Annotated in this window: 91 protein-coding genes, 1 tRNA gene and 11 pseudogenes; 34 read left to right on the top strand and 69 right to left on the bottom strand. The window is 74.8% G+C overall.

The window, feature by feature from the left end:
- Nucleotides 1–86: 86 nt before the first annotated feature.
- The 4 genes from AC1VL8_RS15240 to AC1VL8_RS15255 form a co-directional block, all read right to left on the bottom strand.
- Complete coding sequence (locus tag AC1VL8_RS15240; protein WP_483075753.1) at nucleotides 87–1,622, bottom strand: peptidase M16 family protein; 1,536 nt, start codon at nucleotides 1,620–1,622, stop codon at nucleotides 87–89.
- 418 nt (nucleotides 1,623–2,040) lie between these two features.
- Nucleotides 2,041–2,439, bottom strand: a complete 399-nt coding sequence (locus tag AC1VL8_RS15245; RefSeq protein ID WP_483075754.1) for a (R)-mandelonitrile lyase — start codon at nucleotides 2,437–2,439, stop codon at nucleotides 2,041–2,043.
- A 29-nt stretch (nucleotides 2,440–2,468) separates the two neighbouring features.
- Entirely contained in the window at nucleotides 2,469–3,017 is a 549-nt protein-coding gene (locus AC1VL8_RS15250; RefSeq protein WP_483075755.1) for a cyclophilin-like fold protein, read from the bottom strand.
- 28 nt (nucleotides 3,018–3,045) lie between these two features.
- The gene (locus tag AC1VL8_RS15255) at nucleotides 3,046–4,065 is read right to left on the bottom strand and encodes a zinc-dependent alcohol dehydrogenase family protein (protein WP_483075756.1); all 1,020 of its coding nucleotides are present in this window, start codon (nucleotides 4,063–4,065) and stop codon (nucleotides 3,046–3,048) included.
- A gap of 144 nt (nucleotides 4,066–4,209) precedes the next feature.
- On the opposite strand from AC1VL8_RS15255, the gene AC1VL8_RS15260 reads away from it, so the two are divergent.
- Together AC1VL8_RS15260 and AC1VL8_RS15265 are read left to right on the top strand one after the other, a co-directional pair.
- Nucleotides 4,210–5,133, top strand: a complete 924-nt coding sequence (locus AC1VL8_RS15260; protein WP_483075757.1) for a helix-turn-helix transcriptional regulator — start codon at nucleotides 4,210–4,212, stop codon at nucleotides 5,131–5,133.
- Nucleotides 5,130–5,708 carry a DapH/DapD/GlmU-related protein gene (locus AC1VL8_RS15265; protein WP_483075758.1) on the top strand — a complete coding sequence of 193 codons (579 nt, stop codon included), beginning with the start codon at nucleotides 5,130–5,132 and terminating at the stop codon, nucleotides 5,706–5,708. Before AC1VL8_RS15260 ends, AC1VL8_RS15265 begins: the two co-directional genes overlap by 4 nt.
- A 6-nt stretch (nucleotides 5,709–5,714) precedes the next feature.
- Here AC1VL8_RS15265 and AC1VL8_RS15270 read toward each other — a convergent pair whose 3' ends face one another.
- The 23 genes and pseudogenes from AC1VL8_RS15270 to AC1VL8_RS15380 all read right to left on the bottom strand — a co-directional run bounded on the left by AC1VL8_RS15270 (nucleotide 5,715) and on the right by AC1VL8_RS15380 (nucleotide 33,225).
- On the bottom strand, nucleotides 5,715–6,692 hold the full coding sequence (locus AC1VL8_RS15270) for a hypothetical protein (protein ID WP_483075759.1): 978 nt from the start codon (nucleotides 6,690–6,692) through the stop codon (nucleotides 5,715–5,717).
- Nucleotides 6,693–6,760: 68 nt separating this feature from the next.
- The gene (locus AC1VL8_RS15275) at nucleotides 6,761–7,405 is read right to left on the bottom strand and encodes a nucleoside/nucleotide kinase family protein (RefSeq protein WP_389229514.1); all 645 of its coding nucleotides are present in this window, start codon (nucleotides 7,403–7,405) and stop codon (nucleotides 6,761–6,763) included.
- A gap of 119 nt (nucleotides 7,406–7,524) precedes the next feature.
- Nucleotides 7,525–8,028, bottom strand: a complete 504-nt coding sequence (locus tag AC1VL8_RS15280; RefSeq protein ID WP_483075760.1) for a mycothiol transferase — start codon at nucleotides 8,026–8,028, stop codon at nucleotides 7,525–7,527.
- A gap of 84 nt (nucleotides 8,029–8,112) precedes the next feature.
- Nucleotides 8,113–8,742, bottom strand: coding sequence for an SRPBCC family protein (locus AC1VL8_RS15285; protein WP_483075761.1), 630 nt, complete (start codon nucleotides 8,740–8,742; stop codon nucleotides 8,113–8,115).
- Between the two features lie 135 nt (nucleotides 8,743–8,877).
- Nucleotides 8,878–10,314, bottom strand: a complete 1,437-nt coding sequence (pyk, locus tag AC1VL8_RS15290; protein WP_389229536.1) for a pyruvate kinase — start codon at nucleotides 10,312–10,314, stop codon at nucleotides 8,878–8,880.
- A gap of 358 nt (nucleotides 10,315–10,672) precedes the next feature.
- Nucleotides 10,673–12,154 (bottom strand): glutamate synthase subunit beta, encoded by a 1,482-nt coding sequence (locus AC1VL8_RS15295; RefSeq protein WP_483075762.1) that lies wholly within the window; start codon nucleotides 12,152–12,154, stop codon nucleotides 10,673–10,675.
- Entirely contained in the window at nucleotides 12,147–16,721 is a 4,575-nt protein-coding gene (gene gltB / locus AC1VL8_RS15300; protein WP_483075763.1) for a glutamate synthase large subunit, read from the bottom strand. Before gltB ends, AC1VL8_RS15295 begins: the two co-directional genes overlap by 8 nt.
- A gap of 162 nt (nucleotides 16,722–16,883) precedes the next feature.
- Nucleotides 16,884–17,756, bottom strand: a complete 873-nt coding sequence (lgt, locus tag AC1VL8_RS15305; protein WP_389230515.1) for a prolipoprotein diacylglyceryl transferase — start codon at nucleotides 17,754–17,756, stop codon at nucleotides 16,884–16,886.
- 76 nt (nucleotides 17,757–17,832) lie between these two features.
- Nucleotides 17,833–18,666 (bottom strand): tryptophan synthase subunit alpha, encoded by an 834-nt coding sequence (gene trpA / locus AC1VL8_RS15310; RefSeq protein WP_483075764.1) that lies wholly within the window; start codon nucleotides 18,664–18,666, stop codon nucleotides 17,833–17,835.
- Nucleotides 18,663–19,937, bottom strand: coding sequence for a tryptophan synthase subunit beta (gene trpB / locus AC1VL8_RS15315; RefSeq protein ID WP_389230518.1), 1,275 nt, complete (start codon nucleotides 19,935–19,937; stop codon nucleotides 18,663–18,665). Before trpB ends, trpA begins: the two co-directional genes overlap by 4 nt.
- Nucleotides 19,938–20,051: 114 nt before the next feature.
- A complete protein-coding gene (gene trpC, locus AC1VL8_RS15320; protein ID WP_483075765.1) occupies nucleotides 20,052–20,867 on the bottom strand; it encodes an indole-3-glycerol phosphate synthase TrpC in 816 nt (271 codons plus the stop codon).
- Nucleotides 20,868–21,057: 190 nt separating this feature from the next.
- Nucleotides 21,058–21,786 (bottom strand): DUF4190 domain-containing protein, encoded by a 729-nt coding sequence (locus AC1VL8_RS15325; RefSeq protein WP_483075766.1) that lies wholly within the window; start codon nucleotides 21,784–21,786, stop codon nucleotides 21,058–21,060.
- Nucleotides 21,787–21,881: 95 nt separating this feature from the next.
- Entirely contained in the window at nucleotides 21,882–22,400 is a 519-nt protein-coding gene (locus tag AC1VL8_RS15330) for a DUF4190 domain-containing protein (protein ID WP_483075767.1), read from the bottom strand.
- A gap of 129 nt (nucleotides 22,401–22,529) precedes the next feature.
- Nucleotides 22,530–22,967, bottom strand: coding sequence for a DUF2752 domain-containing protein (locus tag AC1VL8_RS15335; RefSeq protein ID WP_483075768.1), 438 nt, complete (start codon nucleotides 22,965–22,967; stop codon nucleotides 22,530–22,532).
- A gap of 3 nt (nucleotides 22,968–22,970) precedes the next feature.
- The gene (locus AC1VL8_RS15340; RefSeq protein WP_483075769.1) at nucleotides 22,971–23,465 is read right to left on the bottom strand and encodes a DUF4190 domain-containing protein; all 495 of its coding nucleotides are present in this window, start codon (nucleotides 23,463–23,465) and stop codon (nucleotides 22,971–22,973) included.
- Nucleotides 23,466–23,584: 119 nt separating this feature from the next.
- Nucleotides 23,585–23,893 carry an HGxxPAAW family protein gene (locus AC1VL8_RS15345; protein ID WP_483075770.1) on the bottom strand — a complete coding sequence of 103 codons (309 nt, stop codon included), beginning with the start codon at nucleotides 23,891–23,893 and terminating at the stop codon, nucleotides 23,585–23,587.
- A 46-nt stretch (nucleotides 23,894–23,939) separates the two neighbouring features.
- Complete coding sequence (locus tag AC1VL8_RS15350; protein WP_483075771.1) at nucleotides 23,940–24,590, bottom strand: Trp biosynthesis-associated membrane protein; 651 nt, start codon at nucleotides 24,588–24,590, stop codon at nucleotides 23,940–23,942.
- Nucleotides 24,587–26,173, bottom strand: coding sequence for an anthranilate synthase component I (locus AC1VL8_RS15355; protein WP_483075772.1), 1,587 nt, complete (start codon nucleotides 26,171–26,173; stop codon nucleotides 24,587–24,589). Before AC1VL8_RS15355 ends, AC1VL8_RS15350 begins: the two co-directional genes overlap by 4 nt.
- On the bottom strand, nucleotides 26,170–26,607 hold the full coding sequence (gene hisI / locus AC1VL8_RS15360) for a phosphoribosyl-AMP cyclohydrolase (RefSeq protein ID WP_483075773.1): 438 nt from the start codon (nucleotides 26,605–26,607) through the stop codon (nucleotides 26,170–26,172). The genes AC1VL8_RS15355 and hisI overlap by 4 nt, the downstream gene beginning before the upstream one ends.
- 31 nt (nucleotides 26,608–26,638) lie before the next feature.
- Nucleotides 26,639–28,459: an ABC transporter ATP-binding protein gene (locus AC1VL8_RS15365; protein WP_483075774.1), complete on the bottom strand. Its 1,821-nt coding sequence runs from the start codon at nucleotides 28,457–28,459 to the stop codon at nucleotides 26,639–26,641.
- Nucleotides 28,456–30,347: pseudogene (locus AC1VL8_RS15370) on the bottom strand (ABC transporter ATP-binding protein). The gene AC1VL8_RS15365 and the pseudogene AC1VL8_RS15370 overlap by 4 nt, the downstream one beginning before the upstream one ends.
- A gap of 182 nt (nucleotides 30,348–30,529) precedes the next feature.
- Nucleotides 30,530–32,032 carry a 30S ribosomal protein S1 gene (gene rpsA, locus AC1VL8_RS15375; RefSeq protein ID WP_389229578.1) on the bottom strand — a complete coding sequence of 501 codons (1,503 nt, stop codon included), beginning with the start codon at nucleotides 32,030–32,032 and terminating at the stop codon, nucleotides 30,530–30,532.
- Nucleotides 32,033–32,199: 167 nt separating this feature from the next.
- Nucleotides 32,200–33,225 carry a 6-phosphofructokinase gene (locus AC1VL8_RS15380; RefSeq protein ID WP_389229581.1) on the bottom strand — a complete coding sequence of 342 codons (1,026 nt, stop codon included), beginning with the start codon at nucleotides 33,223–33,225 and terminating at the stop codon, nucleotides 32,200–32,202.
- Nucleotides 33,226–33,384: 159 nt separating this feature from the next.
- On the opposite strand from AC1VL8_RS15380, the gene AC1VL8_RS15385 reads away from it, so the two are divergent.
- Nucleotides 33,385–34,230: a class I SAM-dependent methyltransferase gene (locus tag AC1VL8_RS15385; protein WP_483075775.1), complete on the top strand. Its 846-nt coding sequence runs from the start codon at nucleotides 33,385–33,387 to the stop codon at nucleotides 34,228–34,230.
- A 61-nt stretch (nucleotides 34,231–34,291) separates the two neighbouring features.
- On the opposite strand, the pseudogene polA reads toward AC1VL8_RS15385, so the two are convergent.
- A pseudogene (polA, locus tag AC1VL8_RS15390) lies at nucleotides 34,292–36,932 on the bottom strand (DNA polymerase I).
- Between the two features lie 157 nt (nucleotides 36,933–37,089).
- Here polA and AC1VL8_RS15395 point away from each other — a divergent pair.
- Nucleotides 37,090–37,499 (top strand): annotated as a pseudogene (locus AC1VL8_RS15395) (PaaI family thioesterase).
- Here AC1VL8_RS15395 and AC1VL8_RS15400 read toward each other — a convergent pair.
- Nucleotides 37,412–38,113: a GNAT family N-acetyltransferase gene (locus AC1VL8_RS15400; RefSeq protein WP_389229590.1), complete on the bottom strand. Its 702-nt coding sequence runs from the start codon at nucleotides 38,111–38,113 to the stop codon at nucleotides 37,412–37,414. The pseudogene AC1VL8_RS15395 and the gene AC1VL8_RS15400 overlap by 88 nt on opposite strands.
- A 460-nt stretch (nucleotides 38,114–38,573) precedes the next feature.
- Here AC1VL8_RS15400 and AC1VL8_RS15405 point away from each other — a divergent pair, with 460 nt between their 5' ends.
- The 4 genes and pseudogenes from AC1VL8_RS15405 to AC1VL8_RS15420 all read left to right on the top strand — a co-directional run bounded on the left by AC1VL8_RS15405 (nucleotide 38,574) and on the right by AC1VL8_RS15420 (nucleotide 42,747).
- Nucleotides 38,574–39,938 carry a branched-chain amino acid ABC transporter permease gene (locus tag AC1VL8_RS15405; RefSeq protein WP_389229593.1) on the top strand — a complete coding sequence of 455 codons (1,365 nt, stop codon included), beginning with the start codon at nucleotides 38,574–38,576 and terminating at the stop codon, nucleotides 39,936–39,938.
- Between the two features lie 9 nt (nucleotides 39,939–39,947).
- Nucleotides 39,948–40,934, top strand: coding sequence for a branched-chain amino acid ABC transporter permease (locus AC1VL8_RS15410; protein ID WP_389229596.1), 987 nt, complete (start codon nucleotides 39,948–39,950; stop codon nucleotides 40,932–40,934).
- Nucleotides 40,924–41,920 (top strand): annotated as a pseudogene (locus AC1VL8_RS15415) (ABC transporter ATP-binding protein). The gene AC1VL8_RS15410 and the pseudogene AC1VL8_RS15415 overlap by 11 nt, the downstream one beginning before the upstream one ends.
- Nucleotides 41,917–42,747, top strand: coding sequence for an ABC transporter ATP-binding protein (locus AC1VL8_RS15420; RefSeq protein ID WP_483075776.1), 831 nt, complete (start codon nucleotides 41,917–41,919; stop codon nucleotides 42,745–42,747). The pseudogene AC1VL8_RS15415 and the gene AC1VL8_RS15420 overlap by 4 nt, the downstream one beginning before the upstream one ends.
- Before the next feature lie 116 nt (nucleotides 42,748–42,863).
- Here AC1VL8_RS15420 and AC1VL8_RS15425 read toward each other — a convergent pair whose 3' ends face one another.
- The 8 genes from AC1VL8_RS15425 to AC1VL8_RS15460 form a co-directional block, all read right to left on the bottom strand.
- Entirely contained in the window at nucleotides 42,864–43,325 is a 462-nt protein-coding gene (locus tag AC1VL8_RS15425) for a VOC family protein (RefSeq protein ID WP_483075777.1), read from the bottom strand.
- Nucleotides 43,322–43,702 (bottom strand): DUF2277 domain-containing protein, encoded by a 381-nt coding sequence (locus AC1VL8_RS15430; protein ID WP_483075778.1) that lies wholly within the window; start codon nucleotides 43,700–43,702, stop codon nucleotides 43,322–43,324. The genes AC1VL8_RS15425 and AC1VL8_RS15430 overlap by 4 nt, the downstream gene beginning before the upstream one ends.
- Nucleotides 43,702–44,082, bottom strand: coding sequence for a VOC family protein (locus AC1VL8_RS15435; protein WP_483075779.1), 381 nt, complete (start codon nucleotides 44,080–44,082; stop codon nucleotides 43,702–43,704). Before AC1VL8_RS15435 ends, AC1VL8_RS15430 begins: the two co-directional genes overlap by 1 nt.
- Nucleotides 44,083–44,198: 116 nt before the next feature.
- Complete coding sequence (locus AC1VL8_RS15440; RefSeq protein WP_389229614.1) at nucleotides 44,199–45,464, bottom strand: ABC transporter substrate-binding protein; 1,266 nt, start codon at nucleotides 45,462–45,464, stop codon at nucleotides 44,199–44,201.
- Nucleotides 45,465–45,737: 273 nt separating this feature from the next.
- Nucleotides 45,738–46,442, bottom strand: a complete 705-nt coding sequence (locus tag AC1VL8_RS15445; RefSeq protein ID WP_389229617.1) for an ANTAR domain-containing response regulator — start codon at nucleotides 46,440–46,442, stop codon at nucleotides 45,738–45,740.
- A 690-nt stretch (nucleotides 46,443–47,132) separates the two neighbouring features.
- Complete coding sequence (locus AC1VL8_RS15450; RefSeq protein ID WP_483075780.1) at nucleotides 47,133–47,615, bottom strand: DUF4262 domain-containing protein; 483 nt, start codon at nucleotides 47,613–47,615, stop codon at nucleotides 47,133–47,135.
- A gap of 65 nt (nucleotides 47,616–47,680) precedes the next feature.
- Nucleotides 47,681–47,753: transfer RNA gene (locus tag AC1VL8_RS15455), tRNA-Leu, on the bottom strand.
- A gap of 43 nt (nucleotides 47,754–47,796) precedes the next feature.
- Complete coding sequence (locus AC1VL8_RS15460) at nucleotides 47,797–48,807, bottom strand: cache domain-containing protein (protein WP_483075781.1); 1,011 nt, start codon at nucleotides 48,805–48,807, stop codon at nucleotides 47,797–47,799.
- 262 nt (nucleotides 48,808–49,069) lie between these two features.
- Between AC1VL8_RS15460 and AC1VL8_RS15465 the strand changes: the two genes are divergently transcribed.
- Complete coding sequence (locus AC1VL8_RS15465) at nucleotides 49,070–49,873, top strand: putative protein N(5)-glutamine methyltransferase (RefSeq protein ID WP_483075782.1); 804 nt, start codon at nucleotides 49,070–49,072, stop codon at nucleotides 49,871–49,873.
- Between the two features lie 49 nt (nucleotides 49,874–49,922).
- Nucleotides 49,923–50,522: an isochorismatase family protein gene (locus AC1VL8_RS15470; RefSeq protein ID WP_483075783.1), complete on the top strand. Its 600-nt coding sequence runs from the start codon at nucleotides 49,923–49,925 to the stop codon at nucleotides 50,520–50,522.
- A 22-nt stretch (nucleotides 50,523–50,544) separates the two neighbouring features.
- Here AC1VL8_RS15470 and AC1VL8_RS15475 read toward each other — a convergent pair whose 3' ends face one another.
- Nucleotides 50,545–50,754: a hypothetical protein gene (locus AC1VL8_RS15475; RefSeq protein WP_389229634.1), complete on the bottom strand. Its 210-nt coding sequence runs from the start codon at nucleotides 50,752–50,754 to the stop codon at nucleotides 50,545–50,547.
- A 288-nt stretch (nucleotides 50,755–51,042) separates the two neighbouring features.
- Between AC1VL8_RS15475 and glgX the strand changes: the two genes are divergently transcribed.
- From glgX to treZ, 3 genes are read left to right on the top strand one after another with little or no spacing between them, the layout of a single operon-like run.
- Nucleotides 51,043–53,304, top strand: a complete 2,262-nt coding sequence (gene glgX / locus AC1VL8_RS15480; protein WP_483075784.1) for a glycogen debranching protein GlgX — start codon at nucleotides 51,043–51,045, stop codon at nucleotides 53,302–53,304.
- Complete coding sequence (gene treY, locus AC1VL8_RS15485) at nucleotides 53,301–55,832, top strand: malto-oligosyltrehalose synthase (RefSeq protein ID WP_483075785.1); 2,532 nt, start codon at nucleotides 53,301–53,303, stop codon at nucleotides 55,830–55,832. Before glgX ends, treY begins: the two co-directional genes overlap by 4 nt.
- Nucleotides 55,829–57,781, top strand: coding sequence for a malto-oligosyltrehalose trehalohydrolase (treZ, locus tag AC1VL8_RS15490; protein ID WP_483075786.1), 1,953 nt, complete (start codon nucleotides 55,829–55,831; stop codon nucleotides 57,779–57,781). The genes treY and treZ overlap by 4 nt, the downstream gene beginning before the upstream one ends.
- Nucleotides 57,782–58,175: 394 nt before the next feature.
- Here treZ and zapE read toward each other — a convergent pair whose 3' ends face one another.
- Entirely contained in the window at nucleotides 58,176–59,240 is a 1,065-nt protein-coding gene (zapE, locus tag AC1VL8_RS15495) for a cell division protein ZapE (RefSeq protein WP_483075787.1), read from the bottom strand.
- Nucleotides 59,241–59,457: 217 nt separating this feature from the next.
- Between zapE and AC1VL8_RS15500 the strand changes: the two genes are divergently transcribed.
- The gene (locus tag AC1VL8_RS15500) at nucleotides 59,458–60,114 is read left to right on the top strand and encodes a dihydrofolate reductase family protein (RefSeq protein ID WP_483075788.1); all 657 of its coding nucleotides are present in this window, start codon (nucleotides 59,458–59,460) and stop codon (nucleotides 60,112–60,114) included.
- 30 nt (nucleotides 60,115–60,144) lie between these two features.
- A complete protein-coding gene (locus AC1VL8_RS15505) occupies nucleotides 60,145–60,630 on the top strand; it encodes a hypothetical protein (protein WP_389229652.1) in 486 nt (161 codons plus the stop codon).
- A gap of 79 nt (nucleotides 60,631–60,709) precedes the next feature.
- On the opposite strand, the gene AC1VL8_RS15510 is transcribed toward AC1VL8_RS15505, so the two are convergent.
- Entirely contained in the window at nucleotides 60,710–61,975 is a 1,266-nt protein-coding gene (locus AC1VL8_RS15510) for a carboxylate--amine ligase (RefSeq protein WP_483075789.1), read from the bottom strand.
- Nucleotides 61,972–63,411, bottom strand: a complete 1,440-nt coding sequence (gndA, locus tag AC1VL8_RS15515; RefSeq protein ID WP_483075790.1) for an NADP-dependent phosphogluconate dehydrogenase — start codon at nucleotides 63,409–63,411, stop codon at nucleotides 61,972–61,974. The genes AC1VL8_RS15510 and gndA overlap by 4 nt, the downstream gene beginning before the upstream one ends.
- Nucleotides 63,412–63,522: 111 nt before the next feature.
- On the opposite strand from gndA, the gene AC1VL8_RS15520 reads away from it, so the two are divergent.
- The 4 genes from AC1VL8_RS15520 (at nucleotide 63,523) to AC1VL8_RS15535 (ending at nucleotide 68,584) form a co-directional block, all read left to right on the top strand.
- On the top strand, nucleotides 63,523–64,104 hold the full coding sequence (locus AC1VL8_RS15520) for a DUF3000 domain-containing protein (RefSeq protein WP_483075791.1): 582 nt from the start codon (nucleotides 63,523–63,525) through the stop codon (nucleotides 64,102–64,104).
- 137 nt (nucleotides 64,105–64,241) lie between these two features.
- Nucleotides 64,242–64,838, top strand: a complete 597-nt coding sequence (locus tag AC1VL8_RS15525; protein WP_389229664.1) for a helix-turn-helix transcriptional regulator — start codon at nucleotides 64,242–64,244, stop codon at nucleotides 64,836–64,838.
- Between the two features lie 66 nt (nucleotides 64,839–64,904).
- Nucleotides 64,905–66,233, top strand: a complete 1,329-nt coding sequence (locus AC1VL8_RS15530; protein ID WP_389229667.1) for an HRDC domain-containing protein — start codon at nucleotides 64,905–64,907, stop codon at nucleotides 66,231–66,233.
- 116 nt (nucleotides 66,234–66,349) lie between these two features.
- Nucleotides 66,350–68,584 (top strand): 3-hydroxyacyl-CoA dehydrogenase NAD-binding domain-containing protein, encoded by a 2,235-nt coding sequence (locus AC1VL8_RS15535; protein WP_483075792.1) that lies wholly within the window; start codon nucleotides 66,350–66,352, stop codon nucleotides 68,582–68,584.
- 10 nt (nucleotides 68,585–68,594) lie between these two features.
- On the opposite strand, the gene pflA is transcribed toward AC1VL8_RS15535, so the two are convergent.
- The 3 genes from pflA to dxs all read right to left on the bottom strand — a co-directional run bounded on the left by pflA (nucleotide 68,595) and on the right by dxs (nucleotide 73,870).
- On the bottom strand, nucleotides 68,595–69,482 hold the full coding sequence (gene pflA, locus AC1VL8_RS15540) for a pyruvate formate-lyase-activating protein (RefSeq protein WP_483075793.1): 888 nt from the start codon (nucleotides 69,480–69,482) through the stop codon (nucleotides 68,595–68,597).
- Nucleotides 69,483–69,576: 94 nt separating this feature from the next.
- Nucleotides 69,577–71,844 (bottom strand): formate C-acetyltransferase, encoded by a 2,268-nt coding sequence (pflB, locus tag AC1VL8_RS15545; protein WP_389229676.1) that lies wholly within the window; start codon nucleotides 71,842–71,844, stop codon nucleotides 69,577–69,579.
- A gap of 139 nt (nucleotides 71,845–71,983) precedes the next feature.
- The gene (gene dxs, locus AC1VL8_RS15550) at nucleotides 71,984–73,870 is read right to left on the bottom strand and encodes a 1-deoxy-D-xylulose-5-phosphate synthase (protein ID WP_483075794.1); all 1,887 of its coding nucleotides are present in this window, start codon (nucleotides 73,868–73,870) and stop codon (nucleotides 71,984–71,986) included.
- A gap of 137 nt (nucleotides 73,871–74,007) precedes the next feature.
- Between dxs and AC1VL8_RS15555 the strand changes: the two genes are divergently transcribed.
- From AC1VL8_RS15555 to AC1VL8_RS15585, 7 genes are all read left to right on the top strand, one after another.
- Nucleotides 74,008–75,462, top strand: a complete 1,455-nt coding sequence (locus tag AC1VL8_RS15555; protein ID WP_483075795.1) for a GuaB1 family IMP dehydrogenase-related protein — start codon at nucleotides 74,008–74,010, stop codon at nucleotides 75,460–75,462.
- Nucleotides 75,463–75,482: 20 nt separating this feature from the next.
- Entirely contained in the window at nucleotides 75,483–76,187 is a 705-nt protein-coding gene (locus AC1VL8_RS15560; protein WP_483075796.1) for a type 1 glutamine amidotransferase, read from the top strand.
- A complete protein-coding gene (locus AC1VL8_RS15565; protein ID WP_483075797.1) occupies nucleotides 76,184–76,873 on the top strand; it encodes an NUDIX hydrolase in 690 nt (229 codons plus the stop codon). The genes AC1VL8_RS15560 and AC1VL8_RS15565 overlap by 4 nt, the downstream gene beginning before the upstream one ends.
- Before the next feature lie 129 nt (nucleotides 76,874–77,002).
- A complete protein-coding gene (locus AC1VL8_RS15570) occupies nucleotides 77,003–78,514 on the top strand; it encodes an MATE family efflux transporter (protein ID WP_483075798.1) in 1,512 nt (503 codons plus the stop codon).
- Between the two features lie 10 nt (nucleotides 78,515–78,524).
- Entirely contained in the window at nucleotides 78,525–79,319 is a 795-nt protein-coding gene (locus AC1VL8_RS15575) for an EI24 domain-containing protein (RefSeq protein WP_389229693.1), read from the top strand.
- Between the two features lie 53 nt (nucleotides 79,320–79,372).
- On the top strand, nucleotides 79,373–80,287 hold the full coding sequence (locus AC1VL8_RS15580) for an aminoglycoside phosphotransferase family protein (protein ID WP_483075799.1): 915 nt from the start codon (nucleotides 79,373–79,375) through the stop codon (nucleotides 80,285–80,287).
- Between the two features lie 34 nt (nucleotides 80,288–80,321).
- On the top strand, nucleotides 80,322–80,744 hold the full coding sequence (locus tag AC1VL8_RS15585; RefSeq protein ID WP_483075800.1) for a DUF1801 domain-containing protein: 423 nt from the start codon (nucleotides 80,322–80,324) through the stop codon (nucleotides 80,742–80,744).
- Between the two features lie 15 nt (nucleotides 80,745–80,759).
- Here AC1VL8_RS15585 and AC1VL8_RS15590 read toward each other — a convergent pair whose 3' ends face one another.
- The 6 genes and pseudogenes from AC1VL8_RS15590 to AC1VL8_RS15615 form a co-directional block, all read right to left on the bottom strand.
- Complete coding sequence (locus tag AC1VL8_RS15590; RefSeq protein ID WP_389229701.1) at nucleotides 80,760–81,326, bottom strand: GNAT family N-acetyltransferase; 567 nt, start codon at nucleotides 81,324–81,326, stop codon at nucleotides 80,760–80,762.
- Nucleotides 81,327–81,432: 106 nt separating this feature from the next.
- Nucleotides 81,433–83,241 carry an aconitate hydratase AcnA gene (acnA, locus tag AC1VL8_RS15595; protein ID WP_483075801.1) on the bottom strand — a complete coding sequence of 603 codons (1,809 nt, stop codon included), beginning with the start codon at nucleotides 83,239–83,241 and terminating at the stop codon, nucleotides 81,433–81,435.
- A 97-nt stretch (nucleotides 83,242–83,338) separates the two neighbouring features.
- Nucleotides 83,339–84,349: pseudogene (locus tag AC1VL8_RS15600) on the bottom strand (aconitase family protein); the annotation flags it as partial.
- Nucleotides 84,350–84,453: 104 nt separating this feature from the next.
- Nucleotides 84,454–84,636, bottom strand: a complete 183-nt coding sequence (locus AC1VL8_RS15605) for a translation initiation factor 2 (protein ID WP_389229707.1) — start codon at nucleotides 84,634–84,636, stop codon at nucleotides 84,454–84,456.
- Nucleotides 84,637–84,735: 99 nt separating this feature from the next.
- Nucleotides 84,736–86,019 (bottom strand): class I SAM-dependent RNA methyltransferase, encoded by a 1,284-nt coding sequence (locus tag AC1VL8_RS15610; protein WP_483075802.1) that lies wholly within the window; start codon nucleotides 86,017–86,019, stop codon nucleotides 84,736–84,738.
- A complete protein-coding gene (locus tag AC1VL8_RS15615; RefSeq protein ID WP_483075803.1) occupies nucleotides 86,009–88,012 on the bottom strand; it encodes an APC family permease in 2,004 nt (667 codons plus the stop codon). Before AC1VL8_RS15615 ends, AC1VL8_RS15610 begins: the two co-directional genes overlap by 11 nt.
- A 117-nt stretch (nucleotides 88,013–88,129) precedes the next feature.
- On the opposite strand from AC1VL8_RS15615, the pseudogene AC1VL8_RS15620 reads away from it, so the two are divergent.
- Together AC1VL8_RS15620 and AC1VL8_RS15625 are read left to right on the top strand one after the other, a co-directional pair.
- Nucleotides 88,130–88,781 (top strand): annotated as a pseudogene (locus tag AC1VL8_RS15620) (potassium channel family protein).
- Nucleotides 88,778–89,476, top strand: coding sequence for a potassium channel family protein (locus AC1VL8_RS15625; protein WP_389229716.1), 699 nt, complete (start codon nucleotides 88,778–88,780; stop codon nucleotides 89,474–89,476). The pseudogene AC1VL8_RS15620 and the gene AC1VL8_RS15625 overlap by 4 nt, the downstream one beginning before the upstream one ends.
- Here AC1VL8_RS15625 and AC1VL8_RS15630 read toward each other — a convergent pair.
- From AC1VL8_RS15630 to dut, 4 genes are all read right to left on the bottom strand, one after another.
- On the bottom strand, nucleotides 89,385–90,122 hold the full coding sequence (locus AC1VL8_RS15630; protein ID WP_389229719.1) for a DUF3159 domain-containing protein: 738 nt from the start codon (nucleotides 90,120–90,122) through the stop codon (nucleotides 89,385–89,387). The two genes, AC1VL8_RS15625 and AC1VL8_RS15630, sit on opposite strands and share 92 nt — an antisense overlap.
- Nucleotides 90,115–90,483, bottom strand: coding sequence for an OB-fold nucleic acid binding domain-containing protein (locus AC1VL8_RS15635; RefSeq protein ID WP_389229721.1), 369 nt, complete (start codon nucleotides 90,481–90,483; stop codon nucleotides 90,115–90,117). Before AC1VL8_RS15635 ends, AC1VL8_RS15630 begins: the two co-directional genes overlap by 8 nt.
- 11 nt (nucleotides 90,484–90,494) lie before the next feature.
- A complete protein-coding gene (locus AC1VL8_RS15640; protein WP_483075804.1) occupies nucleotides 90,495–91,310 on the bottom strand; it encodes a DUF3710 domain-containing protein in 816 nt (271 codons plus the stop codon).
- A 74-nt stretch (nucleotides 91,311–91,384) separates the two neighbouring features.
- Entirely contained in the window at nucleotides 91,385–91,858 is a 474-nt protein-coding gene (dut, locus tag AC1VL8_RS15645; RefSeq protein WP_483075805.1) for a dUTP diphosphatase, read from the bottom strand.
- Between the two features lie 40 nt (nucleotides 91,859–91,898).
- Between dut and AC1VL8_RS15650 the strand changes: the two genes are divergently transcribed.
- Entirely contained in the window at nucleotides 91,899–92,447 is a 549-nt protein-coding gene (locus AC1VL8_RS15650; protein WP_483075806.1) for a DUF3093 domain-containing protein, read from the top strand.
- Nucleotides 92,448–92,489: 42 nt separating this feature from the next.
- Here the strand turns inward: AC1VL8_RS15650 and AC1VL8_RS15655 are convergent.
- The 3 genes and pseudogenes from AC1VL8_RS15655 to AC1VL8_RS15665 all read right to left on the bottom strand — a co-directional run bounded on the left by AC1VL8_RS15655 (nucleotide 92,490) and on the right by AC1VL8_RS15665 (nucleotide 94,685).
- A pseudogene (locus AC1VL8_RS15655) lies at nucleotides 92,490–92,790 on the bottom strand (DUF4193 domain-containing protein).
- Nucleotides 92,791–92,914: 124 nt separating this feature from the next.
- Nucleotides 92,915–93,710, bottom strand: a pseudogene (locus AC1VL8_RS15660) (inositol monophosphatase family protein).
- A gap of 174 nt (nucleotides 93,711–93,884) precedes the next feature.
- Nucleotides 93,885–94,685, bottom strand: a complete 801-nt coding sequence (locus AC1VL8_RS15665) for a trimeric intracellular cation channel family protein (RefSeq protein WP_483075807.1) — start codon at nucleotides 94,683–94,685, stop codon at nucleotides 93,885–93,887.
- Nucleotides 94,686–94,788: 103 nt separating this feature from the next.
- Here AC1VL8_RS15665 and sepH point away from each other — a divergent pair, with 103 nt between their 5' ends.
- A complete protein-coding gene (gene sepH / locus AC1VL8_RS15670) occupies nucleotides 94,789–95,904 on the top strand; it encodes a septation protein SepH (RefSeq protein WP_483075808.1) in 1,116 nt (371 codons plus the stop codon).
- Nucleotides 95,905–95,958: 54 nt separating this feature from the next.
- Here the strand turns inward: sepH and AC1VL8_RS15675 are convergent, their stop codons facing one another.
- The 5 genes and pseudogenes from AC1VL8_RS15675 to AC1VL8_RS15695 form a co-directional block, all read right to left on the bottom strand.
- The gene (locus AC1VL8_RS15675; protein WP_389229740.1) at nucleotides 95,959–96,618 is read right to left on the bottom strand and encodes a thymidine kinase; all 660 of its coding nucleotides are present in this window, start codon (nucleotides 96,616–96,618) and stop codon (nucleotides 95,959–95,961) included.
- Between the two features lie 24 nt (nucleotides 96,619–96,642).
- Nucleotides 96,643–97,821, bottom strand: coding sequence for an alkaline phosphatase family protein (locus tag AC1VL8_RS15680; protein ID WP_483075809.1), 1,179 nt, complete (start codon nucleotides 97,819–97,821; stop codon nucleotides 96,643–96,645).
- 2 nt (nucleotides 97,822–97,823) lie between these two features.
- Complete coding sequence (locus tag AC1VL8_RS15685; protein ID WP_389229746.1) at nucleotides 97,824–98,393, bottom strand: DUF5998 family protein; 570 nt, start codon at nucleotides 98,391–98,393, stop codon at nucleotides 97,824–97,826.
- Nucleotides 98,394–98,552: 159 nt separating this feature from the next.
- On the bottom strand, nucleotides 98,553–99,059 hold the full coding sequence (locus AC1VL8_RS15690; RefSeq protein WP_483076267.1) for an acetate--CoA ligase family protein: 507 nt from the start codon (nucleotides 99,057–99,059) through the stop codon (nucleotides 98,553–98,555).
- Nucleotides 99,060–99,093: 34 nt separating this feature from the next.
- Nucleotides 99,094–101,403 (bottom strand): annotated as a pseudogene (locus AC1VL8_RS15695) (GNAT family N-acetyltransferase); the annotation flags it as partial.
- Nucleotides 101,404–101,537: 134 nt separating this feature from the next.
- Between AC1VL8_RS15695 and AC1VL8_RS15700 the strand changes: the two are divergent.
- Nucleotides 101,538–104,052, top strand: a pseudogene (locus AC1VL8_RS15700) (DNA gyrase/topoisomerase IV subunit A).
- Nucleotides 104,053–104,175: 123 nt separating this feature from the next.
- On the opposite strand, the gene AC1VL8_RS15705 reads toward AC1VL8_RS15700, so the two are convergent.
- The 3 genes and pseudogenes from AC1VL8_RS15705 to AC1VL8_RS15715 form a co-directional block, all read right to left on the bottom strand.
- Nucleotides 104,176–104,667, bottom strand: coding sequence for a MarR family transcriptional regulator (locus AC1VL8_RS15705; RefSeq protein WP_483075810.1), 492 nt, complete (start codon nucleotides 104,665–104,667; stop codon nucleotides 104,176–104,178).
- 16 nt (nucleotides 104,668–104,683) lie between these two features.
- Nucleotides 104,684–105,733 carry a GNAT family N-acetyltransferase gene (locus AC1VL8_RS15710; RefSeq protein WP_389229757.1) on the bottom strand — a complete coding sequence of 350 codons (1,050 nt, stop codon included), beginning with the start codon at nucleotides 105,731–105,733 and terminating at the stop codon, nucleotides 104,684–104,686.
- Between the two features lie 90 nt (nucleotides 105,734–105,823).
- Nucleotides 105,824–108,017, bottom strand: a pseudogene (locus AC1VL8_RS15715) (DNA gyrase/topoisomerase IV subunit B).
- Nucleotides 108,018–108,125: 108 nt separating this feature from the next.
- On the opposite strand from AC1VL8_RS15715, the gene AC1VL8_RS15720 reads away from it, so the two are divergent.
- On the top strand, nucleotides 108,126–108,386 hold the full coding sequence (locus AC1VL8_RS15720) for a DUF7455 domain-containing protein (protein WP_389230533.1): 261 nt from the start codon (nucleotides 108,126–108,128) through the stop codon (nucleotides 108,384–108,386).
- A 281-nt stretch (nucleotides 108,387–108,667) separates the two neighbouring features.
- Here the strand turns inward: AC1VL8_RS15720 and AC1VL8_RS15725 are convergent, their stop codons facing one another.
- The 3 genes from AC1VL8_RS15725 to AC1VL8_RS15735 all read right to left on the bottom strand — a co-directional run bounded on the left by AC1VL8_RS15725 (nucleotide 108,668) and on the right by AC1VL8_RS15735 (nucleotide 112,299).
- A complete protein-coding gene (locus AC1VL8_RS15725; RefSeq protein ID WP_483075811.1) occupies nucleotides 108,668–110,212 on the bottom strand; it encodes an RNA polymerase sigma factor in 1,545 nt (514 codons plus the stop codon).
- Between the two features lie 301 nt (nucleotides 110,213–110,513).
- Entirely contained in the window at nucleotides 110,514–110,912 is a 399-nt protein-coding gene (locus tag AC1VL8_RS15730) for a universal stress protein (RefSeq protein WP_389229766.1), read from the bottom strand.
- Nucleotides 110,913–111,039: 127 nt separating this feature from the next.
- On the bottom strand, nucleotides 111,040–112,299 hold the full coding sequence (locus AC1VL8_RS15735) for a DUF4192 family protein (protein ID WP_483075812.1): 1,260 nt from the start codon (nucleotides 112,297–112,299) through the stop codon (nucleotides 111,040–111,042).
- Nucleotides 112,300–112,426: 127 nt separating this feature from the next.
- Between AC1VL8_RS15735 and AC1VL8_RS15740 the strand changes: the two genes are divergently transcribed.
- Both AC1VL8_RS15740 and AC1VL8_RS15745 read left to right on the top strand, forming a co-directional pair.
- Complete coding sequence (locus AC1VL8_RS15740) at nucleotides 112,427–112,939, top strand: hypothetical protein (protein WP_483075813.1); 513 nt, start codon at nucleotides 112,427–112,429, stop codon at nucleotides 112,937–112,939.
- Between the two features lie 93 nt (nucleotides 112,940–113,032).
- Nucleotides 113,033–114,151: a polyprenyl synthetase family protein gene (locus tag AC1VL8_RS15745; RefSeq protein ID WP_483075814.1), complete on the top strand. Its 1,119-nt coding sequence runs from the start codon at nucleotides 113,033–113,035 to the stop codon at nucleotides 114,149–114,151.
- Nucleotides 114,152–114,323: 172 nt separating this feature from the next.
- Here the strand turns inward: AC1VL8_RS15745 and AC1VL8_RS15750 are convergent, their stop codons facing one another.
- On the bottom strand, nucleotides 114,324–114,761 hold the full coding sequence (locus AC1VL8_RS15750) for an Rv2175c family DNA-binding protein (RefSeq protein WP_483075815.1): 438 nt from the start codon (nucleotides 114,759–114,761) through the stop codon (nucleotides 114,324–114,326).
- Nucleotides 114,762–115,343: the final 582 nt, after the last annotated feature.

Genomic DNA, 115,343 nt, shown 5'->3' on the forward strand with positions numbered 1-115,343 from the left:
CAGCGGGCAGGTCCTCACCACCCGCGCCAGCCGGAAGGCGCGCGGCCGGCGGCTCGCCGGCGTGCACCCGCTCGACCCGCGGCGGGTCATCCCGGCAGGTGCAGGACCTCTGCGTCCAGGTGATCCCAGAAGTGCTTCCACCACCGGGCCGCGCCACGGAAGTGCCGGGGGTTGACCGCGATCCGACCGCCGGCGTGGGTGAGCAGCGTGACCGTGCCGTCGGGGTCGGTCTCGGTGACGACGACGTCGCGGGCGTCGAACCGCAACGCGGGCCCGTCGCGAGGGATCAGGGTGAGGTGCCCGGGCCCGATCCACAGGTGCACACCGCGCACCGGGCCGGTGAGGCGTGGGTAGTACCCGCGGGTCGGGCGGAACCGAGCGCCGCCCGTCGCCGAGCCGGTGGCAGGTGCGTGGGTGAGGAGCTCGCGGCGCACCTCGGCGGCGGGGCGCCTGTCGGTGGTGACCACGTCGCGGCGGTCCAGCCCTGCTGCGGCGAGCCTGCACCTGGTGTCGTCCGTGAGGTCACTGCCCTCGGGCACCGTCAGCACCAGGGTGGAGGCGAGGTCCCCCACGCGGTCTCGGACGTCGGAGACGGACAGCTGCTGCACGGCGCGCTGAGTTCGGGCGACGTCGACCCGGTCCTCGCCACGCAGCTCGTCGGTCACCTCGCCCACGAACCGCGCGAACAGCTCGATCGGCTCGGACAGGTGCGTCGACACCACCGTCCGGGCGTCCTCCAGGAGGCGTTCGCCCGGCCCGGTGTCGGCGAGCTCGTCCAGCACGCGGAGCGCACGGCCGACCGTGGCGTCGACCACCTGCGGGAGCGGGTCCAGCGTGACGAGCAGGGCACGTCGTCCGGGTCCGGTCGCGCAGATCGTGGACTCAGCGCTGTAGATCAGGGCGTGCTCGTGTCTCAGGTCCCTCATCAGGGAACGCACCAGCACCTCGTGGACCAGGACGTCGCCGGGCACCTGCTCGGCGTCGAACGAGAGGGTCACCGCACCCGTGTCGGTCTCGCAGAACGCCCGTCGCGACGACCGGGCACTCGCCCGCCACACCTGGTCGCTGCGGTCCGGACCGTCGGGCAGCTGGACACCCCACGGGCCGTCGGGCTCGAACGACAGAGCGACACGTGCGTGCGGGGCCACGAACCACCTGCGAGCGAACGCGCGGACATCCTCGGCCGTGGCACGCATGGCGCCGATCTCGGGCAGCTCGGCCAGGCCAGGTCCCGCGCACCCGTACCGCGCCGTCCACGGTCCGATCACCCCGGTCGTCCTCCTGGCCTGCTCCGTGGCGAGCACCCACTGCTGCTGGGCGACCAGCTCGGACGACGGACCACGGTGCACCGCGCAGATCGCGTCCGCGACCGCACGCACGAACTCCAGCACCTGCGCCCGGGTACCCGCGGCCTCGAACACCACGCACTCGGCGCCCGAGGTGGCGTTGGCGTCGAACGGCAGGTCCCCGACCTGCTGCATCACCAGGTGCTCCACGAGATGGTGCATCCCGGCCGACCGCACATCGAGGTGACTCGTCCCCACCCCGACGATCAGCACCCCGGCCTCGCGGTCCAGACCCGGTGCCGCACGCCACTGCACGGGTACCTCGGCGGTCCTCATCACCACAATGCCTCCTCACGGCGGCTCGGGGGTTCTGATCCCTGGTCGAAGGACCGCCATACTCCTGCGTGCTGGTGATTCGCCACCACGTCGCGAACCGCTTCGGCCCGCTGCTGGGCGGCCGAGGGCTGCGCAGGCACGAGCACCACCGCCACCAACGAGCCGACCACGGCCGCCGCCGTCAGGCCACGCCCCACCACCCTGCGCATCCGGGCGGCCCGGGAGGAAGCAGACGGCAGGGATCGGATCGCGTGCACGCGGAGCAGGCCTTCCCCGGGGGCGAGCGGCGACCGAGGACCGGATCACCTGGTCCGGGACCGTAGGGAGCCCCGCGGTGCACTCAGCACCGCTCGACCGCGTTCGACGGGGGTGCCGGCAGGAACTCCGTAGTGGAGCAGGCCGAGCACGTACCCCGGGGTCAGCTCCCCTGGTAGTCCTCGTCGGTCACGTGCTCGAGCCACGTCACGACCCGCCCCTGGTCGTCGGCCTCCTGCATCGCGACGTGCGCCATGAACCGCTCGGGCGTGGCGCCGTGCCAGTGCTCCTCGCCGGGCTCGATGAACACGACGTCGCCGGGGCGGATCTCCTGCGGCTCGCCGCCGCGACGGGCGACGTAGCCGATGCCGTCGGTCACGTAGAGGGTCTGGCCGCGGGGGTGGCGGTGCCACGCGGTGCGCGCTCCCGGCGCGAACCGGACGTGCGCGCACCCGATCGCGGACTGCTCGTCGGGGTCGCGCACGCCGTCGATGGAGACGGTGCCGGTGAACCAGTCGGCAGGGCCCGCGACGGTCCGGCCGCCGCTCGGGGTGATCTTCATGGTCGTCTCCTCCTGGTGGTGGGTGCGGGTCAGCTGTCGGCGGGTGCGAGGGTCACGGTGACCTGGTCGGGCCCGTCGGCGAGCAGGTCGATCGCGCTCGCGTCGAACGTGCCCAGGCGGGAGATGCCCGTCCAGTAGCCGACGTCGCCGTAGTAGAGGACCAGGTCCGACGAGGGCGCGTACCAGCCGATCTCGCCGGGTCCGGGGTCGTCCCCCGCGGGCATGCCCGTCATGTCGACCGGCGGGTCGAGCCGCCCGGTCTTCTCGAGCCCGTTGTGGTCACGCAGCGTCAGCGTGACCGGCAGGCGCGCCGCCAGCGCCCGGGCTCCGGGGTTGTCCCAGAGCACTCCCGGGACGGTGGTGCCGTCGACGGTGAGCAGGACCGGGGTGCCGTCCGAGGCGGGCTGGGCTGCGGCGGTCGGGTCCGGCGTGGCGCCGGGTGGGGGCGTCATGGTGGTGCTCCTCTCGGTCGGGGTCGGGCTTGTGGTCGCAGGTCGCGGGGCGTCGCAGCCGGCCAGGGCCAGCAGGGCGACCGCGGTGGCGACGACGGGCCACGCCCGGGTGGTGCGGTTGCTCATGGACCTGCTCCTCGGCGTCCGCGGGCGGTCAGAAGGTCAGGAGCACCTTCGTGGCGCGGCGCTCGTCCATCGCCCGGTACGCCTCGGCGGCCTCCTCGATCGGCAGCGTCAGGTCGAAGACCTGGCCCGGGTCGATCTCGCGGTCCCAGATCAGCCGGACCAGCTCGGGCAGGAACCGGCGCACGGGGGCCGGGCCGCCGTGCAGGTGCACGCCGGAGAAGAACAGCTCCTCGCCGGGGAGCGCGACGTCGTGCGAGACGCCGACGTACCCGACGTGCCCGCCGGCGCGGGTGGCGCGGACCGCCTGCATCATCGACTCCTGGGTGCCGACCGCCTCGATGGTGCTGAGCGCCCCGAGGCCGCCGGTGAGCTCCTTGATCCGGGCCACGCCCGCGTCACCGCGCTCCTCGACGACGTCCGTGGCGCCGAACCGGCGCGCGAGCGCCTGCCGGTCGGCGTGCCGGGACATCGCGATGACCCGCTCGGCGCCCAGCCGGCGCGCGGCGAGCACGCCGAGCAGGCCCACGGCCCCGTCTCCGACGACCGCGACGGTCTTCCCTGGCCCGACCTGGGCGGCGACCGCCGCGAACCAGCCGGTGCCGAGCACGTCGGACGCGGCCAGCAGCGACGGGATCAGGTCCGGGTCCGGGGTCCCGGGGGTCGCGACGAGCGTGCCGTCGGCGTGCGGGATGCGCGCGTACTCGGCCTGCGCGCCCGGGGCGGCGCCGGGGCCGCGGTGCACGCAGTGGGACTGGTAGCCGGCGCGGCAGATCTCGCAGGTGTTGTCCGAGGAGAAGAACGACCCGACGACGAAGTCCCCGACCCGGATCTCGCGGACGCCCGCGCCGACCTCCTCGACGACACCCACGTACTCGTGTCCCATCGGCTGGTGGTCGACCGCGTCGGTGCCGCGGTAGGGCCACAGGTCGGAGCCGCAGACGCAGGTCGCGGCGAGCCGGATGATCGCGTCGGTCGGCTCGACGAGGGTCGGCCGCTCGGTGTCGTCGACGCGGACGTCGCCGGGGGCGTACATGATGACGGCGCGCATGGTGCTGCCTCTCTCTGACGGTGGGTGCGGTCCCCAGCCAACTCCCCGCGCCGCCGCCCGGGGAGTCCCTGCCGAGGGGTGTACCGGCAGGGCGCCCCACGGCGGGGCCTGTCTCGGCGCGCGCGCCGGGCCTACCGTCGGGGCATGGACAACCGAGCGGATGTGCGCGAGTTCCTCATGTCACGGCGCGCCAAGGTCACGCCGCAGGACGCGGGCGTCGTCGGCGGCGCGAACCGGCGCGTCCCGGGGCTGCGTCGCAGCGAGGTCGCGGCGCTGGCCGGGGTGAGCGTGGAGTACTACGCGAAGCTCGAGCGGGGCGCGATCGGCGGAGCGTCCGCGTCGGTCCTGGACGCCGTCGCGCGGGCGCTGCGGCTCGACGACACCGAGCGCGCGCACCTGCTCGACCTGGCCCGCGCGGCCGACGGCGTGCCGTCCTCGGGCCGCGCCCGTCGGCGCGCGACCCGGTCGTCCGTGGCCCGGCCGAGCCTGCAGTGGGCGCTGGCGGCGATCACCGACGGGGTGGCGTTCGTCCGCGACCAGCGCCAGGACCTGCTCGCGACGAACGCGCTGGGCCGGGCGTTCTACTCCCCCGTCCTCGGTGACGGCGGCCGCGTGCCGAACCTCGCCCGGTTCCAGTTCCTCGACCCGGCGGCGCGCGACTTCTACCCGGACTGGGACCTGTTCGCGGAGATGTGCGTCGCGATCATGCGGACCGAGGCCGGCCGCGACCCGCACGACAAGGGGCTGCAGGACCTCGTCGGCGAGCTGTCGACCCGCAGCGACGTGTTCCGCCGCCTGTGGGGCGCGCACGACGTCCGCACGCACGGCGCCGGCACCAAGCGGTTCCACCACCCGGTGGTCGGCGAGCTCACCCTCGCCTACGAGGAGCTCGCGATCACCGCCGAGCCCGGGCAGGTCCTGATGGTCTACACGGCCGAGCCCGGATCGGCGTCCGCCGAGCGCCTGCGGCTGCTGGCGTCGTGGGCGAGCGACCCGGCGACGACCGACCCGACGGAGATCGACCCGGCGACCACCGCCACCGCACCGGCCGGACGGGCGGACCGGTGACCGGCCTCGAGGACCTGCTCGCGCACGTCGCGCGCGGGGACGTCATCGAGGGCGGGTCGGCGCAGCACCGCGTCCTGCACGAGGCCGCGCAGGAGGCGATGCAGGTCCTCGCGGAGCTGAACGGCGGCTACCGCACGCCCGAGGAGGTGCGCGCGCTGCTCGAGCGGCTGACGGGGCGACCCGTGGACGCGTCGGTCACGCTGTTCCCGCCGTTCCTGTGCGAGTTCGGCAGGAACCTGAGGCTCGGCGCGGACGTGTTCATCAACATGGGCTGCCGGTTCCAGGACGCGGGCGGGCTGACCATCGGCGACGGCACGCTGATCGGGCACGGCTGCACCCTCACGACGCTGAACCACGCGGTCGACCCGGCCCGGCGCGCGGACATGGTGCCCGCCCCGGTCGTGATCGGCCGGAAGGTCTGGCTCGGCGCGGGGGTCACGGTCGTGCCCGGCGTGACGATCGGCGACGGCGCGGTGGTCGGCGCGGGCGCGGTGGTCACCCGCGACGTGCCCGCGGACGCGGTCGTCGCCGGGGTGCCGGCGCGGCTGGTCCGGATGACGGGGTTCGAGGCCTGACCGGCGTCACACCCCGCCGAGCAGGCGACCGAGCACCCGCTCCGCGGCCGAGCCCGCCGGCACCGGCAGCTCGACCGAGGCGTCGCCGGCGCGCAGCACGACCAGCGTGACCTCCGGGTAGCGGGGGTGCGGGTGCGACGCGACGCCGGTCAGCCGGTCGAGGGGCAGCACCAGGCGGGACTCGGAGTGCACCGGCGTCCGACCACGGACCAGCGGGTCGCGCCGGCCGAACACCTGCAGCTCCCGCCCGGTGGAGGCGAGCACGGCGGCGTGCACCGTCATCGGGTGCAGCGCGTGCACGAGGCGCGCGAGCCCGCCGCCGGCCGGGCGCACGACCTGGCGCGGGTGCGCGGCGACCGCCTGCAGGCCGGGCTCCCGGTCGGCGACCTCCCGGTAGGCCGCGACCAGCCCGATCTCCTTCTCCCCCAGAGCGCGCCGGGACAGCCGCCCGATCGCGGGGCCGAGGTCGCGGTGCGGCGCCGCCGGTCCGGATGCGGGCACCGGCCAGGCGAGGCTGCGGACCAGCTCCACGAGCTCGTCGACCGCCTCGGCGGCGGAGCCGTTGTACCGGACCGCCACGGGGGCCCCGGCGAGCGCGTGCACGACGAGCCGGCCGTCGAGCAGGTCCACGCTGGTGCCGACCGCGGCGACCTGGTCGTAGGGGAGCTCGCGGACGTCGTAGCCCCGCGCGTCCGCTGCACCGGTGCGCCGGCTGAGCACCGTGAGCCGGTCGGCGCCGAGGACCAGCAGGTGGTCGTAGAGGTCCATGTCCGGGTGGGCGTCGCGCCGCGCGACGTCCCGCGGGACCTTGAGCACCAGGTGCGCCGCGGCGAGGTCGACGGGGTGCTCCCGGTACAGGGGCGGCACGTCCTCGGGGGTCCGGACCCGGTCGACCCAGGGGCCGAACGCGTCGAACTCCGGGGTGCGGCGTTCGGGTCCGCCGTCGGCCCCGGCCGGTCTGCTGCCCGTCGTCGAGCTCCTCATGGCGCGCCTCCCTGGTCGTCGGGTCCAGGATGCCCCCGCCAGGTCCGCGTCACCAGGCACGGAGGTCCTCAGCGGTCCAGGACCCACCCCGGGCGCCGCGGGTCGTCCACGCGGACCACGACGTCGGCGACCGCCTCGGGGTCGACCTCCGCGCGGTACCGGTCCTCGGCGGGCAGCCGCCACGCGTCCTCGGGGGCGGTCCGCCGGGCCAGCGTGTCGGGGCGGACCGCGAGGTGCACGGCCAGGTCGACCGGCAGCCAGCGGCCCAGGAGCAGACCGCCGTCGAGCAGCAGGACGCTCCCGGGCGGCGCCGCGACCGGTGCGCGCCGCGCGGACCGCTCCCGCGCGGCGTCCCACAACGCCGGCAGGTAGGTGCCGTCGCCGCCGGGACCGAGCGGGTCCAGCACCTCGCGGATCAGCGCGCCGGTGTCCAGGGCGTCGTCGAGCAGGGCGTCGGGGTCGTGCCGCCCGTGCTCGAACCGCACCCCCGCCGGCCGGAGGAAGTCGGCCGCCGACACCCGGTGCGCGGCGTGCCCCCGCGCGCGCAGCGGCTCGACGAGCGCGTCCGCGAGCGCCCCCGGCGCGGTGGGTGGGGCGCCGTCGACCAGCACCCGCCACCGCCGGTCCGCGTCGTCCGCCGCGGCGAGGTCGGCGAGCACCCGGTCGACGAGGCGGTCGACCAGCACCTGCGGGGACACGGGCTCGACACGCACCGGGACAGTCTGCCCGCCGGGTGGGCGGGGTGCCGGGTGCACGGGGGGCCGGGCGCACGGGGTGCCGGGTGGGCCGGCCACCGGCGCCCCGCTGGTGCTCCCGCTGGACCGCCGTCGCGTCAGCCCCGGACGACGCCCTTGACGTACGCCGCCTGCCCCGCGTGCTCCAGCACGTCCCCGAGGACGCTCACGAGCCGCACCCCGGCGGTCACCGGCGGGTCCCAGCCCTCGTCGACGACGCGGTCCAGGTCGGCGTCCGTGAGCCCGGCCAGGTACGCGTCCGTGGCGGCGCGGGTCGCGTCCAGGTACGCACCCAGCAGATCCGCGCCCACCCGGAGCCGGGCGACCTCGTCCGGCGTCTGCCCGTACCCGGTGGCGTCCGGCCCGAACGGCAGGTCGAACCGCTCCGCGAAGCCCTGGGCCGTCCACACCTCCTGCGTGCCGGCGAGGTCCGCGACCTGCGCGTCCTCGACCCGCACGAGGTGCCAGACCAGCCAGCCGATCGTGTTCGCCTCGGGCCCGAGGCGCGCGGTCAGCTCCCGCTCCCCCAGGCCGTCCAGCACCCCGTGCACCAGGTCGCCGATCCGGCCGAACCCGTCCTGCAGCACCGCCACGCCGTCCACACCCGCTCCTCACCGGCCGCCCCGGGCGGGCGACCACCGTCGTCGTCGACCGTAGGCCGGGGGTCCTGCACGCGCGCGCCGGGGCTACGACGCGCGCTCGACCCGGTCCCGGACGCCGCGCAGCATCCGCTCGGTCATCACGGCGCTCAGGGCGGCGACCGCCTCGACCGCGACCCAACCGGCCGCCGACCGGGCGACGTAGCGCTCGCGCACCACCAGCCGCGTCGTCCCGGCCTCGTTCCCGGCGCGCAGCACGAACGCCCAGGTGTAGTCGTAGGGGGCCGGTGCGGGCTCGCCGGCCGGCGTCACGCCCGCGAGGACCAGCGCCCGCCCGGGGTCGGCGACCACGACGTCCAGCGCGACCGGCTCGGCCAGGTGCACGACGTCCCCGACCCGCACGTCCTGCCACGCCTCGACGACCTCGTCGGCCGAGTGGATCCGCAGGCCGACCAGGTTCTCGAGGGCGTCGTAGGAGTAGAAGCCACCGCGGCCCCAGCCGATCTGCGCGAGCCACGGCCAGACCGCGCCCGGGTCGGCGCGGACCGTGATCGCGCGGGTCGCGACCAGGTCGGGGGCGGGCAGCACGTCGTCGCCGGGCAGCACGGCCGCGAGCTCGACCTCCGACGCGCCCCACCGGAGCCCTGCGTGCCGCAGCACCCCGCACCCGGCGGCCAGCAGCCCCGCCCCGACCAGCACCCGTCCCGCACGCGTCATCCCCCGAGCCAACCACCCGCCGCGCGCCCAGCCCCGGGACCACGGTCCCCCGACCCGACCCGACCCGGCCCGGCCCCGACGCACGAGGGGCCCCGCAGCACCTGGCTGCGGGGCCCCTCGTGGGGTGCGGGTGGATCAGGCGACGCGACCCGAGGCGTCGTCACCGATCTTGTGCACGATGATCGAGTTCGTCGAGCCGACGACGCCGACCGGCGTGCCCGCGACGACGACCACGTAGTCGCCGACCTCGGCGAGGCCCTGCGCGCGCAGGGTGGACTCGACCTGCTGGACCATCGCGTCGGTGTGCTCGACCTGCGGCACCTCGTACGTCTGCGTGCCCCAGCTCAGCGACAGCGTGTTGCGGACCGCCGTGTTGGGCGTGAAGGCCAGCAGCGGGATCGACGAGCGCAGGCGCGACATGCGGCGGGCCGAGTCGCCCGACTGCGTGAACGTCACCAGGTACTTGACGCCCAGGGTCTCGCCGATCTCGGCGGCGGCACGGGTGATCGCGCCACCGCGGGTGTGCGGCGTGGAGCCGAGGGGGGCGATGCGCTCGCGACCCATCTCCTCCGTGGCCTCGATGATCCGGGCCATCGTGCGGACGGTCTCGATCGGGTACTCGCCGACCGAGGTCTCGCCGGACAGCATGACCGCGTCGGCACCGTCGAGCACCGCGTTGGCGCAGTCCGAGGTCTCGGCGCGCGTCGGGCGCGGGGAGTTGGTCATGGACTCGAGCACCTGGGTGGCGACGATGACCGGCTTGGCCATGCGACGGGCCATCTCGACGGCACGCTTCTGGACGAGCGGCACCTGCTCCAGCGGGAGCTCGACGCCGAGGTCACCACGGGCGACCATGATGCCGTCGAACGCGTCGACGATCTCGGCGAGGTTCTCGACGGCCTGCGGCTTCTCGACCTTGGCGATGACGGGGAGGACGCGGCCCTCCTCCTCCATGATCCGGCGGACGTCGTCGTAGTCGGCGGCGTTGCGGACGAAGGACAGGGCGATGATGTCGGCGCCGACGCGCAGGGCCCAGCGCAGGTCCTCCTCGTCCTTCTCGCTCATCGCGGGGACCGAGACGGCCACGCCGGGCAGGTTGATGCCCTTGTTGTTGGAGACCGGGCCGGCGACCTCGACGCGCGTGATGACGCGCGGGCCCTCGACGGCGGTGACGCGGACCAGCACGCGGCCGTCGTCGATCAGCAGCGGGTCGCCGACGCGGGCGTCGTCCGCGAGGCCCTTGTGCGTGGTGGAGACGAGCTCCTTGGTGCCGGGAACGTCCTCGGTGGTGATCGTGAAGACGTCACCCTCGTTGAGGTAGTGCTTCGTGTCGGTGTCGGAGAACCGGCCGAGGCGGATCTTCGGGCCCTGCAGGTCGACCAGCACGGCGACCGAGCGGCCGGAGGCCTTCGCGGCGGCGCGCACGTTGTTGTACACGCGCTCGTGCACCTCGGTGTCGCCGTGGCTGCGGTTCAGCCGCGCCACGTCCATACCGGCGTCGACAAGGGCCTGGATCTGCTCGGCGGACTCCGTGGCGGGGCCGATGGTGCAGACGATCTTCGCTCTACGCATGGGGGAAAGCCTAGGCCTTTCGTGACTGACGGTGCGGACCGAACGTCCTGGTCGGCCCGGGCCTGCCCGGGTGACGGCGAGGACGCACGCGGTTGATGGTCGACGGCGCACGCGACCACGTCCGCCGGTCCGGTCCGGGTCGGTCTCGACCGCGGTGGGCAGCAGGCGGGCAGCGCGTTGCTGCCAGACGGGCACGAGTCTACGGCCGTCTCACGCGGGAGACCGCCTCGGCGCTCCCCCGCGCGCCAGGTCCACCCGTCCGGACCGACGACGACGGGCGGCCGGGCCGGTGCGCCCGGGACCCAGGTCCCAGACGTCCACCGGGCGTCCGACCGCCCGTCACGTGCTCGTGCGCCGGTCAGGCCCGCAGCGCCGCCGTGGCCGCCGTCACCGGGGCGGGCAGCTCGGTGCTGCCGCCCAGGTAGGTGTCGACCGCCGCCGCGGCGGCCCGGCCCTCGGCGATCGCCCACACGATGAGCGACTGCCCGCGGCCGGCGTCGCCGGCGACGAACACGCCGGGCACCGACGTGGCGAAGTCCTCGGCCCGGGCGACGGTGCCGCGCGGGGTGAGGTCGACACCGGCCTGCGCGACGAGGTCCTCGGTCTCGGGACCGGTGAAGCCCATCGCGATCAGCACCAGGTCCGCGGGGATGTCCCGCTCGGTGCCGGGCGCGGGGACGCGGCGTCCGTCGGCCTGGTACTCGGTGGTGGCGAGGCGCAGGTGCGTGACCTGGCCGTCCTCGCCGCCGACGAACGCCACGGTCGACGCGAGGAACGCGCGCTCGCCGCCCTCCTCGTGCGAGGACGACACCTCGAACAGCACCGGGTCGGTGGGCCACGGCTGGTGCGCGGGGCGCTCGACCGGCGGCTGCTTGCCGATCGCCAGGGTCGTCACCGACGCGGCGCCCTGGCGCAGGGCGGTGCCCACGCAGTCCGAGCCGGTGTCGCCGCCGCCGATCACGACGACGTGCTTGCCCGCGGCGTCGATCGGCTCCGCGACGACCTTGCCCGCGACCAGCGCGTTCGACTGGTGCAGGTACTCCATCGCCGGGTGGATGCCGTCGAGCTCGCGCCCGGGCAGCGGCAGGTCGCGCGGGACCGTCGCGCCGGTGGCGACCACGACCGCGTCGTACCGGGACCGCAGCTGGGCCCAGGTGATGTCGGTGCCGATCGCGACGTTCGGCCGGAACCGGGTGCCCTCGGCCTCCATCTGCGCCAGGCGGCGGTCGATGTGCCGCTTCTCGAGCTTGAAGTCCGGCACGCCGTAGCGCAGCAGGCCGCCGATGGCGTCGTCGCGCTCGTACACGGCGACCGTGTGGCCGGCGCGGGTCAGCTGCTGCGCGGCGGCCAGCCCGGCGGGGCCGGAGCCGACGACGGCGACCGTGTGGCCCGTCAGCCGCTGCGGCACCTGCGGGTGCACGAGGCCGCGGTCGAACGCCTCGTCGATGATCGAGACCTCGACGTTCTTGATCGTCACCGGCGGCTGGTTGATGCCGAGCACGCACGCGGACTCGCACGGCGCCGGGCAGATCCGGCCCGTGAACTCCGGGAAGTTGTTCGTGGCGTGCAGCCGCTCGACCGCGTCGCCCCACTGCCCGCGCCACACCAGGTCGTTCCACTCGGGGATGAGGTTCCCGAGCGGGCAGCCGTTGTGGCAGAACGGGACGCCGCAGTCCATGCAGCGGCCCGCCTGGCGGGTCAGCAGCGCAGCAGCCTGCGGGTCGTCCTGGGCGCTGCGGTGCTCGTGCACCTCGCGCCAGTCCATCAGGCGCAGGGCCACCGGCCGGTTCGCGGGCAGCTCGCGCTCCCGCACCTTCATGAAGCCGCGGGGGTCAGCCACGAGCCACCTCCAAGATGCCCTCCCAGACGCCGGGCGCGCTCGGGTCGAGCCCGTCCGCCTCGGCCTTCGCCAGCGCGGCGCGCACGCGTGAGTACTCCGTCGGCTGGACCCGGGTGAACCGGGCCCGCGTCGCCGCGGGGTCCGCGAGGAGCTCGGTCGCGACGCGCGAGCCGGTCTCCTCGACGTGCCGCCGCAGCAGGTCCTGCACGAGCTCCGCCTCGGCGTCGTCGAGCGGGTCGAGCCCGAGCTCGCCGGCCGCGACGGCCTGCACGTTCACGCGCTCGGTCTTCAGGTCGAGCACGTAGGCCGTGCCGCCGGACATGCCGGCCGCGAAGTTCCGGCCCGTGCGGCCGAGCACCAGCACGGTGCCGCCGGTCATGTACTCGCAGCCGTGGTCCCCCACGCCCTCGACGACCAAGGTCGCCCCGGAGTTGCGGACCGCGAACCGCTCGCCGACGACGCCGCGCAGGAACATCTCGCCGGACGTCGCGCCGTAGCCGATCACGTTGCCGGCGATGACGTTGTGCTCCCCGCTGAGGACCGCGTTGCGGTCCGGGCGCACGACGATGCGGCCGCCCGACAGGCCCTTGCCGACGTAGTCGTTGGCGTCGCCCTCGAGGCGCAGCGTCAGGCCGCGCGGGACGAACGCGCCGAACGACTGCCCGGCCGAGCCGGTGAGCCGCACCTGGATCGTGTCGTCGGGCAGGCCCTGCCCGCCGTAGCGCCGGGTGATCTCGTGACCGAGCATCGTGCCGACGGTGCGGTTGACGTTGCGGACGGGCAGGTCGATCTGCACCGGGCGCGCGTCCTCCAGCGCGTCGGCGGCCAGCGCGATGAACTGGTTGTCGAGCGCGCGGTCGAGGCCGTGGTCCTGGTCCTGGGTGTGGTGCAGCGACGACCCGGGCAGCGGCTCGGGCAGCGCGAGCACCGGCGTCAGGTCGAGGCCCTCGGCCTTCCAGTGGTCGACCGCCGCGCGGGTGTCCAGCAGCTCGACGTGGCCGACGGCCTCGACGATGCTGCGGAACCCGAGCTCCGCGAGGATCTCCCGGACCTCCTGGGCGATGAACTCGAAGAACGCCACCACGAACTCGGGGCGGCCGCTGAACCGGGAGCGCAGCTCGGGGTTCTGCGTGGCGACGCCCACGGGGCAGGTGTCCAGGTGGCAGACGCGCATCATGATGCAGCCGGACACGACCAGCGGCGCCGTCGCGAACCCGAACTCCTCGGCGCCGAGCAGCGCGCCGATCACGACGTCCCGGCCGGTCTTGAGCTGGCCGTCGACCTGCACCACGACGCGGTCGCGCAGGTCGTTGAGCACGAGGGTCTGCTGGGTCTCGGCCAGGCCGATCTCCCAGGGCGTGCCCGCGTGCTTGAGGCTGGTGAGCGGCGAGGCGCCGGTGCCGCCGTCGTGGCCGGAGATCAGCACGACGTCGGAGTGCGCCTTGGCCACGCCCGCGGCGACCGTGCCCACGCCGAACTCGCTGACGAGCTTGGTGTGGATCCGGGCACGCGGGTTCGCGTTCTTGGCGTCGTGGATGAGCTGCGCCAGGTCCTCGATGGAGTAGATGTCGTGGTGCGGCGGCGGCGAGATCAGGCCGACGCCGGGCGTCGAGTGCCGGGTCCGCGCGACCCACGGGTACACCTTCGGGCCGGGCAGCTGACCGCCCTCGCCGGGCTTGGCGCCCTGGGCCAGCTTGATCTGGATGTCGTCCGCGAACGTCAGGTACTCGCTGGTGACGCCGAACCGGCCGGACGCGATCTGCTTGATCGCCGAGCGGCGCTCGGGGTCGTGCAGGCGCTCGGGGTCCTCGCCGCCCTCGCCGGTGTTCGACTTCGCGCCGAGGCGGTTCATCGCGACGGCGAGCGTCTCGTGCGCCTCCGCGGAGATCGACCCGTAGGACATCGCCCCGGTGCTGAACCGCTTGACGATCTCGCTGACCGGCTCGACCTCGTCGATCGGGACGGGGGTGCGCTCCCCGGACTTGAACTCCAGGAGCCCGCGCAGCGTCATCAGGCGCTTCGCCTGCCCGTCGACCCGGCCGGTGTACTCGCGGAACACGTCCATCTGCCGCGTGCGGGTGGCGTGCTGGAGCTTGAACACCGTCTCCGGGTCGAACAGGTGCTCCTCGCCGTCCCGGCGCCACTGGTACTCGCCGCCGGTGGCCAGGCGGCGGTGCGCCAGCCGGTTGCCGTTGGACGGGTACGCGTCGGCGTGCCGCGCGGCGACCTCCGCCGCCACGACGTCCAGGCCGATGCCGCCGAGCCGGCTGGTCGTGCCGGTGAAGTACCGGTCGACGAGCGGCTGCGACAGGCCGATGGCCTCGAACACCTGCGCGCCGCGGTACGACGCGATCGTGGAGATGCCCATCTTGGACATGACCTTCAGGACGCCCTTGCCGAGCGCCTTGATGAGGTTCTTCACGGCCGTCTCGGGCGCGACGCCCGGCAGGTAGCCGTGGGTCGCCAGGTCCTCGACGGTCTCCATCGCCAGGTACGGGTTGACCGCGGCCGCGCCGTAGCCGATCAGCAGCGCGACGTGGTGCACCTCGCGGACGTCACCGGCCTCGACGACCAGCGACACCTGGGTGCGGGTGTGCCGGCGCAGCAGGTGGTGGTGCACGGCGGACAGCAGCAGCAGCGACGGGATCGGCGCCCGGTCGGCGTCGGAGTCGCGGTCGGACAGCACGAGGAAGCTCACGCCGTCGGCCACGGCCTGGTCGCACTCGGCGAAGATCTCCTCCAGGCGCTCCTCCAGGGCCGCGCCGCCCCCGTCGACCTTGTACAGGCCGCGCACGATGGTCGACCGGAAGATGCCCGCCATCGCGGGGTCCTTGTCGATCTTGACGATCTTGGCGAGGCCGTCGTTGTCGAGCACCGGGAACGGCAGCACGAGCTTGCGCGCGTGCAGCGGGGTGTCCTCGAGCAGGTTCGGCTCCGGGCCGATCGCCCCGCCGATCGAGGTGACCAGCTCCTCGCGGATCGCGTCCAGCGGCGGGTTGGTCACCTGCGCGAACATCTGCGTGAAGTAGTCGAACAGCATCCGCGGCCGCTGGGACAGCACGGCCACCGGGGTGTCCGAGCCCATCGCGCCGAGCGGCTCCGCGCCCGCCGCACCCATCGGGGTGAGCAGGATCTTCAGCTCCTCCTCGGTGTACCCGAAGGTCCGCTGCCGGCGCCGCACGGACGCCGAGGAGTGCGCGATGTGCTCGCGCTCGGGCAGCTGCTCGAGGTAGACGGAGTTGTCCCGCACCCACTCGGCGTAGGGACGCTGCGCGGCGAGCTGGGCCTTGATCTCGTCGTCCTCGATGATCCGGCCCTGGCCGGTGTCGACGAGGAACATCCGACCCGGCTCGAGGCGGCCCTTGCGGACGACCGTGGCGGGGTCGAGGTCGAGCACGCCCGCCTCGGAGCCCATCACGACCAGGCCGTCCTCGGTCACCCAGAACCGGCCGGGGCGCAGGCCGTTGCGGTCCTGCACGGAGCCGATCAGGGTGCCGTCCGTGAACGTCATCGCGGCGGGCCCGTCCCAGGGCTCCATCAGGCTCGCGTGGTACTCGTAGAACGCCCGGCGGTCCGGGTCCATCTGCGCGTGGTTCTCCCACGCCTCCGGGATCATCATCATGATCGCGTGCGGCAGCGACCGGCCGCCCAGGTGCAGCAGCTCGAGCACCTCGTCGAACGAGCCCGAGTCGGAGCCGCCCGGCGTGCACACCGGCAGCAGCGGGGTCAGGTCCCCGAGCAGGTCCGAGCGCAGCGTGCCCTCGCGCGCGGCGACCCAGTTCCGGTTGCCGCGCACCGTGTTGATCTCGCCGTTGTGGGCGATCATCCGGAACGGCTGCGCCAGCGGCCACGACGGGAACGTGTTGGTCGAGAACCGGGAGTGCACCAGCGCGAGCTCCGAGGCGTACCGCGGGTCCGAGAGGTCCGCGAAGAACGGCTCGAGCTGGCCCGTGGTGAGCATGCCCTTGTAGGTGAGCGTCCGGGCGGACAGCGACGCGAAGTAGACGCCCAGCTCCCGCTCGGCGCGCTTGCGCAGCCGGAAGGCGCGGCGGTCCAGGTCGACGCCCGCGAGCTCGCGGGACGGGTCGGCCACGACGAGCTGGCGGAACACGGGCATGGAGGCGCGCGCGGTCGGGCCGACGAGGTCGGCGGTCACCTGCACGTCGCGCCACGCGAGCACGTCGAGCTTCTCCTCCGCGGCGATCGCCTCGACCGCGCGGACCACGACGGTGCGCTCCTGCTCGTCCTGCGGCAGGTAGGCCATGCCGATCGCGTACCGGCCGGCCGGGGGCAGCTCGGCGTCGACGACGTCGCGCAGGAACGCGTCGGGGATCTGCGTGAGGATGCCGGCGCCGTCGCCGCTGTTCTCCTCCGCGCCGACCGCGCCGCGGTGGTCGAGGTTCAGCAGCGCGGTCAGACCGGCGTCGACGATGTCGCGGCCGGGCGTGCCGCGCAGCGTCGCGACGAACGCGAAACCGCACGCGTCGTGCTCGGCCGCCGGGTCGTACAGACCAGGCTGCCGCTGCACGGACTCGGGGGAACCGAGACGCAGGGGCGACGCAGGCATCAGCACCGTCCTCACAGACACCGCCGAGGCGGGCCAGGTAGAGCAATGGGGGGAGGCTGGGACGTCATCGGCCCGGGCTACAAGGTGTGGCGACGATACCTGCCGGAAACACAGGCACTCACATCGCGAGAAGTGAGGTGGGTCACACGCGCGTCCCCGCGGTCAGCGGGCTGTGCCGTGCTCGGCCACCTCGTCGTCCTGGGCTGCAGATCCGCTCAGGAGAGGTGTGGTCTCGCGTCCAGGATGACGACGTCCGACGACGATGAACGCTACCAGCGCCCCGAGACCGACGATGATCGACGTCCACACGTTGAGCCGGAACGGACCGATCATCTCGGCCGGGTCGATGCGCAGCAGCTCGATCCACAGGCGGCCGGTCGTGTAGACGACCACGTACAGCCAGAACACCCGGCCGTGCCCGAGCCGGAACCGGCGGTCGAGCCAGATCAGCAGCGCCGCGCCAGCGAGGTTCCAGAGCAGCTCGTACAGGAACGTCGGGTGGAACAGCGTGCCGGGCTCGAACCCGGCGGGCAGGTGCGCGTCGTCGATCCGCAGGCCCCACGGCAGCGTCGTCGGGCCGCCGAACAGCTCCTGGTTGAACCAGTTGCCGAGCCGGCCGATCGCCTGCGCGACGAGCAGCCCGGGGGCGAGCGCGTCCGCGAAAACCGGGAAGCGCACGCCCGCCCGCCGGCAGCCGATGTACGCGCCGACGGCGCCGAGCGCGACGGCGCCCCAGATCCCGAGGCCGCCCTCCCAGATGTAGAGCGCCTTGACCGGGTTCCCGCCAGCCCCGAAGTACGCGTCCGGGGAGCTGATGACGTGGTACAGCCGGCCCCCGACGATGCCGAACGGCACGGCCCAGAACGCGATGTCCAGGACCTGCTCGGGGTCGCCCCCGCGCTCCTTCCACCGGCGCTGCGTCAGGACGACGGCCACGACGATGCCGGCGAGGATCGCCAGCGCGTAGGCGCGGACCGGCAGGGGCCCGAGGTACCACACGGCCTGGGACGGGCTGGGGATCGCGGCGGGGATCATCACCCGGGCAGCCTATGCGAGCCGGACGCGACCGCGGTCCCCCGGCCCGCCGCGCGGACGGCGTGGGAGCCGGGGGTCAGCGGGAGCGGCGCAGGCCCTCGGCGAGGCCCGCGGTCACCGACGCCAGCGCGGCCAGGCCCGCGGACTCGCCCTCGACCGCCGACAGCGCGCGCACGAACGCCGAGCCCACGATCACGCCGTCCGCGTACCGGCCGATGTCCTGCGCCTGCTCGGGCCGGGACACGCCCAGGCCGACGCAGACGTGCGTGGCACCGGCGGCGCGGGTGTCCGCGACCAGCTGCTCGGCGCGCGCGCCGACGGTGGTCCGCTCCCCCGTGACGCCCATCGTCGACGCCGCGTACACGAACCCGCGGGACGCCGCGGCGGTGGACGCCAGCCGCTCGGGGGTGGAGGACGGCGCGACCAGGAACACCCGGTCCAGGTCGTGCGCCTCGGAGGCGGCGATCCAGTCCGCGCCCTCGTCGGGCACGAGGTCCGGGGTGATGAGCCCCGCGCCGCCCGCGCCGGCCAGGTCCCGCGCGAACGCGTCGACGCCGTAGCGCAGCACCGGGTTCCAGTACGTCATGACCAGGACCGGGGCGCCGGTCTCCGCGATCTGCTCGACCGCGCCGAACACGTCCCGCACGCGGGTGCCGCCGGCGAGCGCCTGGTCGACCGCGTGCTGGATGACCGGGCCGTCCATCACGGGGTCGGAGTACGGCAGCCCGAGCTCGACGACGTCCACGCCCGCCTCGACCATCGTCCGGGCCGCGCGCACGGACCCGGCGAGGTCGGGGAAGCCCAGCGGGAGGTAGCCGACCAGCGCCGCGCGACCGGACTGCCCGTCCGACCCGGCGCGGAGCCGGTCCAGGGTCGCCGCGGTCCGCGAGCCCACCTGCACGTCGCTCACAGCTGCTCCCCCTCGTCGGCCTGCACGACCGGCTTGTCCTCGATCAGGTCGAACCACGCCGCCGCCGTGGCGACGTCCTTGTCCCCGCGCCCCGACAGGTTCACCAGGATCACCGGCTCACCGCCGTCCGCCGTCTCCCAGGTCGCGGCCTCGCGGCCGAGCTGGATCGCACCCGCCAGCGCGTGCGCCGACTCGATCGCCGGGATGATGCCCTCGGTGCGGCACAGCACCTGGAACGCGTCCATCGCCTCGGCGTCCGTGACCGGGCGGTACTGGGCGCGGCCGATGTCGTGCAGCCACGCGTGCTCGGGCCCGACGCTCGGGTAGTCCAGGCCCGCCGACACCGAGTGGCTGGGCAGCGTCTGGCCGTCCTCGTCCTGCAGCAGGTACGACTTCGTGCCCTGGAGCACGCCGGGCGTGCCGCCGCTGAACCGGGAGGCGTGCCGCCCGGAGTCGACGCCCTCGCCACCGGCCTCGAAGCCGAACAGCCGGACGCCCGGGTCGTCGAGGAACGCGTTGAAGATCCCCATCGCGTTCGACCCGCCGCCGACGCACGCCGCGACCGCGTCCGGCAGGCGGCCGATCTCCTCGGCGAGCTGGGCCTTGGCCTCCTCGCCGATGAGCTTGTGGAAGTCGCGGACCATCTCGGGGAACGGGTGGGGGCCCGTCACCGTGCCGAGCAGGTAGTGCGTGGTGTCGACGTTCGCGACCCAGTCGCGCAGCGCCTCGTTGATCGCGTCCTTGAGGGTGCGCGAGCCGATGGACACCGGGACGACCGTCGCGCCGAGGAGCCGCATGCGCGCGACGTTGAGCGCCTGGCGCTGCGTGTCCTCCTCGCCCATGTACACGACGCACTCGAGGTCGAGCAGGGCCGCGGCCGTCGCCGTCGCCACGCCGTGCTGGCCGGCGCCGGTCTCCGCGATGACGCGCGTCTTGCCCATCCGCTTCACCAGCAGGGCCTGGCCGAGCACGTTGTTGATCTTGTGCGAGCCGGTGTGGTTGAGGTCCTCGCGCTTGAGGAACACCCGGACGCCCTCACCGACGTGCGCCGCGAACCGCGGCACCTCGGTCAGCGGGCTGGGGCGGCCGGTGTACGTGCGGTGCAGCCGGGCGAGCTCCGCGCCGAACGCGGGGTCCGCGAGGGCCTTGTGGAACTCCGTGTCGAGCTGGTCCAGCGCGGCGATCAGCGCCTCCGGCACGAACCGCCCGCCGAAGTCGCCGAAGTACGGCCCGGCGTGCGCCGCGAGCGGCCCCCCGGGGGGCGCCGTCACGGACGGCACCTGCGGACCCTGTCGACCGGTCGTCACCTGCTGCTCCTCGCTGCTCGCTGCTCGGTCAGCGCGCGTCGCGCGCGACCGGTCCCGCCGGGTGGGTGCTCCCGGCCGTCACTGCCGGACCGCGCGCAGCGACGGGTGCGAGCCCGCCGCCACCAGGTCCGCCACCGACTGGCGCGGCGCGTCGTCGGTGACGAGGGCCTCGCCCACCAGCACCGCGTCGGCGCCCGCGCGGGCGTAGTCCATGACGTCGTGCGGGCCGCGCACGCCGGACTCGGCGATCTTCACGACGTCCGCCGGGATCGAGGGGGCGACGCGCGCGAACGTGCCGCGGTCCACCTCGAGGGTCTTGAGGTCGCGGGCGTTCACGCCGATCACGCGGGCGCCCGCGTCGACCGCCCGCATGACCTCCTCGGAGTCGTGCACCTCGACCAGGGCCGTCATGCCCAGGGAGTGCACCCGCTCGACCAGGGAGGTCAGCACCGTCTGCTCCAGGGCCGCGACGATGAGCAGGACCAGGTCCGCGCCGTGCGCCCGCGCCTCCCACACCTGGTACGGCGTGACGACGAAGTCCTTGCGCAGCACCGGGATGTCCACGGCCGCGCGCACGCTGTCCAGGTCGGCGAGGCTGCCCTTGAACCGGCGCTCCTCGGTGAGCACCGAGATGACGGTCGCGCCGCCCTTCTCGTACTCCGCGGCGAGCGCGGCGGGGTCCGTGATCGTGGCCAGCGCGCCCTTGCTCGGGCTGGACCGCTTGACCTCGGCGATGACCGTCACCGCGTCCTCGACGCGGAGCCGGCGGATGCAGTCCTTGGCGCCGGGCACGCGGGCCGCGCGCTCCTTGACGACCGCGAGCGGGGTCGCGGCCTCGCGCACGGCGAGGTCCTCACGCACTCCCGCGACGATTCCGTCCAGCACTGTGCCCATCGGCGCCTCATCTCCCCCGAGCTCGGCAGCGGCACGCCTGGTGGCGCGGGAGCCGGCAGGCTCCTCGGCGACGGCCGACCCACCCTGCTCCGGATGGGGTCGGACCCGCGACCGCCTCCGCCATCGTACGGGGACCCGCGGGCCCGGCCGACCACCAGGTCACCCGGTGGGACGGCCGGCCCCGCGTCGGTCAGTAGCCGTACGACGTGCCGTTGTACCCGTCCATGAACGCGGGCACGAAGGCGGAGCCGAACGCGGCGAGCAGGCCCAGCGTGGTCACCGCGGTCGCGACGGCACCCAGCACGATGCCCGCGACCGCGAGCCCGCGGTTGTCGGCCTCGCCCCGGGCCGCCGCCCTGCGGGCCAGCACTCCGAGGATGATCGCCGGGATCCCCGTGGCGAGCCCGCACGCGACGAGCCCGACGAGGCCCAGGACGAGCGACCACACGGCGAGCCCGTTCTTCGGGTAGCCGAGGACGGGGGCGTACGGCTGCGCGCCCCAGGCCGGGTAGCCCGGCGCCGGGGGGCCGGCGGCGTAGGGCGCGCCGGCGTAGCCGCCGGGCTGCTGCGGGTAGGCGGACGGCGCGTCGTACGGCGACGGCTGCGGGTACGACGGCTGCGGGTAGCCCGACGGCTGGCCGTACTGGCCGTGCTGGCCGTACGGCGCGGGCTGGCCGTACCTGGGCTGCTGCTGGCCGTACGGCGCGGGCTGGCCGTACCCGGGCTGCTGCTGGCCGTATGGCGCGGGCTGGCCGTACCCGGGCTGCTGCTGGCCGTACGGCGCGGGCTGGCCGTACGGCGACGGCTGCTCGGAGGGCGTCGGCTGCCCGTACCCGGGCTGCTGCTGGCCGTACGGCGACGTCGGGGTCGGATCCTGCGCGGGGTGGGACGCGTCCGAGGGCTGGTCGGGCGTGCTCATGCGGTGGCCTCCTGCGGGACGCGTCGACGCACGGTGCGCCGATCGCATCCTAGGGACGCGACCGGGGCGGCCGGGCCACCTACGTCCAGGACCACTCAGACGGGCTGCTGCGGGTCGACGAGGTACCCGATCACGGCGAGCACCCCCAGCACCACGCTGACGACGCACCCCACGATCCCCAGCGTGAGGCCCGCGGTGCCGAGCCCGCCGTTGGTCGCCTCACCGCGCTGCTCGGCCCGCCGGGACTGCACCCCCGTGACGATCGCGCCGACCCCGAACAGCAGTCCGTACCCGCACAGCACCAGCGCGACCACGCCGAGCACCAGCGACCACACGCCGAGGCTGTTCTTGACCCCGGTGTGCACGGGCCAGGTCCCGTACCCCGGCGCGGGGTGGCCCGTCGACCACGGCTGCGGTCCGGTGGGGTGGGCGACCGGCGAGGCGACGGGTGACGGGGCGGGGTACCCGGACCACGCGCTCGCCGCCGGCCCGGTGTACGGCGGCAGCGCCGACGTCTCCGGCCCCGCGGGCCCGGCCGGCAGCGGCGCGGGCTCCCAGGAGGACGTCGCCGGCACGGTCGGGTGCGGGTCGTCCGGCTGGTCGGGCGTGGTCACGGCTCCCCCTTGCGGCTGCGGTTGGCGCGGCGCGCGCCGACGGCAGCGTAGGGAGCCCCGTGGTGGCGTCGTGGGCGAACGCCCGGCGTTCACCCGTCCGCGCGGGCTCCCGGGCGCACCGCCGCGACCTCAGGGGGCGAGCAGGCCCGCCCATGCCGGTACGTTCCGGGCGACGCTGTAGAGGAGGACGACCGCCGTGGCGACGACCGCCACCCGCGCCGACGGCGCCCGTGCCGGTCGCCCGGTCCGGAGCGCCCGGACCAGCCACCGCGCCCAGAGCGCCGCGAGGACCGGGACGACCAGCACCCACAGCGGGTTCATCGACCAGGCGCCGGCGAGGTCACCGACCAGGAGGTCGTGCGTGGCCCGCAGGCCTCCGCAGCCCGCGCAGTACACGCCGGTGAGCGCGTACAGCGGGCAGACGCCCCAGCTGCCCTGGCCGTGCGGGTCGCGCAGGACGAGCCCGAGCGCGACGACGGCCGCCCCGCCCGCGACCACCAGCGGCCCGCGCGCGGCACGGAGCCGGGCGCGAGTCGACGGGGCGTCGGGTGGAGCGGCCGTGCGCACCTGTCAGTAGGTGGTGGTGTCGAAGGTCGTGGCGAGCGCGCCGGTCGCCAACAGGATGAAGAACAGGATGATGCCGAGGGCGCCGAGGATCGTCACGACCCAGGACACGATGTAGCCGGCGTTGGCCAGCGAGCCGTTGTTGGCCTCGCCGCGGGCGACGGCCTGCTTGGCCTTCGAGCCGACGATGATGCCGGGGATGCTGGTGAAGATCGAGCAGACGAAGAACCCGACGAGGCCGAGCACCAGCGACCAGACGCCGAGGTTGTTCTTCGCGGGCGAGCCGTAGCCGCCGCCGTACGGCTGGCCGTAGGCCGGGGCCTGACCGTAGGCCGGCGCCTGACCGTAGTCGCCGCCCGCGGGCTGGCCGTAGCCACCGGCCGGCTGGCCGCCGGTGTACTGGCCGTACTGCGGGATACCGCCCTGGTCGCCCGAGCCGGACTGGTCGCCCGAGCCCTCGGGGCTGGAGTAGGGGTCCTGCGGCTGGTTCGGGGTCGACATGGCGGCTCCTCGTGGTTCGTGTGCGTCGGTTGCGGCGTCCACCCTGGTCGGGAGGCTGCGGGCCCTAGGTCTACCGGAGCCGGGGCCTGACGTCCACCCGACGCCCGCCGGGGCGCCGGTCAGTGACCGCCGCGCGCCTTCGCCTTGGCGATCGTGTGCGCGCCGCCCTGGCCGTAGCCGAGCACCTGCATGACCTTGCCGACGACGACGCCGAGCAGGGCGACCGCGAGGCCGGCCCAGAACACCGCCATGACCCCGAAGACCAGACCGAGCGCGGCGGCCGTGGAGCCGAGGAGCACGATGATCGTGGTCGCCCAGGCGGCGCTGGTGTGGCCGTGGTTCGTCGGCGGGGCCTGCGGGGGCAGGCGCAGCGTCTCCGAGCGGGGGGACTGCTGAGCGCCCTGGGGACGGAGCGACTGCTCGACCATCGTGGAACACCTTTCATGACGGGGTGTCGTCACCCTAGCCGACGACTCAGGTCGGGTCGTCCCCGCGGGTCAGCGCGTCCCACGCGCCGCGCTCGTCGACGGGCAGGTCGTCGGCTGCTCCCGCGGTCCCGGCACCCGCGGCGGAGGTCCCGCCGACGGGTCGGCCCGACGTCGGGCCGGTGGTCCGGTCGACGCGCTCGTGCCGGTCGGAGGGTGCTGCCCACGCCCGGGACGCGCGGACCAGCGCCACCGCCTGGAGGACCACCAGGACGCCCAGCACCGCCGTGACCAGCGGCCACACCGCGACCGTGACGGGGTCGGCGACCCGCGGCACCCCGGTCACGTCCGCGGCCGCGCGCTCGGCCGTGACCGTCGCGGCGGACCGGGCGGCGAGTGCGGACGCCGTGACCAGGACCCCGGCGGCGGCCACGACCGCGCCGACGACCCACCGGCCGACCCGCCCGACGAGCCCGAGCGCGGCAGCGGCGGCGAGCAGCACCAGCGCGGCCGCGACCACCCCCGGGGCGGCGGCGGTCCCGCGGACGGTGACGGCGAGCTCCTCGCCCAGGGCGTTCGACCCCGTCGCGGACACCCACACCGGCAGCGCGGTCAGCGCGACGACCCCCGACAGCAGCAGCAGCGCCAGCACCCAGCGGCCGCGCCCCGCGCCGCGACGGGCGTCGGACGGCGCGGTCACGCGGACCCCGCCGGTCGCAGCCGCGCGGCGATCTGCACGGCCCGCACCGCCGCGGCCGCCTTGTCCCGGGACTCCTGGTACTCGGTCGCGGGCACCGAGTCCGCGACGATGCCCGCACCCGCCTGGACGCTCGCGCGCCCGTCGCGGATCAGCGCCGTGCGGATCGCGATCGCCATGTCCATGTCCCCGGCGAGGTCGAAGTACCCGACCGTGCCGCCGTAGATCCCGCGCCGCGCCGGCTCGATCTCGTCGATCAGGGCGATCGCGCGCGGCTTCGGCGCACCGGAGAGGGTGCCCGCCGGGAACGTCGCGGTGAGGGCCGCCAGCGCGGTCGCCCCGGCGCGGAGCCGTCCGACGACGGTCGAGCAGATGTGCATGATGTGGCTGAACCGCCGGACCGCCATGAACTCGACGACCTCGACCGTCGCGGGCTCGCACACCTTCACCAGGTCGTTGCGGGCCAGGTCCACCAGCATGAGGTGCTCGGCCCGCTCCTTGGGGTCGGCGATCAGCTCGTCGTGCAGCTCGCGGTCCCGCTCCGGGGTGTCACCGCGCGGCCGGGAGCCGGCGATCGGGAACGTCGTGACGTGCCCCGCCGTGACCTTGACCAGCGTCTCGGGGCTCGACCCCACGACGGCGAAGTCGTGCCCGTCGGCGTCCTGGAGCTGCAGGTAGTACATGTACGGGCTGGGGTTGATGGTCCGCAGCACCCGGTAGACGTCCAGCGGGTCGGCCGGGCAGTCGAGGTCGAGCCGCTGCGACAGGACGACCTGGAACACCTCGCCGTCCCGGATCGCCTCCTTGCCGGTGGCGACGGCCTGCTCGTACTCGGCGGCGGTCGACCGGAACTCGAGCTCGGGCACCGGGGCGTCGACCAGCCGCGCCGCGGCGGGGGCGGCCGGCCGCAGGAGGGCGTCCTGCATCGCGTCGAGCCGCGCGACCGCGTCGGCGTGCGCCTCGTCGACGCGCTCGTCGGAGCCGTCGAAGTTGATCGCGTTCGCGACCAGCCACACGGAGCCGTCGTGGTGGTCGGTGACCGCGAGGTCGCTCGCGAGGCACAGCGTCATCTCGGGGACGCCCAGCTCCTCGGGCGCGGCGGCGGGCAGCGTCGGCTCCCAGTGCCGGACCACGTCCCAGCCGAGCGCGCCGACCAGACCCCCGGTCAGGGGCGGCAGGCCCGGCACGGCGGGCGTGCGCAGCACCTCGAGGGTCTCCCCCAGCACCGCCAGCGGGTCGCCCTCGGTCGGCACGCCCGCGGGCACGTCACCGGTCCAGACCGCCCGGCCGTCGCGCACCGTCAGCGTCGCGCGCGAGCGCACCCCGACGAAGGACCACCGCGACCAGCGCCCGTCCTGCTCCGCGGACTCCAGGACGAACGTGCCCGGCCGACCTGCGGCGAGGGTGCGGTAGAGGCCGACCGGCGTGGTGTCGTCGGCCAGCAGGCGGCGCACCACGGGGATCACCCGGCGGTCGGCGGCGAGCGCGCGGAACTCCGGGAGCGCGGGCCAGGTCGTGCCCCAGGGGACGTCCACCGGCGTGGCGTCGACGGGCGCCGTGGCGTCCTCGGGCGGGGCGGCGGTCACGCGGTCGGCCCGGTGCTGCCCGCGACAGGCGCGTCGGCGGGACGCTCGCCGACGACGGCGCCGAGCGAGCCGCCGGTCTCGAAGCAGGTACGCGCGCCGGTGTGGCAGGCCGCGCCGACCTGGTCCACGCGGACGAGCAGCGCGTCGCCGTCGCAGTCGAGCTCGACGGACTTCACGTACTGCGCGTGCCCGGAGGTGTCGCCCTTGCGCCAGTACTCCTGGCGGGACCGGCTCCAGAACGTCACCCGGCCGCCCGTGAGGGTGCGGTGCAGGGCCTCGTCGTCCATCCAGCCGAGCATGAGGACCTCGCCGGTGTCGTGCTGCTGGACGATCGCGGCGACCAGACCCGCGGGGTCGCGGCTCAGGCGCGCCGCGACCGCGGGGTCGAGGCCGCTGGTGGTGCCGCTGGGGCCGGTGCTCTGCTGCTCGCTCACGTGCCCGATCCTCCCACGACCCGCGCGGGGGTCACCGGGTCTGGGACACCCACGCGTCGTGCATCGACGCGTAGACCCCACCGGCGTCGACCAGCTCGTCGTGCGGCCCGAGCTCGACGACGTGCCCGGCGTCGACCACCACGACCAGGTCCGCGGCCTCGGCGGTGGACAGCCGGTGCGCGATGGTGATGGTGCTGCGGCCCTCGGTGAGCGAGTCCAGCGCCCGCGCGATCCGCACCTCCGTGGCCGGGTCGACGGCGGACGTCGCCTCGTCGAGGACCAGCAGGTCGGCGTCCGCGAGGTAGGCGCGGGTCAGCGCGACCAGCTGCCGCTCCCCTGCGGACAGCGCCTCGCCGCGCTGGCCGACGGGGGTGGCGAGGCCGGACGGCAGCTCCGCGAGCCAGTCGGACAGGCCCAGGGCGTCGACCGCCGCCCGCAGCTGCGGCTCCGCCTCCGAGACCGAGGGGGTGACCCCGTCGGCGGTGCGCAGCCCGTAGACGAGGTTCTCCGCGAGCGTCGCGTCGAACAGGAAGCCCTCCTGCGGCACCATGACGACGCGCCGCCGCAGGTCCTCGGTGCGGACCGTGCGCAGGTCCGTCCCGTCGAGCAGCACGGCGCCCCGGGTGGGGTCCATCAGGCGGGTGACGAGCTTGGCGATCGTCGTCTTGCCGGACCCGGTCGCCCCGACCACGGCGACCGAGCGGCCGGCGGGCAGCCGCAGGTCGACCTCGTGCAGCACGGGCGGGCCGCCCGGGTACGCGAACCCGACGCCGCGCAGCTCGACGGCCGCGGGCCCGCGCTGCGACGGGACGCCGCGCTCCCCCGGGTCGGCGACCTGGACCGGGGTGTCGATGATGCCGAGCACGCGCCGCCAGCCGGCGACGGCGTTCTGCAGCTCGTTCAGCACCTCGGTCGCCTGCTGGACCGGGCCGGTGAACAGCTGGACGAGGAACAGGAACGCGAGCAGCCTCCCGACCGACAGGTCCCCGGCGACGCCGAGCGCGCTGCCCGCCACGACGACGACGGCGAGCACCAGGTTCGCGACCAGGACCCCCGACGAGAACACCAGGGCGACGGTGTTCTGGGCGTGCACCATCGCGTCGCGGGTCGCGCCGACCCGGTCGTCGATCGTGCGCTGCACGCGGCGCTGCACGCCGTACGCCCGGATGGTCTCGGCGCCGACCACGGCCTCGGACACCGCGCCGAGCATCGCGCCGACCCGCTCCCGCACCCGGGTGTAGGCGACGTTGACCCGGCGCTGCAGCGGGCGCAGCGCGAGGACCAGCGGCCCGAAGCACAACCAGACGAGCAGGGTCAGCTGCCAGGAGTAGACGGCCATCAGCACCGTCGCGACCAGCACCTGGAGCGTCGAGACGAGCAGCATGATGCCGCCCCACTGGACGAACAGGGAGATGGTGTCGACGTCGGACGTGACCCGCGAGACGAGGGACCCGCGGCGCTCGGTGTTCTGCGTCAGCACCGACAGGTCGTGCACGTGCCGGAACGCCCGGACGCGCAGCTGGGCGAGCCCCGCCTCGCTCGCCCGGAACAGCCGGACGTTGACCAGCGCCGAGCACAGGCCGCCCGCGACCAGGGCCAGGGCCGCCGCCACCACCAGCGTCACCACCCGCTGCACGTCGGGGCCGCCGCCGGCGAGCACGCCGGTGTCCATGACCTGCTGCACGGCGATCGGCACCACGACCTTGCCCGCGGCCGCCAGCACGGCGAGCAGCAGCGTGACCCACAGGCCCTGCACGAGCTGCGGCGACACCTGCACGCCGCGGCGCAGGGTCGCCAGGACGCCCAGCGGCTCCCCGCCCCCGCCGAGGCCGGTCCGGTCCTGCGCGCTCATCGGGCTCCCTCGGCATCCAGCTCGTCGGCGTCGGCGAGGTCCGCCGCCGCCTGCTCCTCGGCCGCGGCGTCGGCGCGCACCGCCGCGCGCCGCTCGGACTCCTGCTCGTACGCCGTCGCGAGCGCGCGGTAGCCCGGGTCGCGGGTCAGCAGCTCGGCGTGCGTGCCGTGGTCGACGACGCGGCCGCCCTCGACGTGCACGACCTCGTCCGCGAGCAGCACCGACGACATGCGGTACGCGACCAGCAGCACCGTCGGACCCGTCCCGCCGACGCCCGCGTGCTCCCGCAGACCGGTGAGGATGCCCTGCTCGACGCGCGGGTCCACCGCGGACGTCGCGTCGTCGAGCACGAGCAGGCGCGGTCGGCGGACCAGCGCGCGGGCGATCGCGAGCCGCTGCCGCTGCCCGCCCGAGAGGTTGGAGCCGCGCTCGCCCAGCGGCGAGTCGAGCCCGCCGGGCAGGTCCCGGACCACGCCGTCGACCCGGGCCAGGCGCAGGGCCGCCCAGACCGCGTCGTCGTCGGGCGCGGCGGGGTCGTCCGCGTCGGCGAGGGTGACGTTGCCGCGCACGGTGTCCTCGAAGACGAAGGTCTGCTGCCCGACGAGCACCACCTGGTCGGTGAGGTCGTCCGGGTCCAGCGCGCGGACGTCGGTGCCGTCGACCGCGACGGTGCCGCTGGTGGGGTCGGTCAGGCGCGGCACGAGCGAGACCAGCGTGGTCTTGCCCGCACCGGTGGGGCCCACCACCGCCACCACGCGGCCCGGGGCCACGTCGAGGTCGACGTCGCGCAGCAGGTCGACCGGGCCCTCGGGGCCGGGCACGCGGACGCCCACGCCGGACAGCCGCAGCGCGGCACCACCCGGTCGGCGGGCCAGCGGCGTACGGCCCGGGACCAGCTCGCCCTCGGCGTCGACGACCCGGGCGACCCGCTCGTGGCCGACCAGCCCGCGCGGGAAGCTCCCCGAGCACCCAGCCGAACGCCCGCACGGGCACGGCCATCAGCGTGAGCAGGTACGCCGCGGCGACGATGTCCCCGGTGCCGACGGCGCCGGCCCGTACCCGCAGCACACCCACGAGCAGCACCAGCAGCGTGCCGATGCTCGGCAGCATGTCGATCACCGGGTCGAAGTACGCGCGCACGACGCCGACCCGCACGTTCGCGTCCCGGAGCTGCGCGGTGCGCTCGGCGAACCGCCGCTCCTCCCGCGCCTCCGTGCCGAGCGACTTGACCAGCAGCGCCGCCTCGAAGCTTCTCGTGCGCGATGTCCGCGACCTCGGCGCGCAGCTGCTGCGCCCGCGTCGCCGCCGGGGACATCCGGCGCTGGAACACCAGGTTCGCGACCACGGCGACGGGCAGAACCACGAGCGCGGCGAGCGCCAGCCACACGTCCGTGGCCAGCAGCGCGACGGCCGCCACCCCGATCATGACGACGACGCCGAGCGCGAACGGCAGGGGGTTGAACACCCCGGTCGCCGCCTCGACGTCGGAGGACGCGTTCGACAGCAGCTGACCGGTGGGGTGCCGGCGGTGCCAGGTCATCGGCAGCCGCAGGTACTGCCGGGTGACGGTCCGGCGGTGCATCGCCTGCTGGTCGGCGACGCCCATGCCCGCGAAGATGCGCCGGCCCGCGACGGACGCGGCCAGCGAGAGCGCCACGAGCGCCAGGACCGCGCCGGCGACCCAGATCCGGCCGCGCGCGTCGGCGTCGCCGCCGATCGCGGGGACGACGACCGAGTCGGTCGCCCAGCCCAGGACGCGGCTGACCGCGACGGTGAGGGCGCCGAACACCGCGGAGGTGCCGATGGCCAGCACGTACGTGCGCGGCTGGGACGCGATGCCGCGGACGATCAGCTGCACCGACCGTCGCGGCACCGATCCGGTGAGCATCGCCGGGCGGGGCGTGGTGGAGCGCGCGGGCACGGCGCTGCCTCTCGTGAGGAGGGGTGGGGACGCCGTCGATCCTCTCACGCACCTCCGACACGAGCCGGGCGGGAACGCCGACGGGCCGGCCACCCGCAGGTGACCGGCCCGTCGGACCGCGGACCGGGCGTGCGCCCGGCCCGGTCGGCTCAGTTGCCGGTGAGCTTCTCGCGGAGCGCGGCCAGGGCCTCGTCCGACGCGAGCGTGCCGGTCGCCTCCTGGGCCGGGGCCGAGGAGTACGAGGAGCTGGACGACGCAGCCGAGGAGGACGACGACGAGCTGGACGACGAGGCGCCCTCGCCGTTCGCGGCCTCCGCGTCGGCCTGGACCGCGTCCAGGACCTGCTTGCGGTGCGCCTCCCAGCGCTCGTGCGCCTTGGCGTACTGGCCCTCCCAGACCTCACGCTGCGCCTCGAAGCCCTCGAGCCACTCGTTGGTGGCCGGGTCGAAGCCCTCGGGGTACTTGTAGTTCCCCTCCTCGTCGTACTCGGCCGCCATGCCGTACAGCGCGGGGTCGAAGTCCTCGGAGGTCGGGTCGAAGCCCTCGTTCGCCTGCTTCAGCGACAGCGAGATGCGGCGACGCTCGAGGTCGATGTCGATGACCTTGACGAAGACGTCGTCGCCGACCTGGACGACCTGCTCCGGGATCTCGACGTGGCGCACGGCCAGCTCCGAGATGTGCACCAGGCCCTCGATGCCGTCCTCGACGCGCACGAACGCACCGAACGGGACGAGCTTGGTGACCTTGCCGGGGACGACCTGGCCGATGGCGTGCGTCCGGGCGAAGGCCTGCCACGGGTCCTCCTGCGTCGCCTTCAGCGACAGGGAGACGCGCTCGCGGTCGAAGTCGACGTCGAGGACCTCGACAGTGACCTCCTGGCCGACCTCGACGACCTCGGACGGGTGGTCGATGTGCTTCCAGGACAGCTCGGAGACGTGCACGAGGCCGTCCACGCCGCCCAGGTCGACGAACGCACCGAAGTTGACGATCGAGGACACGACACCGGGGCGGACCTGGCCCTTCTGCAGCGTCTGCAGGAAGGTCGAGCGGACCTCGGACTGCGTCTGCTCGAGCCAGGCACGGCGCGACAGGACCACGTTGTTGCGGTTCTTGTCGAGCTCGATGATCTTCGCCTCGATCTCCTTGCCGACGTACGGCTGGAGGTCGCGGACACGACGCATCTCCACGAGGGAGGCCGGGAGGAACCCGCGGAGGCCGATGTCGAGGATGAGGCCACCCTTGACCACCTCGATGACGGTGCCGGTGACGACGCCGTCCTCCTCCTTGATCTTCTCGATCGTGCCCCAGGCGCGCTCGTACTGGGCGCGCTTCTTCGACAGGATCAGCCGGCCTTCCTTGTCCTCCTTCTGGAGGACGAGGGCCTCGACCTCGTCACCGACCTTGACGACCTCGCCCGGGTCCACGTCGTGCTTGATGGACAGCTCGCGGGACGGGATGACGCCCTCGGTCTTGTAGCCGATATCGAGCAGGACCTCGTCGCGGTCGACCTTGACGATGGTGCCCTCGACGATGTCGCCGTCGTTGAAGTACTTGATCGTGGCGTCGACGGCGGCGAGGAAGTCCTCGGCCGAGCCGATGTCGTTGATCGCGACCTGCGGGGTGCCGGGCTTGGCGGGGGTGGAGATGCTCATGTAGGGATGGGCTCCGATGCGGACAGAACGTCGTAAGGACAGGATGGTGGTGCGGGTCGGCCCGTGCGCGCACGGGCATGACGGCACCGCCGAATACCTTACCGGCCGTGACGACAGCCGGTCAAAGGCATCAGGCGGTGCCGCACGGGCTCACGCGGGGCGCAGCGTCACGCGAGGGCGCGGGCGACGCCCAGGAGGTCCGCCGGGACCTTCTTGACCTTGCCGGCGATCTCCGGCAGCGGCACCAGGACGACCTCCTCGCCGCGCAGCGCGGTCATGACGTCGGTCTCGCCGCGGCTGATCGCGTCGATCGCCGCCACGCCGAACCGGCTGCCGAGGATCCGGTCGGCCGGGACCGGGCTGCCGCCGCGCTGGACGTGGCCCAGCACGGTCACGCGGGTGTCGAACCCGGTGCGCTTCTCGATCTCCGCCTTGACCCGCTCGCCGATCGCACCGGCGACGATCTCGCCGAACTGCCCGACCGGGGCCTCGTAGGACATCGACGTGCCCTCGGCCGGGACCGCGCCCTCGGCGACCACGACGATCGAGAAGTTCGCGTGCGCGCGGTGGCGGTGCTTGAGGAACTTGATGACCTTGTCGATGTCGAACGGCTCCTCGGGGGCCAGGACGACCTCGGCGCCGCCGGCGATGCCCGCGGTGACCGCGATCCAGCCGGCGTGCCGCCCCATGACCTCGACGATCATGACGCGGTTGTGCGACTCGGCGGTGGTGTGCACGCGGTCCAGGGCCTCGGTCGCGATCTCCACCGCGGTGTCGAAGCCGATCGAGCGGTCCGTGCCCCACACGTCGTTGTCGATCGTCTTGGGGATCGCGACGATCTTGACGCCTGCCTCGGCGACCTTCGACGCAGCGTGCAGCGTGCCGTCGCCGCCGATGCAGATCAGCGCCTCGATGCGCTCCGCCTCCAGGGTCGCCAGCACCGCGTCCAGGCCGCCGTCGGCCGCGTGCGGGTGGAACCGGGCGGTGCCGAGCAGCGTGCCGCCGACCGGCAGCACGTTGCGGATGTGGCTGCGGCTCAGCGGGACGATGTCGCCGTCCACCACGCCGCGCCAGCCGTTGCGGAACCCGATGATCGAGTGCCCGTACTCCCCCTCACCGCGCTTGACCACGGCCCGGATCGCCGCGTTCAGACCGGGGACGTCGCCTCCACCGGTCAGCAGTCCGACTCGCACGCTGGGGTCTCCTTCGCATCAGGGGGTCCGCCCGCGGCACCGCGTGGCGTGCGACCAGGCTATCCGTGCGTGGCGCCGGGTCGGTGAGCCCGAGGTCCCGGGCGATTCGTCCCGGCGGTCGGGCGGGACCTGCGGCGGTCGCCGGATACCGTCGTGACCGTGACCTCCGACGACAGCGCGCGCCTGGCCGCGGCCGGCTACCTCGACGTCCCCGCCGCCGCCACCGACGGCGCCGGGCGGCGCTGGTGGGACGCCAACGCCGCCGAGTACCTGGACGAGCACGGCGCGTTCCTCGGGGACGACGACTTCCTCTGGTGCCCGGAGGGGCTGCGCGAGTCGGACGCGCACCTGCTCGGCGACGTCGCCGGCCGCCGGGTGCTGGAGGTCGGGTCGGGCGCCGCGCAGTGCTCGCGCTGGCTCGCCGCGCACGGTGCGCTGGCCGTCGCGACCGACGTGTCGGCCGGGATGCTCGATGCCGCCGCGGCGGTGGACCGACGCGCGCCCGACGGCGGACCCGTCGCCGGCCGCCGCGCTCCCGTCCCGCTCGTCCAGGCCGACGCGCGGGCGCTGCCGTTCCCCGACGCGTCGTTCGACCTCGCGTTCACGGCGTACGGGGCGATCCCGTTCGTGCCGGACGCCCGGCGGGTGCACGCCGAGGCCGCACGGGTGCTGCGGCCCGGCGGCCGGTGGGTCTGCTCCGTCACCCACCCGGTGCGGTGGGCGTTCCCCGACGACCCCGGCGAGCGCGGGCTGACCGCCGACCGGTCCTACTTCGACCGGCGCCCGTACGTCGAGACCGACGAGCACGGTCAGGTGCTGTACGCGGAGTACCACCGCACCCTGGGCGACCACGTCGCGGACGTCGTCGGGGCCGGGCTCGTCCTCGACGCGGTCGTCGAGCCCGCCTGGCCCGACGACCACGACCGCACCTGGGGCGGTTGGAGCCCCCTGCGAGGACGGCACATCCCGGGGACGGCGATCTTCGTCGCCCACCGGCCCGCGTAGCCCGGGGCCCACCGGCCCGCGTAGCCCGGGGCCCGCGGGGTCGGCGGAGCGCCGGGGCGGGTCAGTGGCCCGCCGCGTGCCAGCTCTCGCCGACGCCGACCGAGACGTCCAGCGGCACCGACAGCTCGTACGCGCTGCCCATCTGGTCCCGCACCAGCGCCTCGACCGCGTCCCGCTCGCCCGGGGCGACCTCGAGCACGAGCTCGTCGTGCACCTGGAGCAGCAGCCGCGAGTCCAGCCCCTGGGCGTCGAGCTCGCGCTGCACGCCGAGCATGGCGAGCTTGATGATGTCCGCCGCGCTGCCCTGGATCGGGGCGTTCAGGGCCATCCGCTCGGCCGCCTCCCGGCGGATCCGGTTGTCGCTGGTGAGGTCCGGCAGGTAGCGCCGACGACCGAGGATCGTGGCGGTGTACCCGGTCGCGCGAGCCTCGTCGGCCACGCCCGTCAGGTAGTCCCGCACGCCGCCGAACCGCGAGAAGTAGTCGCGCATCAGGGTGTCGGCCTCGCCCACGGCGATCTTCAGCTGCTGCGACAGGCCGTACGAGGACAGCCCGTACGCCAGGCCGTAGCTCATCGCCTTGATCTTGGACCGCTGCGCGCTGGTGACCTCGTCGGTCGCGACACCGAACACGCGCGACCCGACGTAGGAGTGCAGGTCCTCCCCGGCCGTGAACGCCTCGATCAGACCGGCGTCGCCCGACAGGTGGGCCATGATCCGCATCTCGATCTGCGAGTAGTCGGCCGTGAGCAGCGTCTCGAAGCCCGGGCCGACCACGAACGCCCGGCGGATCTGCCGCCCGGCCTCGGTGCGGATCGGGATGTTCTGCAGGTTCGGGTCGGTGGACGACAGCCGGCCCGTCGCGGCGATGGTCTGCTGGAACGTCGTGTGGATCCGGCCGTCGGCCCCGACCGAGCGCAGCAGGCCCTCGACGGTCTGCCGGAGCCGGATCGCGTCGCGGTGGGCGAGCAGGTGCTCGAGGAACGGGTGCCCGGTGCGGGCGAACAGGTCCGCCAGCGCGTTGGCGTCGGTCGTGTAGCCGGTCTTGATCTTCTTGGTCTTCGGCATCTCGAGCTGGTCGAACAGCACCTCCTGGAGCTGCTTCGGCGAGCCGAGGTTCACCTCCCGCCCGATCACCTCGTACGCCTGCGCGGCCGCCTGCTGCACCGCGGTGTCGTACTCCTTCTCGAGCGCCGCGAGGTACTCGGCGTCGGCGGCGATGCCGGTGTGCTCGACCCGCTCCAGGACGCCCTCCAGCGGCAGCTCGACGTCGCGCAGCAGGTGGTCGGCGCCGCGCTCGACGAGCTGCCCCTCGAGCACGTCCACCAGGTCGACGACGGCCGCGGCGCGCACGGCGGCGCGGGTGCCCTCGCCGGAGCCCTCGAGGTCGAGGTCGAGCGCGCCCTGCCCGCTGGTGTCCTCGACGGCGCCGAGCTCGCGCCGCAGGTACCCGATCGCGAGGTCGGCCAGGTCGTAGCCGCGCCGGTCGGGCTGGAGCAGGTACGCCCCGAGCTCGGTGTCGAACTCCACGCCGGCGAGCTCCAGGCCGCGTCCGGTGAGGGCGTGCCAGGCCTCCTTCGCGGCGTGCAGCACCTTCGGCTGGGCGGGGTCGGCGAGCCAGGCCGCGAGCGCGGCCTCGTCGGCCGGGTGGATCTGCGCGAGGTCGTGCGCGACGGCCTCGCCCGCGGCGACCAGCGCGATCCCCCAGGCGTCACCGGTACCCGGTGCGGCGGAGCCCTGGACGTCGACGCCGGTGCGGACGCCCGCGTGCCGGCCCAGCCAGTCCGCCAGGCCGCCGTCGACCGGCGTCACGACCACGGGGCCCTCGGCCGCCTCGGCCACGTCGCCCGCGCCGCCGTCCTCGTCGGGCAGCATCGCGAACAGCCGGTCGCGCAGGGTGCGGAACTCCAGCTCGTCGAGGATGGTGTGCAGCGCCTCGCGGTCCCACGGGCGCGCGGCCAGGTCTGCCGGGCCGAGCGGCAGCTCGAGGTCGTCCAGCAGCCGGTTGAGCTGCCGGTTCAGCAGCACCTGGTCGAGGTGCGCGCGCAGCGACTCCCCCGCCTTGCCCGGGATCTGGTCGACCGCGGCGACGACGCCCTCGAGGCCGTCGTAGGCGTTGACCCACTTGGCGGCCGTCTTCGGGCCGACGCCGGGCACGCCGGGCAGGTTGTCGGAGCTTCTCCCCGACCAGGGCCGCGATGTCGGGGTAGCGGGCCGGCGGCACGCCGTACTTCGCCTCGACGGCCTCGGGGGTCATCCGCGCGAGCTCGGAGACGCCCTTGACCGGGTAGAGCACCGTGACGCGCTCGTTCACGAGCTGCAGGGAGTCGCGGTCGCCGGAGCAGACCAGGACGTCCATCCCCGCCGCCGCACCCTGCCGCGCCAGCGTGGCGAGGATGTCGTCGGCCTCGTAGTGCGGCTTGTCGAGCACCGGCAGGTGCATGGTCGCCAGGACCCGCTTGATGACGTCGACCTGGCCGCGGAACGGCTCCGGCGAGGCCTCGCGGTTCGCCTTGTACTCCGTGTACTGCTCGGTGCGGAACGTCGTGCGCCCGGCGTCGAACGCGACGGCGACGTGGGTGGGCGTCTCGTCCCGCAGCAGGTTCGCGAGCATCGACACGAAGCCGAACACCGCGTTGGTGGGCTGACCCGTCGAGGTGGCGAACTTGTCGACCGGGAGGGCGAAGAACGCCCGGTAGGCCATCGAGTGCCCGTCCACCAGCAGGAGCCGCCCGCCCGCGACCGGCGCGGGTTCCGGCGCGGTCTCCGGTGCGGCGGCCGGTGCGGCGAGCGCCCCGTCGGCGGGCGCGTCGGCAGGCAGGTGTCGCGTCACGTCAGTCACGGGTGCCAACCTATCGGGCATGACCGACACCGACGCGCTCGCGCTGACCCCCGCCCCCGGCACCCTGATGGCGCGCATGGGCATCACGCTGCAGGAGGTGTCCGCCGACCGCGCCGTCGGGACGATGCCCGTCGAGGGCAACGTGCAGCCGTACGGGCTGCTGCACGGCGGCGCGTCCGCGGTGCTCGCCGAGACGCTCGGCTCCTACGCCGCGAACCTGCACGCCGGGCCGGGCCGCCAGGCGGTCGGCATCGAGCGCGCTGCACGCACCACCGCTCCGCGACCGCGGGCCTGGTCACCGGGACCGCGACGGCCGTGCACCTCGGCGGCCGGGTCGCGACCTACGACGTGGTGGTCGAGGACCCGCGCGGTCGCCGGATCTGCTCGGCACGGTTGACCTGCATGCTGATCGAGGCCCGCGAGGGCTGAGCCGCCTCGACGGTGGACGCCGCCGCCGCGGTGCGCCCCGCGCGGGCGCGCCGGCGGCGGGCGATCAGGTCGTCGAGCCCGGCGCGCGCCGGACGGCGGCCGCCGGACCCCTGGCCCGGGGCGTCCGCGACGAGCTTGCGCTGCAGCGCCTCCGTGCTCACCACGCGGTGCGCCGCGGCCGGCGCGAAGCCCAGGCGCGCGAGGAACCGCAGCATCCCCCGGGCCCCCGGCAGCGGGACGGCCAGCACGTCGGAGGCACCCACCCGCTTCGCCTCCTCGACCACACCGCCGAGGAGGGCGTGGCCGACCCCGCGGCGGCGGGCGCCGTCCGCGACGTAGACGGCCTCGATGGAGACGGTCACCTCGTCCGTGAACAGGCTGGGGCCGACGATCCGCGCGAGGACCAGGCCGCACAGCTCGTCGTCGAGCAGGCCCACGAGCCCGAGGGCGCCGGGCTCCGCCACGAGCGCGCCGATCTGGTGCCGGAGACGGTCCGCGTCGTCCGTGCAGAGCTGCGACCCCACCAGCGACTCCGCGCGGGCGGCGAGGCTGAGCGAGACGAGGACGTCGAGGTCCTCGGGACGGGCGGGACGGACGGCGACGGGCGAGCGCACGGTTCGACGGCCTCCAGACGGATCTCGGACGAGAGCGACGACGCCGGCGTCGTCACGTGCCTGCTGCGCCCCCCGCGGCATCGCCCGATCATGACCTACCGGCGGTGCCCCTGCCTAGTGGCGGCCGCGATCCGGCCCGCAGCGGCCGAGGTCAGGGGCCCGTGGCGTGGCGGGCGTCACCCCTCCGGGTGAACGTTGCTCCGTCCGGGGGGCGCGCGGCGCCGACCCGTGCGACCCTCCCCCATGGCGCAGGACAGGCCGCCCGCAACGACGCGAATGCCTCGAACACGCTCGTCATGAGCCGGAAACACGCCGCCCCTACTGTCTCGCCCACTCGCCGGTGGCAGAACCGCCGCGAGCCGTGCTGCCGTCAACTGCCGACCACGACCGGACGGAGGACCAGGTGCGCCGAGCCGCTACCAGGGACCGTTCCACCGCCGCAGCGCCTCTCGCGCTCGGCGTGCTCCTCCTCTCGCTCCTGCTGACCCTCGCCGTCCCGGGCACCGCCCGGGCGGCCGCAGCCGCCGGGTGCGTCGCCGACGCCGCCACCGGCTGCATCAACGGGACGATCCGCACCGCCGACCAGCAACCCGCCGTCGGTGTCGTCCTCGACGTCGACGGCCCCGGTGGCGCCACGCAGGCGACCACCGACGCCGAGGGCCGCTGGACGGCCCCCGTCACCGAGGCCGGTGAGTACACGGTCACGCTGGACACCACCACGCTGCCCGCCGGGGAGACGCTCCGCGACCCCGCGGGGAACCCGCGCACCGTGTCCGTGGCCCTCGGGTCGTCGGCCGGCGCCCTGTTCCCGCTCGGCGAGCCCGCCGGCGGCTCGGGCGGGTCCGGGGGCTCGGCGACCACCGACCCCGACGACGCGGGCACCGCACCCGCGGGCGACGCCGAGGTGGGCGCGCCGGTCGGCAGCTCCGACACGGGGTCGTTCTCCTGGGGACGGCTCGCGCAGCAGGCCAGCAGCGGCCTCGTGTTCGGCGTGCTGCTCGCGCTCGCCGCCGTCGGCCTGTCGCTCATCTACGGCACCACCGGCCTGTCGAACTTCGCGCACGGCGAGCAGGTCACGCTCGGCGCGATCGTCGCGTACGTCGCCGCGCAGTCGCTCGACCTGCCGCTGATCGTCGCGGGTGTGCTCGCCGTCGTCGTCGGCGCCGCGTCCGGCTGGCTGCAGGACGCCGGGATCTGGCACCCGCTGCGCAAGCGCCGCGTGGGCACGACCCAGCAGATGATCGTCACGATCGGCCTGTCGATGGCGCTGCAGTACACGTACCAGTTCTTCTTCGGCGGCGGTGCGCTGCGGATCGTCACGACCAACCCGACGATGGTCACGCTCGGCCCGGTCCGGATCAGCACCACCTCGCTGTGGTCGCTGCTGATCGCGGTCGCGGTGCTCGCCGCCGTCGCGTACTTCCTGCTCGGCACCCGCGTCGGCCGCGCCACCCGCGCCGTGTCGGACAACCCGGCCCTCGCCGCGGCGTCCGGCATCTCCGTCGACCGGATCGTGCGGCTCGTGTGGGTGCTGGGCGCGGCGCTGGCCGCCCTCGGCGGCGTGCTGATGGGCCTCTACCTCAACGCCACCTCGTGGAACATGGGCGGCGCGCTGCTGCTGCTGATGTTCGCCGCGGTGACCCTCGGCGGGCTCGGCCAGGCGTTCGGCGCCCTGGCCGGCTCGATCGTCATCGGCCTGGTCGTCGAGATGTCGAACCTCGTCATCCCGAGCGACATGCGCTACGCCGGCGCCCTGCTCATCCTCATCCTCGTCCTGCTGCTGCGGCCCCAGGGCATCCTCGGTCGCGCCGAGCGGATCGGCTAAGGAGCTGACATGGACTGGTCCCGCATCCTCGTCAACGTGGCGGGCGAGATCTTCGCCCCGACGACCGCCGCGTACGCCCTGGCCGCCATCGGCCTCAACGTGCACTTCGGTCTCACCGGACTGCTCAACATGGGTCAGGCCGGCTTCATGCTCCTCGGCGCGTACGGCTTCGCGATCTCGACGATCGCCGGCTGGCCGCTGTGGGCGGCCGTGCTCGTCGCGCTCGCCTGCGCCGCCGTGTTCGGCCTGCTGCTCGGCATCCCGACCCTGAAGCTGCGCGGCGACTACCTGGCGATCGTCACGATCGCCGCCGCCGAGATCGTCCGCCTCATCGGCCGGTCGACCGCCCTGACCGACCTGACCGGTGCGTCGTCCGGTCTGCGCGGCAACTCCTACAAGGACACGTTCCAGGGCGCGTCGCCGTTCGCGGACGGCAACCTGGCCCTCGGCCCGTTCGAGTACTCGATGAACGCGTCCAACTCCTGGTGGATCCGCATCGTCGGCTGGGCGCTGGTCGCCCTCGCGTGCCTGCTGGTCTGGCTCCTGATCCGCAGCCCCTGGGGGCGCGTGCTCAAGGGCATCCGGGAGGACGAGGACGCCGTCCGCTCGCTCGGCAAGAACGTGTACTCGTACAAGATGCAGTCGCTCGTCCTCGGCGGGGTGATCGGCGCGATGGCCGGCATCATCTACGTGCTCCCCCGGGCGGTGCAGCCCGACTCGATGGGCCGCCCCATGACGTTCTTCGTCTGGACGATCCTGCTGCTCGGCGGCGCCGCCACGGTGTTCGGACCCGTCCTGGGGTCGATCATCTTCTGGGTCTCGCTCATGCTGATCAAGTCGGTGATGCGCGTGGGCGTCCCCTCGTCGGTCATGCGCACCGAGCAGATCGAGCAGTTCGGCTGGATCATCGTCGGCGTCACGCTGATGCTGCTGGTGATCTTCCGACCTCAAGGCATCCTCGGCGACAAGAAGGAGCTGGCGATCGATGTCCGCTGAGACCCCCCGGGGCCACGTGCCCCCGCACGTCCCGCACGCCACGACCGCCAGCGGCCGGGACCGCGTCGTCGCCGACCTCGCGCACGTCGCCCGCACGCCGGGCGTGCCGAAGCCCGACGCGATCGTCGTCGCCGACCAGGTCACCCGGCACTTCGGCGGCATGACCGCCGTCGACGTCGACCACCTCGAGGTGCAGCGCGGCGCGATCACCGCGCTGATCGGCCCGAACGGCGCCGGCAAGACCACCCTGTTCAACCTGCTCACCGGGTTCGACCGGCCCAGCACCGGGACCTGGTCGTTCGAGGGCCGGTCGCTGTCCGGGGTGTCCGCGGCGAAGGTCGCGCGGTCCGGCATGGTCCGCACGTTCCAGCTCACCAAGGCGCTCTCGCGCATGACGGTGATCGAGAACATGCTGCTCGGCGCCTCCCAGCAGTCCGGCGAGAACCTCCTCACGGCCCTCGTCCCGCCGCTGTGGCGGGCGCGGGAGAAGGAGATCACCGCGCAGGCCGAGGAGCTGCTGGCCCGGTTCAAGCTCGACACCAAGCGCGACGAGTACGCCGGCAGCCTGTCCGGCGGGCAGCGCAAGCTTCCTCGAGATGGCCCGGGCGCTGATGAGCAAGCCCACGATGGTCATGCTCGACGAGCCGATGGCCGGCGTGAACCCGGCGCTCACCCAGTCGCTGCTCGGCCACATCCAGGCGCTGCGCGAGGACGGCACCACGGTGCTGTTCGTCGAGCACGACATGCACATGGTCCGGCACATCTCCGACTGGGTCGTGGTCATGGCCGAGGGGAAGATCGTCGCCGAGGGCCCGCCCGAGGACGTGATGGCCGACCAGGCCGTCATCGACGCCTACCTCGGGGCGCACCACGACACCGACCTGGGCGACGACGCGCTGCTCGAGGACGGCATCCAGCAGCTCGAGGCCGAGGAGGCCGCGAACCTCGCGGCCGCCGCCGCCGAGAAGAAGGAGGGCACCCGATGAGCAGCACCGCCGTGCAGGGGTCCGACCCCTCGACCGTCCACCGGGGCGCACCCGCGGGCGAGCCGCTGCTCGCCGCGACCGACCTGGTCGCCGGGTACGTGCCGGGCGTCAACATCCTCAACGACTGCAACCTGGTCGTGCACCCGGGCGAGCTCGTCGGCATCATCGGCCCGAACGGCGCCGGGAAGTCCACGCTGCTCAAGGCCCTGTTCGGGCTCGTGACGATCCGCTCCGGGTCCGTGGTGCTGAAGGGCGAGGAGATCACGAACCACCGCGCGGACTCGCTCGTCCGGCGCGGCGTCGGGTTCGTCCCGCAGACGAACAACGTGTTCCCGTCGCTGTCCATCCAGGAGAACCTCGAGATGGGCCTGTTCCAGGCCCCGAAGCGGTTCGCCGAGCGGTTCGACTTCATCGTCGACCTGTTCCCGGTGCTCGGTGAGCGGCGCAAGCAGCGCGCCGGGTCGCTGTCCGGCGGCGAGCGGCAGATGGTCGCGATGGCTCGGGCGCTGATGATGGACCCGTCGGTGCTGCTGCTCGACGAGCCGTCCGCGGGCCTGTCCCCCGTCCGGCAGGACGAGACGTTCATCCGCACCCGGAAGATCAACAAGGCCGGGGTCTCGATCGTCATCGTCGAGCAGAACGCCCGCCGCTGCCTGCAGATCTGCGACCGGGCGTACGTGCTCGACCAGGGGTCCAACGCGTACTCCGGCCCGGGACGCGAGCTGATGAACGACCCGAAGGTGATCGAGCTCTACCTCGGCACGCTCGCCACCGACGTCGAGGCGGCGCACGGCAAGCACGCCGACCCGGCGGCACCGCCGGCCTGAGTCCGGCACGCACCGCGACCGCGCCCCGGCGCGGCGACCGCACCTCCTGGCGAGGGCGCGCTCGCTGCTCCGGGGCGCCGTCCGTCCGTGCCGCGGTCGGTGCCCGGCTGCGCGGGTCAGTCGAGGCAGAACTCGTTGCCCTCCGGGTCGGCCATGACGATGTGGCCGCTGGTCATCGGCGGTGCCGGCTCGTGGCGCTGCAGGCGGGTCGCGCCCAGCGCCACCAGGCGGTCGCACTCGGCCTCGAGCGCGGCCATCCGGTCGGCGCCCTGGAGGCCGGGAGCGGCCCGCACGTCGAGGTGCACCCGGTTCTTCGCGGACTTGCCCTCCGGGACCTGCTGGAAGAACAGCCGGGGACCGTCGCCGTCCGGGTCCTCGACCGCGGAGCTGCTGTTCCGCTGGTCCTCCGGGACGCCGACGCGCTCGAGGAAGTCGTCCCACGCGGCGAGCGGGTCCGCCCCCGCCGGCAGCTCGATGCCGGGCGGGGCCGGGTGCACGTAGCCCAGGACGTCGCGCCAGAACGTCGACAGGGTCCGCGGGTCGTGGGCGTCGAAGGTCACCTGCACCTCGCGGCTCATCGTGCACCCCGGGCCGACGCCGCGACGTGCTCGTGCGGGTGGTCGTGGACGTGCTCGTGCGGGTGGTCGTGCTCGTGGGGGTGCTCGTGGTCGTGACCCGGGCCGTCGGCGGCGTCGAGACCGAGCCGCGCCCGCACCTCGGGGCGGCGCAGCGGCGGGACCGTCGCCGGCGGTCGACGCCGCTCGGGCAGCTCGGCGAGCAGGCGCGTGACGATCGCCGCGACCTCCGCGACCGCGCGCTCGACGGGCTCCTCGGTCGCCGCGCTGAGCTGCTGCACGCCGCTGACCTTGCGCACGAACTGGCGCGCTGCTGCCTCGATCTCGTCCTCCGTGGCCGCGGGCTCGAGGCCCCGCAGCGTCGTGATGTTCCGGCACATCAGTCCGTCCCCCCGCTCGGCACCAGCTGCTGGACCGCCCACCGGTTCCCGTCCGGGTCGGCGAAGAACAGGAACCGCCCCCAGGGGAAGTCCTGCACCTCGCCGACGTCGAGCCCCCGGCCCGTGAGGTCGGCGTGCGCCGCCTCGATGTCCGCGACGACGAGCTGCAGCCCCTCGACCGAGCCGGGCGGCATCGTCGTCATCCCGGTCCCGATCGCGATCGACGCGCCCGACCCGGGCGGCGTGAGCTGCACGAAGCGGAGGCCCCCGCCGACCTCCTGGTCGTGGTCGAGCACGAAGCCCGCCCTGCGGGTGTAGAAGTCCTTGGCCCGGTCCACGTCGGAGACGGGCACCTGCACGAGCTCCAGTCGGTAGTCCATGCCGGGACGCTACGCCCCGGGTCCGACACGCCGGAAGGGGCGCGGACGCCCGAGGGCCCGGGACGCGGTGCGCGTCCCGGGCCCTCGGGGTGCCTCGGGTGACCGGTGGGTCGAGGTCAGCCGACCTCGCCCTCCACGGCCTTGACCCAGACGTTCTTGTTGTCGGCCCCGTACTTGTAGACGCCGATGAACGCCGACGACGGGTCGTTGTCCTCGTTGAACGGGCCGATGCCGGCCTGCCCGACGTACTGGATGTCCTCACCGGCGTCGAGCAGCTCGACGCAGTCGGCGAACGTGGTGCACTCCTCGCCGCCGTCCGCGCCCGAGACCGCCGCCATGTTGGCCTGGATCGTCGGGCCGTCGGTCGCGCCGCCCTTGACCGCCGCGAGGGCGGCGAGGATCGTCGCGTCGTACGACTCGGGTCCGTACGCGTAGTCGGTCAGCGAGTCGTTGACCTCCTTGAGGCGGGCCTGGAACTCGTCGCTGGGGAACGCGCCCGGGATGGTGCCCTGGGCGTTCTCCAGCGTGCCGGGCTGGAAGTCCTCGGAGTAGTCGGCCGTGTTGCCGTCGACCATGTAGATGGTCGACGGGTCGACGCCCGCCGCGACGAGCTCGGGGATGATCTGCTTGGTCTGCTCGAACGCCAGCACCACGACCGCGTCGGGGCTGGTCGCCTGGAGGGCCGTGACGTCCGTGGCGAACGACGACGCGGCCGGGTCGAACTCCTCGCCCTCGTTGCCGTAGACGACCGTGGCGCCGGCCTCCTCGACCGTGCTCTTGACGACGTCCCGCAGCGAGGTGCCGTAGTCGTCGTTGAACACGAGGATGCCGATGTTGGCGTGCCCGTCACCCGTGATGAGGTTGCCGAGCGCCGCACCCTGGACCGTGTCCGGCGGGGCGGTGCGGAAGTAGAAGTCCGAGTAGCCGGACAGCGACGTCGCCGTGTTCGCCGGGGAGATCTGCACGACCTCGGCGCCGGTGATGTCGTCGATGACGTTGAGCGTCACCGAGGACGACGCGGCGCCGACGATCACCTGGACGTCCTGCGACAGCAGGTCGGTCACCGACTGCGTGGCGACCTCGGCGTGGTCGGCGTCGGAGGAGTCCGCGTGCACGACCTGCACGTCCGAGCCGAGCACGCCGCCGGCCTCGTTGATCTCCTCGACCGCGAGGTCCACACCGGCGATCTCGGGCGGGCCGAGGTAGGCCAGCGTGCCCGTCTGCGGGAGCAGCGTGCCGATGATCAGCGGGCTGGCGCTGTCGCCACCACCGGAGGTCTCGTCGCCTCCCGACGCGTCGTCCCCGCTGGAGCACGCGGTGAGGACGAGCGCGACGGCACCCGCGAGGGCGGCCGCCTGGACGGCCTGCTTCGTACGAATCATGCGTGGTACCCCTGTCGATGAGTACTGCCGGCCGGGAGCCCCGGCCGGATGCCGGGGTCGTACGCGACCACCGGCGATTGGCCGAGACCGTATGCGTCCTGTGTGTCCAGCATGTGTCGTTTGTGTCTCAGAACACACTTGTTGCCGGATCGTGACTATCGCCGATGACGCGCGGACCCGCAACGGTCGCGCGCCCGCCGTGAGACGGCACGAGGCCCGGTCCACCCGGGCGGGCGGACCGGGCCTCGTGGCCGGTCGGGGGTGCTGCTGGGGTCAGGACGCGCTGCCGACCTGGTCGATCACGGCGTCGGCGACCTCGCGCATCGTCAGGCGACGGTCCATCGACGTCTTCTGGATCCAGCGGAACGACTCCGGCTCCGTCAGGCCCATCTTCGTCATGAGCAGGCCCTTGGCCCGGTCCACTCGCTTGCGGGTCTCGAACCGCTCGGCGAGGTCCGCGACCTCGGACTCGAGCGCGGTGATCTGCGCGTAGCGGGAGATCGCGATCTCCACCGCCGGCAGCAGGTCGGACGGGCTGAACGGCTTCACGACGTACGCCATCGCGCCGGCGTCGCGCGCCCGCTCGACGAGCTCGGTCTGCGAGAACGCGGTGAGCAGCACGACCGGGGCGAGGTGCGCCTTGGCGATGCGCTCCGCCGCGGAGATGCCGTCGAGCACCGGCATCTTCACGTCCATGACGACGACGTCCGGCTTGAGCTCGGTGGCCAGGGCCACGGCCTGCTCGCCGTCGCCGGCCTCACCCACGACGTCGAAGCCCGCCTCGCGGAGCGTCTCGACGACGTCCATCCGGATCAGCGCCTCGTCCTCGGCGACGACCGCGCGGCGCGCCGGCTTCGCGGCGACCTCCGGGGTCTCCTCGGCCGCGCGGGCCTGAGGGATGTCGAGGTCGAGGGTGGCGTCGCCGGCCTGCGGCTCGCTGCTCGACGGCGTGCTCGGCGTCTCGTCCTGGGTGCTCACGAGGAGTGATTCTAGGACCACGAGCGCCGTTGCGGCTGCTCGTCCACCTGTGAACCTCGGCACGCTGACCGGTCGGTCGTGATTCAGGTCCGGTACGGTCGCCCCGCGCCGGGTGTTCCCGGTCCGGGCCGGCAGGGTCCCGGCGCCCCGCGCGGAGGAACCATGCAGCCAGGTGTGGCCGCCGTCCAGACCTTCGCCTGGCTGACCCCGGTGGTGGTCGGTCTCCTCGTCGTCGGGGTGTTCGCCCTGCTGTTCCTGATCGGGGCGTTCATGCGCTCGTCCTGGCCGCAGGGGCGGTCAGCGGGGTCGTGCTCGTCGCCGTGGTCGTCGCCGGTGGCGTGGTCCTCCCGCCGCGCCTGGACGCGTGGCGGGAGCACTACGACTACGACGCGACGTGGGCGCGGGTGGAGGCCCGGTACGGCGTGCGGCTCTCCACCGAGGACACCGAGCGGACCCTCCCCTGGCCCCGCGGCCGGCACTCGGGCGGGATCGTGGACCAGGACCGCCTGGGCCCCGTCGTCATGCCCGACGGGAGCGTGCGCGAGGACCTGTACCTGCAGGTGCAGACCGGGCGGCCCGCCCGGGTCGCCGTGGTGACGAAGCCCGAGGGGGCGAACGAGCTGCTCGTCACCGTGGGCGGGTGGTGGGACGAGCCCCGTCGTGGACGACGCGGTCGCCTGACCCGTCCGGCTACCGCCGGCCGGGAGAGGCGGGTCCCAGGTCGGGCACGATGCCGAGCAGCGGGACGCTCGCGATCCGCGACCCGGGTTGCCAGGGCCACCGGCCGTCCCGGTCCGGGTAGATCAGCTGCAGCGCCGGGACCGGCAGCGGCGACGGCGACAGCGCGTTCGCGTGCAGCAGGTGCGTCCGCGAGTCCAGGACCTCCATGACGCGGACCGGCTGGCCGCCCTTGCGGCCGTCGACCACGTCGCCGTCCACGTAGGCACGCCCCTGCCGCAGCTGCCAGGCCACGGAGTCGAGCATCGGGGCGGCGACGTCGTCGGGCGGGCCGAACACGATCAGCTCGGGCAGCCCTGCCCGGTGCAGCCCCACGGTGTACGTGAACGCGGGTTCGCCCCCGCCGCCGAGGACGTGCTGCTGGGCCCAGCCGCGCTCCTCGATGATCTGCTCGGTGCGGGCGAGGTGGGCGCGGATGAAGGTGTCGTCGTCCATGCGGCCACCATGCCGTCGACCACCCACACCGGTCGGGCAGCGCCACCGTCCGCACGGCACACAGGTGCCCCGGGTGGGATTCGAACCCACACTGGATCGGGTTTGAGCCGATTGCCTCTGCCGTTGGGCTACCGGGGCGCGCGACCAGGTTACCGGCGCGGACGTGCTGGTCGACGCAACCTCACCCGTGCTGGACCAGCGCCCCGTACCAGCCCAGCCCCTCGTACGTCTCGTACCCGGGCGTCGCGGCGAATCCGACGGTCACGCCACCGTCGACGTAGGACCCGCTCGCGCCGTCCGCCGTGCGCAGCGGCACCCGCTCGGTGAGCACGCCGACGCCGTCGGACGCGGCGAGCACCAGGCCCGTCCGGTCGAGGACCAGCACCCGGGTGCGCTCCCGCTCCCCCGGCGCGAGCCGGACGCCGTCCACGATCGCCCGGGACTGCCGCTCCCAGTCGAAGAACACCCCGAGCGCACCCACCGGCGCCCCGGTCGTGGCGCCGCCCGCGCGCACCGCCGTGGCGTAGGTCGCCGCGAGGCCCCCGAGCTCGGGGACGCGCGCCACGTCGAGCGCGGCGTACGCGTCGCCGTCCCGGGTCGCCATCGCCGCGCGGAACCACTCCTGGTCGCGCACGTCGCTGCCGACCACGCCACCGCGGTCCGACCCGGCGCGGGCCACGACCCGGCCGTCCGCGTCGGCGAGCCACAGGTCCAGGTAGACGGTGTAGCTGCGCAGGATCGTCGCGAGCCGGTCGCCCGCGTGCCGGGCCGCCGCGGGGTCCCGCGTCGTCAGGGCGTCCACGAGGGCGCCGTCGGTGGCCCACCACCGCACGTCGCAGGACCGCTCGTAGAGGTTGCGGTCCATCAGCTCGATCACGTTCAGCGCGAGGTCGGCCAGCCGCTGGCCGCGGACCCGGCCCACGAGCTGGTGCCCGAGCTCGACCAGCTCGTCCAGGCGCGGGCGGAGCTCGCCGGACAGCTCCTCCGAGAGCGCGCGGGCGCGGTCGGCGACCTCCCCGACCTCCCGGGCGACGACGGCGAACCCCGCACCGGCGTCCCCGACGCGCGCAGACTCGATCAGGGCGTTCAGCGCGAGCATCTTCGTGCTGCGCGCGACCTGCTCGATGCCCTGCAGCTTCTCGTCGGTGACGCGGCCGACCTCCTCGGCCAGACGCACGACCCGTTCCGGCACGGCGGACCTCCCTGCGGGGTAGCGGTTTCCCCTGCACCCAGCCCCCATCGACCACCCGCTGGCGGAGCTCAGCGGTGCCGGGCCACCGCCACCGACACCGCCAGCGCCACCGCCACCGGCACCGCCACCGCCACCGCCACCGCCACCGAGGGCGCATGCGACACCACGAGGGCGTACTCCCCGCAGTACGCCCTCGTGGTGTCGCGTACGCCCTCGCGTCCCGGCGACCGCTGCGGGGGTGGGGGGTCGTAGAGTGCGCGGCGTGGTGAGCGGGGTGGGGAGTGGCGAGGTCGAGCGGCTGGTGGGGCGGCTGCGGGGGGCCGGGTGCGTGTTCGCCGAGGACGAGGCGGCGCTGCTGGTCGCCGAGGCCGTCGACGAGGCGGCGCTCGAGGCGATGACCGTGCGGCGGGTCGCCGGAGAGCCGCTGGAGCAGGTCGTCGGGTGGGCGCTCTTCGAGGGGCTGCGGATCGCCGTCGCGCCCGGGGTCTTCGTGCCGCGCGCCCGGACGGGGACGCTCGTGGAGCAGGCGCTGCGGGTGCTGCCGGACGGCGCGACGGTCGTCGACCTGTGCTGCGGCAGCGGGGCGGTCGGCGTCGCGGTCGCGGTGGCACGGCCGGACGCACGGCTGTGGGCCGCCGACGTGGACCCCGCGGCCACCGCGTGCGCGTCCCGCAACGTCGCGGCGTTCCTGCCCGGCCGCGGCGAGGTGCTGCTCGGCGACCTCGACGCGCCGCTGCCGGCCCGGCTGCTCGGCCGGGTGGACGTCCTCGTCGCCAACGCCCCGTACGTGCCGACCGCCGAGATCGCGCACATGCCCGTCGAGGCGCGGGAGCACGAGCCGCACGTAGCGCTGGACGGCGGCGCGGACGGCGTCGACCTGCACCGGCGCGTCGCCGCCGCCGCACCGCGCTGGCTGGCCCCCGGCGGTCACCTGCTCATCGAGACGAGCGGGCGGCAGGCCCCCGCCACCGTCGCGGCCTGCGCGGCGCACGGGCTCACGGCCCACGTGGTGCACGACGACGAGCGCGACGGCACCGTCGTCGTGGCCCGGCGCGCCGGTTCGTAGAGTGGGCGGGTCGGTCCCGCACGGTGCGGATCCGGGTCGGGAGGTCGCGGTGGTCCGGGCACTGGTCGTGGTGGACGTGCAGAACGACTTCTGCGAGGGCGGGGCGCTCGCCGTCGCGGGCGGCTCCGCGGTGGCCGAGCACGTGTCCGCGTACCTCGACGGCGCCGGCGACGGGTACGACGTGGTCGTCGCGACCGCCGACTGGCACGAGCCGCTGCCGGACAGCAACGCCGGCCACTTCGCGGTGGGCGCCGACCCCGACTACGTCGCGACGTGGCCCGAGCACTGCGTGCGGGACACCGACGGCGCCGCGTACCACCCCGCGCTGCGGCTGCCCGCGCGCACCCTGCACGTGCGCAAGGGGCAGGGCCGGCAGGACTACTCCGGGTTCGAGGGTGTCGTCGTGACCGGCGGCGCGGGCGCGCTCGCCGACGCGCTGCTCGGAGCCGGGGTGGCCGAGGTGGACGTCGTCGGGCTGGCCACGGACCACTGCGTCACCGCGACCGCGCTCGACGCGCTGGACGCCGGGTTCGGGGTCCGGGTGCTCACCGACCTCACCGCCGGGGTGGGCGTGCGGACGACCATCGACGCGCTGACCCGGCTCGCCGGTCGCGGCGTGGTGCTGACCACGTCCGACGCGGCTCGCTGACCGGCGGGTCGGCCGCTGCCGGTCAGCCCTGGTCGGAGCGCAGCGCCCCCGTCCGGCGGTAGGTGTCGGCGATCTGCTGGGCCTGCGCGGAGATGAGGCGGCGGTAGAGGTCGAGCGCGGCGTCGACGCGGTCCGGGGCGTCGCCGCGGCTCCGGGCGAGCTGCCAGTCGCGCTTGGCGGCCGCGATGTCGGCGTTGGTGATCACCACGTGCGCGTCGTCCTCATCGGCCATACCCCGAACTATGCGTCCGATTTGCCCGATATGCGATAGTCCGTCGGAGTGAACGAAGGGCCTGGGACGGGTGAACGCGAGGCGTCCGCGGCCCGCCGGACCGCAGGACGGGCGCCGGCACCGGGACCGCGAGCGCCGCGCCACCCCCGCCCGCCGTCACCCGGGCGCGGCGTTCGTCCTGCGGAGTGTGGGTGACCCCTGGCACGCTGTGCCCAGGAGCACCCCCTGCTCACGCACCCCGTGCTCACGCACCCCCCGTGCTCGCGACACCCCGAAGGACTGCCCCGCATGAGGATCTGGCCCGGACGCCCCTACCCGCTCGGCGCGACGTACGACGGGAGCGGCACGAACTTCGCGCTGTTCTCCGGCGTGGCCGAGCGCGTCGAGCTCTGCCTGTTCGACGAGGCGGGCAACGAGACCCGCGTCGACCTGCCCGAGGTCGACGCGTTCGTCTGGCACGGCTACCTCCCGGCGCTGCAGCCGGGCCAGCGGTACGGCTACCGGGTGCACGGCCCGTACGACCCCGAGCAGGGGCACCGGTGCGACCCGTCCAAGCTGCTGCTCGACCCGTACGCGAAGGCGATCGACGGGCAGGTCGACGGCGACCCGTCGCTGTACTCGTACCGGTTCGGCGCCGAGGACGAGCGCAACACCGACGACTCCGCGGCGCACACGATGACGTCCGTGGTCGTGAACCCGTACTTCGACTGGGGCCACGACCGCCCGCCGCAGCACGAGTACCACGACTCGGTGATCTACGAGGCGCACGTGCGCGGCCTGACCCGGCTGCACCCGGCCGTCCCGGAGGAGATGCGCGGGACCTACTCGGCCCTGGCGCACCCCGCGGTGATCGAGCACCTGTCGAACCTCGGCGTGACGGCGGTCGAGCTCATGCCCGTGCACCAGTTCGTCAACGACCCCTCCTTGCAGGAGAAGGGGCTGTCGAACTACTGGGGCTACAACACCATCGGCTTCTTCGCGCCGCACAACGCCTACGCCGCGTTCGGCAGCACCGGCCAGCAGGTGCAGGAGTTCAAGGCGATGGTCAAGGCCCTGCACGCCGCCGACATCGAGGTCATCCTCGACGTCGTCTACAACCACACCGCCGAGGGCAACCACATGGGCCCGACGCTGTCGTTCCGCGGCATCGACAACGCGTCGTACTACCGGCTCGTGGACGAGGACCAGGCGCACTACTTCGACACGACCGGTACCGGCAACTCGCTGCTCATGCGCTCGCCGCACGTGCTGCAGATGATCATGGACTCGCTGCGCTACTGGGTGCAGGACATGCACGTCGACGGCTTCCGGTTCGACCTCGCCGCGACGCTCGCGCGCCAGTTCCACGAGGTGGACCGGCTGTCGGCGTTCTTCGACATCGTCCAGCAGGACCCGATCATCTCCCAGGTCAAGCTCATCGCGGAGCCGTGGGACCTCGGCGACGGGGGCTACCAGGTCGGCGGGTTCCCGCCCCTGTGGTCGGAGTGGAACGGGCAGTACCGGGACACCGTCCGCGACTTCTGGCGCGGCGAGCCGTCGACGCTCGCGGAGTTCGCGAGCCGGCTGTCCGGGTCCTCGGACCTCTACGAGCACTCGGGCCGGCGCCCGATCGCCAGCGTCAACTTCGTGACCGCGCACGACGGGTTCACGCTCGCGGACCTCGTGTCGTACAACGAGAAGCACAACGAGGCCAACGGCGAGGACAACCGCGACGGCGAGAGCCACAACCGGTCGTGGAACTCCGGCGCCGAGGGCCCGACCGACGACCCGGCGATCAACGACCTGCGCGGTCGGCAGCAGCGCAACTTCCTCACCACGCTGCTGCTGTCCCAGGGCGTCCCGATGATCGCCCACGGCGACGAGCTCGGTCGCACCCAGCAGGGCAACAACAACGTGTACTGCCAGGACGACGAGCTGTCGTGGGTGGACTGGGACCTGGACGAGCCGCGCACGTCGCTGCTCGACTTCGCCCGGCGCGTCGTGCACCTGCGCCGCGACCACCCCGTGTTCCGTCGGCGCCGGTTCTTCGCCGGCGCACCCGAGCGCGGCGGCGAGTCCGACCTGCGCGACATCGCGTGGCTCACCCCGGCCGGGCAGCACATGTCCGACGCGCAGTGGCAGGAGGAGTTCGCCCGCGCCGTCATGGTCTTCCTCAACGGCGACGCGATCGCCGAGCCCGACCTGCGCGGCGAGGAGATCGTCGACGACTCGTTCCTCATCCTGTTCAACGCCCAGCCCGAGGCCGTCACGTTCGTGCTGCCCGACGAGGAGTACGGCGCGACGTGGACCGTCGCGCTCGACACCGACCACCAGCTCGAGGTCGGCGACGAGCTCGCCGCGCGGGCCGAGCTGAGCATCGAGCACCGGTCCACGGTCGTGCTGACCCGGCCGCCGGTGCAGGCGATCGACCCGGTGACGCAGGCCCCGGCGACCACGTCGCTCGCGACCGGCGCGCCGTCCACCGCGTCCACCGACGTGCCCTCGCACCTCAAGGTCGCGCCGCCGCGCCCCGACGCCACGGCGTCCGGCAGCACGGGATCCGGCGCGTGAGCGTCGACCGCGGCGGCGAGGCCCGCACCCCCACGCGGCGGCTCCCGGCGCCCGGCCGGCCCGTCCCGACGTCCACCTACCGGGTGCAGCTCGGCGCCGACCTGACCCTCGACGACGTCGCGGAGCGGGTGCCGTACCTGGCCGACCTCGGCGTCACGCACGTGTACCTGTCCCCCGTGCTGACCGCCGCGCCCGGCTCTACGCACGGGTACGACGTGGTCGACCACGACGAGATCTCGCCGGTGCTCGGTGGCGAGCCCGCCCTGCGCCGGCTCGCGGACCGCGCGCACGCCGCCGGCCTCGGCCTGGTGCTCGACATCGTGCCGAACCACATGGCCGTGCCCACCCCGGCGTGGCACAACAAGGCCCTGTGGTCCGTGCTCGCCGAGGGCCCGGACTCCCCCTACGCGAGCTGGTTCGACGTCGACTGGTCCGCGGGGCAGGGCGACGTGCTGATGCCCGTGCTCGGCGACCGGATCGGGGCGGTGCTCGCCTCGGGCCAGCTGCACCTCGAGCACGAGGTCGTCCCCGGCCAGGGCGACCAGCCCGTCGCCGTGCTGCGGTACCACGACCACGCGTTCCCCGTGCGACCCGGGACCGAGCAGCTGCCGCTCGCCGAGCTGCTGGAGCGCCAGCACTACCGGCTGGCGTACTGGCGGGTCGCGGACGAGGAGCTCAACTACCGCCGGTTCTTCGACGTGGGCACCCTCGCCGCGATCCGCGTCGAGGACCCGACCGTGTTCGACGCGACGCACGACCTCGTCCTGCGGCTCCTCGACGAGGGCGTGCTCGACGGCCTGCGGATCGACCACCCGGACGGGCTCGCCGACCCCGGCGGCTACCTCGACCGGCTCCGTGACCGCTCCGGCGGCGCGTGGGTCGTGGTCGAGAAGATCCTGCAGGGCGACGAGGAGCTCCCCGCCGACTGGGACACCGCCGGCACCACCGGGTACGAGGCGCTCTGGCGGATCCAGCAGGCGTTCGTCGACCCGGGCGGTGCAGCCCGGCTCGGCGCGCTCATGCACCGGCTCACCGGCGAGTCCGTGGACACGCTGCCCGAGCTCGTCGACACCGCCAAGCGCCAGGTCGTGGACCGTGCGCTCTACGCGGAGGTGCACCGGCTCACCGAGCTCGCCGCCGAGGTCTGCCGCGACGACCTCCGGCTGCGCGACCACACCTGGCGGTCCCTGCACGACTGCCTCGTCGAGCTGCTGGTCGCGTTCGACCGGTACCGGGCGTACGTCGTCCCCGGGGCCACGCCGCACCCGACCGACACCGAGGCGCTCGAGCAGGCCGCGCGGATCGCCCGCGAGCGCCTCGCACCCGAGCGCGCCGCCACCATGGACGTAGTCGTCGACCTGCTCCTCGGGCGGGAGGTCGGCAGCGCCGGCCGCACCCGGGACGCCCGGCGCGACGAGCTCGTCGTCCGGTTCCAGCAGACCTGCGGCGCCGTCATGGCCAAGGGCGTCGAGGACACCGCGTTCTACCGCTGGACGCACCTCGTCGCGCTCACGGAGGTCGGCGGCGAGCCCGAGCGGTTCGCCCTGTCCCCCACCGAGCTGCTGGCCTGGGCGTCGCGTGCCCAGCTCCAGACCCCCCTCGGCATGACCACGCTCTCCACGCACGACACCAAGCGCAGCGAGGACGTGCGCGCCCGCCTGGGCGTGCTGTCGGAGCTCCCCGTGGAGTGGACGGAGCTCGTCGCCGGGCTGCGCGCCGCGTCCGCCGCGTACCGCAGCACCCTGCTGGACGGCCGCACGGAGAACCTGCTCTGGCAGACCCTCGCCGGCACCTGGACCGCGGACGGCCCGATCGCCACCGACCGCCTCACGGAGTACCTGACCAAGGCCGTCCGCGAGGCGAAGGACCACACGTCGTGGACCGCGCCGGACGACGCCTACGAGCGGGCCGTGCTCGACGCCGCCACGCAGGTGCTCGCCGACCCGCGCGTCGCCGAGCTGCTCGAGGCCTGGGAGCACCGCACCCGGGCCGCCGTGCGCGGCGCGACCCTCGGGCAGAAGCTGGTGCAGCTGACCCTGCCGGGCGTCGCCGACGTCTACCAGGGCACCGAGGTGCCCGCGGTCGCGCTCGTCGACCCGGACAACCGCCGGCCCGTCGACACCGAGGCGCTCGCCGCCCGGCTCGCCCGCCTCGACGAGGGCGCCGGCCCGCGGGACCTCGCGGACGAGAAGCTGCTCGTCACCTCCCGCGCCCTGCGCCTGCGCCGGGACGTCCCCGAGGCATTCGTCGGCCCCGGCGCGGGGTTCGTACCGCTGCCGCACTCCTCCGGCCACGTCCTCACCTACGCCCGGACCGCCGACGGCGAGCCCCGCGTCGTGGTCGTCGCCACCCGGCTCGCCGCGATGGTCGACCGGCTCGGCGGGTGGGGCGACCACACCGTCGCCCTCCCCGAGGGCGAGTGGCACGACGTCCTCGGCGACCGCCGCGTCGACGGCGGCGTCCGCCCGCTGGCCGAGCTGCTCGACCGTCTGCCCGTTGCGCTCCTCGTCCGCCGGAGCGACGCGTGACCGCCGCCGGACCCGGCGCCGCCCGCCGGCCCGGGGACGTCTGGGCGCCGCACGCGCGCACGGTCGCCCTGCACCTGCCCGCGTCCGACGACGCCGGGGAGGCCGACCTGCCCCTGCGCGCCGCGGGCGACGGCTGGTGGACGGTCGACCGGGACCTGCCGCACGGCACCGACTACGCGTTCGTGCTCGACGGTGGCGACCCCCGGCCCGACCCGCGCAGCGCGTGGCAGCCCGATGGCGTGCACGGCCCCAGCCGGGTGTTCGACGCCGCGCGGCACGCCTGGTCCGACGCGGGCTGGCCCGGCCGGGACGTGCGGGGCTCGGTCGTGTACGAGCTGCACGTCGGCACCTTCACGCCCGACGGCACCCTCGACGCCGCCGCCGAGCGGCTCGACCACCTCGCCGCGCTCGGCGTCCAGGTCGTCGAGCTGCTGCCGATCGCGCCGTTCAGCGGCGTGCACGGCTGGGGGTACGACGGCGTCGGCCTCTACGGCGTCCACGAGCCCTACGGCGGCCCCGCGGCGCTCCAGCGGTTCGTCGACGCCGCGCACGGCGCCGGGCTCGCCGTCTGCCTCGACGTCGTGCACAACCACCTCGGGCCGTCCGGGAACTACCTGGGCGAGTTCGGGCCCTACTTCACCGACGCCCACCACACCCCGTGGGGTGCGGCCGTCAACCTCGACGACGACGGCTCGCACGAGGTCCGCCGCTGGGTCCTCGACAGCGCGCTGCGGTGGCTGCGCGACTTCCACGTGGACGCGCTGCGCCTCGACGCGGTGCACGCCCTCGTCGACGACTCGCCCCGGCACGTGCTCGCGCAGCTGTCCGACGAGGTCGCCGCCCTGGCCACCGAGCTCGGGCGGCCGCTGTCCCTGATCGCCGAGGTCGACCTCAACGACCCGGTCAGCGTCACGCCGACAGCCGACGGCGGGTGGGGCATGACCGGGCAGTGGGCCGACGACGTCCACCACGCCCTGCACGCCCTCCTCACCGGGGAGCGGCACGGGTACTACGTCGACTTCGGGTCGCCCGCCACGCTGCGGCAGGCGATGACCGGGGTGTTCGTGCACGACGGCTCCTTCTCGACGTTCCGGGGGGAGCACTGGGGCCGGCCCGTGCCGCCCGAGGTCGACGGGCACCGGTTCGTCGTGTTCGGCTCCGACCACGACCAGGTCGGCAACCGCGCCCGCGGCGACCGGCCCACCGCCGTGCTCGACGACGGTGCCCTCGCCGCGACCGCCGCGCTCGTGCTGCTGTCCCCGTACACGCCGATGCTGTTCATGGGCGAGGAGTGGGCCGCGCGCACCCCCTGGATGTACGTGACCGACCACCCCGAGCCCGACCTCGCCCAGGCCGTCCGCGAGGGCCGCTCCCGGGAGTTCGGCGGCCACGGCTGGGCGTCGATGTACGGGGAGACCGACGAGGCGTTCGAGGTGCCCGACCCGCAGGACCCCGCGACCTTCGAGGCCAGCCGCCTCGACTGGGCCGAGCCCGACCTCCCCGGCCACGCCCGGATGCTCGACTGGTACCGGACGCTGATCTCGCTGCGACGCGACGTCCCCGACCTCGCGTCCGGGGACCGGCGGGCCACGGACCTCACCTGGGCGCCGGTCGAGGTGCCCGAGGACGGCCCGTGGGCGGACTGGCTGGTGCTGCACCGCGGTGACGCCCGCATCGTGGTCAACCTCGCGGACGCCGAGCGCACCGTGCCGCTGCGCACGGACCGCGACCTCACCGTGCGGGCGGCATGGACCCACGCCCGGGTCGTCCGCCCCGGCGACCCGGGGCACGAGCCCGCAGGTCACGAGGGCGCGGGCCCCGCGGGCGCAGGCCCCGCGGGCGCACGTCACGAGGGCGCAAGCTCCGACGCCGCCCCGCGGGACGTCGTCGTGCCGGACACCGACACCCGCGTGGTCGTCCCGCCCCGCTCGGTCACCATCCTGACCTGACCCCCGCGCGCTCGCCGAGACAGGGCGCCCGCGTCGAGACAGGGCGGTGCAACGCCCCATCTCGACGCGGAGGCCCTGTGTCGGCGGACGCGCAGGCGCAGGTGCCGGACGCGGGCCGCGTCACCGGCGCGGTTTCCCCTCCCCGCACGGCCCTCCTGCCGCCGACACGCGTGCCGGGCGCGCGCCGAGAGAGGGCCTCCGCGCGCACGGCTCGCCGGGCGCCGACACGCGTGCCGGGCGCGCGCCGAGACAGGACGTCCGCGGCGAGACAGGTCCGTGCACGGCCCGATCTCGGCGCGACGGTCCTCTCTCGGCGAGCCTCAGGGGTGACCGGCCGACCCGCGCCGGGCTCGCGGCAGGACGGGCGGCGGGCCGGGCGCGCTCGGTGCGAGGCTCAGGGGGCGGGGGTGACCTCCGCGCGGCCGCGCTCGGCGAGCGCGCCGAGCCGGGACAGCGCCCGGAAGTACTTCTTGCGGTACCCGCCGCCGAGCATCTGCTCGGAGAACAGCACGGACTCCCCCGCACCGCCGAGCAGCACCGGCACGTCGCGGTCGTAGAGCCGGTCGACCAGGACGACCAGCCGCAGCGCCACGTCCTGGTCGCGCAGCGGTCCGACACCGGTGAGCCCGACGAGGTCCACGCCGTCGAGCAGCGCCCCGTACCGGGACGGGTGCACCGTGGCCAGGTGCGCGCACAGCGCCCCGAAGTCGTCCAGCGTCGCGCCGGCCACCCCGTCCACGGCCGCGCGCACCGCGGCGTCGTCGAGCCCCGGCGCGTCGGTCACCGTGGACCGCTGCCGGTAGTCCTGACCGTCGATCCGCAGCACCTCGAACCGCCCGGACAGGTCCTGGATCTCGCGCAGGAAGTCGTCCGCCGCGAACCGACCCTCGCCGAGCGACTCCGGGAGGGTGTTCGACGTGGCGGCCAGCGCCACGCCGCGGTCGGTGAGCTCGCGCAGCAGCCGGGACATCAGCACGGTGTCGCCGGGGTCGTCGAGCTCGAACTCGTCGATGCAGACGAGGCGCCGCGTGGCGAGGGCGTCGACGGTCGGTCGGAACCCGAGGGCGCCGACGAGGTTGGTGTACTCCACGAACGTCCCGTACGACGACGCCTCGGGCCCGACCGCGGTCGCCAGCGACGCGAGCAGGTGGGTCTTGCCGACGCCGAACCCGCCGTCGAGGTACACCGCGGGCACCGCGGCGGGCTTGCGCCGGAACCACCGCAGTCCCCCGACGCCCCCACCACCGGGCCGGGATCCGCCGGTGAGCGTGGCGGCGACCTCGCGCAGCCGGTCGACCGCGGCCTGCTGGCTCGGGTACCGGGTGTCGGGCCGGTAGGTGTCGAACGACTCGTGGGCGAAGTGGCGCGGGGGGACGCGCTCGGCCAGCAGCCGGTCGGGCGCCACCTCGGGACGTCGCTCGGTCAGGCTCGCCGTCGTCGGCGTGGTGCTCGGGGTCACGGCCGCTGAGCCTATGCCGCGCGGGCGCCCGGCGCAGGACCGACCACGCCGCGCCTAGGCTGACCGGCATGGCCCGCGAGCTCCGCCCCTGGACGTCCTGCTGCCCCTCGACCGCGCGGGGAGCACCCTGGCCCCGGAGCCCGGCGAGCCCGCGCTGCACGCGCTGTACGCGCACCCCGCGCGGCGGCCCGGTCGCACGGCGTCGGTCCGCGGGAACATGATCGCGACGCTCGACGGCGCCGCCCAGGGCCCGGACGGCCGGTCGCGCAGCATCAACGGCCCCGCGGACTGGCGGGTGTTCCGGGTGATGCGGGCCGTCGCGGACGTCGTCCTCGTGGGTGCCGGGACGGCCCGGGCGGAGGGCTACACGCCGCTCGCGGTGCCCGCGGACCTCCGCGCCGCCCGGGCCGCCCGGGGTCAGGCGCCCGACCTGGAGCTCGCGCTCGTCACGGCGTCCGGTGCCGTCCCGCCGGGACTGCTGGGCACGGACCGCCCGCCGTACGTCGTCACGACGCAGGCGTGCCCCCGGTTGGACGAGCTGCGCGCCGAGCTCGGCGACGACCACGTGCTGGTCGCGGGCTCGGACGCCGTCGACCTGCCCGCCGCGCTCGACGCGCTCGCCGCGCGGGGCCTGACCCGGGTGCTCGCCGAGGGCGGGCCGCGCCTGCTCACCGACCTGGTGCGCGCCGACCTGGTCGACGAGCTGTGCCTGACGACCAGCCCGTTGCTCGTGGCCGGCCCCGGGCTGCGGGCGGTGCAGGGCGCCGAGTGGATCCACCCGCGGCGGGCCACCGCCGCGCACCTGCTGCACCACGACGGGATGCTGCTGGGCCGGTGGCACCTCGCCGGGGGGACGGGCGAGGCGGACGGGTGAGCAGCGCCGACGCCCGATAGTGTCGGACCCGTGACCGACACCATCCTGGTCCTCACGGAGGACACCCTCGCCTCGGCGGACGTCTCGCACATCCTCTCGCTGCACGAGGGCGAGACGCTCGCGTACCGCGTCCTCGTCCCCGCGGACACCGAGCGCAACGTGCTCGTGTCGCTGGTGGACCAGCTGAGCATGGGCGAGCTGCGCGACGCGCTCGACACCGTCCTGGGTCGCGAGCCCGAGCCGACCGAGGCCGCCGCGGATGCCGCCGAGCAGCTCGCCGAGAGCCTCGCCGCGTTCGCCGAGGCCGGCGCGACCGCCAGCGGCGTGGTCGTCGACGACGACCCGCTGCCGGCGCTCCGGTCCGCCGTCGCGTCCGAGGGCGCGCGCGAGGTCGTCGTCGTGACGTACCCGCACGCGCTCGAGGACACGTTCCACCGGGACTGGGCGTCCCGCGCCCGCGAGGAGCTGCACGTGCCGGTCCTGCACCTGTACTCGGGCACCAGCGAGCTCGGCTGAGCGCACCGGCCCGCGCGACGCACGACGGCCGCCCTCCCCCGTGCGGGGACGGCGGCCGTCGTGCGTCCGGCGTCGCGGGTCAGAACCCGGTGCCGGTGACCTTCGGGTAGTACCGGCGGAACTTGCGCACCTGGTTGACCGACGCGGCGAGCGCGTACCAGAGGCGCCGCGGACCGGCGTCCTTCGCGTACCGCAGCGGGTGCGCGACCTTCCGGTCCCGGATCAGCCCGCGGACCCGGGCGGCGAGCGCGGGGTCGAGCACGTACCCGAGCAGCAGCCGGTGCGGGAGGATCGAGTACAGCACCTCCGTGTCGACCACCACGGGCTCGAGCCGGTGGTCGAGCACCCGGTCCTCGACGAGGAACCGGGCGACGTTCGCCCCGGCCGCGGTCACGTAGTAGTTGTTCCGGCCGATGCGCGGGTTGACCTCGAAGAACCGGAACGACCCGTCGCGCGGGTCGACCTTCACGTCGAAGTTCGCGAACCCCACGTAGCCGACGCCGCGCAGGAACGTGCGCGCCTGCTCCAGCATGGCGTCCTCGCGGGTCACGACCATCGCGGCCGGGTTGCCCAGGCCGGACGGCGTGTGCTCCTCGAGCAGCACGTGCGCGGAGCACAGCAGCGTGATGACGCCCGCCGAGTCGACGTACGCGGTGATGGACCGCATCTGCGTGTCGTCACCGGGGACCAGCTCCTGGACGACGAACCGGCCCCGGAACCCGGCGCCGCGCAGGGACGCCCACAGCGCGGTGAGCTCGTCGGGCGTGCGGATCTCGAAGACCTTCTTCTTCCCCGCGAACTCGACGTCCTGGTAGTCGGCGCTGCTCGCCGCCTTCGCGATCAGCGGGTAGCCGACGTCGACCGGCACCGGCGCCCAGGCGGGGTCGTCGGCGAGGGCGAAGTCCTGCACGATCGTGCGCGGCACCGCGATGCCGAGCTCCGTGGCGACCTCCGCGAACGTCGCCTTGTCGGAGAGGCGGTCCATCAGCTCCTCGCCGAGGAACGGCACCACGTAGTGCGGCTCGAGCTCGGCCCGGTGCTGCACGACCACGCGCACCAGCCAGTCCGAGTTCGCGAGCAGCACGAGGCGCGCCCCGGCGTGCTCGGCGGCGACCCGCAGGAGGGCGTCGACGAGCTGGCGCGGGTCGTGGCCGTCGGCGACCAGGACGTTGTCGAGGATGCGCGAGTGCGCGACCGGCCCGAGGGCGGCCCCGCTCACGACGACCGAGCGGACCCCGTACTCCTCGTGGAACGCCCGGGCGAGCGCGTACACGCCGATGTCGGCGCCCAGGATCACGGGCTGCAGGCCCGCGACCCCCGGCGCCACCGGTGCGGCGGCGCTCACGCGGTGTGCTCGGCGCGGTCGCCGGACCAGTCCGTGTGGAACGTGCCCTCGCGGTCGGTGCGGCGGTAGGTGTGCGCGCCGAAGAAGTCGCGCTGCGCCTGGATCAGCGACGCCGGCAGGCGCTCGGCCCGCACGCCGTCGTAGTACGCGAGCGACGAGGAGAACGCGGGCGTCGGCACGCCGGCCAGGGCGGCCTGCGACACCACGCGGCGCCACGCCTGCACGCCGTTGCCGACGGCCCCGGTGAAGTACTCGTCCGCGAGCAGCAGCGGGAGGTCCGCGTCGCGCTCGTACGCCTCGGTGATCCGGTTGAGGAACCGGGCGCGGATGATGCAGCCACCGCGCCAGATCCGGGCCATCGCACCGCGGTCGATCGCCCAGTCGTTCTCGGCCGAGGCCGCGGCGATCTGGTCGAAGCCCTGCGAGTACGCCACGACCTTCGAGGCGTACAGCGCGAGCCGGACGTCCTCGATGAACGCGTCGCGGTCCGTCACGTCGAACGCCTGGGCGTGCGCCGGCAGCGTGCCGAGCGCCGCGGTGCGCTGCGGGACCGACCCGGACAGCGCGCGGGCGAACGTCGCCTCGGCGATGCCGGTGATCGGCACACCCAGGTCCAGGCCGTTCTGCACCGTCCAGCGGCCGGTGCCCTTCTGCTCCGCCTGGTCCAGGACGACGTCGACGAACGCCGACCCCGTCTCGGCGTCGACCTGCGAGAGCACCTCGGCGGTGATCTCGATGAGGAACGACTCCAGGTCGCCCTCGTTCCACGTGCGGAAGATGTCCGCGATCTCCGCGGCAGAGGCACCCAGGCCCTGCTTGAGCAGGTCGTACGCCTCCGCGATCAGCTGCATGTCGGCGTACTCGATGCCGTTGTGCACCATCTTGACGAAGTGGCCGGCGCCGTCGGGGCCGACGTACGTGCAGCACGGCGTGCCGTCGACCTTCGCCGAGATGTCCTCGAGGATCGGGCCGAGGACCTCGTACGACTCGCGCGAGCCGCCGGGCATGATCGACGGGCCGTTCAGCGCGCCCTCCTCGCCCCCGGACACGCCGGTGCCGACGAAGTGCAGTCCCTTCGCCTTGAGCGCGGCCTCACGGCGGCGGGTGTCGGGGAAGTGCGCGTTGCCCGCGTCGATGACGATGTCGCCCTCGTCCAGCAGGGGCACCAGCTCGTCGATGACCGCGTCGGTCGGGCCGCCGGCCTTGACCATGACGATCACCTTGCGGGGCCGCTCCAGCGACGCGACGAAGTCCTCGACGGACTCCGACGGGACGAACGTGCCCTCGTCGCCGTGGTCCGCGACCAGCGAGGCGGTCTTCGCGTACGAGCGGTTGTGCACCGCCACCGTGTAGCCGTGCCGGGCCAGGTTGCGGGCGAGGTTGCGACCCATCACGGCGAGGCCGGTCACGCCGATCTGTGCGGCAGGTGCAGACATGCGCAGGTGCTCCTTACGAGGCGGTGCCAAGGACCTCCAGCGTAGTGCCGCCCGCCGACGCCCGGCGTGGCTCGCCCACCCACCGGGCGCCCGCCCCTACAGTCGGCGACTGTGACCACCGGCCCCCGCGACGCGCCCGAGGAGTTCCTTCGTGCGCTCCGGTCGCTGCGCGGCGTGAGCCTGCGGGCCGAGGTCGAGCTCGAGGAGGCGCCCGGCCCTGCGCGCATCGCCCCGTACACCGCGGCGCTCGTCGCCGAGGTGCACGGCACCCGCCGGGACCCCGACGCCGACGAGCTCGCGTCCGGCCGGTTCGTCGTCCTGCACGACCTCGCCGGCCAGGAGGCCTGGGAGGGCGCCTTCCGCCTGGTCACGCTGGTCCGGTCGACGCTCGAGCCCGAGGTCGGGCAGGACCCGATGCTCGCCGAGGTCGCGTGGAGCTGGTTCTCCGACGCCCTCGCCGGGCAGGGCGTCGACGCCCGCGCCGCGGGCGGCACGGTCACCCGGGTGCTGTCCCAGTCGTTCGGCGCCCTCGACGAGCGGCCCGAGCTGTGCGAGCTCGAGCTGCGCGCGTCGTGGACCGCCCGCGACGAGGACCTGGCCCCGCACCTGCGCGCCTGGGCCGAGCTGCTGTGCACCGTCGCCGGGCTGCCGCCGCTGCCGGACGGCGTCGTCGCGCTCGGTACCCGCCGCTGACCGGCCCGCCCGCCGATCGCGCCGGGCTGTGACCCGGTGGTCACGGCGCGGTCACGATGTCACCCGTTCCGCTCAAGACAGGGTGACAGCGGGCCGATAGGAGGGACAAGCAGCTGGACAGTCGAGGGGGCACCGCAGTGAGCATCGAGCCGATCCGCCGGGGTACCGGCCTGGCACCGGGCACGCCTGCCGGCGCCCGCACCGCGACGACGCTCGCCCCGCGCTCCCCCGGACTGCGTCGGCCCACCACCTCCGCCCCGGCCGCCCCCGCGTCGACCGACCCCCGCCGTCGCCCCCTGGGCCAGATGTGCGTCGTGGTCACCGAGCTCGCCGAGGGCGACGGCCAGACCCTCGTGCGGAACCTGCGTCGCCGCGGCTCGGGCCGCGTCATCCTGCTCGCCCGCCGGGCCGGACGCCGTGACCTCGTCGGCCTGCTCACCGGCGGACTGCGCGGGGCCGTCGCGACCGAGCCCAACGCCACCGTCGGCCAGCCCGGTGCCGAGCCCGGTGCCGTGCCCTCGCCGTTCGCGCGGACCCGGCCCGACCTCACGACCCGTGAGCTGAGCGTCCTGCGGCTCGTCGCCGACGGCTTCAGCAACCGGTCGATCGGCGAGGAGCTCGGGCTGTCCGCGCTCACCGTCAAGAGCCACCTCGCCCGGATCTCGCGCAAGCTCGGCACCGGCGACCGCGCCGCGCTCGTCGCGATCTCGATCCGCACGGGCCTGCTCGCCTGACACCCGCTGCCCGTCGCGCGAGCGCGGCGGCACGGATCCGGTGCGGCGACGGCCTACGGTTGACCCATGCAGTCCGTCCCGCACCCGGCCGGTACCCCGGCCGCTGACGACCCCGCCCTGGCCGGCGCCGTCCCCACCCCGATCACGCCCGACGCGCACGCCGTGCCCGAGGTGGCCGACGCCCCCGTCGTCACGCCGCTGACCGAGCCTGCCGAGGGCGTCCCCCCGGTCGTCGACACCCCCGAGGCCCTGGCCCGGGTGGTGGCCGCGTTCGGCGCGGGCACCGGACCCGTCGCCGTCGACGCCGAGCGCGCGTCCGGCTACCGGTACGGGCAGCACAACTACCTGGTCCAGGTGCGCCGCGAGGGCGCCGGGACGGCCCTGATCGACCCCGCCGCCCTGCCTGACCTGTCCGCCCTGTCCGAGGCCCTCGTCGGCGTCGAGTGGGTCCTGCACGCCGCGTCGCAGGACCTGCCCGCCCTCGCGGAGCAGGGCATGCGCCCGTCCCGGGTGTTCGACACCGAGCTCGGCGCGCGCCTGCTGGGCCTCGAGCGGGTCGGCCTCGCCGCCGTGGTCGCCGAGCTGCTGGGCCTCGGGCTCGCCAAGGAGCACTCGGCCGTCGACTGGTCCACCCGCCCCCTGCCCGAGCAGTGGCTCCGGTACGCGGCGCTCGACGTCGAGGTGCTGGTCGAGCTCCGCGAGGTGCTCGCCGAGCGGCTGGCACTGGCCGGCAAGGCGCAGTGGGCCGCCGAGGAGTTCGAGGCCGTGCGGCTCGCCCCGCCGCCCGCCCCGCGCGTCGAGGCGTGGCGCCGCGTCTCCGGCGTGCACGCGATCCGGGACCCGCGTCGCCTCGCCGTCGTGCGCGCGCTCTGGGAGGCCCGCGACGAGAACGCCCGCCAGCGGGACGTCTCCCCCGGCCGCGTCCTGCCCGACGCCGCGATCGTCGCGGCCGCCCAGGCGCTCCCCCGGTCGGTGCCGCAGCTCGTCGCGCTCCCCGCCTTCTCCGGCAAGGGCACCCGTCGGCGCGCCGCCCTCTGGCAGCGCGCGATCGACACCGGGCTCGCCGTGCCCGACGACCAGCTCCCGAGCAGCCGCGGGCCGCGCAGCGACGGCCCCCCGCCGCCGCGGGCCTGGGCCGACCGCGACCCGGCCGCCGCGGACCGGCTCGCCGCCGCTCGCGACGTCGTCGCCGAGCTGTCCGAGACGCACACCGTGCCCGCCGAGAACCTGCTGCAGCCGGACCTGCTGCGCCGGGTCTGCTGGAGCCCGCCCGTGCCCGCCGACGCCGAGCACCTCGCCGAGCGCCTCGCCGCCGGCGGCGCACGGCCCTGGCAGGTCGGGCTGCTCGCCGGCCGGCTGGCGGAGGCGTTCGCCTCGCAGGGCGCGCGGGCCTGACGCGCGTGCGCAGGTCAGCGCGGCGGACGCACGGCGCCGACCGCCGCGACACGGGGGTGTCCTCCGGCTAGTGTCACCGGAGTTCCGTCGGACACCGTCGTCCCGCAGGAGAGCCCATGCCGCACGCGCCCGAGCAGTCGTCGTCCACCGCCCCGCAGCAGCCCGCCGCCCCGCCCGCGGTCCCCGCGCCGCCCGACGGCACCGCCCCGCCCGCCGGCACCGCACCGCGCGCGCACCTGCCGGGCGAGGCCGACGACCACGTCCTGCGCGTCCGGGCCGAGGACGTCACCCTGCCCGACGGCGGTGGGGTCCTCGCGGTGCTGACCCTCACGGCCACGGACGAGCGCCGGCCCACCACGCTCGGCCCGCGCGGTCTGGCCGTGCTGCGCGACGCCCTGCTCGCCGTGCGCGATCGCGCGGCGGCGGGCGAGGTCGCCGCGGTCGCCGTCACCGGCCGTCCGGGCTGCTTCGTCGCCGGGGCCGACCTGTCCGTGGCGCGCGAGCTGCGCGACCTGCCGGGGACCCGCGCGCTCGCCGAGGCCGGGCACGCCACGCTGCGGCTGCTCGGCGAGATGCCCGTGCCGACGTTCGCCTGGATCACCGGTCACGCCCTCGGCGGCGGGCTCGAGCTCGCCCTGCACTGCGACCACCGGGTCGTCGCCGCCGGCGTCCGGTCGCTCGGGCTGCCCGAGGCCTCGCTCGGCATCGTGCCCGGCTGGGGCGGGTGCTGGCTGCTGCCCCGCCTGGTCGGCCTGCCCGCGGCCGTCGAGCTCGCCGTCACCCGGCCGCTCGCGAGCAACCGCCTCACCACCGCCGAGCAGGCCGCGGAGATCGGGCTGGTGGACGCCGTGCTGCCCGCCGAGGGCCTCGCGGACGCCGCCCTCGCCTGGACCGCGCGGACCCTGCGCGCGGGGGCCGCGACCGCTCGCCGCACCGCGCTCGTCCCCCCGCTGCCCGACGGCGAGCCGGACCCCGTGACCCGCGCCGCCGGCGTCCTGGACGCCCGGCTGCACGGGGCCGCGCCCGCGTACGCGCACGTGCTCGACCTGCTCGCCCGCGCGGGGACCCGCGAGCGGGAGGCCGGGTTCCGCGCCGAGGACGACGTCCTGTCGACGCTGCTGCTGTCCGACCAGGCCCGCGCGGCCCTGTACGCCGCCGGGCTCACCGGCCGCGGGCCGCGGCGCGCCGGCGCCTCCGACACCGCGGACGACACCGACCCGCGCCCCGTGCGCAGCGTCGGCATCGTCGGCGCCGGGCTGATGGCGGCCCAGCTCGCCGTCCTGCTCGGCTCGCGGCTCGGCGTCCCCGTGCACATGCGGGAGGTCGACGACGAGCGCGCCGCCGCCGGGTGGGACCGGGTGCGCGGGCTCGTCGAGCAGGCCGCCGCGCGCGGCCGGATGGCACCCGACGACGCCCACCGGCTCCTCGACCGCGTCCAGGTCGGGACCGACCTCGCCGCCCTCGCCGGCGCCGACGTGGTGATCGAGGCCGTGACCGAGGTGCTCGACGTCAAGCGTGCCGTCCTCGGCGAGCTCGAGACGCTCGTGCGGGCGGACTGCGTCCTGGCGACGAACACCTCCGCCCTGTCGATCACCGCCATGTCCGACGGCCTCGCGCACCCGGAGCGGGTCGTCGGCCTGCACTTCTTCAACCCCGTCGCGCAGATGCCGCTCGTCGAGGTGGTCGCCACCGCGTCGTCCGACGCCGCGGCCCTGGCGACCGCCGTCGACGTCGCCCGGCGCGCCGGGAAGACGGTCGTGCGTACCACCGACCGGCCCGGGTTCGTCGTCAACCGCGTCCTGCTGCGGATGCTCGCCGACGTGCTCGGCGCCGTGGAGGACGGCACCCCGGTCGAAGTCGCGGACGCCGCGCTCCGGCCGCTCGGCCTGCCGATGAGCCCGTTCGCGCTGCTGCAGCTCGTCGGCCTGCCCGTCGCCCGGCACGTGCTCGTCACCCTGCACGACGAGCTCGGCCCGCGGTACCCGCGCTCCCCCGGGCTCGACCGCCTCGTCGCCGACGGCCGCACCGTCGCCCGGACCGGCTCGTCGGGGCTCGGCGAGGTCGACCCGACGATCCAGGACGCGTTCGGTGAGCCCACCGGCAGCCGCGACCGGGCCGCCGTGCTGGACCGGGTCTCGCGCGGCCTCGCCGAGGAGATCGGGCTGCTCCTCGCGGAGGGCGTCGTGCCGTCCGCCGAGCAGGTCGACCTGGCGATGCTGCTCGGCGCGGGCTGGCCGGCCCACCTCGGCGGGATCTGCCCCTACCTGGACCGGTCGGGGTGGTCCGAGCGCGTGCTCGGCCGGCGGCTGCTGCCGCCCGGCGTGGCCGACGTCGGCGGGGTCGCGGCGTGAGGCGGACGGCTCAGTAGACCGTCAGGCCCCGCTCGCGGAACTGGTCGCGGACCCGGGCGACGAGCTCCGGGCTCGGCGGCTGCGTCTCGTCGAGCCCGTAGGGCATCCCGAGGGAGTCCCACTTGTCCCGGCCCATCTGGTGGAACGGCAGCACCTCGACGCGGGTGACGGTCGACAGCGTCGCGACGTAGTCGGCCACCGCGTCCACGTTCTCGGGGGCGTCCGTCAGCCCCGGGACGAGGACGAACCGGATCCAGATCTCGGTGCCGCTCGCGGCGACCCGGCGACCGAAGTCGAGCGTCGGCTGCAGCTCCCGGCCGGTGGTCTTCTTGTACGTCTCGGGGATCCCGGACTTCACGTCCAGGAGCACCAGGTCCAGGTCGTCGAGCATCGCGTCGGTGCAGTGCGCCCCGAGGTAGCCGGACGTGTCGATCGCGGTGTGCACGCCCAGCTCCTTCGCGCCCCGCAGCACGCGGGCGACGAAGGCCGGCTGCATCAGCGGCTCGCCGCCGGAGATCGTCAGACCGCCGCCGGTGACCTCGAAGACCCCCCGGTACCGGGCGATCCGGCGCAGCAGCTCCTCGGCGAGCACCGGCTCCCCGCGACGCATCTCCATCGTGTCGGGGTTGTGGCAGTACAGGCACCGCAGCGGGCAGCCCGCGAGGAACGTCGTCAGGCGCGTCCCCGGGCCGTCCACCGCGGTCACGAGCTCCCAAGAGTGCAGCGAGCCGAGCTCGCCCGCGCGCATCTGCGCGAACTTCTCGCTCCGGTCGGCGTCGCTGACCTCGAGCCCCGCCGTGCCGGCCGAGGAGCGGTGGTGCGAGCCGCCGACCAGCGGGACGCCGAGCTCGATCACCGGGGCGCCGCCGGCGCCGACGACGGTCTGGCTGCTGGTCATCTCGTGCTCCTCCGGGCTGCGGTTCGGTGCCGGTCGTGCGGGTGGCGGGCGCCCGCCGGGGACTGCTCTCCCCGGCGGGCGCCGCGCGGTGGGGTCAGAGCCCGCCGTGGAACGTCCGGGAGAGCACGTCGAGCTGCTGCTCGCGCGTCAGGCGGACGAAGTTCACGGCGTAGCCGGAGACCCGGATGGTGAGCTGCGGGTAGTTCTCGGGGTGCTCCATGGCGTCCTCGAGGGTGTCCCGGTTGAGGACGTTGACGTTCAGGTGGTACCCGGAGGACACGTTGTACGCGTCCATCAGGCCCACGAGGTTCGTCACCTGCTCGTCCTTGGTGCGGCCGAGGCCCGAGGGCACGACCGTGGAGGTCAGCGAGATGCCGTCCATCGCCTCCGAGTACGGCAGCTTCGCCACCGACATCGCCGAGGCGAGCATGCCGTGCGAGTCGCGCCCGTTCATGGGGTTGGCGCCCGGGGCGAACGGCTCGCCGGCGCGGCGGCCGTCGGGGGTGTTGCCCGTGGCCTTGCCGTAGACGACGTTCGACGTGATGGTCAGCACCGACTGGGTGTGCAGCGCGTCGCGGTACGTCTTGTGCCGGCGGATCTTCTCCATGAACGCCTTGACGATGCCCACGGCGATGTCGTCGGCGCGGTCGTCGTCGTTGCCGTAGGCCGGGAAGTCGCCCTCGACGACGTAGTCCGTCACGAGGCCGTCCTCGTCGCGCACCGGGCGGACCGTGGCGTACTTGATGGCCGACAGCGAGTCCGCCACGACCGACAGGCCGGCGATGCCGCAGGCCATCGTGCGCAGGATGGTGCGGTCGTGCAGCGCCATCTCGAGCCGCTCGTACGCGTATTTGTCGTGCATGTAGTGCACGCAGTTCAGCGCGTCGACGTAGGTCTCGGCCAGCCAGTCGAGCAGCTTGTCGTACTTCGCCGCCACGTCCTCGTAGTCCAGGACGTCGCCCTCGACGGGGGCGCTGACCGGTGCGACCTGCTTGCCGGTGATCTCGTCGCGGCCGCCGTTGATCGAGTACAGCAGCGCCTTGGCGATGTTGACCCGCGCACCGAAGAACTGCATCTGCTTGCCGACCCGCATCGGGGACACGCAGCAGGCGATCGCCGCGTCGTCGCCCCACGAGTTGCGGATCAGGTCGTCGGACTCGTACTGGATCGCCGAGGTGTCGATCGAGACCTGGGCGCAGTACTTCTTGAAGCCCTCCGGAAGGCGGTTGCTCCACAGCACCGTGAGGTTCGGCTCCGGGGCCGGGCCGATGTTGTAGAGCGTCTGCAGGAACCGGAACGACGACTTGGTGACCAGCGGCCGCCCGTCCTCGCCGATGCCGCCGATGGACTCGGTCACCCACGTCGGGTCGCCCGAGAACAGGTTGTCGTACTCGGGGGTGCGCAGGAACCGGACGATGCGCAGCTTGATGACGAAGTCGTCGATCAGCTCCTGCGCGAACTCCTCGGTGATCGCGCCGGAGGCGAGGTCACGCTGCAGGAAGACGTCGAGGAAGGTCGAGGTGCGGCCCAGCGACATCGCCGCGCCGTTCTGCTCCTTCACCGCGCCCAGGTAGGCGAAGTACAGCCACTGCACGGCCTCGCGGGCCGTCGTCGCCGGCTTCGAGATGTCGTAGCCGTACGTCGCGGCCATCCGCTTGAGCTCGTTGAGCGCGCGGATCTGCTCCGCGTTCTCCTCGCGGTCGCGGATGATGTCCTCGACCGACGGCTCCATGTCGAGCTCGTGCCGCTCGAGGCGCTTGGCCTCGATCAGCGCGTCCACGCCGTAGAGGGCCACGCGGCGGTAGTCGCCGATGATCCGGCCGCGGCCGTACGCGTCGGGCAGGCCCGTGATGAGGTGCGAGGAGCGCGCGGCGCGCACGTTCGGGGGGTACACGTCGAAGACGCCGTCGTTGTGCGTCTTGCGGTACAGGCTGAAGATCTTGGCGACCTCGGGGTCGACGTCGTAGCCGTAGGTCTCGAGGCTCTTCTCGACCATGCGCCACCCGCCGTTGGGGATCATGGCGCGCTTGAGCGGGGCGTCGGTCTGCAGGCCGACGATCAGCTCGTTCGGCTCGTCGATGTAGCCCGCGGGGTGGGAGACGATCGTCGACGGGGTGTGGTTGTCGATGTCGTAGACGCCCTTGGCCCGCTCGGCCGGGAACATCGCGCTGAGCTTGGCCCAGACACCGGTCGTGCGCTCCGTCGGGCCGGCGAGGAACGCCGAGTCGCCGGTGTAGGGCGTGTAGTTGCGCTGGATGAAGTCGCGGACGTCGATCCCGTCGCACCAGGGACCGGTGACGAACCCGGCCCAGGCGTCGGCGGCTGCGTCGGTGCCGGTCTGGGGTACTGCTGTGGTGGACATCTGATGCTCCCTCGCTGAGTGCGTCGTACTAGTGACGCTATTCACGAGGTCATGGGATGTCTTGGGACCTACGGCCCGGCTGCGGCCCGACCAGCCGGAACGCCACGTGACGCCGCTCACGCCCTGCGCACGGCAGGCGTCAGGCCGGCGCGCCCAGGGCGGCGAGCACGTCCGCCGCGACGTCCGGCGCGGTCAGGCGCAGCGACGTCAGCAGCTCGTCGCGGCTCGCGTGCTCGAGGAACGCCCGCGGCACCCCGAACGTCTGCACCGGCACGGCGATCCCGGCGTCGCGCACCCGCTGCGCCACCGCCGAGCCGATCCCGCCCTCGCGCACCCCGTCCTCCAGGGTCACCGCGTGCTCGTGCTCGCCGACCAGCTTGACCAGGGCCGCCGGGACCGGCAGCACCCAGCGCGGGTCGACGACCGTCACCCGCAGACCGTGCGCCGCGAGCAGCTCGCCCAGCGCCAGCGCCGTGCCCGCCATCGACCCCACCCCGCACACGAGCACGGACCGCGACCGCGCGTCCGCGCCGGGGTGCCGCGCGAGGACGTCCACGCCGTCCTCCTCGTCCACCGCGGGCAGCGGGTCCACGAGCGCCCCCTTGGGGTACCGCACGACCGTCGGCGCGTCGTCGACGTCCACCGCCGCCCGCAGCGCCGAGCGCAGCGTCTCCTCGTCCCGCGGCGCCGCGAGCCGCAGCCCGGGGACCACCCCCAGGAGCGCCAGGTCCCACATCCCGTTGTGGCTCGCACCGTCGTCGCCGGTCAACCCCGCCCGGTCGAGCACGAACGTCACGCCCGCACGGTGCAGCGCGACGTCCATGAGCACCTGGTCGAACGCGCGGTTCAGGAACGTCGCGTACACCGCGACCACGGGGTGCAGCCCCGCGAACGCCATGCCCGCCGCGGTGGTCACCGCGTGCTGCTCGGCGATGCCCACGTCGAACGTCCGGTCGGGGAACTCCGCCGCGAACGGCGCCAGACCCACGGGGTTCAGCATCGCGGCGGTCAGCGCCACCACGTCGGGCCGGCGGCGGCCGATCCGGACGATCTCGTCGGCGAACACCCCCGTCCAGCCGAACCGCGACGGCGCGACGGGCAGGCCGGTCTCCGGGTGGATCTGCCCCACCGCGTGGAACCTGTCGGCGACGTCCTGCTCCGCCGGGGTGTACCCGCGGCCCTTCTCGGTGATGACGTGCACGATCACCGGACCGCCGAACGCCTTCGCCCGTTGCAGCGCGAACTCCACCGCGCGCGCGTCGTGCCCGTCGACCGGACCGACGTACTTCAGGCCCAGGTCCTCGAACATGCCCTGCGGCGCGACGACGTCCTTGATGCCCTTCTTCAGGCCGTGCAGCGCGTCGTACGCCAACCGCCCGGGCGGCCCCGACCGGCGCAGCGTCCGCTTGCCCCAGGTCAGCACCGTCTCGTAGCCGCGCGTCGTGCGCAGGGCGTCGAGGTGCAGCGCGAGCCCGCCGATCGTCGGCGCGTAGGACCGGCCGTTGTCGTTCACCACGACGACCAGGCGCCGGTCCGTGCCGTCCGCGACGTTGTTCAACGCCTCCCAGGCCATCCCGCCCGTCAGCGCGCCGTCCCCCACCACCGCCACGACGTGCCGGTCCGTGCGGCCCGCGAGCGCGTTCGCCCGCGCGATGCCGTCCGCCCAGCTCAGCGACGTCGACGCGTGCGAGTTCTCGACCACGTCGTGCGGCGACTCCGCGCGGCTCGGGTAGCCCGACAGACCACCGCGACGCCGGAGCCGGGCGAAGTCCTGCCGGCCCGTCAGCAGCTTGTGCACGTAGGCCTGGTGGCCGGTGTCGAACACCAGCGTGTCGCGGGGCGACTCGAACACGCGGTGCAGCGCCAGCGTGAGCTCGACGACGCCGAGGTTCGGCCCGAGGTGCCCGCCCGTGCGCGAGACCTGGTCGACCAGGAACGTGCGGATCTCGCCCGCCAGCGCCCGGACCTGGCCGTGCGACAGCGCGCGCACGTCCGCCGGGGAGCCGATCCGCTCCAGCAGCCCCATGTCCTACCGCCCGTCGCCCTCGTCCGCGCGGCTCGCGTCCGAAGGGGCCACTTTACGGGCCCTGCGCGTCGCGAGCACTGCGGGACCCGGTCGTACGGCGGCTCCGGGTAGCATCTGGTGGAAAGGGGAACCCACCTATGCGCTTCCTGCCCGGGCACGAGCCCACCTCCGACCTCACGTACGGCGACGTCTTCCTCGTCCCGTCGCGTTCCGAGGTCGCCTCCCGCTTCGACGTGGACCTGTCCGCGCCCGACGGCACCGGCACGACCATCCCGGTGGTGGTCGCGAACATGACGGCCGTCGCCGGCCGCCGGATGGCCGAGACGGTCGCCCGGCGCGGCGGCATCGCGGTGCTGCCGCAGGACGTCCCGACCGAGGTCGTCGCCGACGTCGTCGCGTCCGTCAAGGCCAAGCACACCGTGGTCGAGAGCGCCGTCGTGGTGTCGCCGCACGACACCGTGCACACGGCGCTGACGCTGATCGGCAAGCGGTCGCACGGCGCGGCCGTGGTGGTCGTCGACGACCGGCCGGTCGGGGTCGTCACCCCGGCCGACTGCGAGGGCGTCGACCGGTTCACCCAGATCGCCGACGTGATGTCCTCCGACCCGACGACCGTCGAGCTGTCCGTCGTCGAGTCCGGCGGCGCGCACGGGCTGGAGGCGGCGTTCGAGCGCCTGCACGGCTCCCGCCGCAAGTTCTCCCCGGTGGTCCGCGACGGGCGGCTCGTCGGCGTGCTGACCCAGGTCGGCGCGCTGCGGTCGTCGATCTACTCCCCCGCCCTGGACGCGCAGGGCCGGCTGCGGGTCGCCGCGGCCGTCGGCGTGAACGGCGACGTGTCCGGCAAGGCCGCGGCGCTGCTCGACGCCGGCGTGGACGTCCTCGTGGTGGACACCGCGCACGGGCACCAGCGCAAGATGCTCGACGCGCTCGAGGCCGTGCGCTCGCTCGACCCGCAGGTCCCGGTCGTCGCGGGCAACGTCGTGACCGCCGAGGGCACCCGCGACCTGATCGCCGCGGGCGCGGACATCGTCAAGGTCGGTGTCGGTCCCGGCGCCATGTGCACGACGCGCATGATGACCGCGGTCGGCCGCCCGCAGTTCTCCGCGGTGCTGGAGTGCGCCGCGGCGGCCCGCGAGCTCGGCAAGCACGTCTGGGCCGACGGCGGCGTGCGGCACCCGCGGGACGTCGCGCTCGCCCTGGCGGCGGGCGCGTCCCAGGTCATGGTGGGGTCCTGGTTCGCCGGCACCCACGAGTCCCCCGGCGACCTGCACGCCGACGGGGACGGCCGGCTCTACAAGGAGTCGTTCGGCATGGCCTCGGCCCGTGCGGTGGCCGCCCGGACCCGCGGCGGCTCGGCGTTCGAGCGGGCGCGCAAGGCGCTCTACGAGGAGGGCATCTCCTCCTCGCGGATGTACCTCGACCCGCAGCGTCCCGGCGTGGAGGACCTGCTGGACCGGATCACCTCCGGCGTGCGCTCCTCGTGCACCTACGTCGGCGCGACGTCGCTGACCGAGTTCGCCGAGCGCGCGACGGTGGGCGTGCAGTCCGCCGCCGGCTACGACGAGGGCCGGCCGCTGCCCGACGGGTGGTGACCGACGGCTATCGTCGGCCCGTGACCCCGCAGCGCCCCGTCCTCGTCCTCACGCACGTCGCGCACGAGGGCCCCGGGCTGATCGCCCGGGCGCTGGACGGGCTGCCGATGACCACGCGCACGGTCCTGGACGACCCGAGCCCCCGGCTCCCGGCCGTCCAGGACCTCGCCGGCGTGGTGGTCATGGGCGGGCCGCAGGACGCGGACGACGACGCCGGCCACCCCGGCCTGGCGGCCGAGCGGCGGCTGCTCGCGGATGCCGTCGACGCCGGGGTGCCCACGCTCGGCGTGTGCCTCGGCATGCAGCTGCTGGCGCTCGCGCTCGGCGCGCGGCTGCACCGGCGGCACGGCACGGAGATCGGGTTCGCGCCGGTCGACGTGGTCGCCCACGACCCGCTGCTCGCCGGCGCGGGCCCGCGGCCGACGGTGCTGCACTGGCACTCCGACGCCGTGGACCTCCCGCCGGGCGCGACGCTGCTGGCCTCGACGGACGTGACGCCCGTGCAGGCGTTCCGCGCGGGCAGCGGCGTCGGCGTGCAGTTCCACCTGGAGGTCGACGCCGGGGTGCTCGACCTGTGGCTGGGCACACCGCAGATGACCGCGGACCTGGAGCGGGCCGACGTCGACGCCATCCGGCTCGGCTCGCGGCAGCACCTCGCGGCGCTGCGCCCCGGCGCGGACCTGGGGCTGGCCGCGTTCGCGCGGTCGGTGCGCGAGCGCGCGTGACGCCCGCCGCGGCCCCGGGGGCCGCCCTGGCCGACCTGCTGGCGCTCTGCGCCGCCCGGCCCGTGTGGGCGCCGGACCCGGAGCAGGCCTTCGGGCCCGGCGACCGCCCGGTGCGGGAGTCGGCCGTGCTGGTGCTGTTCGGCGTGCTGGACGCCGCCGCCGCCCACGCCGAGCACCCGGCGGTCGCGGCGGACCTCGACGTGCTGCTGACGCGGCGGTCCCCGACGCTGCGGCACCACCCCGGCCAGGTGTCGTTCCCGGGCGGTGGCGTCGACCCCGGCGACGACGGGCCCGCGGGCGCCGCGCTGCGGGAGGCCCAGGAGGAGACGGGCCTCGACCCGACGGGCGTGCGGGTGCTGGGCACGCTGCCCCCGCTCCCGGTCACCGCGAGCCGCAACCTCGTCACCCCCGTGCTGGGCTGGTGGGACCGGCCCTCCGCGGTCGCGGCGACCGACCCCGCGGAGACGGTCGACGTGTTCCGGGTGCCGGTCGCGGACCTCGTCGACCCGGCGAACCGGGTGACGGCGACGCTGACCCACGTCGGCCGCACGCACCGGGGGCCGGCGTTCGACGCGGGCGGCGTGCTCGTCTGGGGGTTCACGGCGTACGTGCTCGACCGGGTGCTGGACGCGCTCGGCTGGGCCGTGCCGTGGGACGCCTCGCGGACGGTGCCGGCGCCCGTCTGAGTGGTGCGGATCACCCGGGAAACCCCTGGAGGTCGGGCCGGGTCGTAACGATACGATCCGTGAGGACGTGCGACCGCGTCCCCGCGTACGACCACCCCTCCCGCACTCCTGTCACGGAGCGTCCTCGTCATGGCCAAGGTCCTGACCGCCGGCAGTCCCTGGCGCGTCATCCTCGTGTTCGCCGTCCCCCTGCTGGTGGGCAACGTCGTCCAGCAGCTCTACCACTTCGCGGACGCCGTGGTCGTCGGTCGGCACCTCGGCGTCGACTCGCTCGCCGCCGTCGGCGCGACCGGGAGCCTGCTGTTCCTGCTGCTCGGGTTCGCGTGGGGCATGACCTCGGGCTTCGCGATCCCCACCGCCCAGGCGTACGGCGCCCGCGACCACGCCGCGGTGCGCCGGTCCGTCGCCGCCGGCACGGTGCTGACCGCGGCGTTCAGCGTGGTGCTGACCGTCGGCGCGCCGCTGCTCGCCGGCCCGATGCTGCGGCTGCTGCGCACCCCGGACGTGCTGATGGCCGAGGCCACGACGTTCGCGCAGGTGAGCTTCCTCGGCGCGAGCGCGGTGATGTTCTTCAACTTCCTCGGCGCGATCGTGCGCGCCATCGGGGACTCCCGGACGCCGCTGGTGTTCCTCACGGTCGCGTGCGTGCTCAACGTGGTGCTCGTCGTCGTCATGGTGGGGCCGCTGGGGCTGGGCGTCGGCGGCGCCGCGCTCGCGACCGTCGTGTCGCAGGCCCTGTCCGTCGCGCTCTGCCTGGAGTTCGTCCGCCGCCGCATCCCGGTGCTGCACGTGCACCGCGCCGACTGGCGCGTCTCCCGCGCGGACCTCGTCGAGCACCTGCGGCTCGGCCTGCCGATGGGCTTCCAGGCGTCGATCATCGCGATCGGCACCCTCGCCGTGCAGGTCCGGCTCAACGAGCTCGGGCCCGACGCCGTCGCGGCGTACACGACCGCGTCCCGGGTCGACGGCCTGGCCGTCGCGCTGCTCCAGTCCCTCGGCCTCGCGGTGTCGATGTTCGTCGCCCAGAACCTCGGCGGCGGTCGTCCCGACCGGATCCGGCAGGGCGTCGTGCAGGCGACCTGGCTCGCCGTGGCGGGGTCCGTCGCGGTCGGTGCCGTCGTCGTGCTGTCCGGGGCGGCGCTGGTCCGGCTGTTCGTCGGCCACGGCACGGGGTCGGACGCGGTCGTCGACCTCGCGGCGCAGTTCCTGCACGTCAACGGGGCGCTGTACATCGCGCTCGGCGTCCTGTTCGTGCTGCGCGGCGCGCTCCAGGGGCTCGGCCACACCGGCGTGCCCACGCTCACCGGCGTCGTCGAGCTGGTGATGCGCGTCGGCGCGGCCGTCGTCCTCGGCGCGGTGTTCGGGTACATCGGCGTGGTGTGGGGCAACCCGCTCGCCTGGATCGGCGCCGTGGTGCTCCTGGTCCCCGCCTACCTCCGGGCGCACCGCCGGCTCGCGACGATGCCGATCGCGCCGCTGTCCCAGGTCGAGGCCACCCCCGAGCCCGTGCCGGTCGAGGGACCGCACGACGGCTCGATGGTCGTCGACGCGGTGGTGCCGCAGCCGCGGCTCGCCGCCGACGGGGACGAGTCCGCCGCGGACGAGATCGCCGGCACGCGCGCGACCACGCCCGCCACCTAGGCTGCGGGCCATGCAGGAGTTCCTCGAGGGCGCGCGGCTGCTCGGCCGCGGCTGGGGCATGTGGCGGCGCCGACCGGGCACGATGGCGCGCGGACTGATCCCCGCCGCGCTGGTCGGCCTGGTGGCGGTGGTCGCGATCGGCACGCTGGCGCTCAACCTCGGGCCGATCGGCGAGTGGCTGACCCCGTTCGCCGACGACTGGACGCCGTTCTGGGAGCGCACCGCGCAGCTCGCGGCCCAGGCGGTCGTCCTGGTCGCGTCGGTGGTGCTGGTCGTGGTCACATTCACCGCGCTGACGCTGACCGTCGGCGAGCCGTTCTACGAGCGGATCTGGAAGGCGGTCGAGCAGGAGTCGACCGGCACGGTCCCGGAGGGCTCGACCGGGTTCTGGCGCGGGGCCGTGGACGGCTTCTCCCTGGTGACGCGGGGCCTGGTCGCGGCGGTGCTCGCCGGGCTCGTCGGGCTGATCCCGGTGGTCGGCACGGTGGCCGGCTGGCTCGTCGGCGTGCTGCTCACCGGGTGGGTGCTCGCGCACGAGCTCTCGTCCCGCGCGCTGGTCGCCCGCGGGATCGGGCGGCGCGAGCGCAACGCCCTGCTCCGGGCGCACCGCGCGCGGGCCCTCGGGTTCGGGGTGGCGACGCAGCTGTGCTTCCTGGTCCCCGGCGGCGCGGTGGCGACGATGCCGGCCGCGGTGGCCGGGTCGACGCTGCTGGCGCAGTCGCTGCTCGGGCCGGGGCCCCGGCCGCCCGCCGGCCCGCCGGTCACCCCCGCCCCGCAGCAGATCCGGGGCCGCGGCGCGGTGTAGCGTCGGGCGACCCGCCCCGCCCCCACCCCCGCCCGCCCAGGAGGTCCCGCGCCGTGCCCACCCGGCCCCCCGCCGAGGTCGACCTCGGCACCGATCTCGTGCGTGCGCTGCTCGCGGCGCAGCACCCCGACCTCGCCGCCCTGCCGCTGGGACCTGCGGTGCACGGCTGGGACAACGCCACGTACCGCCTGGGCGACGACCTGGCGGTCCGGCTCCCCCGCCGCGCCGCCGCCGCCCGCCTGGTGGAGCACGAGCAGCAGTGGCTCCCGGTGCTCGCGCGACTGTCCCCGGTCCCGGTGCCGGCGCCGGTGCGCCGGGGCCGGCCCACCTCCGGCTACCCGTGGGCGTGGAGCGTCGTGCCGTGGTTCGACGGCCGGCCCGCCGACGACCAGCCCGTGACCGAGCGCACCCGGTGGGCCGGCACGCTCGCGGAGGCGCTGCACGCGCTGCACGTGACCGCCCCGACCGGCGCGCCGGTCAACCCGGTGCGCGGCGGCGCCCTCGCGGGCCGCAGCACGGCGCTGCGGGAGCGGCTGGCGGCGGGCCACCTCGACCCCCTGCTCCCCGGCACCCGCGCCCCGGCAGAGGACCTCTGGGCGGACGCCCTGCACGCGCCGGCCTGGCCGGGGCCGCCGGTGTGGGTGCACGGCGACCCGCACCCGGCGAACCTCCTGGTGCGCGACGGGACGCTCGCCGCCCTGCTGGACTTCGGCGACGTCACCGCCGGTGACCCCGCGTGCGACCTGGCGACCGCGTGGCTCACGTTCGACGCCGACGGCCGGGCGGCGTTCCGGGCCCGCACCGACGAGCTGGCCGACGCCGCCGGGGCCGACGCCGACCCCGGACGCTGGCGGCGCGCCGCGGGGTGGGCGCTGGTCATGGCGTCGGCGATGGTGACCCACGGCGACGACGACCCCGTCATCGCCGCGATCGGCGCCCACGCCGTCCGCGAGCTGCTGGCGACCTGAGCCCCGCGGGAGCCGGACCGGCATCATGGGCGGCATGGCCGACGCCCCGAAGACCGTCCCGACCGACGCCGACCCGCACGCGTTCGTCGCCGGCGTCACCCCGCAGCGCCGCCGCCGGGACGCGGGGCGCGTGCTGCGGCTGATGGCCGAGGTCACCGGCGAGCCGCCGGTGATGTGGGGCCCCTCGATGGTCGGGTTCGGGTCGGTCCGCTACACGTACGCCAGCGGCCGGACCGGCCACTGGCCGCCGGTCGCGTTCGCACCCCGCCGGGCCGCGCTGACCCTCTACCTCATGGACGGGACCGAGGCGCACGCCGACGAGCTCGCGCGGCTCGGGCCGCACACGGTCGGGGCCGGCTGCCTGTACCTCAAGGACCTCGAGGCGGTCGACCCGACCGTGCTGGAACGCATCGTGCGGGACGCCTGGGAGCGGCGCGGCCGGAACCCGCGGGACTGAGCGGCCGCGCCGGCGTCACCCCCGCAGCGTCGGTCGGGGGTCGGTGGCGAGCACCCCCATCAGCACGGAGTCCGTCCACTCGCCGTCCCACAGCAGCGTGTCGCGCTGCCGGCCCTCGACGACGAACCCGACCTTCTCGTACGAGCGCTGCGCCCGCGGGTTGAACGCGAACACGTCCAGGGACACCCGGTGCAGGCCGACGGCGCCGAAGGCGTGGTCGAGGACGGCGGTCATCGCCTCGGTCCCGTAACCGCGGCCCGGCTCCCCCGGCGCCAGCGCGATCCGCACGTTCATCGCCCGGTCGTCGGGGTTGAGGTCGTTCAGCACGACCTCGCCGAGGTAGCGGCCGTCGTCGGCGTGGGTGATCGCCCAGTCACCGCGCTCGTCGTCACCGGCCACGCGCTCGAGGTGGGCGAGGACCTGCTCCCGGGTGAACGCCGCGCGGGTGCCCGTGAGGCGCAGGTGCTCGGCGTCCTGGAGGGACGCCCAGGTGGGCTCGAGGTGCTCGGGGCCCAGCGGCACCAGCCGCAGCCGGGGCGTGACGAGGGTCGGGACGGGGGCGAGTGCGGCGATCCGGATCACGGCCGAGACCGTAACCACTCCCGCGGGCGCCGCGCACCGGTATTCGGCCCGGACGCACGCCACCCCCGGACCGCGCGGGTCCGGGGGTGGCGTGGAGCGGGACGGATCAGGCCGCGACGAGCGACCGGAGCACGTACTGCAGGATGCCGCCGTTGCGGTAGTAGTCCGCCTCGCCGGGGGTGTCGATCCGCACGACCGCGTCGAACTCGACGACGGAGCCGTCGCCCTTCGTGGCCGTGACGTGCACGGTCCGCGGGGTGCTGCCCTCGTTGAGCGCGGTGACGCCCGCGATGTCGAACGTCTCGGTCCCGTCGAGCCCGAGCGAGTCCGCGGACTCGCCGACCGGGAACTGCAGCGGCAGGACGCCCATCCCGATGAGGTTGGAGCGGTGGATCCGCTCGAACGACTCGGTGATGACGGCCTTCACGCCGAGCAGCGCGGTGCCCTTGGCGGCCCAGTCACGGGACGACCCGGACCCGTACTCCTTGCCGCCGAGGATGACGAGCGGCAGGCCGGCCGCGGCGTAGGCCTGCGCGGCGTCGTAGATCGACGTCTGCTCCCCGGTGAGGTGGTTGACGGTGAAGCCGCCCTCGACGCCGGGGACCAGCTGGTTGCGCAGCCGGATGTTCGCGAAGGTGCCGCGGATCATCACCTCGTGGTTGCCGCGGCGCGAGCCGTAGGAGTTGAAGTCGCGGCGCTCGACGCCGTGCTCGGCGAGGTACGCGCCGGCCGGGCTGTCGGCCTTGATCGACCCCGCGGGGCTGATGTGGTCGGTGGTGACGGAGTCGCCCAGCTTGGCGAGCACGCGCGCCCCGGTGACGTCGGTGACCGGGGACGGCTCGGCGCCCATGCCCTCGAAGTACGGGGGCTTGCGCACGTAGGTCGACTGCGGGTCCCAGGCGAAGGTGTCGCCCTCGGGGGTCTGCAGCGCCCGCCACCGGTCGTCGCCCGCGAACACGTCGGCGTAGTCGGCCTCGAACATCTGGCGGTCGATCGACGCGTCGATGGTCGCCTGGACCTCCTCGGGCGTGGGCCAGATGTCGGTGAGGAAGACGTCGGCGCCGGACTCGTCCTGACCCAGGGGCTCGTGGACGAAGTCGAAGTCCATCGTCCCGGCGAGGGCGTAGGCGATGACCAGCGGCGGCGAGGCCAGGTAGTTCATCTTCACGTCGGGGTTGATCCGGCCCTCGAAGTTGCGGTTGCCGGACAGCACCGAGACGACGGACAGGTCGTGCTCGTTGACGACGGCCGAGACCTCCTCGGGCAGCGGGCCCGAGTTGCCGATGCAGGTGGCGCAGCCGTAGCCGACGAGGTGGAAGCCGAGCTTCTCGAGATAGGGCCAGAGGCCGGCCTTCTCGTAGTAGTTCGTGACGACCTGCGAGCCCGGCGCCATCGAGGTCTTGACCCAGGGCTTGGCGGACAGGCCGCGCTCGACGGCCTTGCGGGCCAGGAGCGCCGCGGCGAGCATGACCGACGGGTTCGACGTGTTGGTGCACGAGGTGATCGAGGCGATCACGACGGCGCCGTGGTCGAGCTCGGTGGCGGTGCCGTCCGCGAGGGTGACAGGCACGCGCTTGTGCGGGCGACGGCTGCTGTCGCCGCCGTGCACGTGGGCCGGGGCGTCGCTGGCGTCGGTGTGCTCCCCCGCGGCGATCGGGTCGGAGGCCGGGAACGTCTCGTCGACGGACTCGTCCAGGCCGGTGATGCCGCGGGCGGCGCCGGTGAACGGGGCGGCCTCGTCGGCGTCGACGTAGTCGAGGATGGACGTCGCGAACGACTCCTTGGCCCCGGACAGCTCGATGCGGTCCTGCGGGCGCTTGGGGCCGGCGATGGACGGCACGACGGTGGACAGGTCCAGCTCGAGGTACTCGGAGTAGACCGCGTCGGCGGCACCCGCGGCCGGGTCGAGCCACATGCCCTGCTCCTTGGCGTACGCCTCGACGAGGGCGAAGCTGCTGCTCGGAGCGGCCGGTGAGCCGCAGGTAGTCGATGGTGACCTGGTCGACCGGGAAGATCGCGCAGGTGGAGCCGAACTCGGGGCTCATGTTGCCGATGGTCGCGCGGTTGGCCAGCGGCACCGCCGCGACGCCGTCGCCGTAGAACTCGACGAACTTGCCGACGACGCCGTGGGCGCGCAGCTGCTCGGTGATGGTGAGGACCACGTCGGTGGCGGTGACGCCGGACGGGATCTGCCCGGTGAGCTTGAAGCCCACGACGCGCGGGATCAGCATCGAGACGGGCTGGCCGAGCATCGCCGCCTCGGCCTCGATGCCGCCGACGCCCCAGCCGAGGACGCCGAGGCCGTTGACCATCGTGGTGTGGGAGTCGGTGCCGACGCAGGTGTCGGGGTAGGCGCGGCCGTCGCGGACCATCACGCCGCGGGCCAGGTACTCGATGTTGACCTGGTGCACGATGCCGGTGCCCGGGGGGACGACCTTGAAGTCGTCGAACGCCGTCTGGCCCCACCGCAGGAACTGGTAGCGCTCGTGGTTGCGCTGGTACTCGAGCTCGACGTTGCGCTCGAAGGCGTCGCGACGACCGGCGACGTCGATCTGCACGGAGTGGTCGATGACCAGCTCGGCGGGGGCGAGCGGGTTGATCCGGGCGGGGTCGCCACCGAGGTCGGCGACGGCCTCGCGCATGGTGGCGAGGTCGACGACGCAGGGCACGCCGGTGAAGTCCTGCATGATCACGCGGGCGGGCGTGAACTGGATCTCGGTGTCGGGCTCGGCGGCCGGGTCCCACGCGGCGAGCGCGCGCACGTGGTCGGCGGTGATGTTCGCGCCGTCCTCGGTCCGCAGCAGGTTCTCCGCCAGCACCTTGAGGCTGTACGGCAGCTTCTCGGTCCCGGGCACGGCGTCGAGCCGGAAGATCTCGTAGGACTCGTCGGCGACCTGCAGCCGGGACTTCGACCCGAAGCTGTCGACGCTGCTCACAGTGGGCTCTCCTTCGTTCGGCGAGTTCCGACCGGTTCTGGGCGTGCTGGGGGGCCGGTCGGCAAGTATCTTGACGTCAAGATACATCCTACCCCGGCGGGCCCCACGGAGCGACGCGCTCGGGCGTCACCCCACGGGACCGCGCCGGGGCGGAGGTCGGGTGGCGGAGCGGGTCGGCGACCCGCCCGGGATCACTGCTGGTCGAGCCCCTCGGCGGCGCGGCGCTCGCGCTCGACCGCCTTCTCGTGCTGCCGCGGGTCGTAGTCCGGGGTCCCCTGCTTGTGCAGCTCGGCCGTCGCGCGGCGGCTCGCCTCGGCCACGCGGCGCGTCGCCTCCGCGGCGGACTCGCGGTCGCCCTCGTGCGCTGTCGTCATCGTCGACTCCTTCCGGTCCCGACGCCCCGACCAGGGGCGTCCGCACCCACGCTAGGCCGCCGACCCCGCCCTGGCGAGCGGTCCGACGGCCCGGACCCGTCAGCGCTCGAGGACCGCGACCGCCTCGACGTGGTGCGTCATCGGGAACAGGTCGTACCCGGTGACGGAGGTCAGGGCGTAGCCCTCCTCCGCCAGGTACGCCACGTCGCGCGCGAGGGCGGCCGGGTCGCACGCGACGTAGACGACGCGCGACGGCGCGAGGCCTGCGACCGCGCGCACCACGTCCCGCCCGGCGCCGACCCGCGGGGGGTCGAGCACGACGGCGTCCGCCCCGGACCCGGCGGTCCCGCCGGCGAGGACGCCCGCGACGTCGCCGGCGTGCAGCTGGACCTGGGGACGGTCGTGGGCGTTGCGCCGGGCGTCCTTGACCGCCCGGGCGTCGCCCTCGACGGCGACGACGGTGCCGCGCTCCCCCACGGCGTCGGCCAGCGGCAGCGTGAACAGGCCCGCGCCGGAGTACAGGTCCAGCACGGTGCCGTCCGCGACGTCGCCGACCGCGGCGAGCACGGCGGCGGTGAGCGCGGCGGGCGCCTCGCGGTGCACCTGCCAGAACCCGGCGGCGGCCACGCGGTACGCCCACTCCCGCTCGCCGACGCGCACCTGCTCGCGCACGGCGCTGCGGGCGTTCGGACGGGGGTCGACCTTGCCGCGGCGCAGGTCGAACGGCTGGTCGTCGACGAGCACCATCGGGGCGTCGCCGCCCGCGGGGGCGACGGCCTCGATCCGCACACCGGGCGTCCAGCGCCGGCCGAGGAGGTCGAGCTCGGCCAGGGCGTCGCTCATCAGCGGCATCCGGTCGACGGGCACGACGTCGTGCGACCGGAACCGGCGCATCCCGGCACGGCCCTCGCGGTCGGCGAGGAACCCGACGCGGGTCCGCCAGCCCAGGCCACCGGCCTCGTCGTCGCCGGGCAGCGCCAGGACGGGGACCTCGCGCTCGACCTTCGCGAGCCGCTGCAGCTGCTCGACCAGGACGGCGGACTTCCACGCGCGCTGGGCGTCGAGCCGCACGTGCGCGAGCTCGCCGCCACCGACCCCGCCGGGGCCGGCCTCCTCCCAGGCGGACGGGACGCGGTCCGGCGAGGCCTCGAGGACCTCGACGGCGTCGGCGCGCCAGAACGACGCCTTCGCGCCGGCGTCGGTGATCCGCGCGCGGACGCGCTCGCCCGGCAGGGTGTGCCGCACGAACACGACCCGGCCCGGCCCGTCCTCACCGGGGGCCCGCAGCCGGGCGACGCAGTGGCCGCCGTGGGCCACCGGCCCGATCTCGAGCTCGACCAGGTCGCCCTCGCGCGCCGCCGCGGCGCTGCGCTCAGAGGCCACGGGACGTCGTCCTGCGCACGTGCTCTTCCATACCGGTCTGGCCTTCCGTCGACGCGAGCTGCCACGGCACCGAGGCCACCACCACACCGGGGGTGAACAGGAGCCGGCCCTTGAGCCGCAGGGCGCTCTGGTTGTGGAGCAGCTGCTCCCACCAGTGGCCCACGACGTACTCGGGGATGTACACGACCACCAGGTCCCGCGGGCTGTCCCGCCGGATCGAGCGGACGTAGGTGATGATCGGGCGGGTGATCTCCCGGAACGGGGAGTCGAGGATCCGCAGCGGGACCGGCAGGTCCATCGCCTCCCACTGCGCGCGCAGGGCCTGCGCCTCCTCCGGGTCGACGCCGACGGTCACGGCCTCGAGCACCTGCGGGCGGGACGCGCGGGCGTAGGCGACGGCGCGCATCGTCGGCCGGTGCAGGTGCGAGACGAGCACGATCGCGTGCACCCGGCTGGGCAGGGCGCGGGCGGCGGACAGGTCGTCGCCGAGCGCGAGCTCGTCGCGGACCCGGTCGTAGTGCCGGCGGATGCCCTGCATGCCGATGAACACGATGATCATCGCGAGGATGGCGATCCACGCGCCGTGCGTGAACTTCGTCAGCAGCACGATGACCAGCACGGTCGCGGTCATCCCGAAGCCGATCGCGTTGATCACCCGCGACCGGACCATCTGCCGGCGCCGGTCGGGGTCGGGCTGGGTGCGCAGCTCGCGGGTCCAGTGCTTGATCATCCCGAGCTGGGACAGCGTGAAGGACACGAAGACGCCGACGATGTAGAGCTGGATCAGCCGGGTGACCTGGGCGTCGAACGCGATGATCAGCGCGATGGCGCCGGCGGCCAGCGCCAGGATGCCGTTCGAGAACGCGAGCCGGTCGCCGCGGGTGTGCAGCTGGCGCGGCAGGTAGCCGTCCTTGGCGAGGATCGACCCGAGCACCGGGAACCCGTTGAACGCGGTGTTCGCGGCGAGGACGAGGATCAGGCCGGTGACCACGGCGACGAGGTAGAACGCCGGCGGGAACGACGCGAAGACCGTCTGCGCGAGCTGCCCGATCACCGGGTCCTGGACGTAGTCCGGCCCGACGGGCACGCCGTCGCGCAGCAGCTGCGTCGCCGGGTCCTCGACGTAGTGGATACCCGTGAGGTTCGCCAGCGTGAGGATCGACATGATGAGGAACACCGACAGCGAGCCCAGCAGCAGCAGCGTCGTCGCGGCGTTGCGGGACTTGGGCTTGCGGAACGACGGCACGCCGTTGCTGATCGCCTCGACGCCCGTGAGCGCCGCGGAGCCGGACGCGAACGCCCGGAGGACGAGGAACGCGCCGGCGGCCCCCATCAGGCCCTGGTCGAGCCCCTCGGCGGGGACGATCGTCAGATCGTGCGTGGCGGCCTGGTCCAGGTTGCCCGTGAGGTACTGCACGAAGCCGACGACGGCGGTGCTGCCCACGGCGATCATGAACAGGTAGACGGGGATCGCGAACGCGCTCCCGGACTCCCGGACGCCGCGCAGGTTCGCGAGGGTCAGCAGCACCACCACGGCCACGGCGAACAGGGCCTCGTGCCCCCGCAGCGCGGGCAGCGCGGACGCCGCGTACTGCGCCCCGGACGACACCGACACGGCGACCGTGAGCACGTAGTCCACGAGCAGCGCGCTGGCGACCGTGACACCGGCCCTGGGCCCGAGGTTCACCGTGGCGACCTCGTAGTCGCCGCCACCCGACGGGTACGCGTGCACGTTCTGCCGGTACGACGCGATCACCGTGACCATGACGATCACGACGGCGAGGCCGACCCACGGCGAGATCATCGTCGCGCCCACGCCGGCGAGCGCCAGCGTCAGCAGCACCTCGTCCGGTGCGTACGCGACGGACGACAGCGCGTCGGAGGCGAAGATCGGGAGCGCGATGCGCTTCGGGAGGAGGGTGTGCCCCAGGTTCTCGCTGCGGACCGGTCGGCCCAGCAACAAGCGTTTGGCGGCATCCGCGAGGTCCGGCACGAGGGACCATGCTAGGCCCGCGCGCGCCGATCCGGTGCACGCGCGACCACCGGGACCGAGGTGGTGCACGCGCGGCCCGCGCTAGGTATAGCGTTCCGCGTTGTGCACTTCGTCATCATGGGCTGCGGCCGGGCCGGCGCGACGCTCGCGCAGTCGCTCGAGAGCCACGGCCACTCCGTCGCGGTGATCGACCAGAACCCCGACTCGTTCCGTCGGCTCGAGGCCGACTACGCCGGCAGCAAGGTCACCGGGCTCGGCTTCGACCGGGACACGCTGCGCCAGGCCGGCATCGACGACGCGTTCGGGTTCGCGGCGGTCTCGGACGGCGACAACTCCAACATCCTGGCGGCGCGCGTCGTGCGCGAGACGTTCGGGATCGAGAACGTCGTCGCGCGGATCTACGACCCGCACCGCGCGGAGATCTACCAGCGGCTCGGCATCCCGACCGTCGCGACGGTGCGCTGGACCGCCGACCAGGTGCTCCGCCGGCTGCTGCCGATGGGCGCCACCAGCCAGTTCACCGACGCCTCCGGCAAGATCCAGCTTCTCCGAGGTGGACGTGCACGAGGGCTGGATCGGCAAGCCGCTGCGCGCGCTCGAGGAGGCCGCCGGCGCCCGGGTCGCGTACCTCACCCGCTACGGCGACGGGTTCCTGCCCGACGCCCAGACCGTCCTGCAGGAGAACGACATCGTGCACCTGCTGCTGCGCGCCGAGGACTCGTCCGCCGTCGAGCGCACCGTCACCGCCGCCCCGGAGGTCCAGGCATGAGGGTCGTCATCGCCGGCGCCGGGTCGGTCGGCCGGTCCATCGCGCGCGAGCTGCTCGCGAACCAGCACGAGGTCACGCTGATCGACCGCCAGCCGTCCGCGATGCGCGTCGCGCAGGTCGCCGACGCCGACTGGCTGCTGGCCGACGCGTGCGAGCTGCCCACGCTCACCCAGGCGCGCACGGACGAGTGCGACGTCGTGGTGGCCGCGACCGGCGACGACAAGGCGAACCTCGTCATCTCGCTGCTCGCGAAGACGGAGTACGGCGTGCCGCGCACGGTCGCGCGGGTCAACAACCCGAAGAACGAGTGGATGTTCGACGAGGCGTGGGGCGTCGACGTGGCCGTGTCCACGCCGCGCATCATGACGGCGATGATCGAGGAGGCCGTCTCCGTCGGCGACCTGGTGCGGATCTTCACGTTCCACCAGTCCGGCGCGGACATCCTCGAGATCACGCTGCCCGAGGACTCCCCGCTGGCCGGCGTGCTCGTCGGTCAGATCGAGTGGCCCGCCGACACCGTGCTCGCGTGCGTGGTCCGCGACGACCGCCCGTTCTCCCCCAGCCCGGACGACACCCTCGAGGGTCGCGACGAGCTGCTGTTCGTCACGGGGCGGGAGGCGTCGGAGGAGGACCTGGCCGCGCTGCTGTCGTCCCGCGCACCAGGATCCAGCTCAGCCACAGCAGCAGAGCGGTGAGCGGGACGCCCATCACGAGCTTCGCGGTGCCGAGCCAGGCCACCTCGCCCGCGAGGTAGAGCGGCAGCTGCACCGCGAGGCGCAGCGCGAACATCCCGGCCCACAGCCACGTGACCCACGTGTACCGGCGGCGCAGCTCCGCGTCCCGGCGCCACGCGAACGCACCGGCCCACGACCCGTCCGGCTGCAGCGGGCCGTCCGCCCGGAACAGGCCGAGCACGACGCCGACCAGCGGCCAGCCCACGAGCGCCGACACGGCGAACGGCAGCAGGTACGCGCCGTTGACCAGCAGGCCCCACAGGTAGAAGTCCTCCGCCTGCCCCGTGCGCGCGGCGACGACGGCGCCGATCACGATGCCGACGGCACCGGACAGGGCCTGCGTCACGGGGGTGCGCTGCACCAGCCGGGCGACGACGGCCACGACCACCGCCGCGACGGCGGCGACGAGCGCGGGCCGCAGCTGCTGGCCGCTCGCGATGAACACGACGACGAACAGCAGGCCCGGCGCCACGGACTCGACGACGCCGCGCACGCCGCCGACCGAGTCCGCGAACGAGAACTGCTCGGCCTCGATCGCGCGCATCCCGCGGGCAGGTGCGCCGTCGGGGCCCGACGAGCCCGGACCGGCCGGCGTCGGGTCACTCACCGGGTCGGGGCCGCAGCTCGTAGCGCGGGTTGAACATGGACCGGCGGCCGTCGCGGGTGCAGACCAGGCCCTCGACCTTGAGCCGGCGGCCGGGCTCGACGCCGGCGATCTCGCGGCGCCCCAGCCAGACCAGCACCAGGTTGCCGCTGCCGTCGTACAGCTCGGCCTCGAGCGCGGGCACGCCCTGGCGCGGCCGCAGCACGACCGAGCGGATGACACCCGACACCTTGACGCGGCGGCGCTCCGCGGTCTGCGCGACCGGCGTGCAGCCGGTCGCCTTGACCGCGTCGACGCGCTCCTCGTCGGCCTCGACCTCCTCGCGGGAGGCTACCGCCTTGCGCAGGCTCTCGCGCAGCGACACGGGGGACATGGTCAGCGGATCTCCGTGATCTCGGGGCCGCGCGTCAGCGGGTCGAACTCGCCGGGCGCGGGGGTCGCCCCGGCGGGCGCACCGTCGGCGGCGGTGCCGTCGGCGGGCGTGCCGGGCTGGGGGGTGATGCCCTGCTGGTCCGAGGGCAGCGTGAGCGCCAGGAGGTCGCGCGGGGCGCGTGCCTCGGTGCCGCGGACGACGACGGTCCGGCGGAACACGTCCTCGAGCTGGGCGGCGGCGGCCTCGTCGACCGCGGCGCGGCCGGTGATGACACCGCGCAGGAACCAGCGCGGGCCGTCGACCCCGACGAACCGCGCGGGCCGGTGACCGGTGCGGCCCTCGGGGGTGCGCACGGGGAGCCGCGCGAGCAGCTCGCGGCCGAACGGGCCGGGGACGTCGTCGACGGCCCCGCCCTGCTTGGCGACGGACTCGCCGATCTCGGCGCGGATCTCGTCCCAGATGCCGTCGCTGCGCGGGGCGGCGAACGCCTGCATCTGCAGGGTCGACCCGTCGAGCGTCACGCCGACCGCGGTGACGGTGCCCGACTTCTTGTCGATCTCCATCCGCAGCTCCATGCCGTGCACCCCGGGCAGCCGGAGCGCACCGAGGTCGACCCGGGGGCCGGCCGGCACGTCCTCCTGCGCGTCCCACGGGCCGGCGGACCGGTCCGGGACGGGCGACGACGGTGCGTCGTCCGCGACGACGTCGGTCGTCCCGGCGTCTGCCGCGCGGTCGGCGGTGTCCTCGGGGGCGTCGACGCCGCCCGCGGTCTCGTCCTGGGCGGTACGACCCTTCGCACCGCGCCGGAATAGCGCCACCCTCAGTCCCTTCCACAGGTCGCCCGCTGCGCGGGCGCGAACACGATCACAGTAGTCCGCCCGGTCCGACGGACCTAGCGGGGCGCGTCGGCGGCCTGCCAGCCGCCGCTCGACCCGAAGCCGCCCGCGCCCCGCACGGAGTCCGGCAGGGCGTCCGCCGGCACGAACGTCGCGCGCTCGACCCGCTGGACCACCAGCTGCGCGATCCGGTCGCCGCGGTGCAGCACGACGGGCTCGCGGGCGTCGGTGTTGAGCAGCGTCACGGCGATCTCGCCGCGGTAGCCGGCGTCGACCGTGCCGGGCGCGTTCACGATCGTCAGGCCGTGCCGGGCCGCGAGACCGGACCGCGGGTGCACGAACGCGGCGTACCCCTCGGGCAGGGCGATGGCGATCCCCGTCGGCAGGGTCGCCCGCTCTCCCGGCTCGAGGGTCGCGTCCACCCGGGTCACCAGGTCGGCGCCCGCGTCACCGGGGTGCGCGTAGGCGGGGACCGGGAGGCCCTCGTCAAGGCGCTGGAGCAGGATGGTCAGGGGCTCGTCGTGCGTCACGGTCCCCGACAGTACCGGGACCGAGTGGGACGATGGGGGCGTGCCGACCACTCAGCCCCCGCCCCCGCCCGCCTTCGACGAGCGGCTCTGGCCGTCCCCCGCCGGCTGGGTCGCGGTGCCCGCCCTCGGGCTGATGGCCGCGATCGTGCTGTGGCCCGTGAGCCACGTCGCGGGCCTGGTCGCCGGGTGCGTCGCCCTCGTCGCGGCGACGGCCGGGGCGGTGCGGCTGGCGACCCGCGTGCGGGTGGCCGACGGCGAGCTGCACGCCGGCGACGCTCACATCCCGGCCACGCTGCTGCGCGCTCCCCGGGCGCTCGACGCCGACGCGACCCGGCACGCGCTGGGGCCGGGGTTCGACGCCCGCGCCCACGTGGTGCTGCGCGGCTGGGTCCGCACGGCCGTGGTCGTGGAGGTCGCGGACCCCGCCGACCCGACGCCGTCGTGGCTGGTCTCGACCCGCCGGCCCGAGGACCTGGTGCGCGCGCTGGTCGCCGCTGGCGCTGTGGGCGCTGCGCCCGAGGCGCCGGCCGCGGGTCCCGCCGGGGACGACGACGCCGGCCGACCCACGGGGGCACGGCCGGCGTCGTGACGGCTGGTGCGGGCGCGCCGGGGGGCGCGTCCGGACGGCGGCTCAGGCAGCGCACTCCGAGCAGACGGGCATGCCGTCCTTCTCGTAGGCCAGCTGGCTGCGGTGATGGACCAGGAAGCACTTGGAGCAGGTGAACTCGTCGGCCTGGCGCGGGAGCACCCGGACGGAGAAGCTCCTCGCCGGAGAGGTCCGCGCCCGGGAGCTCGAACCCTTCGGCCGCTTCGGTCTCGTCCTCGTCCACCACGCCCGAGTTCTTGTCGGAGCGCCGGGCCTGGAGCTCCTGCAGCGAGTCCTCGCTCAGGTCCTCCTCGGTCTTGCGCGGGGCGTCGTAGTCGGTTGCCATGAGGTGGGGTCACGCTCCGTCAGGTCGGTGATGGCGTACGCGGGATCAAGTCGTCCGGGTGGACGTTTGTTCCCGTCGGGCGCCCCGGATTGTGCCTCATTTCGGCGGCCGGTGCGAGCCCGGCTCAGTCGTCCGCGTCGGCGCCGAGGTCGGCGAGGATCGCCGCGAGCTCCGCGACGGTCTCCGGCGGGCCGACGACGGACATGTCCCGGCTCGCCGCACGGCCCCGCAGACCCGTGACGAGCGCCCCGGCCTCGCGGGCGACGACCTCCCCCGCGGCGAGGTCCCACGGGTTCAGGCCCCGCTCGTAGTGCAGGTCGAGCGACCCCTCGGCGACCCGGCACAGGTCCAGCGCGGCCGACCCGATCCGGCGGATGTCCCGCACCCGCGGCAGCAAGCTCGGCGAGCACCCGCCCCTGCACGCGCCGGCGCTCGGCCCGGTAGCCGAACCCGGTGCCGACCAACGACGTCGCCAGCGGGCGCGCGGGGTTCACGGCGAGGCGCTCCCCGTCGCGGTACGCCCCGAGCCCGTGACCCGCGGTGTAGGTGCGGCCGCCGACGACCGCGTGCACGCACCCGGCGACGACGGTCCACCGCTCCGGGTCCGGCTCCCCCACGACGACCCCCACCGAGACCGCGTACGCGGGGACGCCGTAGAGGTAGTTGACCGTCCCGTCGACGGGGTCCAGCACCCAGGTGAGCCCGGAGGTGCCGGGCAGGTCGTCGCCCTCCTCGCCGAGCACGGCGTCGTCCGGGCGGAGCCGGGCGAGCAGCTCGCGCAGGTGCGCCTCGGACGCGAGGTCCATCGCGGTGACCGGGTCGACGTCGCTCGACTTGGTCGCGGCCACCTGGACCCGAGCGGGCCGGGTGGCCCGGATCAGGTCGCCGGCGGACCGGGCGACCTGCTCGGCGACGGCCATCAGGGCCCGGACCTCGTCGGCGCCGGGCAGCGGCGCGGACGTCGTGGCGGCAGTGGCGGCAGTGGCGGCAGTGTCGGCAGTGGGGGCGGGATCGGTCGGTCGGTGCTCAGGTGCGCTCGTCACCCCGCCATCCTGCCGGACGAGGTCGTCGGGGCGGGGCCGGGCGGAGCGGGGTCAGCCCTCGCCGGGACCGTGCGCGCCACGGCGCCGGAGCCGGGCGACCCAGCGCAGCAGCGGCGCGGGCTCGTCGGACGCGGGACCGCGCGGCCGACGCCGGCCGCGGGCGTCGCGCTCGACCCGCCCGGCGCGGGCCGCCCGACCCGAGCGTCCAGCGCGCCCGATCCGCACGGTGCCCGGGTCCCACGGCCCGGGTGCCTGGATCCGGAACCGCAGGGCGACGAGCCGCATCACGAGGACCGCGACGACCGCGGCGACCTCGGTCCCAACGGTCAGCGCCTCCTCCCGCCACAGCACCGCCACGAGCACCGCCCCGAGCAGGGACGGGATCGCGTACAGCTGGCGGTGGTGCAGCACGACGGGCACCTCGCCGCACAGCAGGTCGCGCAGCACGCCGCCGCCGACCCCCGTGATGACGCCCGCGCAGACGGCCGCGGTGGCCCCGGTGCCGTACTCGAGCGCCTTCACCGTGCCGACGATCGTGAACAGCGCGAGGGCGCCCGCGTCGAGCACCAGGACCAACCGCCGCAGCCGGCCGAGCCCGGGGTGGGCGGCCCACGTCACCAGGCCGGCGGCGCACGCGGTGGCGACGAACTCGCCCTGGGCGATGCCGACGGGCGGCACGGCGCCGATCAGGACGTCGCGCAGGATGCCGCCGCCGAGGCCCGCGACCCACGCCAGGACGACGATGCCGAAGATGTCGAAGCCCTTGCGGACCGCGGCGAGGCCGCCGGACAGCGCCCCCACGAAGACGCCCAGCAGCTCGAGCACGGGTTGCATGGGGAAGTCGTCGAGCACAGGGGTGATCATGGCAGGGCGCGGAGTTCGGCGGCGCGACCCGCGAGCCTCCCCGCGTTCGGGAGAGCGCGATGGCAGTCTCGTCGCGACGATGGGAGATGTGATGGCTGAGCTCGAGCTGATCGGACTGCACGAGGACGGGGAACACCTCGTGCTCGCCGCGGCCGACGGGCAGCGCTACCGGCTGCACATCGACGAGCCGCTGCGCGCGGCCGTGCGCCGCGACCGCCCGCAGCTGGAGCAGATCCGCGCGGAGCAGTCCGGTGTGCCGAGCCCGCGCGAGATCCAGGCCCGCGTGCGCGCCGGTCGCTCCGCGGAGCAGATCGCCGACGAGACGGGCACCACCGTCGAGCACGTCCGTCGGTTCGAGGGCCCCGTGCTCGCCGAGCGCGAGTTCGTCGCCGAGCAGGCGCGCGGCACCCGGGTGGGCCGCGACGTCGGCGCCCCCGTCCTGGGCGACCTGGTGGTCGACCGCCTGGCGGCCCGCGGGGTGGACCCGGCCGGGGTCACCTGGGACGCGTACCGCGAGACCGGCGGCGGCTGGACGGTCGTCGCCCGGTTCCGCGTGGAGGACGACGCCCGCGAGGCGCGCTGGTCCTACGACGCGTCGACCCGCTCCGTGCACGCCGAGGAGGACGAGGCCCGCTGGCTGTCCGAGACGGAGATCGCCGACGGCCCCGTGCCGCGCCGGCACCTGTCCGCGGTCCGCGACGTCGTGTTCGACGTGGACGCCGACGTGCGGCCCGTCCTCGCGGCGGTCGACGGACCCGCGTCCCTCCCCCAGCACCGCGAGCAGGACCAGGACCCGGCGGACGACCTGCGCGCCACCCACGAGCTGCTGGACGACCTGCGGGCCCGGCGCGGCGTCCGCCAGACGCTGGACCTCGAGGACGACGGCGACGAGGAGTTCCCGGGCTTCGGCCCGCAGCACGCGTTCGACTTCGGCCAGCTCGACGGCCCGGAGATCCCCGGCTCCCACCCGGTGGAGGCCGACGCCACCGCCGACGCGCGGATCTACCCCGCCCCTGCCCGGAACCGTCCCGCCGCGGACGAGCCGGACACCCCGGTCGCCCTCGAGCCCGGTGAGCGCGTCCCCGACGAGCGCCCGACCCCGGCCGCCGAGGAGCGCGAGGCGCGACCCCGCAGCGGCGGCAGCCGGCGCGCGCGCCCGAAGGTGCCGAGCTGGGACGAGATCGTCTTCGGCGCCAAGCCGGAGTAGCCGGGCCGGAGCGGCGGGCCGGTGCAGCCGGGGCCCGTGCAGCCGGGCTCGGGCTCAGTCCTCGGCGAGCATGTCCAGCGTCTGGGGGGACATCGAGCCGGCGTGCGACGACAGCGCCGTGACCTGCAGCCGGTGGTGCCGCCGGCACAGCACCTCGTAGCCGACGGCGTCGTCGTCCGCGGCGACCGCCACGTCACCGATCACCACCTGCTCGCCCTCGACGACCATCACGCCGTGCACCGTTCGGGCGTTGTGGGTCGCGCGCGCGCCGCACCAGCACAGGGCCTGCACCTGCAGCGTCTCCACCCGGTCGGCCAGGGCGAGCAGCCGCGCGGACCCCGCGAACAGCCGCGTCCGGAAGTCGGTGGTGATGCCGAACGCGAACACGTCCACGTCGAGGTCGTCCACCACCCGGCCGAGCTGCTCGACCTGCGCGGCGGAGTAGAACTGCGCCTCGTCGCAGATCAGGAAGTCCACGGCCTCGCCGCGGGTGCGCCGGGCGACGACCTCGTCCCAGAAGTCCGTCGCGTCGGTGACCTCGTGCGCCGGGACGGACAGCCCGAGGCGCGAGGACAGCCGGTGCTCGCCGGCGCGGTCGTCCCGGGTGAACAGCACCCCGCCCCGCCCGCGGGCGGTGTGGTTGTGGTGCATCTGCAGCGCCAGGGTGGACTTGCCGCAGTCCATCGTGCCGCAGAAGAAGACCAGCTCGGCCACGCTCTCCTCGTTCCGTCGTGCGGGTCAGGTGTGCACGGCGAGCAGCGGGACGCGCAGCTCCGCCGTCGTCAACGAGCCGTGCACGCCCACGAGCTGCATCGACGCGGGCGTCTGCGTCCGGGAGTCGACGACCGTGGCGCGGCCTGCGGTCGCCACGACCAGGTCCCCCAGCAGCGGCTCGACGTGGGCGGACACGGGGCCGAACAGGCCCGCACCCACGGCCTGCGCGCGGGTCAGGACCACGGCCGCGTCGCCGAGCACGTCGGTCCACCGCGCCGCGACGACCTCGGGGTCGGCGTCCGGCACGAGGTGCACGTGCAGGGCGCGCGGCTCCCCCGCGACCAGCGCGACGTCCGCCGCCAGCGCGGGGTCGGTGCCCACGTCCCAGCGCCGCTGCGGGTCGACGTCGACCATCCCGTGGTCCGCCGTGACGACGACCGAGGCGCCCCCGGGGAGCAACCGGACCAGGCGGCGCAGCTCGCCGTCGAGGGCCTCGAGCTGGTCCCCCCACTGCCAGGAGCCGACGCCCTCGTGGTGCCCGGTCTTGTCGACGTCGCCCCAGTACAGGTACACCAGGCCGGGCTCGCGCAGCAGCCGGAGCGCGGCGTCCACCCGGTCGGGCAGCGACTCGGCGGCGCGGTACCCGCCGCCGCGCAGGGCCGCCTCGGTCAGCCCGGAGCCCATGAACTTGCGCGGGCCGACGGTCGTGACGGTGACGCCGTGCGCGACCAGGGACTCGAAGACGGTCCGCTCGCGCTGCCACTCGCGCGCGGGGCCGAGGCCGTCCCACGACACCATGTTCGCGAGCCGGCCGTCGCGCGGGTTGCGCACCGTGTAGCCGACCAGACCGGTGCGGCCGGGGTTGGTGCCCGTGCCGAACGACCCCATCGACGCGGCGGTGGTGGACGGGTAGCCGGCGGACAGCACCTGCGCGCCGTCGAGCAGCGACCGCAGGAACGGCGCGTGGCCCGCGCGCTCGGCCAGGTTCTCGTACCCGAGGCCGTCGACCAGGACGACGCACACCCGGTGCGTGCTCGGCAGCCCGAGCTGCGCGCGCCGCGCGGCACCACCGTCGACCGGGACGCCCAGGGCGTCGGCGACGGCGGGCAGCAGGCCGGACAGGGACGGGCCGTCGTAGTCCGGCGGGACCAGGCCCGCGTCCGCGAGCCGGGCGGGGACGGTGGTGGACGCGGCAGCCGTCATCGTCAGCGGGCGCTCGCCGCGGACAGCCGCCGGGCGAAGGCCACGGCGTCGCGCACGGCACCGGCCCCCTCCGCCACGGCGCTGACGCGCACGACGACGTCGTCCGGGGTGAGCGTGCCGGTCAGGCCGTGGTCGGCGTCGCACTGCGGGTCCGCGCAGGTGGCCGGCTCGAGGTCCACGCGGGAGACGGCGCCCCAGCCGATCGCCAGGGTGAGCTCGGTGGCGGGCTGGCCCGGGGTGTGCTGCTCCGGCGTGCCGATCACGTGCGTCAGCGCGACGGAGCGGAGCTCGGAGAGCGGGACGGCCTCGGTGGTGGCGGCGGCGCTGGCCGACGGGTGCTCGCTGTCGGCCGGGTGGTCGTCGACGTGCGCGACGACCAGGCGCGTCGGGGTCAGCGCCAGGACGGTGACGTGCCGGCGGACCTCCGCGGCGTCGAACGTCGTCTCAGGGTGCACGAGGTGCGCCAGGACGGGCTCGTCCGCCAGGGCGACGTCGAGGACGTCCGCCACCAGGTCGGGGTAGTACCCGGCGCGGTGCAGGTCACGGATCAGGTCGGTCGACGGTGCAGGCACCCGGACATCCTCCCACCCGGGGGGCGCAGCCGTCACACACCGGCCCGGGGGCCACGTCGGGCACCGGCCCGTAGGCCACGTCGGGCACCGGGCCGGGGGTCACGCCGGGCGGGGTCGGGTCGGGTCGGGCGGGGTCGGGTCGGGCGGGTCGGGCGCGGCTCACACCGGGAGCGCGCGCCGCGGCCCGTCCGCGCGGACCGCCGCCGCGCCGACACGGGCGGTGGCCCCGAGGACGTACGCCCCGCGCTCGGCGACGACGACGGGGTTGAGCTCCAGCGCGAGCATCTCCGGCAGCTGGTCGGCGAGCACCGACACGCGGGCGAGCACGTCCTCGAGCGCGTCGACATCCAGGGGCGGCACGCCGCGGTAGCCGAAGAGGCGCGGCGAGGACCGCGGCGCGCGCACCATGTCGGCGACGTCCACGTCGGTGAGCGGTGGCACGGCGTACGCGACGTCGCCCAGCAGGTCCGTGGTGTCGCCGCCCAGCCCGAAGCCCAGCACCGGGCCGAACAGCGGGTCCTCCGACGAGCGGATCAGGCAGGCGACGCCGTGCGGTGCCATCGCCTGCACCTCGAGCGGCGCCCGACCGGGCTCGGGCTCGTGCCCGCCCGCGAGCGCCAGGACCTGCGCGACGTCGGCCCGCAAGCTCGGCGGCGTCGTGCACATCGAGCCGCACCCCGCCGAGGTCGGACCGGTGGCGCAGTGCGGGCACGGTGGACTTGAGCGCCACGGGCCAGCCGAGCCGGTCCGCCGCGGCGACGGCCTCGTCCGCGTCGTGCACGCCCACCGCGGGGAACACGCGGACGCCGGCCTGCGCGAGCAGCTCGGCGGTCCGCGCCGGCCCGAGGTCGAGCGAGGCGGGACCGCCGGCCTCGGCGAGCCAGCCGTCGACGAGCCGCCGCGCCTCGCGGGCGTCGATCCCCTCGGGGTGCACGAGCCGCCCCCGGTCGGCGGACCGCCACGTCGCGTACCGGACCGCCTGGCCGAGCGCGAGCACGGCGTCCTCGGGCGTCGTGTACGCGGGGATGGTCCGCAGCCGGCCGTCGGCACCGGGCGCGGTGAGCGCGGGGGTCGATCCGTGCAGCCCGAGCAGGCAGGCGACCGACGTGCGCCCGGAGTCCGCGGCGTGCCGCGCGAGGGCGCCGGCGACCCGGTCGTCGCGCGGCCCGACCGTCGGGACGTGCACGGTGACGACGACGTCCACGTCCGGGTCGGCGTACACGTCGCGGAACACGCGCTCGACGCGGTCGTCGTCGGCGTCCTCGGGCAGGATCGCGGGCGCGCGCTCCACGAGCAGGCCGGCGGCGTGCGCGGCCTCGGACACGAGCGCCGCCATCGCGGACGAGGACGCCACGACGGCGGCGCGCCGGCCGGGCGGCAGCGGCTGGAGCGCGAACAGCTGCGCCACCTCGAGCATCTGGTGGGTGTTGTCGACCAGGACGACGCCCGAGCGCCGCATCACCTCCTCGAGCGTGTGCCGGGAGGTCTGGGTCGGGCGCACGGCGTGGCCCGGGGGCACGACGTGCCCGGACCGCCCCGCGGTGACGACGACGACCGGCTTCACGGCCGCGAGCCGGCGGGCGACGCGGGAGAACTTGCGCGGGTTGCCGATGGACTCGAGGTAGAGGGCGACGACGTCGGTGCTGTCGTCGTCCTGCCAGAACTGCATGAGGTCGTTGCCCGACACGTCCGCGCGGTTGCCCGCGGACACCAGGTGCGCCAGGCCGAGGTGCCGGCGGCGGACCGAGCCGAGGATCGACACGGCGGTCGACGCCGACTGGCAGAACAGGCCGATCCGGCCCGCGGGCGGCGGGTCCTCGGTGAGGGAGGCGTTGAGCAGCCCGCCGGCGGCGTGCGCGAGCAGCCCGTACGACCGGGGACCCACCACCCGCAGCCCCGCGGCGTGCGCGGCCCGCAGCAGGGCGCGCTGCAGCGCGAGGCCCGTCGGACCCTGCTCCGCGTAGCCGCCGGACAGCACGACCACGCCGCGCACCCCGAGCCGGCCGAGGGACCGGACCGCGACGACGGCCTCGGACGAGGGCATCGCGAGCACGGCGAGGTCGACGGGGCCGGGGACGTCGTCGAGCGTCGCCCAGTACCGGACCCCGTCGCGCGGCACGGGGGCGCCGGGGCCTTCAGCAGCGTCGGGGACGTCGGGGCCTTCTGGGCCGTCGGCTCCGGGCGCGATCCGCCCGACCACGTGCACCTGGACCGGCCGCTCGTCCCCGCCTGCGGGGGTCACCGCGCCGGTCCGGTCCTCGGGCTGGTCGCCGCGCCCGCCCCCGGCGAGCAGGTCTCCGAGCACCCGGGCCGCGCGACGGTCCTCCAGCGACCCCGGCTCGGCCGTCGACGACCCGAGCACGACCACCGACCGCGCGGTCAGCAGCCCCTGCACGCTGCGGGCCTCGGCCGACCGCTCGCGCGCCATCATCACGGCGAGGGACCGGTCCGTGGGGTCGATGTCGAACCCCACGGTGACCACGCCGTCGTCGAGCCGCTGCTGGGGCGAGTACCCGGCCTCGCGGAACACGGCGATCATCCGGCCGTTCTGGGGCAGCACCTCGGCGGTGAACCGTCGCACGCCGCGCTCGCGCGCCGCGGCCGCGAGGTGCTCCAGCAGCACGGACCCGAGCCCGCGGCCGTGGTGGGCGTCGGCGATGTTGAACGCGACCTCGGCCTCCTCGGGGCCGACCTTGTCGTAGCGCGCGACGCCGATGATCGCGTCGTCCGCGGTGACGGCCACGAGCGCCACGCGGTCGCGGTGGTCGACGGTGGTGAACCGGGCGAGGTCGCGGTCCGGCAGCCGCTCGAGCGGCGCGAAGAACCGCAGGTACGTGGACGCCTCGGACTGCCCGACGTGGAACGCCTGGAGCGCGTCGGCGTCGTCGGGGCGGATGGGCCGGATGTGCGTGGTGCTGCCGTCGCGCAGCACGACGTCCGCCTCCCAGCCGGCCGGGTAGGGCTCACCTGCGGCGCCGTGCGCCTGCGCGTCTGCGGTCCCCTGAGCCATGCCCACGAGCCTAACGTCGCACCTGCCGCGCGTCGTGGTCGTCCACAGCCCCGGTCTGCGGGGACAATGGGCGCCGTCCCCCGCCCGGCCCGCCGGGCACCGCCCCACCCCGACCGAACGGGAGCCGCATCCGCATGGCGCGCCGCAGCAGCACCCCCGACCTCCCGCCGGAGGACGTCGCCGAGCGCATCGTCGACATCGACGTCACCAGCGAGATGGAGGGCTCGTTCCTCGAGTACGCCTACTCCGTCATCTACTCGCGCGCCCTCCCGGACGCGCGCGACGGCCTGAAGCCGGTGCAGCGCCGCATCCTGTTCCAGATGCACGACATGGGCCTGCGCCCGGACCGCGCGCACGTGAAGTCCGCGCGCGTGGTCGGCGAGGTGATGGGCAAGCTGCACCCGCACGGCGACACCGCGATCTACGACGCGATGGTCCGCATGGCCCAGCCGTTCTCGCTGCGCCTGCCGCTGGTCGACGGGCACGGGAACTTCGGCTCGCTCGACGACGGGCCGGCCGCCCCCCGGTACACCGAGGCCCGGATGGCGCCCGCCGCGCTGGCGATGACGGCCGGCCTGGACGAGGACGTCGTCGACTTCGTCCCGAACTACGACAACAAGCTGACCCAACCCGGCGTGCTGCCCGCGGCGATCCCGAACCTGCTCGTCAACGGCGCGTCCGGCATCGCGGTCGGCATGGCCACCAACATGGCCCCGCACAACCTGGTCGAGGTCGTCGCCGCGGCCCGCCACCTGGTGCTGCACCCGCAGGCCACCCTCGACGAGCTGATGCGGTTCGTCCCCGGCCCGGACCTGCCGAGCGGCGGCAAGATCATCGGCCTCGACGGCGTGCGCGACGCCTACCGCACGGGCCGCGGGGCGTTCAGGACCCGGGCCACCGCGCGGATCGAGAACGTCACGCCGCGGCGCAAGGGCATCGTCATCACGGAGCTGCCGTACACGGTCGGCCCGGAGAAGGTCATCGAGAAGATCAAGGAGGGCGTGCAGTCCAAGAAGCTTCTCCGGCATCTCCGACGCGCTCGACCTCACCGACCGCCAGCACGGCCTGCGCCTGGTCATCGAGGTCAAGACCGGCTTCGACCCCGACGCGGTGCTCGAGCAGCTGTACCGGTACACCCCGCTCGAGGACTCGTTCTCCATCAACAACGTCGCGCTCGTCGAGGGCCAGCCCCGCACGCTCGGGCTGCGGGACCTGCTGCAGGTCTGGGTCGACCACCGGATCAGCGTGGTGCGGCGGCGCAGCGAGTTCCGGCTGCGCAAGCGGCTCGAGCGGCTGCACCTGGTCGAGGGCCTGCTCGTCGCGATCGTCGACATCGACGAGGTCATCCAGGTCATCCGGTCCTCCGACGACGCGGACACCGCGCGCACCCGCCTGCGCGACGTGTTCGACCTGTCCGAGCCGCAGGCCGAGTACATCCTCGAGCTGCGCCTGCGCCGCCTGACCCGGTTCTCCCGCATCGAGCTGGAGAAGGAGCGCGACGAGCTCACCGAGCAGATCGCCGCCCTGCGCGCGATCCTCGGCGACGAGGCGCTGCTGCGGACGACGGTGTCCGACGAGATGGCCGAGGTCGCCGCGACGTACGGCACCCCGCGCCGGACCATCCTGCTGGAGTCCGCCGGTGGCGGGGTCACCGCCGCCGAGGGCGCGCCCGCGCCCCGGTCCGGCCGGTCCGCCCCCGCGCTGTCGCTCGAGATCGCCGACACGCCCTGCTACGCGCTGCTGTCCGCGACCGGCCTGGTGGCCCGCACCGGCAGCACCGACGTGCAGCTGCGCCCGGCACCCGACGCCCGACGGTCCCGGCACGACGTCCTCGCGGGCACGGTCGCGACGAGCGTGCGCGGCGAGGTCGGCGTGCTCACCTCCCGCGGCGTGGTGCGCAAGGTCTCCGTCCTGGACCTGCCCGCGCTGCCGCCGACCGACGGCGCCCCGAACCTGTCCGGCGGGCTGCCGCTGACCGAGCTGCTGGCGCTGGACAAGGGCGAGCGCGTCGTCGGCCTGGTGTCCGTGGCGGCGGACGCCCCGACGCTCGCGATCGGCACCGCGCAGGGCGTCGTCAAGCGCGTCACCCCCGGCGAGCCGCCGGCCAACCGCGACTCGTGGGAGGTCATCGGGCTCAAGGACGGCGACGAGGTCGTCGGCTGCGCGGCCGTCGGCGAGACCGACGAGCTGGTGTTCGTCACCTCGGACGCCGCGCTGCTGCACTTCGCGGCCTCGGCTGTGCGACCGCAGGGCCGGCCCGCGGGCGGCATGGCGGGCATCAAGCTCAGCGCCGGCCAGCGGGTCGTGCACTTCGGGGCGCTGCCCGAGCAGGCCGCGGCCGGGACCGAGGAGGACGGCGGGCCGGTCGTGGTGACGGTCGCCGGGTCGTCCGACGCGCTGCCCGGCACCCAGTCCGGCAGCGCCAAGGTCACGCCGTTCAGCCGCTACCCCGGCAAGGGCCGCGCGACCGGCGGTGTGCGCGCGCACCGGTTCCTCAAGGGCGAGGACACCCTGCTGCTCGCCTGGGTCGGTGCCGCTCCCGCCCGGGCCACGGGGTCCGGCGGCCAGCCGGTGGAACTGCCGGAGCTCGACGACCGCCGCGACGGCTCGGGCCAGCCGCTGGCCGCCCCGGCGCTGGCCGTCGGCTGACCCCCGTCTCGGCGCGCCCCGCGGCGCGCCGAGACAGGTCCGCGGCCTCGACTCAGGACGTCCGGAGGCCCTGACTCGACGCGGCGGACCTGTCTCGGCGGGCGGGTCCGGGCGCGACGCGGCTCAGCGCGCCCGGCCCGACTCCGCGATGCGCGCGCGGACCAGGGCCGACACCTCGACGAGCGCCCGGACCTGGGTCTCGTCGAGCGGCGCGAGCAGCAGCTCGCGGACCAGGGCGCGCCGGGTCTGCTGGGCCGCCACCGCCGCGGCGGTCCCCGCCGCGGTGAGGCCGACGACGGTCCCCCGCGCGTCCGAGCGGTCGCGGGCGCGCGTGACCAGGCCGCGGGTCTCCATCCGCCGCAGCTGGTGCGAGACCCGGCTGTCCTGCCACTCCGCCGCCGCCGCCAGGTCCTTCGCGCGCAGGCCGGGCTCCCCCGCGGCCAGCAGCGGCTCGAGCAGCTCCAGGTCCGCCACGGAGACCCCGGCGTCGGCCCCGAGGCCGCGCTCCAGCGCGGTGAACATCTCCCGGGACAGCCCGAGGTACATCCGCCACGTCGTGTCCTCGTCGACCGGACCCACGGCGACCCGCTCGCGACCGTCCTCCACTGCCGTCATGGCCCACAGCGTAGGGCTACACCTCGATCGAGTAGAGGACGGAGCCGTGGGTGACCTCGTAGCCCAGCCGCGCGTACAGCCCGTGCGCGCCCGAGGGGTTCGCGGTGTCGACGTCCAGCTCGGCGTACTCCATGCCGTCCGCGCGGAACGACCGCATCGCCGCCTCGAGCAGCGCGACGGAGACGCCCCGGCCGCGCCACGCCCGGCGGACACCGAGCAGCTCGGTGTACCCGGACGTGTAGCCCGCCACCGGCCAGTCCTGCTCGTACCGTCCCGCGACCGTGTAGCCGACGACCTCACCCGTGGCCTCGTCCACCGCCACGTGGCTCCACTGCGGGGCGAACATCGCCCGGCCGACCTGCCAGGACTCGGGTGTGCGCGGCTCGCTCCCCCAGTGGTCGGCGAACGCCTCGTTGTGCGCCAGCCGCACCGCGTCGTCGAGATCGTCGGACCAGGGCACGATCCGCACCCCCTCGGGCGCGCGGACCTCCGGCAACGGCTGGGCCAGGTCGCGCCGCATGTCCGTGTAGTACCGGATCGGCGTGTACCCGGCGGCGGTGTACAACGCCCGCGCGTCGTCCCGGTGGTCCTCGAGGTACGCGGCGATGCGGCCGGGCACGTCCTTGCCGGACGCGGCGAGCTTCTGCCGGGCGCGCGCCGTGCCCCACGCCACGAGCGACCGACCGACGCCCCGGCCGCGCCATCGCGGGTCGACACCGCCGCTGACGTGCACCCGCACGGTGCGGACGTCTCCGGGCGGAGCCTCGGTGGTCACCCACGCGCGCAGCGCGCCGTCGGCGTCCACACCGACGCGCGAGTCGGCGACCGGGTCCTTCCAGTCCCCGTCGAACCACTCCTCGACCTCGACCTGGCTGGTCCGGAACGGCTGGGCGTCGAACTCCTCGACCCGGGCCACCAGCGTGGCCAGCGCGGGTGCGTCCCCGCGCGCGAGCGGGCGCCACGCGAGACCGGTCGCGGTGGGATCCGGCTCCGGCAGCGCGTCCGGCGCGGCGGCGCGCTCGGCGATCGGCGTGGTCGTGCGGGTCGCGTCGTCGGTCTCAGGCATGACGTCCACGGTGCCGGAGCCCGCGCGACCTGTCACGCGCAAAACCCCGACCGGCGTCCGCCGCGGGGGTCGGGCGCGCGGCGTGCGGGGTCAGGCGTCGATCTGCGACGCGTCCAGGCTGGACGACCCGGCCACGATGAAGTCCTTGCGCGGGGCCACGTCGGACCCCATCAGGAGCTCGAACGTCTCCTCCGCGCTCCGGACGAGGGCGTCCGCGGACTCGGCGGCCGGGAGGGTGACACGCCGCAGCGTGCGGTGCCGCGGGTCCATCGTGGTCTCCGCGAGCTGGTCGGCGTCCATCTCCCCCAGGCCCTTGTAGCGCTGGATGTCGTCCTTGTAGCGCTTGCCGGCCTTGTCGAGCTTCTTCAGCGTCGCCGCGAGCTCGGCCTCGGAGTACGTGTAGACGTACTCGTTCTTGCGGCTGCCCGCGCCGATGACCTCGATGCGGTGCAGCGGCGGCACGGCCGCGTAGACCCGGCCGGCCTCGACCAGCGGGCGCATGTACCGGAAGAACAGCGTGAGCAGCAGGGTGCGGATGTGCGCGCCGTCGACGTCGGCGTCGGTCATCAGCACGACCTTGCCGTACCGGCGCGCGTCGAGGTCGAACGTGCGCCCCGAACCCGCCCCGAGCACCTGGATGATCGCCGCGCACTCCGCGTTGCGGAGCATGTCGGAGACCGAGGCCTTCTGGACGTTGAGGATCTTGCCGCGGATCGGCAGCAGCGCCTGGAAGTCCGAGGACCGCGCGAGCTTCGCGGTGCCCAGGGCGCTGTCGCCCTCGACGATGAACAGCTCGGTGCGGTCGACGTCGTCGCTGCGGCAGTCGGCGAGCTTCGCGGGCAGCGAGGAGGACTCCAGCGCCGTCTTCCGACGGGAGATCTCCTTCTGCTTGCGCGCCGACACGCGGGCGCGCATCTCCCCCACGACCTTGTCGAGCAGCAGCGCCGACTGCGCCTTGTGCTCGCGCTTGGCCGAGGTCATGATCGCCGCGAAGCTCGGTGTCCACGACCTTCGCGACGATGCCGCGCACGGGGGCGGTGCCCAGGACCTCCTTGGTCTGGCCCTCGAACTGCGGCTCGGCCAGGCGCACGGTCACGACCGCGGTGAGGCCGGCGAGGACGTCGTCCTTCTCGATCCGGTCGCCGCCGTCCTTCGCGGAGATCTTCAGCCGGCGGGCGTTCGCCTCGACCTGCTTGCGCAGCGTGCGCAGCAGCGCGGTCTCGAAGCCCGCGAGGTGGGAGCCGCCCTTGGGCGTGGCGATGATGTTGACGAAGGTGCGGACCTCGGTCTCGTAGCCCGTCCCCCAGCGCAGCGCCACGTCGACCTCGCAGTCGCGCTGCACCTCCTGCGGGGACATGTGCCCGCGCGCGTCGAGGACGGGCACCGTCTCGGTGAACGAGCCCTGGCCGGTGAGGTGCCATGTGTCCGTGACCGGGGCGTCCGGCGCGAGGAACTCCGCGAAGTCCACGGTGCCGCCGTCGTGGCGGAACACCTCCTCCGTCGGGCCGTCCGCACTGGGGGTGCCCGGCAGCCCGCGCTCGTCGCGCACGGTGATCGTCAGGCCGGGCACGAGGAAGCTGGTCTGCCGCGCCCGCGTCACGAGCTCGTCGTACGAGAACACCGCCGACGTCGGGAACACGTTCCGGTCCGCCCAGTAGCGGATGCGCGTGCCGGTGCGGCCCTTCGCGACCTTGCCGACGACCTGCAGCTCCGACCGCGCGACGAACGGCTCGAACGGCGACTCCGGGCTGCGACCCGCGGCGTCGTCGAAGACACCCGGCTCGCCGCGGTGGAACGTCATCCGGTGCGTCTTCCCGCCGCGGTCCACCTCGACGTCCAGGCGCGAGGACAGCGCGTTCACGACGGACGCGCCGACGCCGTGCAGACCGCCCGACGCGCCGTAGGAGCCGCCACCGAACTTGCCGCCCGCGTGCAGCTTGGTCAGGACGACCTCGACGCCCGTCAGGCCGGTCTTCGGCTCGACGTCCACCGGGATGCCGCGACCGGTGTCGCGGACCTCGACCGAGGAGTCGGCGTGCAGCACGATGTCGATCCGGTTGCCGTGGCCGGCGAGGGCCTCGTCGACGGAGTTGTCGATGATCTCCCACAGGCAGTGCATGAGGCCGCGGGAGTCCGTGGACCCGATGTACATGCCCGGGCGCTTGCGGACGGCCTCGAGCCCCTCCAGGACGGAGAGGTGGCGAGCGGTGTAGCTGGACTCGGCGGATGCGGTCGACACGAGGCCCGAGCGTAATCGCTCCCGCCGACAGTCCCCGGCTGCCATGCCGCGCGCGGCGGTCGAACCTCTGCTTCCGGTGCGCCCCGTGTTGCCGGGGTGTGACGGCGGGGTGACATCGGCTTCGCGGTGAGCGAACCACCCGCCCCCGACGGGATGGATCCAGGCCGGAGATGGTTGTATGACAACGTGACGGAGACGATCGAGACCACGAACCCGCTGACCGCAGCCGACCGCTGCGACCGCTGCGGCGCTCAGGCCTACGTCCGCGTGCTGCTGCCCGTGGGCGAGCTCCTGTTCTGCGCCCACCACGCCCGCGAGCACGCGCCCAAGTACTCGGAGGTCGCGACCTCCGTGCAGGACGAGACCGACAAGCTCCTCGCCGAGCACGGCGCCGGAGCGGGCGCCGCTCGCTGAGCCGCACCGCGGAGCGCACCTGCTCCGCACCAGGACGACCCCGACGGGCCCGTCCGGCTGACGCCGGGCGGGCCCGTCCGCTGTCCGCGCGTCCCGCGTCCCGCGCATCCCGACGAGTGGTCACGACACGCCGGCGTCGCGGAGGGTCGGCCCGCGTGTCGTGACCACTCGTCGGCGGCGGCGGGGGTGCGGGGGGGTGCGCGGGCGGCTCAGGACGCACCGGCGTCCGGGACGACGACGGGCCCGCCTCCTGGTGGAGGCGGGCCCGTCGTCGGTGCGGGTCAGTCGAGGTAGTCGCGCAGGACCTGCGAGCGGCTGGGGTGCCGGAGCTTCGACATCGTCTTGGACTCGATCTGCCGGATGCGCTCGCGCGTCACCCCGTAGACCTTGCCGATCTCGTCGAGCGTCTTCGGCTGGCCGTCGGTGAGGCCGAACCGCATGGACACGACGCCGGCCTCGCGCTCGGAGAGCGTGTCGAGCACCTGGTGCAGCTGCTCCTGCAGCAGCGTGAAGCTGACCGCGTCCGCGGGCACGACGGCCTCGGAGTCCTCGATGAGGTCGCCGAACTCGCTGTCGCCGTCCTCGCCGAGCGGGGTGTGCAGGGAGATGGGCTCGCGGCCGTACTTCTGGACCTCGACGACCTTCTCCGGGGTCATGTCGAGCTCCTTGGCGAGCTCCTCGGGCGTGGGCTCGCGGCCCAGGTCCTGGAGCATCTGCCGCTGGACTCGGGCGAGCTTGTTGATGACCTCGACCATGTGCACCGGGATGCGGATGGTCCGGGCCTGGTCGGCCATCGCGCGGGTGATGGCCTGCCGGATCCACCAGGTCGCGTAGGTCGAGAACTTGTAGCCCTTGGTGTAGTCGAACTTCTCGACCGCGCGGATCAGACCGAGGTTGCCCTCCTGGATCAGGTCCAGGAACAGCATGCCGCGGCCGGTGTAGCGCTTGGCGAGCGAGACGACGAGGCGGAGGTTCGCCTCGAGCAGGTGGTTCTTCGCGCGACGGCCGTCGCCCGCGATCCACTGGAGCTCGCGCCGGGCCTTCGGCTCGAGCTCGTCGGCGATCGCGGCGAGACGCTCCTCGGCGAACAGGCCGGCCTCGATCCGCTTGGCGAGCTCGACCTCCTGCTCGGCGTTCAGCAGCGCGACCTTGCCGATCTGCTTGAGGTAGTCCTTGACCGGGTCGGCCGTCGCACCGGCGGTGACGACCTGCTGCACGGGCGCGTCGTCCTCGTCGCGGTCGGAGACCACGAAGCCGGCGTCGGTCGACTCCTCCTCCTTGGCGGCGGTCGCCTTGGCGGGCGTCTCCTCGCCCTCGGCGGTCTCGGTCGTCTCCTCGTCGGTCGTCTCGATCTCGACGTCCTCGATCTCGACGTCCTCGAGCTCGACCTCGTCGTCGTCGGACTTCGCCGCGGTCGCCTTCGTCGCCTTGACGGGCTTGGCCGCGGCGGCCTTCGTGGTGGTCTTCTTGGCGGCCGGCTTGGCCGCGGCGGCGCGCGTCTTCCTCGCCGCGGGCGTCGCGGCGTCGTCGCCGGCCTCGGACGAGACGACGGCCTTGGTCGAGGGGCGCGCCTTGGCGGTGGTCGCGGCGGCGACGCGGCGAGCGGGCGGAGCCGTGGTGGGCTCCGAGACGGTGATGCCGGCGTTCGCCAGACCGCGCACGACGGCCTTCAGCCGCTTGGCGTCCTCCACCTGTGCGGCCTCGCACGCCGAGCGCAGGGCGGCGGCGTCGACGCTGCCCTGGGTGCGCCCGACGCGGACGAGGTCCTGCAGGGCAGGGTGCTCGAACTCACGCGGGAGGGTGGGGGTGGGAGTCTGGGGCGTCACGAATGACCTTTCGGCAGCAAGGGACCCGGTTCGGCGCATCGGGTACCTCGATATTGTACCGGCCCGCGTCCCTGCCGGGACCTGCGGAGCGGGCGGCGAGAAGGGCGCTCGCGCATGCCGGTGTACCTGTCAGGAGTGGTCAACGCGCGGGCCTGCACCAGGATTCCCCGACGGCGCACCGGGCGCGCCGTCGCGGGGCAGGACGGCACCACCCGCACGGCCGAGCGCGCGGTCGCGGCGACTCAGCCGTCCGGGTGGCGGCGTCCTGCTCGGCCGGGGTCCGCCCCGGCGAGGGAGGTGCTCAGCTGGGGTCGGGCTTGACCGCGAGCACGGGGCACGGGGAGTCGAGCAGGATCCGCTGGGCGTTCGCGCCGAGGATGAGCTTGCCCACCGGGCTCCGCCGCCGCAGGCCGATGACGATGAGCGACGCCGAGGTCTCCTCCGCCGTGCCGATCAGCGTCTCGGCGACGTCGCGGCCGCCGGGGATCACCCGCACCTCGTGCGGCAGGCCCCGCGACTCCAGCGAGCCGCGGACCTCGTCCAGGGCGGTGGCGAGCTCGGCCTTCTGCTCGTCGGACTCGTCGCCCCGCTCGGTCACGACGACGACGAGCGGCTCCGAGCGACGGACCGCCTCGCCCGTCGCCGCGGTCAGGGCTGCGCGCCCCTCGACCGTCGCCAGGTACCCGACCACGATGCTCATGAGTGCTCCTCGCACGTGTGCTCTGCGTCTACGGCACGGCACCGCCGGCGCGTCGCGCGGGTGCGGCAGTGGACCGTGCCCCGACGGTACCGGAACGTCGTGCCGCGCACGACCGGCCGCGGCGCGCTCAGCAGCGGCGACGCAGCCAGCCCGGCGGCAGGCCCGCGCCGAGCGCCCGCTCCACGAGCTCCGCGAGCCGGTGGCCCGGGTCGTCGTCGAGCGCGCGCTCGACGAGCACCGACGCCCGGACCGCGTCGCCGCCCCACCAGGCCAGCATCGCGAGGAGCGTGAGAGCGGGTGCCTGCCGACCGCGGCGCCCGTGGGCGACCAGCGACTCGAGGAGCGCCTCCCCGGCGTCGACCAGTGCGGCGTCGGGCTCGCGGGCGACGTCCGGGTCCACGAGCGCCCGCAGCGCCTCGCTCACCCGGCGCGGCACGGAGCCGGGCGGGTGGCCGGCGGCGCCGTCGGTGTCGTCGAGGTCCGGATCGACCCCGGGGTCCGGGTCGTCCGGGTCGGCCCACGTCGGTGCGGTGCCTGCGCGCCGGACGAGCACCTCGGGCAGGTCGCTGCCCGGCTCGACCAGCGTCAGCAGCACGGCATCCCGCACGACCGGGTCGTCCAGCGCGGCCTCGAGGCGACCGAGCGCCGCAGGCGCCGCGCCCCCGCCGTCGAGCGCGGACCGCCACGTCGCCAGCGACCGCTGCCGCCAACCGAGCAGGTCCGCCCGCTCGGCACGGCGCAGCCGGTCGTCCGCCCACCGTGACCGCGCGGCAGCGGCGGACCGGCGGGGCGCCGCCGCCGCTGGGGGGATCACGCCGACGTGGTCGCGGGACGCCAGCACCGGGCCCCGCCGAGCGACGAGGCCGGCGACCGCCGCTGCGTCGGGCTCGCGCACGGCCCGGCCGCCGCGCGGGCAGCACGCGGCGTCGCGGCAGTCCAGGCCGAGGTAGCGCCCGCGCGCGACCACCCAGACGTCCACCGGCCAGTCGTCCGTCGGCCGGACCGCGCCGCACGCGGCACGCACGGCGGCGGCGGCCCGCGCGGCACCGGAGGTCGGGTCGGCGCGCATCCCCCGGTCCGGGTCGCGGGGGTCGTCCTGGTCGACGTAGACCACGGCGACCACCTCGTCGGCGCCGTCGGCGGTCAGGTGCTGGGCGGAGCGCCGCAGGGCGCCGGGTCCGGCGGGCGCGAGCACGGTGCGCAGGTCGAGCCGGGCGACCACCCCGACCTCGCGGCGCGCGCCTCGCAGGCCGAGCAGCACGACGCACTCGTGCAGCCGGAACCCGAAGCGGTGCGGCAGCAGCGCGAGCAGGTCGTGCGGGTGGTCGAGCCGGAGCACGGGGCGGGTCGGCTGGAGCGGACGGGGGACGGTGTCGGGTGCGGTCATGACGACACCTCACCCCGGCGCCGCGCCGGGAGCGACCACCGCACGCCCGCTCCTGGGGACGACGCGCGGCACCCCGCGCTGGGGACGGCTCGGCACCCGCCCGTGGAGCGGCACTACGCTGACCGGCGTGCTCGTCCGTCCCCTCGCCGCCGCCCTCGTCGTGCTGACCGCTCTCGCCACCGCGGCCTGCTCGGACGGTGGCGCCGACCCGTCGCCGACCGGTCCGACCGCCGTCGTGCCGGCGCCGGTCGCGTCCCCCACCGAGTCGCTGCTGCCCACCGCCCCGGCCACGTCGAGCTCGGTGGGCGACCTCTCGCCGGGGTTCCCGACGGACGTCGTCGCGCCGCCCGAGGGCAGCGAGATCCTGGTGTCGAGCGCCGAGCCCGACGAGGCGAACGGCCTGACGACGATCAGCCTCAACCTGCGCAGCCCCCTGTCCACGGCCGACCTCGTGGCAGCGGTGCGGGACCAGCTGCTGGCCGCGGGCTTCGCCGAGACGGTCGTGGACCCGGGCGCGACCGGGCTGGCCGCCTCGTCGACGTTCGTCCGCGGGGACGGCGGCGACCAGCTGCTGACGCTCGGGGTGCTCGACCGCGACGGCGTCCGCACGCTCACGCTCGGCGGCACCGTGCGGCTCTGACCCCACCCGGCGGCCGGCGCCGCGCACCACGGCGTAGCGCGGCACGCGAGCGATCCCGGGCGTCGGCCGCGCCCGAGGCCCTAGGCTCGCCGGGTGAGCCCCGCTACCGCACTCGTCGACGCCGAGGACCTCCGCACCCGGGTCGACGCCCTGCTCACCGAGCACGTCGACGCGCTCCTGCCCGAGCTGGTCGCCGCCGGTCAGGGCGCCGCCCCGCTCGCCGAGGCCCTGGGCCACATGCTCGGCGGCGGGAAGCGCCTGCGGGCCGCGTTCTGCTACTGGTCGTGGCGCGCGCACGGCGGCGAGGCCGGCTCCCCCGAGGCCGACGCGGTGCTCCGGGTCGGTGCGGCGCTCGAGCTGTTCCAGGCCGCCGCGCTGTTCCACGACGACGTCATGGACGACTCCGACACCCGCCGGGGCCAGCCGGCCGCGCACCGGCGGTTCGCCGCGCGGCACGCCGCCTCGGGCTGGGCCGGTGACGCGGACCGGTTCGGCGAGTCGGCCGCGATCCTGCTGGGCGACCTGGCCCTGGTGGCGAGCGAGCGCGAGATGATCCGCGCGGTCGAGGTGTTCGAGCCGCGGGTGCGCACCGGGGCGCACGGCGTCTTCGAGCGGATGCGCACGGAGGTGACGGTCGGCCAGTACCTCGACCTGCTCGCGCAGGTGCTGCCGTGGGGCGAGGACCCGGCCGCCGACGAGGCCCGGGCCCGCGAGGTCGTCATCGCGAAGGCGGCGCGGTACAGCGTCGAGCACCCGCTGCTGCTCGGCGCGGTGCTGGCGGGAGCCGACGCGTCGGCGCTCGCGACGACCAGCGCCTACGGCCTGCCGCTCGGCGAGGCCTTCCAGCTGCGCGACGACCTGCTCGGTGTGTTCGGGGACCCCGCGACGACGGGGAAGCCCGCGGGCGACGACCTGCGCGAGGGCAAGCGCACCGTGCTGGTCGCCCGTGCGATGGGGCACGCTCGCGCGGAGGGGGACGACGACCTCGCGGCGGCGCTGCTCGCAGGACTGGGCGACCGCGACCTCGACGACGCGGCGTGCCGGGCGCTGGCGGACCGGATCGACGCCAGCGGCGCGGTCGCCGACGTCGAGGCGCTGATCGCCGACCTCAGCGCGCGGGCGTTCGACGCCCTCGCCGCCGCGCCTCTGCGCGCGGACGGCCGGGAGATGCTCCGCCAGCTCGGACGCGCGGCGGTCGACCGCCGCGCGTGACGCCCGCGCGTCACCACGGAGCATCACGCCTGGGCGCCGCGCCCGCGCGTCACGCCCGGGCGTCGCACCCGCGCGCCGCGCGGCGCACCCGCGCCTGGGCGTCAGGCCGCACGGTCGGCCGGACCGCCGCGGCGGTCCCCGTCACCCCGGACCGGGGTGACGGGTCAGCGGCTCAGGCCAGGACCTGCGCCCGGCGGCGCACCTCGGTCTTGTGGCCGGCGCGCAGGGCGTCGACGGGCCGAGGACCGCCCGGGAGCGTCTCGTCCACGGTGAACAGCCACACGATGGAGTCGGCGGCGGTGAGGCCGACGTCGCCGAGCACGCTCAGCGTGCCCTTGAGCGAGGCGAGCACCGCGGCGCGCGGCGCGGGGAGGTCGTCGTCCTCGTCCTCCTCCCGACCCCGGGGTGCCGCGGGGTTGGCGGCGTCGACCGGCACCAGGAACGCGGCGGGGATGCTGAGCACGGGCGGGTCGCCCCGACGGACTCCGGCGAGCCGGCCCTCCTTGAGCATGCGGCGGACCTTGCCCGGGTCGGTGCCGAGCTCCTCGGCGACGTCGGGGACGGTCAACCAGGCGTCGACCAGGTCATCGGGCTGGGGCTGTGCAGTCACGCGGTCAGCGTACTGACCTCGGGGGTCCGGCGGGGACGGGCGTCGCCGGGACGTCCGGGGGTGCCGTTCACCCCCGCGGCCCACCGTGCTCGCCCGCGGGGGTGATCCCGACCGGGCGAAACCGCTGCTCATCGGGACGAACCGCCCACCCCGCTTCCCAGGTGCGATGCCGTGGACTACCGTCGCTCTCGTCACACCAGTCACACGAGTCACACAGGCCACTGCCTGAACAGCAGCACCACGTCTCCACACCCCCAGGGATCACCACCATGACGCAGACCGCCCTCGCCCTCACGGACCAGGCTGCCCGCACCAGCGGCGACGGCACGCCGACGCGCGCCGCGGCCCGCCGTGGTCGTCGTCTCGCCACCGGGACGGGCGCGATCGCGATCGCCGCCGTCGCGGTCACGGCCACCGGGGGTGTCGCGCACGCGGACGAGCAGTACACCGTGCGCTCCGGCGACACCGTCAGCCACATCGCGTCGAAGCACGGCACGTCCGTGGCCGCGGTGCGCACCGCCAACGGTCTCGACGCCCGGGCGTTCATCCGCGAGGGCCAGACGCTGACGATCCCCACCTCGG

Source organism: Cellulomonas sp. KU4C, assembly GCF_056868065.1.

Bases quoted from the DNA above. Each gene is read 5' to 3' on its own strand.
- AC1VL8_RS15240 (WP_483075753.1), bottom strand. From the start codon at position 1,622: ATGAGGACCGCCGAGGTACCCGTGCAGTGGCGTGCGGCACCGGGTCTG.
- AC1VL8_RS15245 (WP_483075754.1), bottom strand. From the start codon at position 2,439: ATGAAGATCACCCCGAGCGGCGGCCGGACCGTCGCGGGCCCTGCCGAC.
- AC1VL8_RS15250 (WP_483075755.1), bottom strand. From the start codon at position 3,017: ATGAGCAACCGCACCACCCGGGCGTGGCCCGTCGTCGCCACCGCGGTC.
- AC1VL8_RS15255 (WP_483075756.1), bottom strand. From the start codon at position 4,065: ATGCGCGCCGTCATCATGTACGCCCCCGGCGACGTCCGCGTCGACGAC.
- AC1VL8_RS15260 (WP_483075757.1), top strand. From the start codon at position 4,210: ATGGACAACCGAGCGGATGTGCGCGAGTTCCTCATGTCACGGCGCGCC.
- AC1VL8_RS15270 (WP_483075759.1), bottom strand. From the start codon at position 6,692: ATGAGGAGCTCGACGACGGGCAGCAGACCGGCCGGGGCCGACGGCGGA.
- AC1VL8_RS15285 (WP_483075761.1), bottom strand. From the start codon at position 8,742: ATGACGCGTGCGGGACGGGTGCTGGTCGGGGCGGGGCTGCTGGCCGCC.
- pyk (WP_389229536.1), bottom strand. From the start codon at position 10,314: ATGCGTAGAGCGAAGATCGTCTGCACCATCGGCCCCGCCACGGAGTCC.
- gltB (WP_483075763.1), bottom strand. From the start codon at position 16,721: ATGCCTGCGTCGCCCCTGCGTCTCGGTTCCCCCGAGTCCGTGCAGCGG.
- lgt (WP_389230515.1), bottom strand. From the start codon at position 17,756: ATGATCCCCGCCGCGATCCCCAGCCCGTCCCAGGCCGTGTGGTACCTC.
- trpC (WP_483075765.1), bottom strand. From the start codon at position 20,867: ATGGGCACAGTGCTGGACGGAATCGTCGCGGGAGTGCGTGAGGACCTC.
- AC1VL8_RS15325 (WP_483075766.1), bottom strand. From the start codon at position 21,786: ATGAGCACGCCCGACCAGCCCTCGGACGCGTCCCACCCCGCGCAGGAT.
- AC1VL8_RS15340 (WP_483075769.1), bottom strand. From the start codon at position 23,465: ATGTCGACCCCGAACCAGCCGCAGGACCCCTACTCCAGCCCCGAGGGC.
- AC1VL8_RS15345 (WP_483075770.1), bottom strand. From the start codon at position 23,893: ATGGTCGAGCAGTCGCTCCGTCCCCAGGGCGCTCAGCAGTCCCCCCGC.
- AC1VL8_RS15365 (WP_483075774.1), bottom strand. From the start codon at position 28,459: ATGAGCGCGCAGGACCGGACCGGCCTCGGCGGGGGCGGGGAGCCGCTG.
- rpsA (WP_389229578.1), bottom strand. From the start codon at position 32,032: ATGAGCATCTCCACCCCCGCCAAGCCCGGCACCCCGCAGGTCGCGATC.
- AC1VL8_RS15410 (WP_389229596.1), top strand. From the start codon at position 39,948: ATGGACTGGTCCCGCATCCTCGTCAACGTGGCGGGCGAGATCTTCGCC.
- AC1VL8_RS15420 (WP_483075776.1), top strand. From the start codon at position 41,917: ATGAGCAGCACCGCCGTGCAGGGGTCCGACCCCTCGACCGTCCACCGG.
- AC1VL8_RS15425 (WP_483075777.1), bottom strand. From the start codon at position 43,325: ATGAGCCGCGAGGTGCAGGTGACCTTCGACGCCCACGACCCGCGGACC.
- AC1VL8_RS15430 (WP_483075778.1), bottom strand. From the start codon at position 43,702: ATGTGCCGGAACATCACGACGCTGCGGGGCCTCGAGCCCGCGGCCACG.
- AC1VL8_RS15435 (WP_483075779.1), bottom strand. From the start codon at position 44,082: ATGGACTACCGACTGGAGCTCGTGCAGGTGCCCGTCTCCGACGTGGAC.
- AC1VL8_RS15440 (WP_389229614.1), bottom strand. From the start codon at position 45,464: ATGATTCGTACGAAGCAGGCCGTCCAGGCGGCCGCCCTCGCGGGTGCC.
- AC1VL8_RS15450 (WP_483075780.1), bottom strand. From the start codon at position 47,615: ATGGACGACGACACCTTCATCCGCGCCCACCTCGCCCGCACCGAGCAG.
- AC1VL8_RS15475 (WP_389229634.1), bottom strand. From the start codon at position 50,754: ATGGCCGATGAGGACGACGCGCACGTGGTGATCACCAACGCCGACATC.
- glgX (WP_483075784.1), top strand. From the start codon at position 51,043: ATGAGGATCTGGCCCGGACGCCCCTACCCGCTCGGCGCGACGTACGAC.
- AC1VL8_RS15500 (WP_483075788.1), top strand. From the start codon at position 59,458: ATGATCGCGACGCTCGACGGCGCCGCCCAGGGCCCGGACGGCCGGTCG.
- gndA (WP_483075790.1), bottom strand. From the start codon at position 63,411: ATGTCTGCACCTGCCGCACAGATCGGCGTGACCGGCCTCGCCGTGATG.
- AC1VL8_RS15530 (WP_389229667.1), top strand. From the start codon at position 64,905: ATGCAGTCCGTCCCGCACCCGGCCGGTACCCCGGCCGCTGACGACCCC.
- AC1VL8_RS15535 (WP_483075792.1), top strand. From the start codon at position 66,350: ATGCCGCACGCGCCCGAGCAGTCGTCGTCCACCGCCCCGCAGCAGCCC.
- pflA (WP_483075793.1), bottom strand. From the start codon at position 69,482: ATGACCAGCAGCCAGACCGTCGTCGGCGCCGGCGGCGCCCCGGTGATC.
- pflB (WP_389229676.1), bottom strand. From the start codon at position 71,844: ATGTCCACCACAGCAGTACCCCAGACCGGCACCGACGCAGCCGCCGAC.
- dxs (WP_483075794.1), bottom strand. From the start codon at position 73,870: ATGGGGCTGCTGGAGCGGATCGGCTCCCCGGCGGACGTGCGCGCGCTG.
- AC1VL8_RS15555 (WP_483075795.1), top strand. From the start codon at position 74,008: ATGCGCTTCCTGCCCGGGCACGAGCCCACCTCCGACCTCACGTACGGC.
- AC1VL8_RS15570 (WP_483075798.1), top strand. From the start codon at position 77,003: ATGGCCAAGGTCCTGACCGCCGGCAGTCCCTGGCGCGTCATCCTCGTG.
- AC1VL8_RS15575 (WP_389229693.1), top strand. From the start codon at position 78,525: ATGCAGGAGTTCCTCGAGGGCGCGCGGCTGCTCGGCCGCGGCTGGGGC.
- AC1VL8_RS15585 (WP_483075800.1), top strand. From the start codon at position 80,322: ATGGCCGACGCCCCGAAGACCGTCCCGACCGACGCCGACCCGCACGCG.
- acnA (WP_483075801.1), bottom strand. From the start codon at position 83,241: ATGTGGCTCGACCCGGCCGCGGGTGCCGCCGACGCGGTCTACTCCGAG.
- AC1VL8_RS15605 (WP_389229707.1), bottom strand. From the start codon at position 84,636: ATGACGACAGCGCACGAGGGCGACCGCGAGTCCGCCGCGGAGGCGACG.
- AC1VL8_RS15625 (WP_389229716.1), top strand. From the start codon at position 88,778: ATGAGGGTCGTCATCGCCGGCGCCGGGTCGGTCGGCCGGTCCATCGCG.
- sepH (WP_483075808.1), top strand. From the start codon at position 94,789: ATGGCTGAGCTCGAGCTGATCGGACTGCACGAGGACGGGGAACACCTC.
- AC1VL8_RS15680 (WP_483075809.1), bottom strand. From the start codon at position 97,821: ATGACGGCTGCCGCGTCCACCACCGTCCCCGCCCGGCTCGCGGACGCG.
- AC1VL8_RS15690 (WP_483076267.1), bottom strand. From the start codon at position 99,059: ATGTGCACGACGCCGCCGAGCTTGCGGGCCGACGTCGCGCAGGTCCTG.
- AC1VL8_RS15705 (WP_483075810.1), bottom strand. From the start codon at position 104,667: ATGACGGCAGTGGAGGACGGTCGCGAGCGGGTCGCCGTGGGTCCGGTC.
- AC1VL8_RS15710 (WP_389229757.1), bottom strand. From the start codon at position 105,733: ATGCCTGAGACCGACGACGCGACCCGCACGACCACGCCGATCGCCGAG.
- AC1VL8_RS15720 (WP_389230533.1), top strand. From the start codon at position 108,126: ATGGATCCAGGCCGGAGATGGTTGTATGACAACGTGACGGAGACGATC.
- AC1VL8_RS15730 (WP_389229766.1), bottom strand. From the start codon at position 110,912: ATGAGCATCGTGGTCGGGTACCTGGCGACGGTCGAGGGGCGCGCAGCC.
- AC1VL8_RS15735 (WP_483075812.1), bottom strand. From the start codon at position 112,299: ATGACCGCACCCGACACCGTCCCCCGTCCGCTCCAGCCGACCCGCCCC.